The sequence below is a fragment of the Paraburkholderia sp. ZP32-5 genome, assembly GCF_021390495.1.
Classification (GTDB): domain Bacteria; phylum Pseudomonadota; class Gammaproteobacteria; order Burkholderiales; family Burkholderiaceae; genus Paraburkholderia.
The window spans coordinates 515143-630485 of sequence record NZ_JAJEJP010000003.1 but is presented as its reverse complement, the minus strand read 5'-3'; the positions used below and the strand labels follow the sequence as shown (position 1 = coordinate 630485).

101 protein-coding genes (2 of these 101 only partly in view) are annotated in these 115343 nt (G+C 63.9%); 33 read left to right on the top strand and 68 right to left on the bottom strand.

Annotation, left to right across the window (positions count from 1 at the left end; translation table 11 throughout):
* The 3 genes from L0U82_RS35310 to L0U82_RS35300 all read right to left on the bottom strand — a co-directional run.
* Window positions 1-668: the 5' portion of a porin gene (locus L0U82_RS35310; protein ID WP_233838302.1), read on the bottom strand. Its footprint begins 502 nt before the window's first position; only the first 668 of its 1170 coding nucleotides appear in the window; the start codon lies at window positions 666-668; its stop codon lies beyond the left edge, outside the window.
* A gap of 88 nt (window positions 669-756) precedes the next feature.
* Window positions 757-2067: a cation:dicarboxylate symporter family transporter gene (locus tag L0U82_RS35305; RefSeq protein WP_233838300.1), complete on the bottom strand. Its 1311-nt coding sequence runs from the start codon at window positions 2065-2067 to the stop codon at window positions 757-759.
* On the bottom strand, window positions 2064-2885 hold the full coding sequence (locus L0U82_RS35300; RefSeq protein ID WP_233838298.1) for an alpha/beta fold hydrolase: 822 nt from the start codon (window positions 2883-2885) through the stop codon (window positions 2064-2066). Before L0U82_RS35300 ends, L0U82_RS35305 begins: the two co-directional genes overlap by 4 nt.
* Window positions 2886-3241: 356 nt before the next feature.
* Between L0U82_RS35300 and L0U82_RS35295 the strand changes: the two genes are divergently transcribed.
* A complete protein-coding gene (locus tag L0U82_RS35295; RefSeq protein ID WP_233838296.1) occupies window positions 3242-4144 on the top strand; it encodes a LysR family transcriptional regulator in 903 nt (300 codons plus the stop codon).
* 24 nt (window positions 4145-4168) lie between these two features.
* Here L0U82_RS35295 and L0U82_RS35290 read toward each other — a convergent pair whose 3' ends face one another.
* From L0U82_RS35290 to L0U82_RS35265, 6 genes are all read right to left on the bottom strand, one after another.
* Window positions 4169-5260 carry a mandelate racemase/muconate lactonizing enzyme family protein gene (locus L0U82_RS35290; protein WP_233838294.1) on the bottom strand — a complete coding sequence of 364 codons (1092 nt, stop codon included), beginning with the start codon at window positions 5258-5260 and terminating at the stop codon, window positions 4169-4171.
* A 30-nt stretch (window positions 5261-5290) separates the two neighbouring features.
* On the bottom strand, window positions 5291-6115 hold the full coding sequence (locus L0U82_RS35285; RefSeq protein ID WP_233838292.1) for an amidohydrolase family protein: 825 nt from the start codon (window positions 6113-6115) through the stop codon (window positions 5291-5293).
* Window positions 6116-6173: 58 nt separating this feature from the next.
* Window positions 6174-6974: an SDR family NAD(P)-dependent oxidoreductase gene (locus tag L0U82_RS35280; protein WP_233838290.1), complete on the bottom strand. Its 801-nt coding sequence runs from the start codon at window positions 6972-6974 to the stop codon at window positions 6174-6176.
* The gene (locus tag L0U82_RS35275) at window positions 6971-7531 is read right to left on the bottom strand and encodes a carboxymuconolactone decarboxylase family protein (RefSeq protein WP_233838288.1); all 561 of its coding nucleotides are present in this window, start codon (window positions 7529-7531) and stop codon (window positions 6971-6973) included. The genes L0U82_RS35280 and L0U82_RS35275 overlap by 4 nt, the downstream gene beginning before the upstream one ends.
* Window positions 7532-7619: 88 nt before the next feature.
* Entirely contained in the window at window positions 7620-8252 is a 633-nt protein-coding gene (locus tag L0U82_RS35270) for a DUF4286 family protein (protein ID WP_233838286.1), read from the bottom strand.
* 428 nt (window positions 8253-8680) lie between these two features.
* Entirely contained in the window at window positions 8681-9625 is a 945-nt protein-coding gene (locus L0U82_RS35265) for a LysR family transcriptional regulator (protein WP_233838285.1), read from the bottom strand.
* Between the two features lie 152 nt (window positions 9626-9777).
* Here L0U82_RS35265 and L0U82_RS35260 point away from each other — a divergent pair, with 152 nt between their 5' ends.
* Window positions 9778-10842: an Ldh family oxidoreductase gene (locus L0U82_RS35260; RefSeq protein WP_233838283.1), complete on the top strand. Its 1065-nt coding sequence runs from the start codon at window positions 9778-9780 to the stop codon at window positions 10840-10842.
* A gap of 50 nt (window positions 10843-10892) precedes the next feature.
* On the opposite strand, the gene L0U82_RS35255 is transcribed toward L0U82_RS35260, so the two are convergent.
* On the bottom strand, window positions 10893-12245 hold the full coding sequence (locus tag L0U82_RS35255) for an MFS transporter (RefSeq protein ID WP_233838282.1): 1353 nt from the start codon (window positions 12243-12245) through the stop codon (window positions 10893-10895).
* A gap of 236 nt (window positions 12246-12481) precedes the next feature.
* On the opposite strand from L0U82_RS35255, the gene L0U82_RS35250 reads away from it, so the two are divergent.
* Complete coding sequence (locus tag L0U82_RS35250; RefSeq protein WP_233838280.1) at window positions 12482-12676, top strand: hypothetical protein; 195 nt, start codon at window positions 12482-12484, stop codon at window positions 12674-12676.
* 188 nt (window positions 12677-12864) lie between these two features.
* Here L0U82_RS35250 and L0U82_RS35245 read toward each other — a convergent pair whose 3' ends face one another.
* The 7 genes from L0U82_RS35245 to L0U82_RS35215 are packed head-to-tail and all read right to left on the bottom strand — an operon-like array spanning window position 12865 to window position 19777.
* On the bottom strand, window positions 12865-13911 hold the full coding sequence (locus tag L0U82_RS35245) for an ABC transporter substrate-binding protein (protein WP_233838278.1): 1047 nt from the start codon (window positions 13909-13911) through the stop codon (window positions 12865-12867).
* Between the two features lie 32 nt (window positions 13912-13943).
* Entirely contained in the window at window positions 13944-15071 is a 1128-nt protein-coding gene (locus L0U82_RS35240; RefSeq protein WP_233838276.1) for an NAD(P)/FAD-dependent oxidoreductase, read from the bottom strand.
* The gene (locus tag L0U82_RS35235) at window positions 15064-16497 is read right to left on the bottom strand and encodes an FAD/NAD(P)-dependent oxidoreductase (RefSeq protein WP_233838274.1); all 1434 of its coding nucleotides are present in this window, start codon (window positions 16495-16497) and stop codon (window positions 15064-15066) included. Before L0U82_RS35235 ends, L0U82_RS35240 begins: the two co-directional genes overlap by 8 nt.
* Window positions 16494-16910, bottom strand: a complete 417-nt coding sequence (locus L0U82_RS35230) for a (2Fe-2S)-binding protein (protein WP_442793714.1) — start codon at window positions 16908-16910, stop codon at window positions 16494-16496. The genes L0U82_RS35235 and L0U82_RS35230 overlap by 4 nt, the downstream gene beginning before the upstream one ends.
* A 22-nt stretch (window positions 16911-16932) precedes the next feature.
* The gene (locus tag L0U82_RS35225) at window positions 16933-17727 is read right to left on the bottom strand and encodes an ABC transporter permease (RefSeq protein WP_233838273.1); all 795 of its coding nucleotides are present in this window, start codon (window positions 17725-17727) and stop codon (window positions 16933-16935) included.
* Window positions 17728-17778: 51 nt separating this feature from the next.
* The gene (locus L0U82_RS35220; protein WP_233838272.1) at window positions 17779-18693 is read right to left on the bottom strand and encodes an ABC transporter permease; all 915 of its coding nucleotides are present in this window, start codon (window positions 18691-18693) and stop codon (window positions 17779-17781) included.
* Window positions 18686-19777 (bottom strand): ABC transporter ATP-binding protein, encoded by a 1092-nt coding sequence (locus tag L0U82_RS35215; RefSeq protein ID WP_233838271.1) that lies wholly within the window; start codon window positions 19775-19777, stop codon window positions 18686-18688. Before L0U82_RS35215 ends, L0U82_RS35220 begins: the two co-directional genes overlap by 8 nt.
* Before the next feature lie 302 nt (window positions 19778-20079).
* On the opposite strand from L0U82_RS35215, the gene L0U82_RS35210 reads away from it, so the two are divergent.
* Entirely contained in the window at window positions 20080-20955 is an 876-nt protein-coding gene (locus tag L0U82_RS35210) for an IclR family transcriptional regulator (RefSeq protein WP_233838270.1), read from the top strand.
* A gap of 178 nt (window positions 20956-21133) precedes the next feature.
* Here L0U82_RS35210 and L0U82_RS35205 read toward each other — a convergent pair whose 3' ends face one another.
* Entirely contained in the window at window positions 21134-21901 is a 768-nt protein-coding gene (locus L0U82_RS35205; RefSeq protein ID WP_233838269.1) for a sulfite exporter TauE/SafE family protein, read from the bottom strand.
* 88 nt (window positions 21902-21989) lie between these two features.
* Here L0U82_RS35205 and L0U82_RS35200 point away from each other — a divergent pair, with 88 nt between their 5' ends.
* Window positions 21990-22883, top strand: a complete 894-nt coding sequence (locus L0U82_RS35200; protein ID WP_233838267.1) for a LysR substrate-binding domain-containing protein — start codon at window positions 21990-21992, stop codon at window positions 22881-22883.
* Window positions 22884-22919: 36 nt separating this feature from the next.
* Here the strand turns inward: L0U82_RS35200 and L0U82_RS35195 are convergent, their stop codons facing one another.
* On the bottom strand, window positions 22920-23843 hold the full coding sequence (locus L0U82_RS35195; protein ID WP_233838265.1) for a LysR substrate-binding domain-containing protein: 924 nt from the start codon (window positions 23841-23843) through the stop codon (window positions 22920-22922).
* 244 nt (window positions 23844-24087) lie between these two features.
* Between L0U82_RS35195 and L0U82_RS35190 the strand changes: the two genes are divergently transcribed.
* Genes L0U82_RS35190 through tehA form a run of 4 tightly spaced genes read left to right on the top strand, consistent with a single transcriptional unit; the run spans window position 24088 to window position 28132 of the window.
* Window positions 24088-24705: an isochorismatase family protein gene (locus L0U82_RS35190; RefSeq protein ID WP_233838263.1), complete on the top strand. Its 618-nt coding sequence runs from the start codon at window positions 24088-24090 to the stop codon at window positions 24703-24705.
* Window positions 24702-26198 carry a GMC family oxidoreductase gene (locus tag L0U82_RS35185; protein WP_233838259.1) on the top strand — a complete coding sequence of 499 codons (1497 nt, stop codon included), beginning with the start codon at window positions 24702-24704 and terminating at the stop codon, window positions 26196-26198. The genes L0U82_RS35190 and L0U82_RS35185 overlap by 4 nt, the downstream gene beginning before the upstream one ends.
* Window positions 26199-26207: 9 nt before the next feature.
* A complete protein-coding gene (locus L0U82_RS35180) occupies window positions 26208-27146 on the top strand; it encodes an alpha/beta hydrolase fold domain-containing protein (RefSeq protein WP_233838257.1) in 939 nt (312 codons plus the stop codon).
* Window positions 27143-28132, top strand: coding sequence for a dicarboxylate transporter/tellurite-resistance protein TehA (gene tehA / locus L0U82_RS35175; RefSeq protein ID WP_233838255.1), 990 nt, complete (start codon window positions 27143-27145; stop codon window positions 28130-28132). The genes L0U82_RS35180 and tehA overlap by 4 nt, the downstream gene beginning before the upstream one ends.
* Before the next feature lie 87 nt (window positions 28133-28219).
* On the opposite strand, the gene L0U82_RS35170 is transcribed toward tehA, so the two are convergent.
* The 16 genes from L0U82_RS35170 to L0U82_RS35095 form a co-directional block, all read right to left on the bottom strand.
* Window positions 28220-29443, bottom strand: a complete 1224-nt coding sequence (locus tag L0U82_RS35170; protein ID WP_233838253.1) for a fimbrial protein — start codon at window positions 29441-29443, stop codon at window positions 28220-28222.
* A 120-nt stretch (window positions 29444-29563) separates the two neighbouring features.
* Window positions 29564-30769 carry a fimbrial protein gene (locus L0U82_RS35165; RefSeq protein ID WP_233838251.1) on the bottom strand — a complete coding sequence of 402 codons (1206 nt, stop codon included), beginning with the start codon at window positions 30767-30769 and terminating at the stop codon, window positions 29564-29566.
* Window positions 30757-33276 carry a fimbria/pilus outer membrane usher protein gene (locus L0U82_RS35160; RefSeq protein ID WP_233839336.1) on the bottom strand — a complete coding sequence of 840 codons (2520 nt, stop codon included), beginning with the start codon at window positions 33274-33276 and terminating at the stop codon, window positions 30757-30759. Before L0U82_RS35160 ends, L0U82_RS35165 begins: the two co-directional genes overlap by 13 nt.
* Before the next feature lie 187 nt (window positions 33277-33463).
* Window positions 33464-34150 carry a fimbria/pilus periplasmic chaperone gene (locus L0U82_RS35155; protein ID WP_326489789.1) on the bottom strand — a complete coding sequence of 229 codons (687 nt, stop codon included), beginning with the start codon at window positions 34148-34150 and terminating at the stop codon, window positions 33464-33466.
* A gap of 164 nt (window positions 34151-34314) precedes the next feature.
* On the bottom strand, window positions 34315-34866 hold the full coding sequence (locus tag L0U82_RS35150) for a fimbrial protein (protein WP_233838249.1): 552 nt from the start codon (window positions 34864-34866) through the stop codon (window positions 34315-34317).
* A 585-nt stretch (window positions 34867-35451) separates the two neighbouring features.
* The gene (gene leuD / locus L0U82_RS35145; protein ID WP_233838245.1) at window positions 35452-36081 is read right to left on the bottom strand and encodes a 3-isopropylmalate dehydratase small subunit; all 630 of its coding nucleotides are present in this window, start codon (window positions 36079-36081) and stop codon (window positions 35452-35454) included.
* 29 nt (window positions 36082-36110) lie between these two features.
* Complete coding sequence (locus L0U82_RS35140; RefSeq protein ID WP_233838244.1) at window positions 36111-37532, bottom strand: 3-isopropylmalate dehydratase large subunit; 1422 nt, start codon at window positions 37530-37532, stop codon at window positions 36111-36113.
* Window positions 37529-38818, bottom strand: a complete 1290-nt coding sequence (locus L0U82_RS35135) for an MFS transporter (protein WP_233838242.1) — start codon at window positions 38816-38818, stop codon at window positions 37529-37531. The genes L0U82_RS35140 and L0U82_RS35135 overlap by 4 nt, the downstream gene beginning before the upstream one ends.
* A gap of 115 nt (window positions 38819-38933) precedes the next feature.
* Window positions 38934-40181, bottom strand: coding sequence for an NAD(P)/FAD-dependent oxidoreductase (locus L0U82_RS35130; protein ID WP_233838240.1), 1248 nt, complete (start codon window positions 40179-40181; stop codon window positions 38934-38936).
* 189 nt (window positions 40182-40370) lie between these two features.
* On the bottom strand, window positions 40371-41459 hold the full coding sequence (locus tag L0U82_RS35125; RefSeq protein ID WP_233838238.1) for a porin: 1089 nt from the start codon (window positions 41457-41459) through the stop codon (window positions 40371-40373).
* Between the two features lie 526 nt (window positions 41460-41985).
* Window positions 41986-42720: an enoyl-CoA hydratase/isomerase family protein gene (locus L0U82_RS35120; protein ID WP_233838236.1), complete on the bottom strand. Its 735-nt coding sequence runs from the start codon at window positions 42718-42720 to the stop codon at window positions 41986-41988.
* Window positions 42707-45139: a xanthine dehydrogenase family protein molybdopterin-binding subunit gene (locus L0U82_RS35115; RefSeq protein WP_233838234.1), complete on the bottom strand. Its 2433-nt coding sequence runs from the start codon at window positions 45137-45139 to the stop codon at window positions 42707-42709. Before L0U82_RS35115 ends, L0U82_RS35120 begins: the two co-directional genes overlap by 14 nt.
* Complete coding sequence (locus L0U82_RS35110) at window positions 45136-45636, bottom strand: (2Fe-2S)-binding protein (protein WP_233838233.1); 501 nt, start codon at window positions 45634-45636, stop codon at window positions 45136-45138. Before L0U82_RS35110 ends, L0U82_RS35115 begins: the two co-directional genes overlap by 4 nt.
* A 13-nt stretch (window positions 45637-45649) precedes the next feature.
* Window positions 45650-46129, bottom strand: coding sequence for an SRPBCC family protein (locus tag L0U82_RS35105; protein WP_233838232.1), 480 nt, complete (start codon window positions 46127-46129; stop codon window positions 45650-45652).
* A 64-nt stretch (window positions 46130-46193) separates the two neighbouring features.
* Entirely contained in the window at window positions 46194-46991 is a 798-nt protein-coding gene (locus L0U82_RS35100) for an FAD binding domain-containing protein (protein ID WP_233838231.1), read from the bottom strand.
* A 12-nt stretch (window positions 46992-47003) separates the two neighbouring features.
* Entirely contained in the window at window positions 47004-48194 is a 1191-nt protein-coding gene (locus L0U82_RS35095; protein ID WP_233838230.1) for an FAD-dependent monooxygenase, read from the bottom strand.
* Between the two features lie 359 nt (window positions 48195-48553).
* Here L0U82_RS35095 and L0U82_RS35090 point away from each other — a divergent pair, with 359 nt between their 5' ends.
* Window positions 48554-50113, top strand: coding sequence for a UbiD family decarboxylase (locus tag L0U82_RS35090; protein ID WP_233838229.1), 1560 nt, complete (start codon window positions 48554-48556; stop codon window positions 50111-50113).
* 32 nt (window positions 50114-50145) lie between these two features.
* Here L0U82_RS35090 and L0U82_RS35085 read toward each other — a convergent pair whose 3' ends face one another.
* The 11 genes from L0U82_RS35085 to L0U82_RS35035 all read right to left on the bottom strand — a co-directional run bounded on the left by L0U82_RS35085 (window position 50146) and on the right by L0U82_RS35035 (window position 65059).
* Window positions 50146-51114, bottom strand: coding sequence for a ketopantoate reductase family protein (locus L0U82_RS35085; protein WP_233838228.1), 969 nt, complete (start codon window positions 51112-51114; stop codon window positions 50146-50148).
* A gap of 52 nt (window positions 51115-51166) precedes the next feature.
* A complete protein-coding gene (locus L0U82_RS35080) occupies window positions 51167-51976 on the bottom strand; it encodes a class II aldolase/adducin family protein (RefSeq protein WP_233838227.1) in 810 nt (269 codons plus the stop codon).
* 48 nt (window positions 51977-52024) lie between these two features.
* Window positions 52025-52540 (bottom strand): aromatic-ring-hydroxylating dioxygenase subunit beta, encoded by a 516-nt coding sequence (locus tag L0U82_RS35075; RefSeq protein ID WP_233838226.1) that lies wholly within the window; start codon window positions 52538-52540, stop codon window positions 52025-52027.
* The gene (locus L0U82_RS35070; protein WP_233838225.1) at window positions 52537-53922 is read right to left on the bottom strand and encodes an aromatic ring-hydroxylating oxygenase subunit alpha; all 1386 of its coding nucleotides are present in this window, start codon (window positions 53920-53922) and stop codon (window positions 52537-52539) included. The genes L0U82_RS35075 and L0U82_RS35070 overlap by 4 nt, the downstream gene beginning before the upstream one ends.
* A 52-nt stretch (window positions 53923-53974) precedes the next feature.
* On the bottom strand, window positions 53975-55672 hold the full coding sequence (locus L0U82_RS35065) for a thiamine pyrophosphate-dependent enzyme (protein ID WP_233838224.1): 1698 nt from the start codon (window positions 55670-55672) through the stop codon (window positions 53975-53977).
* Window positions 55673-55700: 28 nt separating this feature from the next.
* Window positions 55701-57347 carry an FAD-dependent oxidoreductase gene (locus tag L0U82_RS35060; protein WP_233838223.1) on the bottom strand — a complete coding sequence of 549 codons (1647 nt, stop codon included), beginning with the start codon at window positions 57345-57347 and terminating at the stop codon, window positions 55701-55703.
* Between the two features lie 282 nt (window positions 57348-57629).
* On the bottom strand, window positions 57630-58952 hold the full coding sequence (locus L0U82_RS35055; RefSeq protein WP_233838222.1) for an MmgE/PrpD family protein: 1323 nt from the start codon (window positions 58950-58952) through the stop codon (window positions 57630-57632).
* A 15-nt stretch (window positions 58953-58967) separates the two neighbouring features.
* Window positions 58968-60044 carry an aminopeptidase P family N-terminal domain-containing protein gene (locus L0U82_RS35050; RefSeq protein WP_233838221.1) on the bottom strand — a complete coding sequence of 359 codons (1077 nt, stop codon included), beginning with the start codon at window positions 60042-60044 and terminating at the stop codon, window positions 58968-58970.
* Between the two features lie 70 nt (window positions 60045-60114).
* Window positions 60115-61236 (bottom strand): M24 family metallopeptidase, encoded by a 1122-nt coding sequence (locus tag L0U82_RS35045; RefSeq protein WP_233838220.1) that lies wholly within the window; start codon window positions 61234-61236, stop codon window positions 60115-60117.
* Window positions 61233-62993: a hydantoinase B/oxoprolinase family protein gene (locus L0U82_RS35040; RefSeq protein WP_233838219.1), complete on the bottom strand. Its 1761-nt coding sequence runs from the start codon at window positions 62991-62993 to the stop codon at window positions 61233-61235. Before L0U82_RS35040 ends, L0U82_RS35045 begins: the two co-directional genes overlap by 4 nt.
* Window positions 62990-65059: a hydantoinase/oxoprolinase family protein gene (locus L0U82_RS35035; RefSeq protein WP_233838218.1), complete on the bottom strand. Its 2070-nt coding sequence runs from the start codon at window positions 65057-65059 to the stop codon at window positions 62990-62992. Before L0U82_RS35035 ends, L0U82_RS35040 begins: the two co-directional genes overlap by 4 nt.
* Before the next feature lie 155 nt (window positions 65060-65214).
* On the opposite strand from L0U82_RS35035, the gene L0U82_RS35030 reads away from it, so the two are divergent.
* The 6 genes from L0U82_RS35030 to L0U82_RS35005 all read left to right on the top strand — a co-directional run bounded on the left by L0U82_RS35030 (window position 65215) and on the right by L0U82_RS35005 (window position 73063).
* On the top strand, window positions 65215-66093 hold the full coding sequence (locus L0U82_RS35030) for a LysR family transcriptional regulator (RefSeq protein ID WP_233838217.1): 879 nt from the start codon (window positions 65215-65217) through the stop codon (window positions 66091-66093).
* Window positions 66094-66501: 408 nt separating this feature from the next.
* Complete coding sequence (gene hisC / locus L0U82_RS35025) at window positions 66502-67632, top strand: histidinol-phosphate transaminase (protein WP_233838216.1); 1131 nt, start codon at window positions 66502-66504, stop codon at window positions 67630-67632.
* 123 nt (window positions 67633-67755) lie between these two features.
* On the top strand, window positions 67756-69171 hold the full coding sequence (locus L0U82_RS35020; protein WP_233838215.1) for an aldehyde dehydrogenase family protein: 1416 nt from the start codon (window positions 67756-67758) through the stop codon (window positions 69169-69171).
* Window positions 69172-69251: 80 nt separating this feature from the next.
* Window positions 69252-70583, top strand: coding sequence for an MFS transporter (locus L0U82_RS35015; protein ID WP_233838214.1), 1332 nt, complete (start codon window positions 69252-69254; stop codon window positions 70581-70583).
* A gap of 315 nt (window positions 70584-70898) precedes the next feature.
* Window positions 70899-71885 (top strand): LysR family transcriptional regulator, encoded by a 987-nt coding sequence (locus L0U82_RS35010; RefSeq protein WP_233838213.1) that lies wholly within the window; start codon window positions 70899-70901, stop codon window positions 71883-71885.
* 230 nt (window positions 71886-72115) lie between these two features.
* Window positions 72116-73063, top strand: coding sequence for a LysR family transcriptional regulator (locus tag L0U82_RS35005; RefSeq protein ID WP_233838212.1), 948 nt, complete (start codon window positions 72116-72118; stop codon window positions 73061-73063).
* 13 nt (window positions 73064-73076) lie between these two features.
* On the opposite strand, the gene L0U82_RS35000 is transcribed toward L0U82_RS35005, so the two are convergent.
* Both L0U82_RS35000 and L0U82_RS34995 read right to left on the bottom strand, forming a co-directional pair.
* Window positions 73077-74390 carry an MFS transporter gene (locus tag L0U82_RS35000; protein WP_233838211.1) on the bottom strand — a complete coding sequence of 438 codons (1314 nt, stop codon included), beginning with the start codon at window positions 74388-74390 and terminating at the stop codon, window positions 73077-73079.
* Window positions 74391-74556: 166 nt separating this feature from the next.
* A complete protein-coding gene (locus tag L0U82_RS34995) occupies window positions 74557-75483 on the bottom strand; it encodes an SMP-30/gluconolactonase/LRE family protein (RefSeq protein ID WP_233838210.1) in 927 nt (308 codons plus the stop codon).
* Between the two features lie 227 nt (window positions 75484-75710).
* Here L0U82_RS34995 and L0U82_RS34990 point away from each other — a divergent pair, with 227 nt between their 5' ends.
* The gene (locus L0U82_RS34990) at window positions 75711-76655 is read left to right on the top strand and encodes a hydroxymethylglutaryl-CoA lyase (protein ID WP_233838209.1); all 945 of its coding nucleotides are present in this window, start codon (window positions 75711-75713) and stop codon (window positions 76653-76655) included.
* Window positions 76656-76790: 135 nt separating this feature from the next.
* The gene (locus L0U82_RS34985; protein ID WP_442793713.1) at window positions 76791-78113 is read left to right on the top strand and encodes an MFS transporter; all 1323 of its coding nucleotides are present in this window, start codon (window positions 76791-76793) and stop codon (window positions 78111-78113) included.
* Window positions 78114-78305: 192 nt separating this feature from the next.
* On the opposite strand, the gene L0U82_RS34980 is transcribed toward L0U82_RS34985, so the two are convergent.
* Window positions 78306-79784: a CoA transferase gene (locus L0U82_RS34980; RefSeq protein ID WP_233838208.1), complete on the bottom strand. Its 1479-nt coding sequence runs from the start codon at window positions 79782-79784 to the stop codon at window positions 78306-78308.
* A gap of 224 nt (window positions 79785-80008) precedes the next feature.
* Between L0U82_RS34980 and L0U82_RS34975 the strand changes: the two genes are divergently transcribed.
* Window positions 80009-80785 (top strand): enoyl-CoA hydratase/isomerase family protein, encoded by a 777-nt coding sequence (locus L0U82_RS34975; RefSeq protein ID WP_233838207.1) that lies wholly within the window; start codon window positions 80009-80011, stop codon window positions 80783-80785.
* A 91-nt stretch (window positions 80786-80876) separates the two neighbouring features.
* Here L0U82_RS34975 and L0U82_RS34970 read toward each other — a convergent pair whose 3' ends face one another.
* Complete coding sequence (locus L0U82_RS34970) at window positions 80877-82076, bottom strand: CaiB/BaiF CoA transferase family protein (RefSeq protein ID WP_233838206.1); 1200 nt, start codon at window positions 82074-82076, stop codon at window positions 80877-80879.
* A 138-nt stretch (window positions 82077-82214) separates the two neighbouring features.
* Between L0U82_RS34970 and L0U82_RS34965 the strand changes: the two genes are divergently transcribed.
* Window positions 82215-82946: an IclR family transcriptional regulator gene (locus L0U82_RS34965; protein ID WP_233838205.1), complete on the top strand. Its 732-nt coding sequence runs from the start codon at window positions 82215-82217 to the stop codon at window positions 82944-82946.
* Between the two features lie 36 nt (window positions 82947-82982).
* Here the strand turns inward: L0U82_RS34965 and hyi are convergent, their stop codons facing one another.
* The 7 genes from hyi to L0U82_RS34930 all read right to left on the bottom strand — a co-directional run bounded on the left by hyi (window position 82983) and on the right by L0U82_RS34930 (window position 89968).
* Window positions 82983-83759 carry a hydroxypyruvate isomerase gene (gene hyi / locus L0U82_RS34960; RefSeq protein ID WP_233838204.1) on the bottom strand — a complete coding sequence of 259 codons (777 nt, stop codon included), beginning with the start codon at window positions 83757-83759 and terminating at the stop codon, window positions 82983-82985.
* Between the two features lie 55 nt (window positions 83760-83814).
* The gene (locus tag L0U82_RS34955; protein WP_233838203.1) at window positions 83815-84720 is read right to left on the bottom strand and encodes an acyl-CoA thioesterase; all 906 of its coding nucleotides are present in this window, start codon (window positions 84718-84720) and stop codon (window positions 83815-83817) included.
* A 7-nt stretch (window positions 84721-84727) separates the two neighbouring features.
* Window positions 84728-86287 (bottom strand): tripartite tricarboxylate transporter permease, encoded by a 1560-nt coding sequence (locus tag L0U82_RS34950; protein ID WP_233838202.1) that lies wholly within the window; start codon window positions 86285-86287, stop codon window positions 84728-84730.
* Window positions 86288-86290: 3 nt separating this feature from the next.
* Complete coding sequence (locus tag L0U82_RS34945) at window positions 86291-86782, bottom strand: tripartite tricarboxylate transporter TctB family protein (protein ID WP_233838201.1); 492 nt, start codon at window positions 86780-86782, stop codon at window positions 86291-86293.
* Between the two features lie 21 nt (window positions 86783-86803).
* On the bottom strand, window positions 86804-87865 hold the full coding sequence (locus L0U82_RS34940; protein ID WP_233838200.1) for a porin: 1062 nt from the start codon (window positions 87863-87865) through the stop codon (window positions 86804-86806).
* 149 nt (window positions 87866-88014) lie between these two features.
* Complete coding sequence (locus L0U82_RS34935) at window positions 88015-88989, bottom strand: Bug family tripartite tricarboxylate transporter substrate binding protein (protein ID WP_233838199.1); 975 nt, start codon at window positions 88987-88989, stop codon at window positions 88015-88017.
* A 13-nt stretch (window positions 88990-89002) separates the two neighbouring features.
* Window positions 89003-89968: an SMP-30/gluconolactonase/LRE family protein gene (locus L0U82_RS34930; protein ID WP_233839328.1), complete on the bottom strand. Its 966-nt coding sequence runs from the start codon at window positions 89966-89968 to the stop codon at window positions 89003-89005.
* A gap of 122 nt (window positions 89969-90090) precedes the next feature.
* Between L0U82_RS34930 and L0U82_RS34925 the strand changes: the two genes are divergently transcribed.
* Entirely contained in the window at window positions 90091-90249 is a 159-nt protein-coding gene (locus tag L0U82_RS34925) for a hypothetical protein (RefSeq protein WP_233838198.1), read from the top strand.
* Window positions 90250-90296: 47 nt separating this feature from the next.
* On the opposite strand, the gene L0U82_RS34920 is transcribed toward L0U82_RS34925, so the two are convergent.
* A complete protein-coding gene (locus L0U82_RS34920) occupies window positions 90297-91127 on the bottom strand; it encodes an IclR family transcriptional regulator domain-containing protein (protein ID WP_233838197.1) in 831 nt (276 codons plus the stop codon).
* 626 nt (window positions 91128-91753) lie between these two features.
* On the opposite strand from L0U82_RS34920, the gene L0U82_RS34915 reads away from it, so the two are divergent.
* From L0U82_RS34915 to L0U82_RS34905, 3 genes are all read left to right on the top strand, one after another.
* Entirely contained in the window at window positions 91754-92596 is an 843-nt protein-coding gene (locus L0U82_RS34915) for an enoyl-CoA hydratase/isomerase family protein (RefSeq protein ID WP_233838196.1), read from the top strand.
* Between the two features lie 156 nt (window positions 92597-92752).
* Entirely contained in the window at window positions 92753-94930 is a 2178-nt protein-coding gene (locus L0U82_RS34910) for an acetate--CoA ligase family protein (RefSeq protein ID WP_233838195.1), read from the top strand.
* 28 nt (window positions 94931-94958) lie between these two features.
* The gene (locus L0U82_RS34905) at window positions 94959-95852 is read left to right on the top strand and encodes a 2-hydroxy-3-oxopropionate reductase (RefSeq protein WP_233838194.1); all 894 of its coding nucleotides are present in this window, start codon (window positions 94959-94961) and stop codon (window positions 95850-95852) included.
* 174 nt (window positions 95853-96026) lie between these two features.
* Here L0U82_RS34905 and L0U82_RS34900 read toward each other — a convergent pair whose 3' ends face one another.
* Complete coding sequence (locus L0U82_RS34900) at window positions 96027-96572, bottom strand: flavin reductase (RefSeq protein WP_233838193.1); 546 nt, start codon at window positions 96570-96572, stop codon at window positions 96027-96029.
* 19 nt (window positions 96573-96591) lie between these two features.
* Window positions 96592-97176: a cyclase family protein gene (locus L0U82_RS34895; protein WP_233838192.1), complete on the bottom strand. Its 585-nt coding sequence runs from the start codon at window positions 97174-97176 to the stop codon at window positions 96592-96594.
* Window positions 97177-97273: 97 nt separating this feature from the next.
* On the opposite strand from L0U82_RS34895, the gene L0U82_RS34890 reads away from it, so the two are divergent.
* Entirely contained in the window at window positions 97274-98041 is a 768-nt protein-coding gene (locus L0U82_RS34890) for an AraC family transcriptional regulator (protein ID WP_233838191.1), read from the top strand.
* A 94-nt stretch (window positions 98042-98135) separates the two neighbouring features.
* Here L0U82_RS34890 and L0U82_RS34885 read toward each other — a convergent pair whose 3' ends face one another.
* The 8 genes from L0U82_RS34885 to L0U82_RS34850 all read right to left on the bottom strand — a co-directional run bounded on the left by L0U82_RS34885 (window position 98136) and on the right by L0U82_RS34850 (window position 107706).
* A complete protein-coding gene (locus L0U82_RS34885; protein WP_233838190.1) occupies window positions 98136-99608 on the bottom strand; it encodes an aldehyde dehydrogenase family protein in 1473 nt (490 codons plus the stop codon).
* Window positions 99609-99630: 22 nt separating this feature from the next.
* Complete coding sequence (locus L0U82_RS34880; RefSeq protein ID WP_326489788.1) at window positions 99631-101208, bottom strand: acetolactate synthase large subunit; 1578 nt, start codon at window positions 101206-101208, stop codon at window positions 99631-99633.
* A 122-nt stretch (window positions 101209-101330) separates the two neighbouring features.
* Window positions 101331-102692 (bottom strand): MFS transporter, encoded by a 1362-nt coding sequence (locus tag L0U82_RS34875; RefSeq protein WP_233838189.1) that lies wholly within the window; start codon window positions 102690-102692, stop codon window positions 101331-101333.
* A gap of 14 nt (window positions 102693-102706) precedes the next feature.
* On the bottom strand, window positions 102707-103786 hold the full coding sequence (locus L0U82_RS34870) for a porin (RefSeq protein ID WP_233838188.1): 1080 nt from the start codon (window positions 103784-103786) through the stop codon (window positions 102707-102709).
* A gap of 69 nt (window positions 103787-103855) precedes the next feature.
* A complete protein-coding gene (locus L0U82_RS34865) occupies window positions 103856-104689 on the bottom strand; it encodes an ABC transporter ATP-binding protein (protein ID WP_233838187.1) in 834 nt (277 codons plus the stop codon).
* Window positions 104686-105441, bottom strand: coding sequence for an ABC transporter permease (locus L0U82_RS34860; RefSeq protein ID WP_233838186.1), 756 nt, complete (start codon window positions 105439-105441; stop codon window positions 104686-104688). Before L0U82_RS34860 ends, L0U82_RS34865 begins: the two co-directional genes overlap by 4 nt.
* Window positions 105442-105462: 21 nt before the next feature.
* The gene (locus L0U82_RS34855) at window positions 105463-106467 is read right to left on the bottom strand and encodes an ABC transporter substrate-binding protein (protein ID WP_233838185.1); all 1005 of its coding nucleotides are present in this window, start codon (window positions 106465-106467) and stop codon (window positions 105463-105465) included.
* A gap of 300 nt (window positions 106468-106767) precedes the next feature.
* On the bottom strand, window positions 106768-107706 hold the full coding sequence (locus L0U82_RS34850; protein ID WP_267929924.1) for a LysR substrate-binding domain-containing protein: 939 nt from the start codon (window positions 107704-107706) through the stop codon (window positions 106768-106770).
* A gap of 252 nt (window positions 107707-107958) precedes the next feature.
* Between L0U82_RS34850 and L0U82_RS34845 the strand changes: the two genes are divergently transcribed.
* The 8 genes in view from L0U82_RS34845 to L0U82_RS34810 are tightly spaced (at most 40 nt apart) and all read left to right on the top strand, a layout consistent with a single transcriptional unit that may run on beyond the window.
* Entirely contained in the window at window positions 107959-108834 is an 876-nt protein-coding gene (locus L0U82_RS34845; RefSeq protein WP_233838183.1) for an FAD binding domain-containing protein, read from the top strand.
* 34 nt (window positions 108835-108868) lie between these two features.
* Window positions 108869-109375, top strand: a complete 507-nt coding sequence (locus tag L0U82_RS34840) for a (2Fe-2S)-binding protein (protein WP_233838182.1) — start codon at window positions 108869-108871, stop codon at window positions 109373-109375.
* Complete coding sequence (locus L0U82_RS34835; protein WP_233838181.1) at window positions 109368-111776, top strand: xanthine dehydrogenase family protein molybdopterin-binding subunit; 2409 nt, start codon at window positions 109368-109370, stop codon at window positions 111774-111776. The genes L0U82_RS34840 and L0U82_RS34835 overlap by 8 nt, the downstream gene beginning before the upstream one ends.
* Window positions 111773-112612: an alpha/beta fold hydrolase gene (locus L0U82_RS34830; RefSeq protein ID WP_233838180.1), complete on the top strand. Its 840-nt coding sequence runs from the start codon at window positions 111773-111775 to the stop codon at window positions 112610-112612. Before L0U82_RS34835 ends, L0U82_RS34830 begins: the two co-directional genes overlap by 4 nt.
* Window positions 112609-113340, top strand: coding sequence for an enoyl-CoA hydratase/isomerase family protein (locus L0U82_RS34825; protein ID WP_233838179.1), 732 nt, complete (start codon window positions 112609-112611; stop codon window positions 113338-113340). Before L0U82_RS34830 ends, L0U82_RS34825 begins: the two co-directional genes overlap by 4 nt.
* Window positions 113341-113347: 7 nt before the next feature.
* Window positions 113348-114127: a CoxG family protein gene (locus L0U82_RS34820; protein WP_233838178.1), complete on the top strand. Its 780-nt coding sequence runs from the start codon at window positions 113348-113350 to the stop codon at window positions 114125-114127.
* A gap of 27 nt (window positions 114128-114154) precedes the next feature.
* On the top strand, window positions 114155-115174 hold the full coding sequence (locus tag L0U82_RS34815; RefSeq protein WP_233838177.1) for an XdhC family protein: 1020 nt from the start codon (window positions 114155-114157) through the stop codon (window positions 115172-115174).
* Window positions 115175-115214: 40 nt separating this feature from the next.
* Window positions 115215-115343, top strand: the start of a protein-coding gene (locus L0U82_RS34810; RefSeq protein WP_233838176.1) for an IscS subfamily cysteine desulfurase. The gene runs 1101 nt beyond the window's last position; the window shows 129 of its 1230 coding nt (coding positions 1-129); it begins with the start codon at window positions 115215-115217; the stop codon falls past the right edge of the window.

The following is a 115343-nucleotide window of genomic DNA, read 5'->3' as shown; positions in this document are numbered from 1 at the left end:
GTCAGCGCGGTCTGCGAGTTGGTGCCCATGAAACTCAGGTTCGGATTACGCGCGTCCAGATAAGCGACGCCCACTGCGAACGGCCCATGGGTATAGCCGGCGCCGAGCGACCAGATCTGATTGCGCGATACATCACCCGCCACGCCGCCGAAACTATAAACACCGCCAAACGTGAGGCCGTTGTAGTTCAGGCTGGTGAACTTCACCGAGTTGTTGGTGCGATAGCTATTGTTGAAGTTGTCCAGGTCGCCGGGGTGCGCGGAGATATAACCGCCCCAGTTGTCGGCGGCGGCGAATTGGCCGACGTAATCGACGATCGAATCGTATTGCCGCCCGAGTGTGACTCTGCCGTACGGGCTCATGAGACCCACATACGCTTGCCGTCCGAACAGCAAGCCGCCCTGCCCCAATTGCCCGTTGTTGACGTTGAAACCGTTCTCGAGAAAGAACACGCTCTTGTAGCCCCCACCGAGATCTTCGATACCGCTGAACACGAACCGGCTGCCGTTATTGACGCCGCTACTCATCGCATACTGATGAGCGCCGCCAGCATTGGTTACCGCATTGATGCCGACATCGATGACACCGCTGAGAGTGACGCTGCTTTGCGCGTGTGCGAGCATCGAAAACGGCGCAATGGCGACCCACATGACCAACGACTTCTTCATCTCATCTCCTTGTTGGAATGATTTAAGAGTTCAGGATTGTTTTTTTACGAAGTCAGACAGCCCTTATCGGACTGCAATCCCCGGTGACTTATTTGGGCAATGAATCCGGTATGGCCAATTCGGCGGGTTCGGCTCTCACGCCGATCGCATGCCCCGCCTTCACGCGCTCGCGAAAGCGCTCGGTGTCCAGTCCTTGCTCGACCTTCGAAAGCGTGACCACCGCCACCGCGTTGCCGATCATGTTGGTCACTGCCGTGGCCGTGGCCATTGGACGATCGATACCGAACAGCAGGCCGAGGCCATTGAGCGGCAGCGCCTTGACCGACTCCATCGTCGCGGCCAGCTTGATGAACGCGCCGCCGGCAACCATCGCGCCGCCCTTCGACGTCAGCATCAGCACGGCCAGAACAGCGAGCTGTTGACCGAGTGAGAACGGGGTGTCGGTGGCCTGCGCAATAAAGCCCACCGAAATGGCCATGTAGATGCTCGTGCCGTCGAGATTGAAGGCATAACCGGCCGGCAGCACGAAGCCGACGACCATCTCGTCGCAGCCGGCCTCTTTCAGTTTTTCCACGAGTCGCGGAAACGCCACCTCGCCGGATGCCGTGCCGAACACCAGCAGGATTTCTTCCTTGATCAGGCTCAGCAGCGACCACAACGAAACACCCGACCAGGACATGATGCCGCCGAGCACGACCACCACGAAGAGCACCGACGCCCCCCAGTAGACGGCCACCACCTTCAGCAGATAGAGCAGCGTCGCGCCGCCATAGCTGCCGACCGCGAACGCCATCGCACCGAATGCGCCGAGCGGTGCCAGCCGCATCACGAAGCTGAGTACCTTGAACAGCACGCGCTGGCTCTCCTCGATACCGCGCAGCAGCAGTGAATCGGGGCCCACGGTCATCATCAACGCGACGCCGACGAGCAAGGTCACCAGCAGCACCTGCAGCATGTCGCCGGTCGAGAATGCACCCACCATCGTGCGCGGGATGATGTCCATAAAGAACTGCGTGACATTCATATGCGATGCCGACGCGGCGAACTGCGAGATCTTGTCTCCGCTCGCGGTACTCAGATTGATCGCGTGCAGACCGAGGCCCGGCTTGAACAGATTGACCGCCACCAGACCCAGCGCGAGACCTAGCGTGCTGACCACTTCGAAGTAAACGAGCGTTTTCACGCCCAACATGCCGAGCTTGCGCAGATCGCGTGCGTGCGAAAGACCGTGGATCACCGTGCAAAAAACGATCGGCGCCATCAGCATGCGCAACAGCGCGATGAATCCGTCGCCTAGCGGCTTCATCGCGATGGCCGTTGCCGGCGCGCACAGCGCCAGAACAATGCCCGCGGCAAGGCCCAGCAATACCTGAATATGTAGTTGTTTTAGAAATCTCATGGTCGTCTCCTGACAAAATCAAGAATGTATGAAGCGAGTTCCGCGGGTGCCTGCACCGGCATCAGATGCGCGCAATCGATCTCAACGAAGCGGGCGCGCGCGAGCAACGCGGCCTGCGCCTTCAGCAGATCCGGCGGCCGCAGCGTGTCGTAACGTCCGGCGAGTACGAGGCAGGCGCAACGCAGCGCGCGCAACTCGTCGCGCAGTTCCATGTCGCTGAGTGCCTGATTCGCGAGTCCGTATGAAACCGGATCGTTGGCGAGAAAGCGCGCGCGATAGTCGCGATACACGGCGGCATCGCGAATCGCTTCCGGATACGAGCGTTCGAGCGATGCGTCGGCGATCGCACGCATGCCATGCGTGGTAGCGAGCGCCGAGCGCGACTGCAGATAGGTGCTGCGTGACGAGTCGGCATTCAGCGCGGGCGCGCACATCACGATGCCCGCCACGTGTTGCGGGTGGCGCGCGGCGAATTTGACCGCGACTGCCGCGCCGGCCGCCGCGCCCACCAGCCAGTGAGGAGCGTCTGGCTGAGCTGCGCCGAGCACCGCTTCGAGATCATCGACCTGATCGTCGAGCATGAAGGGTTCGCGGACTTTCTCGGAAAGCCCGTGGCCGCGCTGATCAAAGCGCAACACCGTGCAGTGCGGTTCGAGCGCGCCGAGCACGCCAGTCCAGCTGTCGAGCGTGCCGCCCAGTTCATGAATCAGTACGACGCTCGGTCCGCCGTTACCGGACACGACATAGCGCAAGCTGACACCCGAAGTCTCCGTCCATCCGTCGATATGATCGACCGGGCGCCTCACATTCTCAGACATGCTTATCCGTTCAATGGCACGAACGACGCGTGGCGACGATGGACATGACGAGCCGCTCGCGCGGAGTCGGCGTGATGCCGACTCGCTTATTCTTGCGCGGCTGAAACACCGTGCCGGTCTCCTCTTCGATATCGTTCGTTTGTTTTCGCTGGTTTGTTTTCGATTTGCTCTGGCCGTCACTGTACTTTTTTATCGCGCCGAAATCCGCCGATCTTTTCGCTATCAGCTATCGAGAAATTCGATAGCGATGCGCGCGCCGAAGCATCGACGCCACAGCGCGTTAATGCATAATTCGTGAGATCTCAATTCGCCAGCGTGCACCGGCTTCACCACGCTAATGCCCGGACGAACCTCGTATGGATCTGCATCAACTCAACTACTTCGTGCATGTCGTCGAGGCGAAGGGCTTCAGCGGCGCGGCGATTACGCTGAACCTCGCGCAGTCGACGCTGAGCCGTCAGATCGCGTTGCTGGAAGCCGACTACGGTCAGCGGCTGCTGATCCGCACCGGGCGCGGCGTGAGCCCCACCGAAGCGGGCGCGGCACTACTCACGCATGCACGGACGATGCTGCTGATGGCCGAACAGGCGCGCAGTGAACTGCGCGAGTTGCAGGCGAGTCCTGGCGGCAAGCTGACCGTCGGTCTGCCGCCGCGTGTCGCGCTCGGTTTAAGTGCGCCGCTGGTGCGGCGCTTTCGCGCGCAGTTTCCGCGTGCGTCGATCGCGGTATCGGAGGGAATGAGCCAGCATTTACGCGAGTGGCTGATCGCGGGCCGACTCGATATGGCCTTGTTGTTCAATCCACCGGTGTCGCCGCAACTGTCTTTCCAGACCTTGATGCGCGAATCGCTGTTGCTGGTCGGGCCCGCGCGCGCGGCGAAACTGCCGCGGCAGGTTCCGTTGGCGAATCTGGCGGACTATCCGATGGTGGTACCGAGCGTGCCCAACGCGATCCGCAGTTCGATCGACGCAGCGTTACAGCCGCGCCGCATCGAACTGCAGATCGTCGCGGAAGTCGGGGCCGTGCAGACGCTGCTCACGCTCGTGTCGCAAGGTGTGGGCTACACGATCCTGCCCGAGAGTGCGATTGCGTTTGCCGGCGATGCGATCAAGACGCTGCAGCACGCGACGATCGGGCCGCCGCGAATTCAGAACAACCTCGTGCTGGCGATCTCGCGTGCGCGCCCGCTGACCCGGCTCGCGCGCGAAACGGCGGAGTTGCTGAAGAGCCTCGATTTCCGCGGGCACGCGCAACGCTAAGCGCAGCGCTAACGGCGCGCCGCGTCAACGCAGCCGATACCGCTCCACGACTTCCAGATCCGGGTCTCGTCCAAGACCCGGACCGGACGGAATACGAATGCGCCCATCGTGCACGGCGATCGCATCGCCAAGCGCATTGCCTTCCAGCTCCATGAACGAATACTCGATCATCGTCTCGACCGGCAACGACGCCGCGATATGCAGGCTCGCCAGCAGCCCCGGGCCGAAGTAAGGCGAATGCGGTACGACCGGCACGCGATATTCGCCGGCCAGCGTCACCACGTTCATGAACTCGGTGATGCCGCCGATCTTCGTGACACTCGGCTGTGCAATATCCAATGCGCCGGCGGCGAACATCTGCTCGAACTGCTTGACGCTCGTGACATTCTCTCCAGCCGATACAGGAATGCCGCCGGCACGCCGTACCTCGGCGAGACCCACGAAGTCTTCCGGCGGCCAGACCGGCTCTTCGAACCAGCTCAGTTGATAGCGCTCGATCTGCTTCGCGACGTCGAGCGCTTCGGCCACGCTCCACGGGCAATTGACGTCGAGCATCAAGCTGATATCCGGACCGATCGCCTCGCGCGCGGCTTGCACATGCGCGACGCCCAGTTCATGCAGCTTGATGGCCCGATAGCCGCGCGCGCAGGCCGCCGCTGCATTGCGCGCAACCAGCGCCGGATCGCCATAGCGCACCAGGCTCGCATAGGCGGGCAACTCGCTATAGCGCGCACCGCCTAGCAGCGCCGAGATCGGTAGCCCCGCCTTTTTGCCGGCGATATCCCAGAGCGCGATATCGAGACCCGACAGCGCGTAAGTCACGGGCCCGGAGCGGCCCAACAGATGCAGTTGGCGATTGAGCCGATTCATCAGGCCGGCGATATCCGACTCGTCCTGACCGATCACGAGCGGCGCGACGACCTGGTCGAGCGCGGCGCGCGTGGCCGGCCACACGACGAAGCCGAACGCTTCGCCCCAACCGACCACGCCGTCATCGGTCTCGACCCGCACCAGCAGGATGTCCATCTGACGCGGCTGGCCACCAAGCAATGGCTTCGGGCCGAACATGTCGTAAGGTGGCCGGAACGGAATGGCCTCGATCGAGCGGATGGTCATGATCAGCGCGCCTGTCGTGCGGATGGGGGTTTATGCATACAACGCGGCCGGGTTGTCCACCAGCACGCGCTGCAAGCTCGCGCGGTCCTCGCAGATTTCGCCGAGCAACGCGAGCAACGCGGCCTCGTCGGGCCACGGCGTGGTGATGTTCGGATGCGGCCAGTCGGTGCCCCACAGCGCGCGCTGTGGAGCCAACGACAGTAGACGCCGGCCGATCGGAATCGCGTCGCTAAATGGCGGTTGCCCGGCGGAGATGCGATCCGCGCCCGACAGCTTGATCCATACCTGCGGCCGCGCCAGATGTGCTTCCAGTTCCGCAAACTGCGGATACGCGATACCGCGCTCGGCGGGCACGCGCGCCATGTGATCGACGACGACCGGCACGTCCACATCGGCGAGCGTTCGCAGTGCATCCAGCACCTGCGCAAGCGCGCCATGCAACAGCAGATGCCAGCCGTGCGCGCGCGCACGCTCGGCAATCGCACGCATCCGGCCCGGATCGGTACCGCCGGGCAGATGGCTGACTACATTGAGTCGCGCGCCGCGCACGCCGGCGGCATGCATGTCGTTGAGCAGCGAGTCGTCGATATCCGGCTCGATCAGCGCAATGCCGCGATACCTGCCTGTGCTCGCGCGCAATGCGGCGAGCAGCGCCGTGTGATCGGCGCCGTACACCGCCGGTTGTACGAGTACGCCGTGCGCGATACCGAGCCGCGCATGCAGCAGCCGCAACGTGTCGAAATCCGCTTCATCGGGGATATAAGGCGGCGCGGGCGGCAGTGGAAAGCGGGACCACGGTCCGTAGACATGGAAATGGCAATCCCAGGCGTTAGCCGGGATCTCGAACACGGTCATTCAGATGCTCCGAAAATAGACAGGTGGGCGTTGCGCGGCGTCAACTAAGTCAGCCGATTCAACCGCAGCGTGCCGTCATGCCGCCATCGACGACGATTTCAGTGCCGGTCACGAAGCGCGCTTCGTCCGATGCGAGATACACGGCGGCGTTCGCGGTATCGCGTCCATCGCCCATGAAGCCGAGTGGGATGCGCGCAAGACGCTGCGCGAGCAATGCGTCCACGTCACCGCCGGCACGTTGCCCGGCGAGGCGTGCCTCGACCATCGGCGTATGCAATTGGCCCGGCACCACGGTGTTCACGCGAATGCCCCGGTCCGCGTATTCGACCGCGACGACGCGCGACAACTGAATGACCCCGGCCTTCGACGCCGCATAAGCGACCTGTGCCGCGCCGGTCCAGCGAATGCCCGACGTCGACGCGGTGTTCACGATCGCGCCGCCGCGTTGCGCTTCCATGACGGGCAGCACATGCTTGCAGGTCAGATACACGCTCTTCAGATTGAGTGCGATCTGCGCGTCCCACTTGTCTTCATCGAGCGTAACGGGCCCGCCCGCAGCCGAACCGCCGACGTTGTTGACGAGGATGTCCACGCGGCCATATTGCTGCACACAGGCCACCACCATCCGCGCGACCGCGTCGCTATTCGTGACGTCGCATTCGACGCCCGTCACTTCGCCGCCTTCCGCGCGTATGCGCTCGATCGTCTCGCGCATCGCATCGAGACTCCGATCGACCGCATAGACTTTCGCGCCTTCCTGCGCGAAGCGCACCGCCACGGCCCGTCCATTGCCCCAGCCCGGCCCGATGCAACCGGCGCCCGTCACGATGGCGATCTTGTTGTCGAGTCGTTTGCTCATGCCGCCGACTCGTCGAGCTGGTTCGGTACGCCCGCGGGCTGCGTCACCTGAAACACGTTGATCGTCATCGAGATCAGCGTGTAATAGCCAGCCAGACCGACCAGATCGATAACGCCGGCTTCGCCCAACCGCTCGACCGCTTCCGCGTAAACCGCATCCGATACCTTGCGGTCGCGATGCAGTTCCGTCAGAAAGGCATGCACCGCCGCTTCGTCGGCTTGCGCGAACGGCGGTTCGGTGTTGGTGCGGATCGCTTCGATCACGTCGGCGCCGAGTCCGGCCTCCAACGCAAACGGCTTATGCGCGTACCACTCGTATTCCGAACTCCACACACGGGCGAGCGTCAGAATCGCCAGCTCCGACAGGCGCGGCGGCAACGACGTGTCATACCGGCAATAGCTGCCCAGTGCCTGCGCATGCTCGGCCAGCTCCGGCCGGTGTAGCCACACGGCGAGCGGGCCTCGAACGCCCTTACGCGGACCACTCGCGATGGCGTCGTAGACGCGACGTTGCGCCGCGCTCATCTGGCCGGGATCAAGATCGGCGATGCGTTTCATCGAGGTTCCTTGCAAGACAGAAGATGATGGAGAGTTGTGTGCGCAAGCTTCGTGCGGCACGACAATGCAGCACGACAGCGCGGCAGGCTCAGTAGCTGCTGCGCTGGTACGGAACGTAAAGATTGAAGGCCTTGATGCCGGAGTCCGCCGGTCTGCCGATTTGCGCGGCAAGCGCCACTGCCGTGACCGGTGCGTCGAATGCCGCGAACAGCCAGCACGTCGAGTTCGCTTCGATGAACGCGCGGAGTTGCAGCAGGTCTTCGCGGGCGGCGAGCGATTCGCGTACCGCGCCGGCAATCTTCGCGGCAGAAGAAGTGTGGCCATCCCGTAGCGGCACGCTCATCGCAAGCAGGCGGCAGATTGCGCGCGGATCGTGCTGGGTGTCGTGCCGCATGAAGTCCTGCTCATCGAGCGCCACCGCCGCGACACGCGAGCGGCCCACCGTGCGCGGCAGCAATCTGCGGCTCCATGGAGTCGAACGGGTGCCGGACACATTCAGATAGGCGTCGCTGTGCAACGCATCGAGTGACGCGAGATCGTAGAGCGCCATCCAGCGCGGCCAGCCGTCGATGCACACCCAGCGCGATGCCGACACGAATCCCGGCAACGCCATCCGCTGCGGAAAATGTTCGGTGTCGTACCAGTCGTTGAATTCGTCTTCGAGCGACGCGGGCGGCTCCATCGATACCATCAGCAATGCCGGAGTACCGGTCGTGCTCATCGCCCGCTCCCGTCGATAAACACGCGCACTGTTCTGATTATTTGCGTGGTGCGCGGCGGCGCCATCGAAGCGCCGATGCTGGCATTTTCAAGCCATGCCGAATTGGTATCTGTACGTACAGGCGCCGCGCGATGCTCTGGAAATGTGTTCAAGAAAAGGTCTCTCCACTTTTCCAACACTGTGCGCGCGGCGCCTGAGATTGACAAAAACCTTTTTACGATGGGAAGCCATGCCGTAAATGCATAGGTGGGGAATTAGCGGAGATTCCCGCCACCCTGCTTGTCGGGTGCCACGGAAACGGTCGTTGAATCGATTGATGAGCGCGCCCATCGGGTACATGACGAAGACGAGCACATAAAGAGAATGCCGACGCTGCCCCTGCTTGCGGAACCAGGAATCGTGCTCTCACGACGGTCACGTTGACCAACCTAGTATTGCGCGGCGATTGCCTGAAGGATGGCAACGAATTCGTTCATCGCCTGCGAAGCAGCTTCGTCTTTTCGCGTCATGACGCTGTAGTTCGACAATGTCCGCCGTATCGGCACGTCCAGGTAGCCTAGAAGGCCATGCGTGACGTACTTGTCCATCGCTGCTCTCGGTTGAAGGGAGATCATGTCGGTTGCCTGCAGCAACTCCAACGTCGTAAAAATCGACGGCGTTTCCACGATGCCCATCGGCGCAACCATGCCAGCCGCCGCGAACGTTTCTTCGAACAGCTGCCGCATGGCGGTGCCTTGCGGATACAAGATCCACGGCCACTCGCCCAGGTCGGCGATCTCTATACGTCGTTGCTTCAGCAACGGATGATGCTTGCCGACGACCGCGCGCGCCGGCTCCGCCAATAAATCGATCACATCGAAAAGCGCCTCGTGTCGTGGCTCGGTCGGGCGCCCGATCATCACATCAAGCCGCCTTCCCTCAAGCCACATCGCGAGTTGATCACTGCTTTGCTCGACCAGTTTGATGATGAGTCTCGGGCGCCGGCGCTGGATCTCCTTGATAGCCGCGGTGACGAGTTGCGCGGCGGAAGCCGGAATGAAGCCAACCGTGAGATGACCATAGCCGCCATCTTTCAATGTCGCGAACTCGCTCGAAAATTTGCCGAGATTGGACAGTGTCGTGCTGGCGTAGCGCAGCGACAGCGTACCGAGATCCGTCGGCCGCATTTCGCGCGGCAGCCGCTCGAACAGCGGCGCGCCTAACATCGCCTCCAGGTCGCTCAGGATCTTCGTGGCGGCCGGCTGCGTGATGTGCATCTGCTCAGCCGCGATACGGAGGTTGCGGGTACGACCGAGCAGTTCAAGCAACTGGAGATGCCTGAAACGCAGTTTGGTCAGCACTTGCGTCATGGAGAGGCTGGAGTCTTGCGACATAGGGTAAACGCAGTCGGATTTATAACCAGATGGAATTGATTTTACTCAATTCGCAATTGGACGGTTATCGCAAGCTCAAACGACAATTCAAAGCGTGTCGGGCATTGCCGGCCCGACTGTCTTCGAACAATGTTCCTCACTGACGCCCACCGATGAATACACAAATCCGATACTCCGCCGATGAATTGCAAGCCTTCGCACAGCGTCTTCTGGTCAGGGTTGGAATGGAGGACGTCAAAGCGCTCGCGGTCGCTCGCACGCTCGTCGACGGCGACCTGATGGGACACGACACGCACGGCCTCGCGTTGCTGCCCGCCTATATCGGTGAGATCGAAAACGGCACGATGACCTGCTCCGGCGAGCCGGAGGTCGTTTCAGACCGGGGCGGCAGCGTGTTGTGGGATGGCCGGCGTCTTCCGGGCCCCTGGCTGGTTCTCAGCGGGATCGAAACACTGGCACCGCGCGCGAAGAAGTACGGCACGGCAACGTTGGTGATTCGGCGCAGCCATCACATCGCCTGCCTTGCCAGTTATCTCGAAAGAGCCACCGCCGACGGATTCATGATCTTACTCAGCAGTTCCGACCCGTCGGGGCAAAGCGTGGCCCCTCACGGCGGCACGCGGCCCGTATTTACACCGAATCCGATCGCTGCGGGGATTCCGACTTCGGGCACACCGTTTTTGATCGATGTCTCTTCATCGACCGTGACGCAGGGGATGACCGCGCGCCGACACAAAGCGGGACAACACTTCGACGAAGCATGCTTCCTCGATGCGGATGGGCAGCCCAGCGGCGACCCCGGCGTGCTCTGCACGGATCCCCCGGGATCCATCCTGCCGATTGGCGGCATGACGTGGGGACATAAAGGCTTCGGGCTGGCGTTGCTGATCGAGGCGTTGACGGGGGGACTGGCAGGCCACGGCCGAGCCGATCCTGCCGATGGATGGGGCGCTACCGTGTTTCTTTCGCTCTACGATCCGGCGGCGTTTGGCGGTCTCGCGGCGTTCGTGCGGCAGATGGACTGGCTCGGCGATGCATGCCGCGATAATCCGCCGCGTCCGGGAATCGCGGGCGTGCGCATGCCGGGCGATCGCGGATTGAGCCTCAAGCGCGAGCAACTGCGCGATGGAGTCGCGCTGCACTCGACGATCGCGCCGGCACTTGAAGCCTGCGCGCGGCGCTATGACATCCCGCTGCCTTCCGCACTACCTCGCTGACAGCAGGAGCGAGAGCCCGGACTCTCGCCCGCGGCAGCATTGTTTTGCTGTTAAACGTCGCGGGTGAGCGCGGCCGGCGGAATCGGGCCGCGCACGAGCAACCAGTAGCCGATCAGCGCGACAGCGGCAACGGCCGCTCCGACGAACAGCGCGGGCTCGAACGAATGGGTCTGCTGCACGATGAAGCCCGTGACCACCGGTGCCAGCGCGCCGCCGAAGTAGCCGCCGAAATTCTGCATGGCGCCGATGGAAGCGGTGCAATTGGCGGGCGCGGCAACGGACGCGGTCGCCCAGGCCGCACTGCTCGAAACATACAGCAGCAACATCGAGATCGAAATGAAGATGACTGCCAACGTCACGTTGTGCGTGAGGCCGGTCAGTACCGTGAACACCGCGACACCGAAAAGCGACGCCGCCATCGGATACTTCCTGCTGTTGATCGCCGATACGCCTCGCCGTGCGAGCACGTCGCAAATCTTTCCGCCAGAGAGACTGCCCACCACGCCAAAGAGATAGGGAACCGCGGCCACCCATCCCGACTTCGCAATAGTCAGGTGAAGTTCCATTTGCAGGTAAGACGGCAACCACGCGTTGTAAAGCCACAAGACGTAGATCGTGCCGAAGAATCCCAGCAGCATGCCCCACGTCGTGCTGAACTCGAACAGACGGCGCCACTCGCGCCATGTCGGACGGCTCTGGGCCTTCTCATCGACGTCGGACAGATACGCGCGCTCCCGCTGAGTCAAGTCGACCTGATACGGCTCGCGATGCAGGATAAAAAAACCGAGCGCGACGAGGAGGCCGGCGATTCCCATCACGCCAAACATCCATCGCCATCCCACGGACAACATCAAGACCGTCAGCAAAGGCGCTGATATTGCAGTACCCAGCGTCGACGAACTGTTCCAGATGCCAGTCGCGGCGCCGCGCTCTTTTTTGCCGAACCAATCGCGAACGATTTTGGCGGCTGTCGGAAACTGCGGCGCCTCCCCTATTCCCAGCACCATGCGAGCAGCGAAGAACTGGCCGAAGTTGCTCACCACACCGCCGAACGCCTGGGCCACCGACCATGTCGCCAGGCTGACGGACAGCATGATGCGCGCGCCAAAGCGATCGACCAATGCGCCCGCGGGCAGTTGCGCGAATGCGTAAGCCCATAGAAACGCCGACAGCAACAAGCCCATTTCCGCGACGGAGAGTCCGAGATCGTGCCGGATCAGCGGATTCGCGATAGACAGCGTTGCGCGGTCGATGTAATTGATGACCCCACTCAGGAGGAGCAGAGCAAGCGCGGTCCGCTGAATTCGCCGCACCCGTGGGGAAGCCTGGTCGTTGGAAACGATGTTCTGAGCGCTACTGTTGCCCGACTCCGGCACACGCGGCACCGTAGAGGATTGCTCCATGGGTAAGTCTCCTGGATATTTTGTTCTATCGGCGACGCCGGTTTCCAATGCTAACGTGCGCATTACGGCATTGGACTGACCGACGATATGCCCGCATCCGTTGGAAATCCAATCAATATTCCTCGCAAAGCAATTCCATTTGCTTATGGCGAAGTAGGGGCAAACCCGGGCACGACGCCGGATGTGTCAGTCGACGTGGGTCGTATATCCAGTCGATGTTCAGGGGTATAGGCTCGGTGTTCACCCCTGCGAAAACCGTCGACATCGCTGTCAATGCATGTCCGGTCAATCGAAATGGCGTCCAGTACCAGTTCGTTCCGGTCAACGTGGTACTTGATGCGACAAACGGTGTGCTCGCGCTGCCAAGCGCTTCAACTGCTGCCGGCATTGGCCTTCAGTTGACGGACAGCAACGGCAATGCGCTCAAATAGGAAACCAATACCTGGTCCGCGCAGTTATCGGGGCGACTGGGCGCGCCCCCCGTAACTTTTCACTTTCATTGGCACTGACGGCGCACCTTCTCATTTTTCACGATGCAGAGACATCTTCGTCGTGACTGCACCGTTGAGAAAGCCAATAAGATCAGACGCCCAGTTTTCACTAACTCCGACACCGAACCTTACTTCTCGATCTGCCGATTCCAGCGTGCATCCCACTGCGCGCGATGTGCGTTGATCGCGTCCCAGTCCACCACCGTGACCTTCTTCACCAGATCGTCGATGCTGCCGAGGCTTTGCTGCATCGACGGCGTCATCTTCGCGAGACGGTTGGTCGGAATCTGCTTACCCGCTTCGGCGGCCTTCGTCTGCCCCGGCGCCGACAGCAGGAACTGCGCGAGTTTCTGAGCGAGTTGCTCGTCAGGATTGTTGTTCACCACGCACAGGTCGACCATCAGCAGCACCGGACCTTCCTTCGGATTCACGTAGCTAACCGGAATGCCCTTGTCCTGCAGATCGCCGACGCCGGTCGGCGACAGAGGAAACAGACCCGCTTCGCCGGTCTGGATCATCTCGGAAAGCTTCGCCGAATTCGGGATGTACTCGACCACGTTCGGGCCGACCGTGGTCGGCCACTTCGTGAAGCCCGGCTCGACGTTCTTCTCGCTGCCGCCCATCAACCGGTTGATCGCAAGAAAGCCGTGCAGGCCGAAGGTACTGCTCGACGCCGACTGGAACACCACCTTGTCCTTGTACTTCGGATCGGCGAAATCCATCCACGAGGTAGGCGGCGCCCAGCCTTTCTCGGTGAACAGCTTCTTGTTGTACGCGATACCGGTCATGCCGAGCTGCACGCCCGCGCCCATATCGTCCTTCATGCGCGCAAACGGATAGAGTTCTTTCAGCACCGGCGCGTCATCGAGCTTCCTGCACACGCCCATGCTGACCGCGCGCGCCATCACGCCATCGTCGAGAAACACCACGTGGATCTGCGGGTTCGTCTTGTTGGCGAGCAGCTTCGCGAGAATGTCCGACGACGTGCCCGGCACCACCACCACCTTCACGTTGTTGGCCTTCTCGAAGTCGGGCAGCACCCCGCTCGTATAAGCCTTTTCCATCGGACCGCCGTTCATACCGATGTAGATCGTTTTGGTCTGCGACCATGCCGGCGCGGCAGCACCGAATGCGCACAATGCGGCCACTGCCGCGAGCGTCTTGAACAGTTTCATTGTGGGTCTCCTGAGGTTCACTAAACGGGCGCTTAGGCGGCCGGCGAGGTCGCGATAGCGGCAAAGCGGTCAATCGAAAAAGCATCGAGCGGCGTGGCGGTGGCACCGTCGACAACGAGATCGGCGAGTACTTCGCCGACGCCTGGCGCAAGCAGAAAGCCGCCGCCGGAAAAACCGAATGCATGCAACAGACGCGGCACGGTACGGCTCGCACCGATGATCGGATTGCCGTCGGGCGTTTCGCCTTCCACGCCGCTCCATGTGCGGATCAGCAGCGCCTCGCGCAACGCGGGCAGCAGCGCGCACGCGTCGCGCATTACGACGCGGGTAGTTTCCGTCGACGGCTGACCGTATTCGCCGTCGCCATGTCCGCGTCCGCCGCCAATCACGCAATTGCCGCGCGCGACCTGCCGCGCGTAGATGCCGCCGCCATACACACCGAGGTTGTGCGTGATGAACAACGGCAATGGCTCGGTGACCCACATGTTCGGGTAGATCGGTTTCATCGGCGCGGCCTCGCCGAAGTAGCCCGCGACCGTATTGGCCCACGCGCCCGCGCAATTGATCAGCCAGTCGGCGCTGATATGCTGATCGCCGGCGCGCAACTGGAAGCGCGTGCCGTCGTGATGAATGTCGCTGAGTTCGGTTTGCTCGCGCACATGCGCGCCGGCGGCTCGCGCGGCCCGCGCAAATGCCGGCGATACGAGGCGCGGATTCGCATGACCGTCGGTCGCGCACAGCGAGCCGCCGACGGCCGCCGGCCCGAGCCACGGATAGCGTTGGCGGAACGCCGCGCCGCTGATCAATTGCGCATGCAATCCATGCTCGCGCGCCATATCGGCCCAGCTTTGCAGCGCGCGCAGATCGCTTTCGCTGCGAGCGAGGCGCAAATGTCCCGATACCGTGAATTCACCGTCGATGCCGATCAGTTCCGGCAAGCGATCCCACACACGCCGCGCGCGCATCGCGAGCGGCATCTGTTCGACCGGGCGTCCCTGGCAGCGCACGCCGCCGTAGTTCACGCCGCTCGCCTGCGCGCCGCAGTAGCGTCGCTCGAACAGACCCACGCGCAGGCCGCGCCGCGCGAGAGCCAACGCGGCCGCTGAACCCACCAGCCCGCCGCCCGCAATCGCGACGTCGTAGTGCAAGCTGTCATTCATCGCGCGCCTCCACGGGAATTTCGGCAACGTCGTCGGCCACCATCTCCGGTGAAAGCGGAATCGGTTTGATCGGCGGCTGGCTGCGCAAACGGCCCACCGCGTCGAGCGGTTTGCCGGTTTCTTCCGCAAGCAGGGTCAGCGCGGCTTCGCCGCACATGCGCCCCTGGCAGCGGCCCATGCCGACGCGGGTGAGCGCTTTGAGCCGGTTGATTTCGTTTGCGTCGCCATCGCGAATGCAACGTCGCAACGTGCCCGCGTCGATCTCTTCGCAGCGGCATACGAGCATGTCGTCGGGCCATTGCGACGCGCACCGCGGCGGCGGCGCGAAGGCCATTTCGATGCCCTCGCGAAACACCGCGATACGTTTCAGACTGCGCGCGATTGCCGCCGCATCCGGCACGCCCGGACCACGCGGACGCGCGATGCCGAGGTCGTCGAGCAACGCGAGCGCCGCGCGGCGCCCGGCCAGTTCGGCGGCATCCGCGCCGGCGATGCCCGCGCCGTCGCCGGCCAGATAGACGCCGCGCAACGAACTGCGTCCCATCGCATCGACTTCAGGAAGCCAGCAACGATTGGTCGTGTCGAAACGGAAGCGGCAGCCCGCGAGATCGGCGAGTTGCGTTTCGGGCTTCAGGCCAAAGCTCACGCCGACTGCATCGCATTCGATCGTCTCTGTCGGCGCACCGTCACGCGACACACGCCATTCGAGCGCCTGCACGCCATCCATGCCATGGATGCCGACCAGCGTCACATCCCGTTCGATCCGCACCCGATGCGCTGTCAGCCAGCCGATGTAATACAGGCCCTTCGCGAAAGTAGACGGCACACGCGCGAGTTTCGGTGCCGCGGCGACCTGCTGCGCAAACGGGCTCGTGTCGAGCACAGCGACGACTTGCGCGCCCGCCTTCACGTACTGATACGCGACCAGATACAACAACGGTCCGGTGCCGGCCAGCACCACGCGCCGGCCGATCGCGCAGCCTTGCGATTTCAGCGCGACCTGAGCCGCGCCGAGCGTGTAGACGCCGGGCAAAGTCCAGCCCGGCACCGGCAGCACGCGGTCAGTCGCGCCGCTCGCGATGATCAGATGCGAGAACGGCACGCTCAGCTCACGGCCCGTATGCAAGGTATCGAGGCGCCCCGCTTCGCAGGCCCACGCGAGCGTGTCCGGCCGATAGTCGACATCAGGGAGCAGCGCCGCCATCGTCGAATGCAGTGCTTCGGCCTTGTGCGCTTCGAAACCGTACAGCGTTTTTTTCGACCGCTCGAAGCCGCCATTGGCGGGCGGCTGTCGATAAATCTGCCCGCCCCAGCGGGCGTTTTCATCGATCACGATCGGCTTGAGGCCGGCCGCGACCAGCGTCTCGGCGGCGCGCACGCCCGCCGGTCCAGCACCGACGATCACGATGCCGCGTTCGTCGCTCATCGCGTGGCTCCGAGCTGATTAGCAGCGGCGGTTTCCGCAGGGGTTTCTGCGGCAGTTTTCGCAACCGCGAACCGTGTAAGCACGCGCATGCCTTCGGTCACGAGCGTCGAGCATGCGCGCACGCGCGTGCCGTCCTCGGTGCGCATCCAGCAGTCCTGGCATGCGCCGATCAGACAGAAGCCCGCGCGCGGCGCGCCGCTGAACTCGCTGTCGCGCACATGGCGCTGGTGCATCAGCACGGCGGTCAGCAGCGTGTCGCCTTGCAGCGCGGTGAGCCTTTCGCCATCGAGGAAAAAATGCAGCGGTGCACGCCGCGCTTCCGCCACGCGGACGAATTGCGGCTGGCACTGCGGTGCGCCAGCTTGAGCAGACGGGAACATGGACGGCATAAGAGCGTGATTGGTGGAAGACATCAATGCAGATATCGAGCGGACATCAATGCTGGCCGATCAGAATCCGGTTCAGGCCATACACGCGATCGAGCAACAGCATCGCGCCGCCGGTGATGAAGATCACCAGCGCCGATACGGAAGCCATCATCGGATCGATCGATTCGGTCGCGTACATGTACATGCGCACCGGCAACGTGACGGTTTGCGGCGACGTGACGAAGATCGACATCGTCAATTCGTCGAAGCTGTTGATGAACGCGAGCAGCCAGCCGCCGGTAATGCCCGGCAGGATCATCGGGAACGTGATGCGGCGAAAGGTGGTCCACGCGTCGGCGCCGAGCGAATGCGCGGCGTGCTCGACGCTGCGATCGAACCCGCTCACCGAAGCCAGCACGAGCCGCATCACGAACGGCGTGATGATGATCATGTGCGCGAGCACGAGCCACGCAAACGAACCGGTCGCGCCGATCAGCGCGAAGAAGCGCAGCAGCGCAATGCCCAGTACCAGACCGGGAATCACCAGCGGCGACAGCAACAGGCCGTTCAGAAAGCCACGTCCCGGAAAGCGCGCGCGGCCGATCGCGAGCGCGGCGGGCAGCGCGACGATCAGCGATAGCGTCGCCGAAGCAAATGCCAGTTTCAGACTGTTGAAAAACGCGCCGATGAAATCCGGGTACTCGAGGATCGCGCGGAACCACCGCAGCGAAACGCCGTGCGTGGGCAACGTCAGCGTTTCGTCGGGCGTGAACGCGACCAGCACGACGATCACGAGCGGCGCGAGCACGAATGCGATCACGAGCGAGTGGAAAATCAGTGCAATGGGACCGTTTTTTCTCATGATGGTGTCACTAGGCGAGCCGATGAATTAGCCGCTGAATTTGCCGATGAATTAGCCGAGACTTCTGGCGTACCTGCGCTCCAGAACCCGGTAGTACGTGAGCATCACGATCAGATTCGCGACCAGCAGCAGCAATGCGATGGTGGCGCCGAGCGGCCAGTTCAGCGAGCCGAGGAATTCGTCGTACACCGCGGTCGCGGCAACTTTCAGGCGTCGTCCGCCGAGCAGACCGGGGATCGCGAACGCGCTCGCCGACAAGCCGAACACCATCAGGCTGCCCGACAGCATGCCCGGCGTCAGTTGCGGCAACACGATGCGGCGCAGCGTCGTGGCGGGCGACGCCCCCAGTGAAAGCGCGGCGTTTTCGGTTTGCGGATCGAGCTTCTGCAACGCGGTCCACACCGGAATCACCATGAACGGCAGCATCACATGCACGAGTGCAATCACGATCGCGAAGGTCGTGTATTCGAGCTTGTACGGCCCGAGTCCGACGAGCGCGAAGGCCTGATTCACGAGGCCGTTGGTGTTGAGCAGCATGCTCCAGCCGAATGCGCGCACCACCACGGAGACAAGCAGCGGCGCGAGAATCACCAGCAGAAACAGCGAACGGTACGGATCACGCATGCGCGACAACACGTAGGCTTCGGGCGTGCCGATCACCGCGCACAGCAGCGTGACGAGGAACGCAATGCCGAAGGTGCGCAGAAAAATCGTGTGGTAATACGACGAACTCAGTACTTCCGCGTAATTGCCGAACTGGAACGCGGCGATCGGGCCGCTGGCCGGATCGAAACGATAGAACGTCAGCACCAGCGTCATCAGCAGCGGCACCAGCACCAGCGCCGCGAATAGCAGAAAGGCCGGCGCGCACATCAGCCAGAGCGGCACGAACGCCTGCCAGCGCGTGCGGCCCACGCGGCCGGCTTTGAGCTGATTGCCGTCGGTGGCGGGCAGCGTACTAGCCATGACGCGCGTCCCGTTGAATGAAGCGGATCGCCTCGCTGTTCCAGTCGACACCCACGCTCGCGCCTTCGGGCAGCGGTTCGGTGCCTTCGTTCTGGCAGCACACCAGCACTTCGCCGAGCCGGCTGTTAAGCCGGTACAGCCATTGGCTGCCGAGGAAGAAGCGGCTCGTCACGGTGGCCGGCACACGTCCGGCGTCTGGCGCGCACAGGCGCATCTTTTCCGGGCGGATGCACAGCGTGACCGCGTCGCCGACGCCAATCGCGTTATCGCTGACCGGCAACTGCCGCGTGTGTCCCGCTTCCGCGAGGTCGTGCCCGAGGTCGATACGGATCGCGTCGCCGTCGCGCGCGATCACAGTGCCCGGCAGCATGTTGGCCTTGCCGATGAACTGCGACACGAAGCGATTTTCCGGCCGCTCGTACGCCGCGTATGGCGTATCGATCTGCGTGACGCGGCCGGCTTCCATCACCACCACGCGATCGCTGATCGATAGCGCCTCCGATTGATCGTGCGTGACCATGATCGTGGTCGTGCCGATCTTGCGTTGAATGCTGCGCAGTTCGAACTGCATGTCTTCGCGCAGCTTCGCGTCGAGATTCGACATCGGTTCGTCGAGCAACAGCACCGGCGGCGCGATCACGATCGCGCGGGCAATCGCCACGCGCTGCCGTTGACCGCCGGAGAGTTCACGCGGAAAGCGATGCGCGAGCGTGTCGAGGCGCACCAGCGACAGCGCGTCGCGAATCCGCGCCTGGCGCTCGGTCTTGTCGATACTGCGCATCTCCAGACCGAAGCCGACATTGTCGGCGACGCTCATGTGCGGAAACAGCGCATAGCTCTGGAACACGATGCCGAGGCCGCGTTTGTTCGGCTTCATGTGCGTGATGTCGCGGCCGTCGAGCGTGATGGTGCCGTATGTCGGCTCGACGAAGCCCGCGATCATCTGCAGGGTCGTGGTCTTGCCGCAGCCGGACGGCCCGAGCAACGAAACGAACTCGCCTTTTTCCACCGACAGGTTCACATCGGCGACCGCTTGCAGATCGCCGAATGACTTCGTTACGTTCGTGAGTGTGAGGAACGACATGATCTGGCCTTTGGATGGTTCGACGCCGGTTCAAGCGATTGTCTGTCTCGAAGAACCGACTCTAGCCAGCCAAATTACCGCCAGTCAATTTCAAATTCCGTTGATCGATATACTTTTTCAATAAATTCCGTACACTGGAATAACTCTCGCAACTCGATGCCAGATGTTCCGCTCCGCGACGTCCGGACAATCCCTACTTTGGCGCCAATACAACGCGAGCGTGCCGAACCGCGCCCGACGATTCCCTTTCGGACGAAACGCTTTATAGTGTTCCGGTCATTGAAATAATGTGAGCCGCCAACATGAATGCCGCCGTCAAACGAGATGCCGACACCGCCGACGCTACGCCTCGGCAGGCGCCCGGTCCCAGCATGCTGGAACGCGCGTTCGCGGTGATCCGTGCCCTGTCCGAAGCGCAGCCCGATGGCGGGCGCGTCACGCGCATCGCGAAAGCGGTCGGCCTCACGCAGGGCACCGTGCATCGCATCCTGCATGCGTTGATCGCGGAAGGCGTCGTCGAACAGGACGAAAACTCGAAGCTATATCGGCTCAGCGTGGATTTCTTCGCGCTCGCGGCGCAGGCCGGCAATCCGAGCGGTATGCGCACGTTGTGCCGCCCGGCATTACTGCGGCTGTGCGCGAGTCTCGGCGACACGGTCTTTCTGCTCGTCAAAAGCGGCTTCGACGCGGTATGCCTCGATATCTGCGAAGGGCCGTTTACGATCCGCTCGTTCACCGGCGATGTCGGCGGGCGCGTGGCACTCGGTGTGGGTCAGGGCAGTCTGGCGATCCTGGCCTTTCTGCCCGAGGCCGAGCGCGAGGAAATCATCCGCTTCAACGTGCCGCGCGTGCGCGGCTATGGCGTGCTCGACGAAGTGTATTTGCGCACCGAGATCGAACGCGTGCGCCAGTTGGGCTACGCGGGCCGCAATAGCGGCGTGCTCGACGGCATGGCGGGCGTGGCCGTGCCGGTTCTGGATCGCACGGGCGTGGCGGTCGCGGCGTTGAGTGTCGGTACGCTAGCGGCGCGGCTCGGCGACGATCGTCTGCCGATGGTGGTCGAATTGCTGCGCCGCCAGGCCGAAGCGATCGGTCCGCAGATCAATCCGTTCGATATCGCATTGCGTCGGCCGGTAGGCGGCATGGCGCGCGTGATGAGCACCGATGGCGTGAATTGAGCGAAGCGTGCGTGACGTTCGCGCCGAACGGGACAACTCGCCCGGCGACGATCGATACGCTCGCCGAACTATCGTCGCGCCCGGCGAAACTGCAGCGCGACACTCGCCAGAATGCCCAGCGTTCCTATCGTTTCCAACAACGCACAGAGCACGGTTTCCTCCATTGGGTCAGATTGGCTCAGCGATGCGCGAACATCGGCGCATAGATTTTGATGAAGAACGCCAGCGTGATACACGAAGTGATCAGCAGCGTGAGGGTGCGAACGATTCGCGCCGGCGCGCGGCGTCCGATGCGCGCGCCAAGGTAGCCGCCGGCAATTGCGCCCACCAGCATCGCTAGCGTCTCGGGCCAGCGCACCGCGTTGGCCACGATGAACGCGAGTACCGCCGCGACATTGGCGGTACTGACCAGCAGCGTGCGCGGCGCGTTGAGCTGTTTGACATCGCAACTGTCGAGCAGGCCCCATATCGCAATCATCATGATGCCGACCGCGCCGCCAAAGTAGCCGCCATAGACACCGAGCGCGAACTGCACCGCGAGTACCGCATGAGCACGAATACGCCAGCGTGCGCGCAACGCCTCGCCAATGCGCCGCCCGAACGCGAGCGCGATCGACGCGATCAGCAGCAGCCACGGCAGCATGAACGTGAATGCGGTGGATGACGTCCACAGCAACAGCAGCGCGCCGGTCAAACCGCCGCATAGCGTCGCCACGGCAAGCGAGCGGAGCGGCACGGTGCCGACCGGACGCAGACCGTCCCGGTACGCCCATACGCTTGCCAGGCCGCCGGGGAACAGCGCGACCGTGCTGGACGTATTCGCCAGAACCGGAGGCACGCCGGCCGCGATCAGCGCCGGCAAACTGACGAACGAGCCGCCGCCGGCCAGCGCATTCATTGCGCCTGCCACTATTCCCGCGGAAGCAACCAGAAACGTCGTGTTCATGTGCTGATGGTAGGCGCGACGCCGCATCGGCACAATCGGGCAATTCCGGTGCTAGACTTCGGAAAATCCGAACGAACAAAAACCGACGATGCGCTTCGATCTGACGGACATGCGCCTGTTCCTGACCGTAGTGGAATGCGGCAGCCTGACCCAGGGCGCGCGCATCATGCATCTGGCGCTCGCGTCGGTCAGCGAGCGCATCGCCAACATGGAAGCCGCCTTGGGCGCGCCGTTACTGGAGCGCAACCGGCGTGGCGTGCGCCCCACCGCCGCCGGCGATGCCCTCGCCCGTCATGCGCGCTCGATCCTCGGTCAGGTCGAAATGATGCGCGGCGAACTGCGAACCTACGCGACCGGACTCAAAGGCCGCATCAGGCTGCTGTCCAATACCGCCGCGATGGCGGCGTTCCTGCCGCCGCGGCTGTGCCAGTTCCTCGCGGCTCATCGCGATCTGTCGATTGATCTGGAAGAACGGACCAGCGCCGACATCGTCCAGTTGCTGGCGGACCGGCGTGCCGATCTGGGCATCGTCGCGGATACGACCCAGTTTGGCTCGTTGCAAACGCATCTGGTGGCCGACGATCGGGTCGTGGTGATCGTCAGCCGTTCGCATCGTCTGGCTCGACAGGCAACGGTGACCTTTGCCGATATCCTCGACGAGCCGGTCGTGGGTCTCGCGGACTCGGCGCTCGAAACCCATCTCGGCGAGCATGCGTCGCGCCTTGGCCGGCAGCTCGACTACCGCATCCGGCTACGCAACATCGATCACGTGGCAATGCATGTCGAAGCGGACATCGGCATCTCGATTCTGTCGCATGAGCTAGCCAAAACACTGCGCCGCGATCTCGCGATTCTGCCGCTGTCGGAAGCGTGGGCCATGCGGCGGCTCTATCTGTGTGCGCGCGATTTCTCCGCACTGACGCCGCACGCGACGCTGCTCGCGCAACAACTCCGTCAGGATGCGCCCGCCGCGCCACGCTGAACGCGCTTCGTCCCGTGTTTCGCCATACGTTTCGCCCTACGTTTTGCGCGCGCGTCCCTCAGTCGATACAGCCAGCGGCACTTCCTGGACCAGGTAGTCCAGCAGCGCGCGCACCGACGGCAACTGATTCTGACCAAACGGCACCAGCGCCGTGAGCTGCGCATCGCCGCAGGTCCATTCGGGCAGCACGCGCATCAACCGGCCATCGGCGAGTTCCTCGTTGCACACATAGCCAGGCAGCGCGACGATGCCGAGCCCCGCGACCGCCGCATCCTTCAGCGTCAGCATGCAGCTCGTCATCAGCACCGGCGATACGCGCACCGTGCGCACGATGTCATCGCGGCGCAACGTCCATTCGTAGGGCACGCCTTCGCGCACCATGAACAGCGAGCGGCGCTCGGCGATGTCTTCGGGCTGCTCGGGCAGCTTCGCGCCATCGAAGAAACTTGGGCTGCTGAACAACATCCATGGAGTCGGCGCGAGCGGGCGCTGAATCAATGTGGAATCCTGCAACGGCTGACTATGCGCGCGAATCGCGATATCGAAGCCCTCCGCGACGATATCGACTTCGACATCGGACAGACGCTGCATCAGCCGCACCTTCGGAAAGCGCTCGCAAAAACGCGGCAACAGGCTGCGCAACGCGAACTGCGCGGTCGCCACTGCCGTCGACATCCGCACCAGCCCGCTCGGCGCCAGCATGCGTTGACGCACGACCGCTTCGGCCGCGATCGCTTCCTGCAGCATCGAGCGTGCGTGCGCATAGAACTCCGCGCCGATTTCCGTCACCGCGAACTGTCGCGACGTGCGATTGATCAGCCGCACGCCGAGCTGCGCTTCGAGCTGATTCACGCGATAGCTGAGCGTCGATTTCGGCAGCGCGAGCGCACGCGCGGCAGCCGTGATGCTCTTGTGATCGACCACCTGCACGAAGTAGTACATGTCGTTGAGATCCAGCATGTGCGCGCTTTCCCGTTCGATGATTGTTCGGTGATTGACGTCACGCATGTTACACGCGGCATGTTTCAGCGCTTCGGCGGCAGGGTTCAATGCAGTGCGAAGCCTTGCATGGCCGGCCGCACAAACCCCTACCACACGGGCCGGAACGATCGTCCAACTCATTGCACGCATCGTCCATCGGCGACGCCTTGTTTCGCGCAGCCAGACGTCTAAGCTCCGTTTTGTGCAACCCAAGGAGATGACGATGAATGCCCCAGTGAGAACGCGCATGACCCGCGACAACACCGCCGTGCTGCTGATCGATCACCAGGTCGGTCTGTTTACCGGCGTGCGCGATATCGGTGTCGGTGAACTGAAGCACAACGTGGTCGGCCTCGCAAAAGCCGCACAGGCACTCGGTCTACCCGTGATCGCGGTGACCACCGCGCGCGACAGCATGTGGGGGCCGACGATCCCCGAATTGCGCGCAGCGCTCGGCGATGCCGAGATCCTCGATCGCTCGACGGTCAACGCATGGGACGAACCGCGCTTCGTCGACAAGGTAAAAGCGGCCGGCCGCGATCATCTGATCATCGCGGGCCTGAGCTTCGAAGTGTGCGCATCGCTGCCGGCAATCTCTGCGCGCGACGAAGGTTATCAACCGATCGTCGCGCTCGATGCGTGCGGCACCTTCAGCGCGTACAAGCACGAAGCGGGACTCGCGCGCCTGACCGCGCTCGGCATCGAAGTGTCCGACTACGCGACGCTGATGGTCGAGATCATGGCCGACAACGCAGACCCGAAAGCACTCGACGTGTATGCCGCGCTCGACATGCCGTTCGCCACGCTGATGGGCCAGGTTGCCGCGGGGTTCGCGCGATGAGCGACGCCTACGACATCGTGATCGTCGGCGGCGGCTCGGCGGGCGCAGTGCTCGCCAACCGCCTCAGCGACGAACCGGCGCGCCGCGTGCTGCTGCTCGAAGCGGGCAACGCGTATCGGCCGAACCTGTTTCCCGAAGTACTGTGGAACGCCGATCACGCCGGTGGCGACGCGGCGCACGACTGGGGCTATCGCGGCCAGGTTGCCGCGGGCGGCGTGACGATTGCGGCACTGCGCGCGAAGGCGCTTGGCGGATGCTCGTCGGTCAATGCGGCGGTCGCGATGCGCGCGCGCCCCGCCGACTTCGCGAAGTGGAGCGCACGCGGACTCGAAGGCTGGAGCTTCGACGACGTGCTCGGCTGCTTCAAATCGATCGAGAACACGCCGGACGGCGACGATCGCTATCGCGGCCGTCACGGTCCGCTGCCGGTGCGCCAGCGACGCCGCAACGAACTGACGCCGGCGGTCAATGGCTTCGTCGACGGCGCGCTCGAATGCGGCTTCGCCTTTGTGGAAGACTTCAACGGCGACGAACAGGCAGGCGTGTCGCCGTATCCGCTCAATGTGATTTCCGGACGCCGTATCAATACCGGTATCGCGTTTCTCGACGACGCGGTGCGCGCGCGCCCCAATCTGACGATCAAGGGCAACGTCGAAATCGACCGCGTACTGTTCGACCACGGACGCGCGGCCGGCGTCATCGATGCGAACGGCGACACGTATCGCGCGCGCACCGTGATCCTGTCGGCAGGCGCGTTCGGCAGTCCCGCGATCCTGATGCGCTCGGGTATCGGACCTTCGGCGCATCTGCGTGAGCTGGATATTCCGCTCGTCGCCGATCTGCCGGTCGGAGAACGGTTGCAGGATCATCCGTTCTACTACAACGTGTATGCGTTGAAGCCCGGCGTCAACGGGATGTTTCCGGCGGCGGGCGCGATCCTGTGGGCGGCTTCGTCCGAGGCGACGCCCGGCGACCTCGATCTGCATGTGTCGGCCACCCATCTGTTCGACCCGGCGCTGTCGCCGACCGGCGGCGCACTGGTGCTCGCGGCCTCGGTCACGCAACCCGAATCGGTCGGCTATGTGCGCTTGCAGGATCGCGATCCACGCAGCGCGCCGCGTATCGTCTATAACTTTCTAACGACCGCGCGCGATCGTCGCAGGATGGTCGAGTGCGTGAAGATTGCGCGCGGTATCGGCCGGTCGAAGGCGTTTTCTGCTGTGGTCGCCGAAGAAATGACGCCGGGCGCCAGGGTGCCGGATACCGCGCTCGAAGCGGTGATTCTCGCCAATCTCGACGCGTACGCGCATCCGACCTCGACCGCGCCGATGGGCAAGGATGGCGTGGTCGACAGCGAAGGCCGCGTGCACGGCGTCGATGGGTTGATGGTCGTCGACGCATCGATCATGCCCGGCATTCCGAGCGCGCCGACCAATCTGACGACGATGATGATCGCCGAGCACATCGCGGCTCGCGTATTCGCCGCACCGTAAGGGGACGCTATGACCACGCAAGATAGCCTCGCGCATCAGGTGTTTCCGCTGTCGGCCGCCGACCGCAATGCGCTACCCGCGCTGCACGACATGTTCCGGCGCTTCTGGTCGGCACCGCTCGTGAAAACCGCACCGCGTATTGCCTACGACGCATTCTTCGCAACGACGCCGCCGAGCGCCGACGTGTCGCTGCATCCGTCGACCGATGCCGCGCTGCCGGGCTGGATCTGCGCGCCCACGAGTCCGATCGACGGTGAAGCATTGCTGTTTCTGCACGGCGGCGCGTACATGATGGGCACCGCGCCCGCGTATCGCGGACTGGTCAGCCAGATCGCGGCGCGCACACGGCGCACGACGTATATCCTCGAATATCCGCTCGCGCCTGAATCAGCGCTGCCTGTTGCGATCGATCGAGCGGTCGACGCTGTTGCGCGGCTGCGCGAATACAACGGGAAAGTCGGCCTGATCGGCGATTCGGCGGGCGGCGGCCTGACGCTTTCGACACTCGCCGCGCTCTCCACGCTCGCGCAAAGCGGCAACGTGTCGGCTGCCGTCGTATTTTCGCCGTGGGCCGACCTGACGCTCAGTGGCGCGAGCATGCGCGAGCGCGCATCATTGGAACTGCTGCTCGACGAGACGGCTTTGCGCGCGGCGGCGCGCGGCTACATCGGCAACGCAGCGGCGGACGATCCGCGCGCTTCTCCGCTGCTGGCGATCCCCGAGCATCTGCCGCCGCTGCTGATTCAGGTCGGCGCCAACGAGATTCTTTACGACGATGCATTGCGCTACGCGCACCATGCTCATGCGCGCGGCCACGACGTGACGTTGCAGGAGTGGGCCGGCATGCATCACGTGTTTCAGCAGAACGTCGAGCAGCTGGAAGCGGCACGGCATGCGCTCGATCTCGCCGCCGAGTTTCTGCACCGTCAGATGGGGAGTCGAACATGACATCGGCACGCACCCTTCCCGCGTCGTTTTTCGGCATCGTGCTGGGTCTCGTCGGACTCGGCGGCAACTGGCGCGGCGCAGTACGTTTGTGGGGCGCGCCGCCCGTCATCGGCGAAACGATCATGGCCGTGGCCGCCACGGTGTGGGCGCTGCTGCTGATCGGCTATGCGCTCAAGTGGCTCGGCCAGCGCGATGAGGCCGTGGGGGAATCGCAGCATCCGGTGCAATGCTGCTTCATCGGCCTCGTGCCCGCGACGACCGCGCTGATGGCCGTCGTGCTCGCGCCGTACGCGCATGGTCTCGCGATGGCGGCGCTATGGATCGGCGGGCTCGCGCACGTGATCTTCAGCGTGTGGCGCGTCGGCGTGATGATGCAAGGCGGCCGCGATATCGGCACGCTGACGCCGGTGGTTTATCTGCCGTCGGTGGCGGGCAACTTCATCGTCGCGATTGCGGCGGGCACGCTGGGCCATCCGTCGTATGGTGTGCTGTTCCTCGGCGCGGGAATATTCGCGTGGCTCGCGATGGAGTCGATCATCGTGCATCGAATGTTTCATGCGACACCGCTGCCCGCACCGCTGCGTCCGACGCTCGGTATCAATCTCGCGCCGCCGGTAGTCGCGGTGTCCGCGTGGCTCGCCAATACGCACGGCACACCGGATCTGCTCGTGCAGGCCACCTGGGGTTATGGCCTGTTTCAGTTGCTGCTGCTGATTCGCCTGCTGCCGTGGATCATGAAGCAGCCGTTTGCGCCGTCTTACTGGGCCTTCACCTTCGGTCTCACTGCGCTTTCAGGCGACGGCATTCAGATGACGTTGCGTGGAGTGACGGGCGCGATCGTCGATCTGACGCCGGGGCTTTTCGTCGTGACTAATGTTGCGCTTGCGGCGATTGTCGTTGGTACGGTCGTGCGTCTCGCGCAGGGTAAGTTGTTGCCGGCGCCGCAGGCTGCCACTGCCGCCGCCGTGACGAAGCCTGCCGCTTAAGCGGAATTGCGGCATCGACCCGATTGTCGATGCCGCGAAGCGGTTGTTCAATGACGGCCAGTAAAGACGTCGGCCACAAAACCCAGCCTACTGATAGCTCAGCGTGAGTTGCAGCACGGCATTCGCGCTGCCGGGCGTCACGCTCGCCGCGGTCTGGTAGTAATTTGCTGTCAGCGGAATCGTGTAAGAGCCGCCCGTCGCCGTGTTGTAGCTCGATAGCGTGTATTGCGTGTTGTATTTGAGCACGGCCTGGTTGCCATCTTTCAACTGGATGCCAATGCCGGTGGCGCTCGAATCGCTCGACAATGCGATCACGCCGTTGGTCGGATCGAGCACCGCGTTGACCGGAATGAACTGGTACTGGATTTTGTTGAATCCGCTCGGGCAGTTGTTGAATGCGACGTTGAACTTCGTCGGGTTAGGGTTCAACGGCGACCCGATGCCCGTGAACTCCGACAGCGGGTGCGAACCGAGGTCGACGCTCACGTCTGGAGTTGAACAGGCTTGCACCGATACCGCCGGTGCCGATCCCATCAGATAGTTCCACATAAACGTCGAGCCAGACGTGTTTGAGATAGCGGTCGAGGTTCCGACTTTAACGACACCACTCACGTTGGTGGCCACCGTGGCCTTAAATATCGTGCCAAGGTTATTGACGGTGCCGGCTGTGATGTCGCCAATCTTCACGAGTGCCACCTCAACGAGCCCCGTATATCGATAATTGAACCCGCCACCTGACCCGACGCACAGGGTGCCTGTCCATCCACTGATATTCTTCGCAGCAAGATCCTGGTAACTCGTGCTGCACGAGCCACCGCTTGCATTCACGGCGACCGCGATGCCAACGCCGGCGAGATTCGTGTTCCACACCGTCACAGACGTACCGTTGGTCGGTTCCGCGACCTTTATTCCCGATGGCGTTACCAGGCTGGACGGCTGGAATACCATATTGGCGGTTGATGAACTATCGACGAAACAGTTGAACGTCAAATTCCCCGTGTTGAATGTTTGCCATTTGCCCAACACCGTACCGTTCGGCTCGGTGGGCGCTGCCGTAACCGGCGGCAGCGTTACCGTGGTCGAGCCGGCATCACCCCCCGTCACTTTAATCGGCGTGCAAGTGGTGGTGGCGTGCGCTGCGTGCGAGGCGAAACCGCACACGAGCAACATGGCGATCACCAGTTGGTGCCATCTGCTGCGCCCACCACCCACGAGCGTCCTTAGCATCGTCATGACGTACTTCACATTCCCGTTGTCGAACATGGTCGTTTTCCCCGCGCGCATTGCGCGTTCGTGTGCTAGTTCCGGCATGTCGCCTCTGCGTCGGTCCAGCGCTGCCGGTCATGCCTGTAACGTCAAAGGGCGTTGTTGCGATAACGGCTCGCATCAGCAAAAAAGCACGCGCGCTATAGCTGCGACGACGAGACAGGTCTACTGATAGTTCATCAGGAAGTTCAGCACCACATTCGCGCTGCCGGGCGTCACACTCGCCGCGGTCTGGTAGTAAGCCGCCGTCAATGGAATCGTGTACGAGCCGCCTGTTGCCTTGTTGTAGCTCGATAGCGTGTATTTCGCGTTGTATTTGAGCGCGGCGCCGCTGCCGTCTTTCAGTTGGATGCCGATGCCGGTGGCGGTCGAATCGCTCGACAACGCGAGTACGCCGTTGGTCGAATCGAGCACCGTGTTGATCGGATCGAACTCGTACTGGATTGTCGTGAGTCCGGCCGGACACGCGTTAACCGCGACGTTGAAACTCTTCGGGATCTTCGTCGCCGAACCGATGCCCGTGAATTCCGACTGCTGGTGTGAACCCAGGTCGACGGTCACGTTCGGTGTTGTGCATGCTGAGACGGAAATGGTCGTCGGTGACAACGAAAACAGTTTCTGGGCGGTGGTTGACGAGAACGTATAGTTTGAACCGGAGCTTGTCTGCCACACTCCGGAGGCTTGGAACAGCGTGCCCCCGGGGAAGATGCCAGCCGTGATCGGACCAGTCTTCACAAGCGCCACCTGCGCCAGACCGCCATTGGCGACCGCAGAACCGTTCTGATTGCACGCAGTCCCAACCCAAGGGGAATTTGGGAAGAAGCCGTTTATACCACCCAGGTCATCCCATGATTTATTGCTGCAGCCATTGACCAATGGATTGACGACGACCGCAATGCCGATACCGGGCGTTGTCGTATTCCAGACCGTCAAAGTACCGTGCGAAGGATTAACAACGGTCAGGCTGGTCTTCGTTAACGTCGACGCCGCACTGAAAGCGGTACCCGTGAATACGGATCCTGAAACCTGGCAGTTGTAGTACGTATTCAGAGCTGTGTTCGCCCAACTGGTCAGCACTGTGCCGATCGGTGCGTCGCGCGACACCGTGATCGCCGCATCCATAGGGACCGGAACGGTCTGCGTGCCGACTGGACTGCAACTTGCACTCTGCGCGTGGGCGGCATGCGAGCCAAAGCCGAGCCCGCACACGATCAGCACCATGAACCACGCCGGGAGCCGGCTCGCGGCGCAGCGGCGCATGAATCTCATCAGCCTCATCGGTATTCCCGTATCGTGTTTCGTTCCGACGGCGGCCTCGGCCGGTGCCACGCATGGCACACCCGCGCGATAACCGTTGATCACTTCCCGCATACCGCCTCCGCGCTAGTCCAGGCCTGCTTGTCATCGCGCGCCGCCGCCGGCAGCGTGTACGACAGCGTGCAACGCTCCGCCGCCGTGTCGCCCCAACTCACGTTGAGCGTGCCCGTATCGGTCTTCACACCGCGCAGCACGATGCGGCCTTCCTGCGCGACGGTCCCCACATTCTGTCCGGCGGCATTCGTCACCGACGCGCCGAACGGCACCGGCTCGCCGTTGCCGTCGCGCACGCGCATGATCACCGCGCGGCCGCCGCCTTCGGTTTCGAACTTGACGCGCACCACCGCGCCGGCCGTCGGCGCGACGTGCTGCGCGGACGAGTTCAGCTCGACGCTCATCGGCAGGCCCTTCGGATCGATCTCGATCTCGTTGGTCGAGAACGGCTGCAGGCTCGACACGAGCGCATGGCCGAACGGATCGATACGCAGGCCGCTGCCGGCCGTCACGCGCGCGCCGCCCGCGCCCTTCGCCTCGACGATCGCCAGTGTGTCGCCCATCGTCGGCGTCAACACGACACCGCCGCCGTAGGCGACCATGCCTCCCGAGATACCGCCGCCGTATTGCGTGAAGCCGGTGCCCTTCGATGCGTTCGCTGTGACCGTCGCGTACGGCGACAGATACGACAGGTTGCCGCCGATATTGGTCGTCGAGTTCGCACCACCGTTGCTTGCATAGCCGACGTTGACGCCATAGCTCAGTGCATTGTCGACGCCGAGCGAGCCGCTCAACGACTGCTGGATCGACGTCGAGCCGGTCGAATCGCGCTGTACGCTCGTCGACGAATAAAGCGCGTGCTCGCCGAGGTTCAGCGGAATCGACACGTTCAGCATGATCCGGTTATCCCAGCGGCTTTGCGTCAGATCGAACTGGCGCGACACCGACACGCCGTAATTGATGCGCCGGAAGTTGTTGTTGTAGCCGGCCTGAAACTGCGTATCGCTGCCGCCGCGATTCCAGTAGTTGACCGTCGATCCCGACAGATAGAACGAGCCATAGCCCTGCGGCAGCCCCTGATTCAACGTGACCTGAAACTGCCCGCGCCGGATACCGCCCGACAGCAACGCGTTCGGGCCGCCGCTATTCGGCGCGCGCAATTGCATCGCATCCTGCAGGCCCAGATAGCCGCTGCTCGAATAGCGATACGCGGCCACCGCGATATTGGTGTTGGTCGGGCTGATCAGCTTGCTGTAGCCGAGCTTCACACTCTGGCCGTGGCGCGACGCCTGTCCCGGCAGATCGGTGTTCGCCTGCGTGACGTCGAGGCTGAATGCGCCAACTTCGGTATTCAGCGCCGCGCCGATCACGCCGGCCAGATAGCCCTGCGCGGCAGTGATGCCGCCATAGCCGGTAATCAGATTCGTGAAGCCATGCTGGACCGTCGACTGGAACAGCACCGGCTTGCCTGATATCAGCGGATTGCGATATTCGCCCGCGGTCACGCTGTAATGCGTAACGCCGGGCCGCAGCGAATTCACCGCCGATGCATACGGCACGCTGAACGTTTCCACGCTGCCGTCAGCGGCCGTCACGGTGACGTTCAGGTCACCGCCGTAACCGGTCGGATAGAGATCGTTGATCTCGAACGGACCGGTCGCGACGTTGGCCGTATAGATGATGTTGCCGTTCTGGCGCACCTGCACCAGCGAATTGCTGCGCGCGATGCCGCGGATCGTCGGCGCGTAGCCGCGCTGCGACTCCGGATACATGCGCTCGTCGCTCGAGAGCTGCACGCCGCGAAAACCGACGCTGTCGAACATCGTGCCGTCGGTGAACGCATCGCCGATCACGAGCTGGCTCTTCAGCTTCGCAATCGAGCGCTGCAGGTTGGTCTGCACGCTCTGATAGTGCGTGCCGCCATGCGTGTCGTACGTCAGGTTGCCGTTGTGCCGGAACCGCCACGGGCCGAAGTTCAGGCCCGCCGTCAAGCCGACGAAGGCCTGCGTCGACGACGAGCCTTCGCTGTCGGCGCGATAGACGTTCGCGTTGTACTGCAGCAGCGCGGCCGGCACGCCATTGTCCCAATAGCGCGGATCGACGTAACCGCGCGCGTCGCGGCTCAGCGACGCCTGCGGCACGCTGATGTCGAGCCGCTGCTCGCTGTTGTCGAACGTTGCGCTCGCATCGGGCACCAGCGCGTCGAGCGTGACGCAGGCGTTGGCCGCGCCCGTCAGCTTCGCCGTTGCCTCCGGCGACAGCTTCGCGAGATCCACGCCGATGTGTTCCACCAACTCGCGATCGAAACACGGCCGCACGTCGTTCGGGTTGCTGCCCACCTGCTTCAGCGTGATCTCGGAGCGGCCGAGCCAGTTCGTGTTCACATACAGATCGGCGCGATACGTGCCCGGCGCCGCCTGGTTGCCCTTGCCGAAGCGGCTCACGTCGATGTGCGTGCCGCCCGGACGCTGCAGGAACAGGTCGTTGAACTGGACCTCCGCTACCTGCGTTTCTCCCGTCGTTCCCGCCGCGGAGGCAGCCGACGCAAAACACACGAGTGCGAGCATGCAGCACGGACGCAGACGCGCCTGCACGGCCAACGGCAATAAGAAAGTGCGTTGAATCACGATAGGCAGCCAGAACGTGAGCAAGCCGACGCTCTGCCCAGAACGGGCATCACGGGTCTTGCGTCAGGGATTTGAGAGGGAAGCGCGCGGATGCGCGTCCCACGAGGAAACCGCTGTCAGCCGCGCATCATTTCGATGCGGACGCGGTGGCGGATCCCAAGGTGGCTTCACCGCTGACCGAGCCACCGTAGTCGTTCAGCCACAGGTATTGAACCTTCGCATCGGGTGCATCGGCGACTTCGCCCTTCAGAGGAAACGTGGCCGTTTCTCCAGGGCCGACCATGCCGCCGTCGTCGAAGATCGCGGTCTTGCCGGCCGCGTGCACGCTGATTTCCGTCATCGATACATGAAACGCGGTCGGGTTGCGCACCTCGATGGCGGACTGCTGGCCGGTTCGCGTCACACGCCACGTCAGTTGAGCCGGCGCTGCCTCGGGCGTGCCTTGCAGATGATCGGGCCGGAAAAACAGCTTGATTCGCGAGCGGAACGCGAGTTGCAGATGGTTCGCATCGCCCCCGTCGGCGCCGGGTTTCGGCGGCACTTCGAGCACGTCGAGCCAGAATACCGACTCGCGATCCTTCGGCAGCGGCTCGCCGGTATAAACGATGCGCAAGGTCTGCGAGCGCGACGGATCGATACGCGAGATCGGCGGCGTCACGGTGAACGGCACGCTGATATTCGACGGCGCACCATGCGCGTCACCCGCATCGACCCACGACTGCGCGAGCGCGGGCGAGCGGCCTTCGTTCGACAGCTTCAATGTGACTTCAGGCTCGCCGGCGTTGTAGATCACACGCGTCGCGCCGATAACCACCGAAGCCTCCGCGGACACGGGGGAACAGGCCAGCCACGCAGCGCACGCCGCGGCCACTGCGATTCCGAATGCTTTCCAGACCATCATGGGAGCCTTGAAACAATATCGAATGCACGTGCAAGGCGAGGCGGATATCGATCCGCCCGCCTCGCGCTCAGGTGGGATTACTGATAGATCAGCGTGTACATGACGCTCGAATTCGCCACGCCGGCGGTTGCCGCACCGGTGGCGACGTACACCGCGTTGTACTTCAGCGTCGCCGTTCCGTCCGCGGCGATCGCCACGGCCTTCGAATTCTGCGACGCGTCAGCGGCACCGAGTACGATCGGCGAGTCGTCAGCGTTGTTCTCGATGCCGAGTTCGACGTTCGTCGCGCCGCCGGCCGCGACGATCAGGTTGCCGGTTGCCGTGTCGACCGTCGGGCCAGGTTCGAAATAGGTGTGCACGTTGCCCGAAGCGGGTGTGCACGCCGTCAGCGCAACGTCGAATTCCTTACGGAATGCCCTTTGACCGGCGGCAGCCAAAGCGCTCGTCGACACGGGCAGCAGCGTCACCGTGAAGTTGTTCGAGCCGCTGCCGTTGCCGTTGATCGTGCAGGTCTGCGCGGTCACCTGGCCGTTAATCGTGATCGTACCGTCGGCGGCGAAGGCGAATTGGGAGGTCATCGCGGCGCTCGTCAGGATCGCGGCGGAAATCAGTTTGGTTTTCGAAATCATAGGTCTCAATGAATCAGGAGGAAGATGAGGTCTGCGACTTCCGTTACATCCATGTCGTCGCCCGATGTCCTACGCCGATCTCGAGAACGCTCAGCGTGTATGCGGTTGCTTTCTGTTCGATTTGTGCAGGACAGGTCGAAGATTAATAAGCCCAGCAATGCGCGTTGCGAACAATTGAAACATTCGATGTGACGGGCGCCGCTGTCGAATGGCTACGTGGACGGTTTTACAAAATCGGGGGGAATTGGCGATTTGGCGGGCGACGCTTCGGTGGCCTGCGGGCGGTGCGTGGAGGCTGCGGCGGGGTATTGCTGCGGGTCGGCTACGCGCTCAGGTGTCAAGCGGCTCGGCTATCGGGATCAGGCTGTTGGGGAATTGCAACATCCGATGCGGTGTTGCTTCATCGGACTCTTGCCCGCGACGACGGCGCCAATGGCCGTCGTGCTCGCGCGCTACGCGAATGGGCCGGTGATGGTGGCGTCGCGAATCGATGGAATCAAGTTCACGTGTGTGAACTTCGGCGTATGGCGCGGGGGCGCCATGTCGAGGGGCGATTCAGTTGATGACACTGAGCACACGAAATACCTACCCCCCCACCTTCCCCACATAAGCCCAAGGCCGACGCCGCGCATCGCTTTCACGAAACGCCTCGATCCGCTCCGCGAGCCCCAATGTCAGATCGATTTCATCAAGCCCTTCGAGCAGCATCTGCCGCAACAGCGCGGGCGTGCTGAACGCAAACGTCTCGCCGCCAGGCGCCGTCACCTGCTCGCTGACCAGATCGACACAGACCTCGGCCTGCCCACCCGACGCTTCGACCTGCGCGACGATCAACTGAAGCGCATCGACTTCGAGCCGCACCGGCAGCAAACCGTTGCGAAAGCAATTGCCAAAGAAAATTTCGCCGAAGCTCGGTGCGATGACCGCGCGAAAACCGGCTTGACGCAGCGCGCGCGGCGCCTCTTCACGCGACGACCCGCAGCCGAAATTGCGCTCCGCCAGCATGATCCGCGCGTCGCTCCACGGCGCGCGATTCAGAATGAACTCCGGGTTCGGCGTGCCGTCTGCAAGCAGCCGCCAATCCGCGAACAACGCTTCGCCGAGCCCGGCCGTCGTGGTGCGCAACAGAAAGCGGGTGGGAATGATCTGGTCGGTGTCGATATTGATGCGCATCAGCGGCACTGCGCCCGCGCTAAGCCTGTCGAACGATTCCATAAGTCTTTCTATGTAGAGACCGAGATTGATCAGCGCCGGCGCGCATCGGCGATATGGCCAGCCAGCGCCGACGCTGCCACCGTAGCCGGACTCGCCAGATGCGTGCGCGTGCGCGGCCCCTGGCGTCCCTCGAAATTGCGGTTGGTCGTGCTGATCACGCGCTTGTCGGCGAGGCGGTCCGCGCCGCCGGTCGCGCACATCGCGCAGCCCGATTCCAGCCATTCGAAGCCCGCGTCGCGGAATACCTGATCGAGGCCCAGCGCCTCGGCGGCGCGCTTGACCGGCGTCGAGCCCGGCACGCAGATCGCCAGCACGCCGGGCGCCACCTTGTGCCCCGCGAGCACTTCCGCGGCAGCCTGCAAATCGGACAGCCGCGCATTCGTGCACGAGCCGATATAGGCGACGTCGATCGGGATGCTATCGAGCCGCGTGCCCGGACGCAGACGCTGATAGTCGAGCGCGCGCTCCAGCAACTGGCGCGCGCCGGGGTCGTCGAACTGCTCGGCACCGGGCACTTGCGCATCGATCGCGGCGACCTGCTGCGGACTCGTGCCCCACGTGACCTGCGGCGCGATCGTCGACACGTCGATCTCGAACTCGACGTCGAAGCTCGCGCCGGGGTCGCCCGGCAAGGTTCGCCAGTAACGCAGCGCGTCGTCCCACGCCTCGCCCCGCGGCGCGAATTCGCGTCCGGCCAGATACGCGTAGGTCAGCTCGTCCGGCGCGACGAACGCATAGCGCGCGGAAAACTCGGTCGCCATATTGCACAGCGTGAAGCGACCTTCGACCGGCATCGAACGAATCGTCGAGCCGGCGAACTCCACCGCATAGCCGATACCGCCGTTCGCGCCCAGGCGGCCGACCAGATGCAGCGCGAGATCCTTCGCATAGACGCCCGGCGCCAGCTCGCCTTCGAACAGAATGCGCATCGTGCGCGGCTTCACCTGCCGCAGCGTCTGGGTCGCCAATACATGCACGCCTTCGCTCGAACCAATGCCCCAACCGAGCGAACCCACGCCGCCCACGGTACAGGTATGGCTATCGGCGCACACCAGCGTGACGCCGGGCAGCGCGAGCCCCAGTTCGGGCGAGATCACATGCACAATGCCCTGGCGTGGATCGCCGATCGGAAAGGTGGTGAGGCCGAAGCGCCGCGACGCGTCGAGCGTCTCGCCGATCATCGCCGTCGCCACCGCATTGCGGCCTTCGCCCGGCTTGCGCTCGGGGCGGATGCTGACGACGTGATCGTTGACGGTATAGACCTGCTCGGGGCTGGCCACGCCGCGCCCCTGCTGCTGCAACTCGCGCAGCGCGACGCCGCCCGACACTTCGTGCAGGAACAGGCGATCGACCTGCAGCAGATACGTGTTGTCGCCGAGGTCGGCGATCACGTGATCGTCCCAGACCTTTTCGAAAAAGCTGCGGGGACGATCGCTTTGCATAGTGCTCATGATGTGCTTCCGGAACCGGCGACCACCCCCGTGAACGTCGAGCGCGCCAGCAACAGCGACGCGGCGAGCCCGAGCAGCGAGCCGGCTATCACGTAGTAAGCGGGCGCCAGCAGATCGTTCATCGAATGGATCAGCCAGGTCAGCATGAACGGCGTGAAGCCGCCGAAAATCGTCGAGCTGACGTTATAGGTAATGGACATGGCCGTCGCGCGAATCGCGGTCGGAAAGATCTCGGCCAACGCGGTCGAGATCGGCCCAAGACAAGCGGCGGACAGGATGCTGAAAACGATCTCGGCCGACAGCAGACGTTCGAAACTCGGCGCATGCACGACCCACGCGAACAGCGGATACGTGCACACGAGAATCGACAGATAACCCGCGGTCATCACGTTGGTGCGGCCGAAACGGTCCGACAGCGCGCCACACACGACGCACATGATCATGCGTACCGGCCCGGCGATCACGATGGCGAGAAACGGCAGACTTGGCGACAGCTTCAGATATTGCACGCCATAGGCCGGCATGAACACGGCCAGAGTGAATTGCAGCACGGTGATACCGCCGACCAGCCCGCCGGCGATCAACAGGGGCTTCCAGTATTGCCGCAATGTGCTGCCCAACGGCTCGCGTCGCGCGCGCTCCCGTACGGCCCTGAATGCCGCGGGCTCTTCGAGACCGTGCCGCAGATACCAGCCGACCGGGCCGATCAGCAAGCCAGCCAGGATCGGCAGCCGCCATCCCCATGCATCGAGTTGTTCGGCGCTCAGATAGCGTGTCACCGCGAAGCCGGCCACCGAGGCGAGAAACCCGGCCACGGCCTGCGTGAACATCTGGAAGCTGCCGTACAGTCCGGCGCGGTTGGGCGGCGCCTGCTCGAACAGCATCGCGGTCGCGCTGCCGAACTCGCCGCCCGCGGAGATCCCTTGCAGAATGCGCGCAAACACCAGCAGCAACGATGCGGCGACGCCGATGCTCGCGTAATCGGGCGACAGCCCGACGATCGCGGTGGCCACCGTCATCATCCCCAGCACCAGGATCAACGCCGGCTTACGCCCGGCCCGGTCCGCGTAAATGCCCAGCAGAATGCCGCCGAGCGGACGCGCGACGAACGACACGCCGAACGTGGCGGCGGCCATCAGATACGGTGTCGTTGCATTGCCGGACGGGAAGAAGTGATGCGCGATGATCGCCAGCAGAAAGCCGAAGGCGATGAAGTCGTACCACTCCATCGCGTTGCCGATGGTCGTGGCAACGATGAATCTGGCGTCTTGTTTGAGCGTATTCATGGTGTCTCGCGGATGTTTTTTATCGTTGTCTGTCTCAGGCAGCGTGCACGGGTGATGAGCGGGTGATGTCGCTGCGTGCCCTGATCGCGCCAGGCGGCGCGATCAGGGTGCTGAATCAGTTGGCCGGCCCCGCCGCCGGAATCCATGACTTTAACGGAACACTGGCATCGCAGAGCTTTTCCGGCAATAGTTCGAGCCCGCGATTGACGAGTTGCCGCGCGGCCAGATGGTCGATGGGCACATTCACCGTCTCGACCGCGATCAGTTCATCGTTCACGTAGTGCAGCAACGACCACTTCCCGCTGGTTTCGTCGCCGCGCACAAAGCGCTGCGCTTCCGGATGGATCAGACCGGCGATCTGAATTCGCAACCCACCCTGTTCGGACCAGAACCACGGCGTCGCATCATAAGGCTGCGGTTTGCCGATCAGCGTGGCGACCGCGCAGCGCGCCTGGTCGGAGGCGTTCTGCACGGCTTCGAGCCGCACGCGCCGCTCGGTGCCGGCGAGCGGAAACGACGTGCAATCGCCGACGGCCAGGATGTGCGGATCGCTGGTGCGCATGCATGCATCGACAACGATACCGTTGTCGCACGCAAGGCCCGCCTGCTCGGCCAGCGTGGTCTCAGGCTCGCCGCCAATGCCGATCAACACCATATCGGCCTCGTGCACGGTGCCGTCCGATTCCCGCACCGCCGTTACGTTGCCGTCGGCGTCCGATTCGATCTGCTCGACGCGCGCGCCGAGCCGGATGTCGATCCCATTCGCGCGATGCTGCCGCAACAGGAAGCCCGCCATTTCGGGCGATAGTGCGCGCATCAGAAGATGCGGCGCGTATTCCAGCACAACGACCTGCTTGGCGAGCGCATTTGCCGTCGCCGCGACTTCGAGGCCGATAAAGCCACCACCGATCACGACAAGCCGCCTGGCTTCACTCAGATGCGTACGCAACGCCTCCGCGTTATTCGCATCGCGCAGGTAGTACACGCCCTTCGCGTCGGCGCTGACGCCGGCAAGGCGTCGCGGCCGCGAACCGGTCGCGAGAATCAACTCGTCGTAATCGAGCGTGCGTCCCGAAGCCAGCGTGACACGCCGGGCCTGCCGGTCGAGCGACGTCGCCGCATCGCCCAGATGCAGCGCGATAGCGTGGTCGGTATAGAAAGCAGCGGGACGGATAGACGAGATCCGCGCGTCAGGCGTTTGTAAAAACGCCTTCGATAACGGCGGACGATGATAGGGAATCGCGGTTTCGGCACCGACTATCGTGATGTCAGCCGCAAAACCGCCTTGCCTTGCTTCGACGAGGCTGCCGCAAATCTGTGCGGCGGCATGGCCCGCGCCGATGATGAGAACACGTTTCGTCACTGAAAACCAATCCTTGGACACGATTGAAACAACGGGAGTATATGAGCAATGTACTCTCCTGTTCCACTCGCTTTGCGTTCGCGCGCCGACATCGCTGATCCGTCATACCGTCGAAACGGCTGGATCAAACGACGGCGGCGCGCGAAACACAACGTCAAAACACACACAAAGCGCGACTACCAGGCACAATCAGAAGCGCGTGCGCAGACCGAGCGCGACACCCAATTGATCGGTGCCGTTCGGCGCTTCGATTCGCGTCGCACCACTCATGCGGTTGTAATCGACCGTCGCGTACACCGAGGTCCGGTTCGAGAAATAGTATTCAGCGAGACCCACCAGCGTGTAACGCCGGCCGTCGCCCGCATCGCCCGGTTTCCCGAGCACGTTGGACGCCCAGTCGTAATAGCCCGCGAAGCTGAACTTGATTTTCGGCGTCGCCGCGTACGTCGCGCCGAGCACCATCGCATTGTCCTTACGCGGATTGCTCGTCGAAGGCGACGGTGCGCTGCCGGTCAGGAACGCCTCGACGCTGCCGGTCTGGTCGTTGCTGTTGTAGTAGCCGAGGAAGAATTCGGCGCCGGTGTACTGATAGCGCAATTGCACGTTGTAGCTGGTCTGCCGCAGGTTCGATGCATTCTCCGACTGCACGTAACCCGCCTGGATACCGAACGGCGCCGGACCATACGCGAATGCGACGCTGCGTAGCGAGCCGGTACTGAACGAACCTGCAACGCCGCCGAAGCTATACGCCGCGCGAGCGATCAACTGACCGCGCGTATACGTGTACATGGCCATATTGTTGCCGCCATGCAGCGTATTCGAGAACGCGACCGGTACCCACTCGTTTTGCAGATAGTTGCCGACCGTCAACGGGTCCCAGCCATCGATCAGGAACTCGTAGGTCGGGTTGTTCTGCTGGCCGAACGACAACAAACCGTAGGTCGTGCTGCCGATACCGACCGACGCATACCGGTTGAACAACACGCCCGACGAAGACGACGCGCCGTTGGGCAGGTTAAACCCTGACTCCAACTTGAACTGTGCGTACATACCGCCGCCCAGATCTTCTCTTCCGCGCAAACCCCAGCGGCTTTGCGAAATCGCACCGTTGGCCAGAGAGAATTGCGAATCGTCGTTCTTATTCGCCCCCGTCAGATAACGCAGAGCGGCGTCCGCGACACCATATAGCGTGACGGATGACTGCGCATGGGCCGCACCAGCTACCATTCCCATTGCGAGCATGCCGGTAATGCGTAACTTATTTGTTCCGAACTTCATCTATTCCCCTCCTCTTCTTGTTGACGTATTGCTTTTGATCGAGACGAATTGCTTTCTTCGGTAATGTCCGCGCGCGGCGGCCGACACGTGCCGCGCGTTCACGCGTCGCGTTTTCGGGTGCGATGAATTGTCTTGTGGGCCGTCACGCGTGGCCTGTCAGCCCCGCGGTTCATTGCCGCCGACCAGGCCCGTTCATGTTCTATTCATGTACCACTGCACTCTAGAGCGCTAAATTTGCACACACAAACGAATTGCGCATATGTCTGCATGAAGGTACTTTATGAATCCATCCGCTCTACGAAGTGACAAAACGTGCTGGCCGGCTCGCAGCATCGGGTGTTCGTGCAATTGCCGCGCAATTGCCATGTAGTCGTCGCAATCGCGCTCGCGCGCTAATCGCCTTCATATTCGGGTAAATCTTTATCAAGCAGCCACGCGCGTGCGCCGTCATCAAAAAGTAATGACGTACGCGTGAATGCTCTATTCGCTCTATTGACTGCCCATTCGTCCGCCGGGCAGCGCCTGGTTATTTTTGAAAACGTGTCGACAATGCGGTGGCCAACAGATGCTGGGCAAAGCCGCTGACCGCCGCGTCCGGCATTTGAGGCGCGAGTTGCAGGAACTGCTTGATCGCCCGCAGCGTCACCGCGCTGTTTTTTGCCAGTACCTCGGTAAGCTGATCCGCTTGCGCATCCAGTTCATCGGCGGGCACCACCGCGCTCACGAGTCCGGCTTGCAGCGCGTCCCGCGCGTCGATCCGAATGCGGCTCAGCACCATATAGGCGAGCGTTTTGTACGGTACGCGCGCGAGCAGCGCGGACATCACCAGTGCCGGCGGAATATCGCGCTCCATCTCGGGAATCTGGAACGTCGCATCGGCAGCCGCGAGCGTCACGTCGCACACGCCGGCGAGCGCGCAACCCACGCCGAGCGCCTGGCCGCGCACCACGCCCAGCACCGGAACGGGCGTGGCCTTCAGCGCGTCGTATAGCGCAAGCGGCGGCGCCGCGACGACCCGGCGCAACGTTTCGGCAGACGGCTGCGCATCCGCGGCCGGCATCGGCGACTCGCGGCCCGCGCAAAAGTCGGCGCCACGGCTGCGCAGCCGCACCAATTTTGTCGATTCGTCGAGCCCGGCAAGCGCCTCGATGATCGTGTCGCTCATCGCCGCGCTGAGCACATTGCGTTGGTCCGGACGGTTCAGCACGATATCCAGCACATCGCCGGTACGTTCGATCACTACGGCATCAGACTGCGTCATCGTGCTGTTCCTCGCTATGCAGGTATTCCCAGATCACGCGCGGTGTCGCCGGCATCGCCAGCTCCGCGCGGTGCCGATCCACCGCGCCCGCTGCATCGAAATCATCGAGCGCATCAACCAGTGCATTGAAAACCGTGGCGGTCGCCGGCGTAATGCCGCTTTCTCCACCGCCCTTCACCCGCAACGGATTGCCGGTGGTCGGGTCTTCCGTCAGCTCGAGCTGCAACGGCGGCATACCCGCGGCGCGCATCACGCCGTAGTCCATGAACGAACCGGTCATCAGCTGACCGGTTTCGCGGTCGACGTAGCAGGTCTCCGACAGCGCCTGGCCGAGCCCTTGCGCGAGCCCGCCGTGCACTTGGCCCTCGACGATCAGCGGATTGATCGGCTGGCCGACATCGTCGATCGATGTGTAGTTCACGACCGTGGTCGCGCCCGTGTCGGGATCGACTTCGATTTCGCACACCGCCGAACCGGTTGGATGCGCGGGAATGCGGCCGGTGAATTCGGCCCGTGCAAAGAGAGGCGCGGGTGTTTCATCAGACGACGCCGACAGCTTGTCATCGAGTTGCGCGCAAGCCGGCACCGCGTTATCGGTCAGCGCTCGCGCGAGGTCGAATAGCGTGACGCGACGCGTACCGCCAGCCTCGTTCGTGCTGAATGCACCGTCGACGAATTGCAGCGAAGCGGGATCGCAATCGAACCGTTGCGCGGCGGCCTCGCGCGCGAGTCCGATAATCTGCGTGCAGCAGTCGACCAGCAGCATGCCGCCGAGCCGCATCGTGCGATCGGAATGACTGCCGCCGCCCACGGCGACGAAAGCCGTATCACCGGTACGCAGACGGATCGCGCCAGGCGATACCCCGAGGCAAGTAGACACAACCTGCGCGAACGTCGTTTCGTGGCCTTGCCCGGTCGACTGCGTACCCGACACGATATCGACGATGCCATCGGGCAACACCGTGATCTCGATCCGCTCGCGCGGCGCGCCCACCGGCGACTCGACATAGTTGGCGAGGCCGATACCGCGCAGCTTGCCGCGCGAGCGCGCTTCACGCCGGCGCGTTTCGAAGTCGTGCCAGCCGGATACCTCGACGGCCCGCATCATGTTGTCGAGAAACCGGCCGCTGTCATACGTGAGCCCCATCACGGTGCGATACGGCAACGCATCGTGCGCGATCAGATTGCGGCGGCGAATCTCGATACGGTCCAGCCCGAGCGCCTGCGCGGCGAGGTCCAGCATGCGCTCCATCACGTGCGTCGCTTCCGGCCGGCCCGCACCGCGATACGGCACCGTCGGCACCGTATTGGTCAACACCGCGCTCACATGCACGGCGGCCACCGGCACGTGATACACGGTGGTCATCACGCGCGTGCCGTTCGACATCGGCACATACGACACCGTATGCGCACCGACATTGCCGAACCATTCGTTGTCGATGGCGAGAATCCGGCCTTCGCGATCGAAGCCGATCGAAGCGCGAATGATCGCGTCGCGCCCCTGATAGTCAGAGAGAAACGCTTCGCTACGGTCGCCGGTCCATTTGACCGGCCGGCCGACCGCGCGCGCGGCCCACACCACCGCCAGTTGCTCCACGTAGAGAAAGGTACGCGGGCCGAAGCCGCCGCCGGTATCGGGGCAAACCACCCGGACTTGTTGCGGCGCCACCTGCAGCGCCTGCGCGAGCGCCATCTTCAGACGCACCGCGCCCTGGCTTCCGGAGATCAGCGTGTACGTGCCGCTCGCCTCGTCATAGTCGCCGAGCGCGGCACGCGGCTCCATCTGGCAATTGACGACGCGGCTATGGCGAAACTCGCGAGTGAGCACCAGGTGTGCATCCGCGAGCCTGCGGCGCGCTTCGTCGCGATCGCCGATCTGCGTCTGAAAGCACAGATTGCCCGGTGCTTCCTTCCATAGTGACGGTGCGTCCGGCTGCATTGCATCGATCGCGTCGACCACCGCGTCGAGCGCGTCGTAATCGACTTCGATCAGCTCTGCCGCGTTGCGCGCTTCGAGCTTCGTGCGCGCGATCACCATCGCGACCGCTTCGCCGACGTAGCGCACCTTGTCGATCGGCAGCGGCAGATGTCCGATATTGAGCACCTCGCCGGTGCTCGACTGCAGGAACGCCGGACGCGCATGTTCGATCGCATCGGCCGGGTTCGGCACATGATTGATGCCTTGGTAACCCGCTTGCAGATAATCGGCGCCGGTCAGCACCGCGATCACGCCGGGTGCGCGGCGGGCCGCGTCGGTATCGATCGACACGAGCGTCGCATGCGCGTGCGGCGAACGCAGAAACGCCGCATACACCTGGCCGTCGACACGGATATCGTCGGTATAGCGGCCACGTCCCGTCACGAAGCGCTGGTCCTCCAGGCGCGGCAACGGCTGTCCGATTAGCGGCGCGCGGCTCACGGCTGCGCTTCCCTGACGGTGCCATCATCATCGGGATACAGCTCGTGTGACGCGTGACGCACCGCCTCGATGATGTTGATATAGCCCGTACATCGGCAAATATTGCCTTCGAGCCCATGACAGATGCTGTCGCGATCGAGCGGCGCTGGCTCGCGCAGATAGAAGTCGATCGCCATGATCATGCCGGGCGTGCAAAAGCCGCACTGAAGCCCATGACATTGAACGAATGCCTTCTGCACTGGATGCAACTTGTCGCCTCGGGCGAGCCCTTCGACCGTCTTCACCTCGCCGCCGCTCGCCTGCGCGGCGAGCACTGTGCAGGATTTGACCGCGAGACCATCGAGGCGCACGGTGCACGCACCGCACTGAGTCGTATCGCAGCCGACATGCGTGCCGGTCAGCCCGAGCGTTTCGCGCAGGAATTCGACCAGCAGCGTCTCGTCGGGCACGCTCTCGCGTACCTGCTGACCGTTGACCCGAAGTTCGACGTCGATCATCTGCGTGCCTGCTTCATTGCGCGGGTATTTCTGGAACGGCGCCGGAAACCGTGCCGGAAACAGCGGCCGTGAAGCGCGTGAAAAACTCCGCGGCCATCTTGTTCGCCACGCCGGTCACGAGCCGCGCGCCAATCTGCGCGAGCTTGCCGCCGACCTGGGCCTGAGCGACGAAATGCAGCGATGTGCCGCCGTCTTCAGCGGCGGAGAGCGTCACGTCGGCGGTCATCTTGCCGAACCCGGCCACGCCGCCTTCGCCCTGGCCCGTGATCCGATAGCTATTGGGCGCATCGCGATCCGACAACACCAGGTTGCCTTTGAAGCGCGCCTTCACCGGACCCACCGCGGCGACCACCACCGCGTCGAAACGGTCTTCGCCGACGCTCTCGAACGATTCGCAGCCGGGTACGCACGCCTTCAGAATCGCCCCGTCGTTCAGGCATTGCCAGACCTGCTCCCGCGATGCGGCGATCAGATGCGTTCCGCTGAATTCCATCTATCTCTCCTCGCCGCGCGAAGCGACGCCTGAAAATCGAAATCGTGCGTGCTTACGTGCGTGCCTACTCGACATACGCGCGCTGCGCGTGGCGTGCGTACGTCGCAACCAGATGCGCGCGGTATCGCGCGGACGCATGAGCGTCATCCGGCAAATCGCGCGGATCGGGCGCGAGCGTGTCGAGCGCGTCGCTCGAAAAATCGTGCTGCAGGGCCTGCTCTGCTTCTTGCCAGCGAAACACCGAAGCGCCGGCGCCGGTCACCGCGACGCGCACGTGCGACTCGTGACGGGCGATAAACACGCCGACCACCGCATAGCCGGAAGCGGGATGCCGCAACTTTTCGTAGTTGGCCCAGAGCGGCGTCTGAAACTCGATCGCCGTAATCAGCTCGGTGGGTTCGAGCGCGGTCACGAACGTGTCGATAAAGAACTCGTCGGCGGGAATGTGCCGCTGTGTCGTGACCACCACCGCATTCAATGCGAGGACCGCCGATGGATAGTCGGCGGCGGGATCGTCATTGGCCACCGAGCCGCCGAGCGTGCCGCGATTGCGCACCTGTGGATCGGCAATCAGGCCAGCCAGTTTGGCGAGCGCCGGAATCGCCGCCGCGACGACCGGCGACGCCGCGACCTGCGCATGCGTGGTGGCCGCACCGATGCGCAGCATCGGCGGCTCGCTGACGATGCCGCGCAATGCATCGATACGTGTCAGATCGATCAGATGCGTCGGCGCGGCGAGGCGTTGCTTCAGCGTCGGCACCAGTGTCATGCCGCCGGACAGCGGACGCGCTTCGTCGTTCGCTGCAAGCACGCTCACTGCTTCGTCGAGCGAGGCGGGGCGGACATAGCGCGTCGCGTACATCGCACGTGCCTTTTATTCGACCGCGACGCTGTTCGCGTCGTATTCGAATAGCCAGTCGTAGCGTTGGTGGATTTTCTCGGTGGTCCACTCGCGCTCGACATAAGCCGCTGCTCCCGCCGCATGCGCGAGTTCGGGATTGTGAAAGCGCTTGGCGTTGGCGGCCGAACCATGAACCACGCGTGCGGTGCGCTCGGTGCGCAACGACTCATAACGAGCCAGCGCGGTATCGGGATGCGCTGCGTGCTGCGACAGGCAGCGGGCCAGCACATACGCGTCTTCGATCGCCATGCACGCGCCTTGCGCGAGAAACGGCAAGGTCGGGTGACATGCATCGCCGAGCAATGCGACTCGCCCATCGACCCAGCGCTGCATCGGCTCGCGCACCATCAGTGCCCATTTGTAGGGTATTTCGATCGCGTTGATCAGCGCTTGAACGTCGTCGTGCCAGCCTTTGAAATCGCGCAGACAGTCCTCGCGTTCGCCACGCTCGGACCACGATTCCACCATCCACCCGTCACGCTCGACGACACCGACGAAGTTCACCAAACGCCCCGCGCGCAGCGGATAGTGAATCACATGCGCGCCCGGACCAACCCAGTTGACTCCGTAAGGCGTGCGCAGATGCTCAGGCAGCCGGGTTGCGTCGATCACACCGCGCCACGCCATGATGCCGGAATAGCGCGGCTGGTCCGGCCCGAAGAACTTGGCGCGCACCGCCGAATGCACACCGTCGGCGCCGATCACGACATCGGCTTCGTAGCGCCCGCCGCGTGCTGTGTGCACGATCACGCCATTGTCGGTCTGCTGCAGTTCGACGACCCGCTCACCGAGTTGGATCGCATCCGGCTTGACCGCGCGCACGCCATCGACGAGCGCCTGATGCAGATCCGCGCGATGCAGCGTGAAATAGGGAAAGCCGTACTGTTGCCGCGAATGAGCGCCGAGATCGAACAGCGGCCAGGTCTGGCCAGTGCTCCACAAGCGCACGTTCTTGCCGAGCGGTTCGCATGCGAGCGGTTCGACGCGCTCGCCGACACCGACGTGGTACAGCACCCGGGTCGCATTCGCGCTGAGTTGTACGCCCGCGCCGATCTCTCCGAGCACGGATGCCTGTTCGAGAATCGTCACGTCGAAACCGCGCTCGAAGAGTGCCAATGCGGCGGTCAGCCCGCCGAGTCCTGCGCCTGCGATAAGTATTTTCATTGTCCGATTTACCGGTTCGCACGGCGATCGATGTCTCCAGAATCGCCCGATTCAGATGACTCTACTGGAGTGCTCCACAGTAAAAAAACGAAAATTTCGAATGCAGCAATAAAGTTATGTTGTCGATTCACACGTCGTCAGCAAATCACTTCATTTCATTTGCACAATGTGCATTGGCACGCGGTATTCGATTGACTATACTTTTCCCGCGCAACACAAATACCTCTTCATTTACAGCCTCATTCCGCAATAACCCCAATAGCCCCGCTAACCCCGATAACAACACCCCAACAACGGCACAGGCAATGCAGCCCCGCTGGTTCGGGCTACGAGCACACCGTTCACGCAGGAGACATCTCTTGACCGCACCGCACCACGATCGCGCCGCAGCTTCCGAGCTTCCCGATCTCGAACGTTTCGACTTGCGCCGCTTCATCGATTCGCTTGACGAAACACACGTCGAACGGCACAGCGGCGATACCCCGCTGTCGCAAATTGCAAGCATGCTGGAAGGTAATCCTAAAGCCGTGGTATTCGAGCGGCCGGGCGGAGAATCCACCGCTCTGTGCGGCAACGTCGCGGCAAGCCGCGAACGGCTCGCGCATGCGTTCGGCACCACGCGCGACCAGTTGCTCGGCGAAATCGTCACACGTCTGCGCAAGCCGGGCAAACTCGTCGAAGTGTCGCGCGAGGCCGCACCGGTGCAGCAGGTCGTGCTCGAAGGCGATGCCTGCGATCTGACCGCGTTGCCCGTGCATCTGCAACATGGGCTCGACGGCGCGCCGTATATTTCGGCGTCGATCGACTACGCAGTCGATCCGCAAACCGGCTGGAACAATGTCGGCATGCGCCGGCTGATGCTGCGCGGACGTCGTCGGGCCGGCGTCGATCTGGTCGCGCCGTCCGATCTGCGCGCAATCTATCTGGCCAATGCAAAACGCGGCGAGCGCACGCCGGTCGCATTCGCAATCGGTTCGCATCCGATCGATCAGCTAGCCGCCACCTTGCGTTTGCCGAACGACGAGCTGGCGCTCGCGGCCGCATTGCGCGGCGAGCCGATGGGCGTGGTCAAGTGCGTGACCAACGATCTGCGTGTGCCCGCCGACGCGCAGTTCATTCTCGAAGGCTATCTGGACGAACGCGGTCATGTCGAACCGGAAGGCCCGTATGGCGAATTCCTCGGTTATTACGGCGGCGTGAAGCGCAATCCGATGTTCCATCTGACCGCCATCACGCATCGCCGCAATGCGCTGTTCCAGACCGCGACGATCAGCGGACCGTCGATGGCGCAAACGGATACGGGCCAACTGTGTGCGCTGCGCACCGAAGTGATGGTATGGCGCGGGCTCGAAACCGCGGTGCGCGATGTGCGCGGCGTGTATGTGACACCCGGTTGCGGCGGCACCTTCAACGTGCGCATCGCGATCCAGCAGCGCGTGCCGGGCGAAGCGCGCAACGCGATCGCCGCGGTGTTCGCGTCGCAGGCGAACCTGAAGCACGTGTTCGTCGTCGATCCGGACATCGATATTTTTTCCGATGCGCAGATCGACTGGGCGCTTGCCACCCGCTTCCAGGCCGATCGCGATCTGGTGATTCAGCCGGGCATGCGCGCGATGCCGCTCGACCCGTCGCTGAACGGCGCAACCACGACCGCGAAGGCTGGCTTCGATCTGACCTTGCCGCTGCTGGCACCTGGCGCGACGCGCTCGTTCGAGCACCGCGTCCCTGCGCCGCCGACTTTCGACGCGCCCCGCTTCGACTCGCTCGACGCCGCGTTGCAGGCCGGTCCGAAACTGTTCGCCGACCTGATGGCCGCAAGCGGCTCGACCGATGGCCGGGAAATCGTGCGCTGGCTGGAAGACAACGAAGCCGCGCAAGGCATCACGCGCGACGAAGAAGGACGCTACCGGCTCGCCTGAGCGGGTTGCTAACTCAGTGGCTAACTCAGTGCCTAACTGAGTTGCCGCGCGCGCAGCCGTATCAACGCGGTGAGCGCGCGCAGCGTCGGCACCGGTATGCCGGCGCGTTCGCCGATCTGCACGACTGCCGCGCACAGCGCTTCGTATTCCAGCGGCCTACCCTGTTTGATGTCCTGCAACATCGACACTTCAACGGCACCGAGCGAACGGCCCATTTCCAGCCGCTCGGATGCCGTCTGTCGGATTTTCAGGCCGAGCGAGTTACCCACCGCGATCACTTCATCCATCGCGGTGAGGAGCAGCGTGCGCACGCCGTGGTCGTCGAGAATCCGATCGAGCGTCGCGTGCGTCAACGCGGCCACCGGATTCAATCCGGCATTGCCGATCAGCTTGTTCCAGATCGCGCTGCGGATATCGGCAGTCGCGCGGCAGGTAAAACCCGCGGACGCAAGACACGCGCGCAACCGCTCGGCGCGCGCCGACATGCTGCCGTCCGGTTCACCGAGTTCGATATCTTCGCGGCCCATATGCTCGACCACGCCGGGCTCCGGCACGCGCGCGCTCAGATAGATCACGCAGCCGAGCACGCGCGCGACATCGATGTGCGTAGCTAATCGCGCGTGCGGATCGACGTCGTCGAGTGTCATGCCGGCGAGCTTGCCGCCGAAGCGATGAAAGAACCACCATGGCACGCCGTTCATCGCCGGCACGATTACCGTCTGCTCGCCGATCAACGGTTCGAGCGCAGGCCATGCCGCCGCGAATGCATTGCTCTTCAGCGACACGATCACATAGTCCTGCGTGCCGAGCGACTTGCCGTCGGCGGCTGCTTCGACGCGCACGATGCGCTCGCTGTCGCGTTCGCGCCAGATCAGGCCACGCCGCTGAATCGCCTGCAGATGCGCGCCGCGCGCCACCACCGATACCGGCGTGCCGCTGGCGGCAAGTCGCGCGGCGATCAAACCGCCGATCGCACCGGCGCCGAATACACAGATCTTCATTGCCCCTCGCAGGGTCTGTTGGGATGCGGCCCGCGTGCGTAACCCGTCACGATCATTCGAACAGATCGGGCTGCTCGGCGAGCACCTTGTCCAGCAACGGCTGCAAACCGAACCAGCCCGCGCGCGGCGAGCCGACCTGCTTGACCGTATAGGCGGCCATCTCCGGCGGAATCTGTTTCGGCGTGCCGGCCGCGCGCGCGAGCAGCACCTGTTCGCACGCACGCTCGGCTCGCAGATACCACGACACGGCTTCTTCCAGCGTCGCGCCGACCGTGAACACGCCATGATGCTGGCAGATCACCGCCTTGTTGGGGCCCAGCGCCTCGGCGATCAGTTCGCCCTCGGAGACGTCCGCGGCAATGCCGTTGTAATTGCCGAACAGCGAATGCGAGTTGTAAAAACCAACCGCTTCCTGCGTGATCGGCGGAATCAGTTCGCCGAGCGATGCAAACGTCGTGCAATAGCGCGAGTGCGAATGCGCGGCCGCGACCACGTCGGGACGAGCCTGATGAATGCGCGAATGAATCGCGAAAGCGGCGGCATTGATCGGATGCTTGCCGTCGACAATACGGCCGGCGTGATCGACCAGCACCAGATCGGAGACCTTGATACGGCTGAAATGCACACCGAGCGGATTGACCCACAGATGATCGGTGAGAATCGGATCGCGGCACGAGATATGGCCGGCAATGCCGGCATCGAAGCCGTGCATCGAGAAAATCCGGTAGCAGGCCGCGAGCCGGATCTTGCGATCGCGGCGTTCGTCTTCCTTGTCGGCGAACACCGGCGGCTCCGGCCATTTGAGCCCGTTCTCGGCGATCGTGAGTTGCTGCTCCACCTTGCGTGATACGGGTGACGACATGAGTGTGCTCCGCGAGCGCCACGCACGGCGAATACGTGGCGCATTCAGTTAGAGACTGTAGAAGTCGATCTTCGCCGGAAGATAGTCGTTCAACAGCACGATGCGTTTTTGCGCAATACGCCACGTATCGCCGTCACGCACCAGGGTTTGCCGGTAGCGGCCAAAGAACATCTGAACCGTGTGGTCTTTGGGCTGATACTGATTCGTGGTCCATTCGCATGCGACCTGCACCGACTGGACGCCGCGATCATCGCGATCGTCCACTTCGACGATGCGCGGATTCGAGATCAGATGCTGGGTACGCGGCAACACCGCGCTCGCAACGGAACGCCCCGATTTCACGCGCCATACGCGGTCTTCGAGACCCGCGCGCTGCGCGTAGTAGATCAGCGATAGTTCGCGCCGCGGATTGCTGGTTTGTTCGTCTTCCGATTTCCACGCGGGGACCCAGTACTCGCAGTCCTCGGTGTACAGCGCGAGCCAGTCGTCCCAGCGGCGTTCGTCGAGAGCCAGTGCCTCGGCATAGAGAAATTGTGTGATGTCCGGTAGAAGCGCGTGAGTCACGACACCTCCTGGTGCAGCTTCACGGGTTGCGCGGCCACCTGATTCACCTGATTCGCGCGTTCGCTGGCAAAGCCGGCCTGCATCATCGCCAGCCATGCGCGATAGCCCGCATGGAACAGTGTCTCGTCCTGCACCTTGACCTCTCCCATCTGACTCGTGCGCGCCTTGATACCGATGCGTTCGCCGATCTCGTTGGTACCGGGCTGCACCGACGTCATCCCACGCGAGTAGCCCTGCTGCCATTGCACGTTGGTCGCCTGATAGCCGCTCTGGCAATCTTCGTAGCAGGTCGTGTCGTCGGGCGTCGCCATGCCGGTGCTGTTGAAAAAGTCCTCGAACTGGCGCAGACGGAAGTTGCGCGCCTCATCCGATTCGCCGACCGGCGCCAGACAGTAGATCGTCATCTCGGTCAGATCCGGCGCAAGCGGACGCAGCACGCGTAGTTGCAGCGATGCGTTCTCCGCCATCTGCACATTCGGAAACAGCACGAGATTGCGCGTGGTCAGCATCCACGCGGCGCGGTCTTCGCCGACGCGTTCGCGCAACTCGTCGATCGACGCATAGAGCGGGCGAATCTGTGGATTCGGATTCGGCGTGAACAATGCCGCATGCCCGTTCTCGAACGTGAAGCCGCCGCGTTCGGTGAAGCTCGCGAAATCGACCGACTTCAGTTGATAACGCGATTCGCTCGAATTGCGCCGCTCGACCAGCTTCATGAAACTCGGATGCGTCGACGTCAGGTGATACGCGTCGAGCCCGTTTTCCATCTGCAGCTTCCAGTTGCCGCGAAACGTATAGGTCGAAAATCCCGGCACCGCTTCGACGCCATCGGGACTCTGATCGACGATCAGATCGAGGAAGAAGCGCGTGCCGTTCAGATGCTCGTCGAGCGGCTGCACGTCCGCATCGAGGCAACCGAACAGGAAGCCGCGATACAGCTCGAAGCGCGGCACCGGCACGAGATCGTGATTCTCCTCGTGAAACGCTTCGCTATAGCAGCCGCTTTGCAGATCCTTGATCGTCTTCGACTTGCCGCCGCTGTCATACGACCAGCCGTGATACGGGCACACGTGATAGCGCGCGTTGCCCTGGCGTTTCTGGCAGACGGTGGCGCCGCGATGGCGGCAGGTGTTCATGAACGCGCCGAGTTCGCCGTCGGCGCTGCGCATCACGATCACCGGCTGGCGGCCGATCCAGGTGGTGAAATAGTCGTTCGGCTGCGCCGCCTGCGACGCGAGGCCGAGAAACACCCAGCCGCGCTCGAAGATATAGCGCATCTCGAGTTCGAAAATCTCGGGATCGCGAAAGATCGCGCGATCGACGGTGAAGACGCCTTCATCCGTCCTGTCGACCACGAGCCGCGCGATGTCGTTGGCATTCATGTTCGGGTTCTCCGTATTGTCGTCATAGCGACGCCACTGGTTCGCAATTCGCTCACAGCCCCGCGCGCGACGACAGCGGATGCGGGCCCGCGTCCGGCACCTTGACGCCCGGCATCGGTTGCAAACGCATCAGATGCCACGGGCTCGGCATTTCGCCGACCGGTGCTTCGATCAGCACCGGACCGTTTTCGCCGAGCGATTCGGTAATCGCCGCCTGCAATTCGGCCGCGTTGTTCGCACGCACGCCCGGCACGCCGAAGGCCTTCGCGAGCGTCAGGAAATCCGGGTTCTGCAGCTCGACCGCGACCTGCTTCTCCGGACCGAACACGCGCTTCTGGATCGCGCGCACATTGCCGAAGTGACCGTCGTTGAACACCACCAGCGTAACGGGCAGGTTGTACCTGCGCGCCGTGGCCAGTTCCTGCAGGTTCCAGCCGAAGCCGCCGTCGCCGGTAATCGACAGCACGCGACGGCCGCCCGCGCCAACCGCCGCGCCAAGCGCAGTCGGAAAGCCGTAGCCGAGCGTGCCCTGATAGCCCGGGCCGATGTAGGTGCGCGGCGAATAGACCGGGAACGCTACGCGCGACAGATAGCCGACTTGCGTCAGTTCGTTGACGAACACGCCGTCTTCCGGCAGCGCCGCGCGCATCGCGCGGATGTAGTCGATCTGCGGCGTGACGCGGTCGATCTGCGCCTGCGCCCATTCCTTGAGACCGCGCGCTTCCGCCTGGGTCAGCGCTTCACGCGGCTTGACCGCGTCGGCGAGCGCGTCGAGCGCGACGGCTGCATCGGCCTGCAGCGCGATCGCCGCGCGGCGCGGCGCGCGCAAATCGTCCGCATCGATGTTGATATGGATGAAGCGCGTACCCGCCGCGCTCCACGACGGCGACGGATGCAGCGCATTCATGAAGCGGCTGCCGACCACGATCACCACGTCCGCGTGTTCGAACACCGCGCGGCCGGCGAGCGTATTCATCGCGAGCGGATCGCGATCCGACAGCGCGCCCAGACCGTTGTCGCTCAGCACCACCGGGATACCGGCCTTGTGCGCGAGCCGCGCCAGCGCTTCGCTCGCATTCGCGGACAGCACGCCGCCACCGACGTACAGCGCCGGCAAGCGGGCTTCGTCGATTGCGCGCGCGATGCGGCCGATCACTTCCATGTCGAGCGGCGGCAGCGCGGCCGGATGCATCGCGTCGCGCCATGCCGACGTATCGGAGCCCGCTTCGCCGACGCGTGCTTCGAGCACGTCGTGCGAGACCTCGATACCGACCGGACGCGGTCTGCCCGCATTCATTTGCGCGAACGCCGCGGCAATCGCCGGGCCGATCTGCGCCGGATCGTCGGCGCGCGCATTCCATTTCGTCAGGCCGGCGATCAGCCCGGTTTGATCCTTGATTTCATGCAGCAGACCGTAGCCCGCGCCAATGCCATGCGAGTGCACGTTGCCCGACAGCAGCACGACTTTCGAATTGGCCGCATAAGCGGTAGCCAACCCTGCTCCAGCGTTCAGCACGCCGGGACCCGGCACGACCATCGCGACACCGGGCTTGCCGCTCGCGCGATAGTAGCCATCGGCCATATACGTGGTGGCCTGCTCATGGCGCGGCACCACCAGCGAAATCTGATCCTGCCGCTCGCGCAACGCGTCGACGGCCCAATCGAGCTGCACACCCGGAATCATGAAAAGCGTATCGACGTTCTGCTCGATCAGCGATGCCGCGAGCATTTGACCACCTGTGAAAGCCATGTTCGAACCTTTCTGGTTGAGATTGTGGTTATCGGGCCGCGCCGCGGATGCGTTCGATCAACGCGACGGGATCGGCCGGCAGCGCATTGCCGCGCCAGCCGACGTGCTGGTCGGGACGCGCCAGCAGCAGCGCGTGATCGTAGGGCGGACGTTTTTCTTCGGGAGCGAGATCGATCACGCGCAACGGCACGTTGCTGCGCTGCGCGGCTTCGACGAGCGGCGTCACGTCGATCGACGTATCGAAACGCAACAGCGCGTAGTCGGCGCCCATCTGGTCATACAGCGACGCGCCATCGGCACGCACGATGTGCGGCACGCGGCAGCCCGGCACGGTGGACTCGGTAAACGAGCCCATGCTGTACGCGGGCGGCGATTCGCCGTCGTAGGAAATCAGCGGCGAATGATCGTAGAAGTAGCCGAAATTCAGACCCGCCGCGCTGTACTGCTGCACGTTCAGTTCGTACGCGCGGCGGCCCAGTTCGGCGCGCAACGCATCGCCTTCGGCGCCGGGTGCCTCGATATTTTCCGGTACGCTGCCGCGTTGCTTCGCCATCGCCACCGCATGATTCATCGCGAAGTACGACACCTGCTCGGTGATCGGCATGCGCTCGGCTTCATACGCATCGAGAATGCGCGCGTCGCCCCAGCCGTTCAGATGCGCGGCCAGCAGCCACGCGAGATTGGCCGCGTCGGCGATGCCGGCGTTCATCCCGTAGCCAGCATATGGCACCCACAGATGCGCTGAGTCGCCGCACAGAAACACGCGACGATCGCGGAAGCGGTCGGCCACGAGCCGCCGGCCGAACCAGTCCTCGTTGCTGAGGACCTCGTACTCGAAGTCGTCCTCGACGCCGAGGATGTCGCGAATCGAACGGTCGCGGTCGACGGAGTCGAAGTCGGGCTCGCTGTCGCGCAGATAGTTATGCACGAGCCAGCGCTCGCGGCCATCGATCGCGTAGACGTTACCGCTGCGGCGCGGATTTAGCGAGAACGTGCTCCACGCCGGCGCATATTGAAAGCGTTCGAGCAGATGCGGCGCGCGGATATAGGTGGACTGCACGCGCTGCACGACCGCGTCGCCGACCAGCTTGCCGCCGATGCCCTTGCGCACCAGCGACTTACCGCCGTCGCAGCCGATCATGTATTGCGCGTCGAATGCCAGCGTTTCGCCATCGTCGAGACGGCGCGCGATCACGTGCACGTCGTCGTCACGCTGACTGAAACTGCTGACCGCCACGCGGTTCAGGATCGTGATGCGCGGCTGCGCGGCCGCGTGTTCGAACAGGATCGGTTCGAGGTAGATCTGGTTGATTCGATGCGGCGGCTCGATGGTCGGCCAGCCGGTGTCCGGACCGGGATCGCCGCGCAGGCGCCCGAGGCGGCTCGGAATCGGAATGCGGGTAAGTTCGATGCCGGTAGCCGTGGTGCGATACGCGACGTCGTGCGCATAATCTTCCGGCAAACCACCCGCGCGAACCGCGGATGCGACACCCAGGCGGCGGAAAATTTCCATCGACCGAGCCGCGACGTGATTGCATTTGACGCTGGGCGGTTCTCCCGCCTCGCGCATTTCCAGCACTGTTACGTCGATACCACGCGAAGCCAGATCGAGAGCCACCGTCAACCCGATCGGACCCGCACCGACGACCAGCACTTGCGCTTTTGTTGTGATCATGACGGCCGTATCCGTTGTCTCCTTGTGAGCGTTGAATTTACGGCGCAACTTCCATGAAGACCAACGAAATATAACAATGCGCACATAAAGTCGACTCATGAATCATGAGCCTGTGCGGGTTGTGGGCGTGCCTGGGGGTCTGCGCGCGAGGCGTTTTACGCGTGAGGTGAAGCGTGGCGCGGGGGGCGTGATGAAGTTGTAATGAGGTCGCGGTGAGGTTGCGTTCAGGTCGTTCAACGCCATCGCCAGGTCGGCACGGCTGTGTTTTCCCGCTACCCTTCGTTAACCCTCAGGCAGATCGAACAGAGGGCCGAGCGTATGCAGCGCGCTCGCGTCCTCGCATGCGCTGATCGCGGTCTGCACCAGCGCAAGGCCACGCCGCGCACCGACCACGCGGGTCGCCTTGTCGATCACGGCTTCGGTATCGAATGGCAGCGCGGGGTCGCCTGGACTGTCCGTCACCAGAATCTGTTCGCGGCGTGCCGCGGCGATCACCGTGACGCGCGCGGGCCATTGGCGTGGATAGAGCGCGTCGAGCGCCGGGTCCGCGCGCACGCTGACCTTCGCCGCGAAGGCGCCGAGCGGGCCGCTCCAGTCCAACGCATCGCGCGATACATCGTCGAGCGACGCGGGCTGCAACGCGGCCAGCGCCAACTGTCCCGGCGCGCTGACGATGCTTGCAAGGCGACTCGCCGCCGGTGTTTCCCGCGCGATCATGCCGGCATAGGCGCCTGGCACCTCGATCTCGATCGTATCGATGCTGGCGGCGTCGATGCCCCGTGCCAGCACTTCGCGCAAACCATACACCGCGCCGAGCGTCTGCTTCGCGCTGCAATGCGGCTTGATGCTCACCTGCGCGAGCAGCGGCGACGCGGCATCGAGCTCACGCAGCGGCGTTGGATCGGCATCGCCGCCTGCGATGTTCGCGAGCCACGCGTCGTTCAACAATGCCGGATCGCCGTCGATACCGTCCGCCGCAGCGAGCGCGGCAAAGCAGCCCGCGCGCACCGCCTGGCCAAATAACGGCCAGCGTCCGGGGCATGGTGTATGAGGCGTGCGGCCCGGCGCGCGCGGCGTCTGCGCGAGCGCCAATGCAAGTGCCTGCGCGGTACGCGCCGCGTTCAGCCCTAATAGTCTCGCGGTGGTGGCCGCCGCGCCGAACGGCGCGACGAGGTACGTCGGCCACAGGCCGCGCGCGAGCAAGCCGGCGCCGCCCATCGCCAGCGCGAGCCGCAACGCGAGTTCCTGACCGACGAAGATCGCATCGGCGAAACGGGCCGCGCTCGCGTTGTCCGCATGCGCGCGCATCGCCAGTGCGCAAGGCACCGCGATCGCGCTGGCGGTCACCGCGCTGGGCCGATGGATGTCGTCGATCTCGGAGAGTCTCATCACCGTGGCCAGACGCGCGGTGTGAGCAAGCGGCGACGTGTCGAAGCGATGCATCAACGTGGCCGCCAGCCGCCCGTCCGTGCCGCGCATGCCGGCCATCAGCGCGATCGCCGCGTCGGCGACATGCAGCGCCAACTGTTTGCGGCTAGCACTGGCACCGGCCTTGGCATCGGCTGCGAAAGCGGCCAGTTCGTCGAGCAGAAGTGAATGCGTCATGGCGCGCGCGGGCGTTTATAGCGTGAGCAAACGGGCCGGTGTGCCCGGCTGCCCGAACACCAGCGGCACGCTGGCCCGCCATGGTCCGTCGTCGAGCCGCAACTCGACCGAGAACATCGCGAGCGCGCCAGCCGGCAGCGGATGCAGACATCCGGTCGGCAGCGAAGCGACGCATTCGAGCGCGTGCGCGCCGACACAGGCTTCGAGTGTCCAGCCGCGCACGTCGCCTGGCGCGTTGTCGAGAACCGGCGTCGCGCTTGCTGCCTGTAACCCGGCCGCGGTCGCCTCGAACCAGTGCCGCGCGCGCTGCCACGACACCGGCGACGGCTCGCGCGACACGCAGCGCGCGGCCCGCACCCAGACGCCCTTGTACGCGAGCGACAGATCGACCGCATAGCGCTGGCCCAGCCATTCGCTGCCTTCGATGCGGCGTGGCACCGCCTGCACGGCGAGATCCGGCGCGACGCGCTGCAACACCTCTTCGGCGCCGGCAAGCCGCGCCGCGGCTTCGACGGCGGCAGTCACCGCGGACGTGCTCGCCGCATGCGACGGAATCGCCCGCAACGCGCTACCGGCGATCGCGGCGGCGCGCGCCGCGAGACCGAGTTCGGCGTCATCCGCCGGCTGCCGCACGCCGCTGAAAAGCTCGCTGGCATCGACCAGCGCCGGACCGTGCGCCGAGTCGGCCAACGGCATCGCGACGCGCCACGGCAAGCGGCCGCGGCCGATCACGCCGATCCGTTCTCCGGGCGCCACGCGCGCGTCGAGCAGGGCCGCGACGCTGACGCCGAGCCGTGGCGCCGTGACCACTTCGCCGGTATGCGACACCGCCTGAATCCACGGATGCACACGGCGCGTCAGCGCGGTCAGCAACACCGGCCGTCCTTCGGGAAACACGGCCAGCATCGCATCGCCCCAATAGGGCAGAAAATTCGACAGCCATTGCACGACGGCCGGCTGCGCGAACGATCCATAGGCGAGCACGGCGGCGAGCCCTTGTGCCCGCATCGCCTGCTGCAGCCGCTCGACGCGCGCATCCAGCGCGGCCTGCGGCAACTCTTCGCGCGACCAGCTCACGAGTCCACGACGCATTTTCTGACTCCTCGATGGCGACGCACGCGCCGCCGCATTTATTGATATCCGACCGCGAGCTTCGAAGCACTCAGGCGGTCACGGCAAACAGCTCGCGCGCGCTCGTCGACAGCACGTCGCAGCCGGTCTCGGTCACGCGCACCGTATCGCCGAGCACGATATAGCCGGCCTCCGGATGGTAGGTATTCGGATGCACGATCAGCGTCATGTTCGGCTCCAGCACCTGCTCGACGCCCTCCAGCACATGCGGGCCATCGACATACAGACCAATGCCGTGACCTCGCACACGCGTGTATTCGGCGCTCACGTATTCACCGAGTCCATGCTTGCGGAACACGTCGTTCTGCGCGGCGGCAATCTCGCCATGCGTAACGCCCGGCCGCACTTTCGCGATGCCCGCCTCCATCGCTTCGACATACACGGCGAACGCGCGCCGCTGGATCGCGGTGGGTTCGCCGATCGTCAACGTGCGGCAAAGCTGCGCGTAGTAGCCGTCGATGCAAGGCGTCAGTTCGGTCGTCACCAGGTCGCCGGGCGCCAGACGCCGCTCGCCCGGCGGATGCATGCTGCGCACCTCCTGCTGGCCCGAGCCCATGATGATGAAATTCTCCGGGCAACCGCGCGCGCGCAGCCACGCTTCGACATCGGCGATCACCTCGTACTCGCGGCGTCCCACCCGCGACGCGGCGCGAAACACCTGGTAGCCCTCGTCGGCCAGCGCGGCGGCGTGCGCGACCGCGTCGGCCTCGGCGGCGGACTTCGCGACCATCAACGCATCGAGCAATGCGGTGGCCGCATCGGTGCCGGCCGCGAAGCCCGCCTGTGCGAGACACCACGGCACCGCATGCGCGGGCGCGATCGCGGTACGTGACGGATGCGCGGGGTTGGCGGAGTTGGTATCGCGCAGCAGCGCGGCCGCGTAGGCGGCGGCGTCCGGCGCGCACACGACGTCGCACGACGGCTGCTCGGCCGCGATACGCGCCGCGTCGAATGGATGCTCGATCACCAGCCTCGTGCGCCCGTCGCGGGCAAACAGCGCGAGCGCTTCGCCCTCCATCGGTGTGACGTCGGCAACGAAACGCAGATAGTCGCTGCGCCACGCGTTACCGCAGATCACCAGCAGATCGAGGCCGGCATCGCGCATCGCCGCGCGCAGCCGCGAGCGCCGTTCATCCCGCAAGGCCGCGCTCACGCCGCGCCCTCGTTGGCCCGTGCAGGCTCTGCGCCCTCTGCAGCCCCGTAGCCGTAATCGCGCGCGGCGCCTTCCGCGCTCACGTAGCCGAGCCGCACATCCTCATGCACCGTGTCGCGCGGACGTTCGAGCGGATCGCCATAGCCACCGCCGCCGGCCGTCCAGAACGTGACCGTGTCGCCCTGCGCGAGCGCGACGTTGCTTTCCTTGGTGATCGAGCGCTCGCTGCCGTCGACGCGCCGGATCAGCGACGCGTTGCTGCGCCCCGGCTGACCGCCGTCGACGCCCCACGGCGGATCGATGATCCGTTCGAGGTTGATATTCACCGTGCTGTCTTCCAGACAGCGGTAGCGCAGCTCGACACCGAGCCCGCCGCGCTGCCGCCCCGGCCCGCCGCTGTCGGCGCGCAACTGATGGCATTCGATCAGGAACGGATAGCGGATTTCCTGCAGCTCGACCGGCGTATTGCGCACGTCGCCCTGACAGATCGACACCGACGCGGACTCGCCATCCGCGCTATTACGGCCGCCCCAACCGCCGCCGAAGATATTCATCAGCACGTAGCGCTCGCCGCTTTGCGCGCGCTGACCATAGAACGAGCAGCCGCCCATGTCGCCCTTGTGCGCTGCGGGAATGAACTGCGGCAGCGCCGGTGTCAACGCGCGCAGCAGCGTATCGATGACGGTCGGCAACGCGACGCTCCACAGCCCGAGCGCGGCCGGCGGCCTCGCGTTGAGCATCGTGCCCAGCGGCGAAACCAGCGTCAGCGGCCGGAAGCAGCCTTCGTTGACCGGCGCATGCGGCGCCGTGATGCACTTGAACGCGACCCGCGCGGCGGACAGGCCGCCTGAGTAACCGGAGTTCAGTGGACCCGGCACCTGTTCGTTCATCTCCGAATAATCGATGGTCAGGTTCGAGCCTTCGACCTTCACCGATACTTTCACGCGCAACGGTATGTTCAGGCGGCGGCCGTCGCTGTCGAGCCGCGATTCGGCGGTGTAGACGCCGTCCGGAATCCGCTCGACCACCGCGCGTGCATCGGCCTCGGCCTGGTCCCATGAAGCGGCGATGCAGTCGCTGACGGTCTGCACCGTATAGCGCCCATACAGCTCGGCCAGACGCCGGCCGCCGAGCTGGCAGGCGGCGATCTGCGCGCGCAGATCGCCGAGCGACGCGTCGGGAAAGCGGATGTTGTCGGAGATCATCTGCCACACGCCCTCGTTGCGCTTGCCGGCGTCGTACAGCTTGATCGAGCGCATCTGGATGCCCTCGTGGAAGATCTCGTAGGTCTGCACGTTGCCAAAGCCGGTGCGCAGGCCGCCGACGTCGACCCAGTGCGCGCGATTGGCCGCGAACGCAACGAGCCGGCCTTCATGGAAGCACGGCGTATACACGACGACGTTATTCAGATGCTGCCCGCACACGCCGGCGTGATTCATGATGATCACGTCGCCGGGCGCGAAGCCGTCCAACCCATAACGCTCGATGCCGTCGCGCACCGCGATATCCAGGTCGGCGAGAAAGATCGGCAGGCCGCCCGAGTTCTGGCAGATCATCCGCCCTTCGGTATCGATGAGCCCGCAACAGAAGTCGCGCACCTCGTAAATCATCATGTTGTACGCGGATTTGCACAGCGCGAGCGCCATTTCTTCCGCGTATGCGATCAGCGAATTGGTGACCACTTCGAGCGTGATCGGATTGACCTTGCGGGCGGCCGGCACGGCGGATGGCGCGGCGGCGTGAGTGTCGGCTGTCATTGCAGGCCCTCTGGCGAAAGTTGGATGGCGATCACGATGTGGCCGTGTTCGGTGACGCGCGCGACGTCGCCCGGAAACAGCACCGTGGTCGAATGCGGTTCCTCGATGATGGCCGGCCCCTCGACCGTGAAACCGGCCGCGAGACTCGGACGCCACAGGATGCGGGTCGGCAGCGGCCGGGCCGGATCGTCGAAGATCACGTCGCGAGTCTGTTCGCGGGGTTCGGTCGCCTCGGGCAGCTCCGCGCCGAGCAGTTTGTCGGCCGAGCCGGTGGCGCGCTCGACCGTCACCGTCAAACGCAGATTGACGACCTCGATGATCTCGCCGACCGCCGAATGGCCGTAGCGTTTGTCGTGCAGTTCGTCGAAGCGCGCGCGCAACTCGGTATTGGTATGCGACAGCGCATCGGGCGACGCGAGCGGCACCGCGATGCTGTGCTCCTGCCCCCGGTAACGCAGATCGACGCCGAACGCGAACTGCGCCTGCGCGTCGTCGAGCCCGTCGCTGGCGAGCTGACGGCGGGCGCTCGCGCGCAGATCCTCGAACGCGGCGGCGACCGCGCCCGCATCGAGCTGACCGAGTGTGCCGACCAGCGTGCGCACCACGTCGTGACGCCACGGCGCGAGCAGCATGCCGAGCGCCGAGAAGTTGCCGGGCAGGTTCGGAATCACCAGTGTCGGGATATGAATTTCCTTGCACAGCGCGGCCGCGTGCACCGGCCCGGCGCCGCCGAACGCGATCATCGCGGCATCGCGCGGATCCACGCCCTTGCGCACCGACACGGCGCGCACCGCCAGCGCCATCGCCGAATCGGCGATCCTGACGATGCCCATCGCGGCCTCGGCGGTCGGCAGATTCAGTGGCTCGCCGACGCGCGTGGCGATCGCGCGCTCCGCGCCTTCGGCATCGAGCGCCATGCCGCCGCCGAGAAAGCGCCCGGCATTCAGGCGCCCGAGCACGAGGTTCGCGTCGGTGATGGTCGGCTCCTCGCCGCCGCGCGCGTAGCACACCGGCCCCGGCGCCGAACCCGCGCTGCGCGGGCCGACGTGCAGCCCGCCCGAATCGTCGCGCCACGCGATGCTGCCGCCGCCGGTGCCGACCTCGACGATCGCGACCACCGGCAGTTGCATCGGCTGGCCGGTCGAATAGCCGCCGATGTAGTAACCCTCTTCGATCGTCATTTCGCCGTCGGTGATCAGCGTGGCCTTCGCGGTCGTGCCGCCCATATCGAAGCCGATCACCTGCCGCAGCCCGAGCTGCTTCGCCACGTGCCCGGCGCCGATCATGCCGGCGACCGGCCCCGACTCCATCATCGACACCGGCTCGACACATGCATGCGCGAGCGACATGCTGCCGCCGCTCGACCGCATCATATGGATGCCGCCGTCGAAGCCGCGCTCGCGCAGATGCGCTTCGAGCGTGCGCAGATAGCGCTGCACGCGCGGACCGACATACGCATTCAGCACCGTGGTCGACGTGCGTTCGTATTCGCGGCATTCGCGCAGGATTTCATGCGACAGCGTGACGAACAGCGTCGGAAACGCTTCACGCAGCAGGCGGCCCACCGCGCGTTCGTGGACAGGATTCGCATACGCGTGCAGCAGACAGACCGCGACGGACTCGATGCCCGCGCCAACCAGCCGTTCGCCGAGCGCGAGCACTTGCGCTTCGTCGAGTGGCACCAACACGTCGCCGCGTGCGTTGAGCCGCTCGCGCACTTCATGGCGCAGGTCGCGCGGCACCAGCGGGCGCGGCCGTCTGAACTGGATATCGAACGCATCGGGCCGGTTGCCACGGCCGATTTCGTAGACATCGCGAAAGCCTTCGGTTGTAATCAGCGCGGTGACGACGCCGCTGCGTTCGAGCACCGTGTTGATCGCGATGGTCGAGCCGTGCAGGAACTCGTCGATTTCGCCGAGCCGGGTGCCGGCCAGATCGAGTGCGCGCGCGACGCCGTCGGTCGGGTTCGCGGGGGTGGTAAGGGTCTTCGAGAGCACGAGTTCGCCGTGCCGGTAGCCGACGAGATCGGTAAAAGTACCGCCGATATCCACGCCTATGAGATTCATGTCGAGGTCCACGTTTCAGATCGGATGAGTAGCAGGTGAACGAAGGCTAAATGCGACCCTTAACGACCGCCAATCCGCTATTGGCTATGGGTTCATAGTAGGATTGTTATGGGCTAACGAGCGGGTGCGAGGGGACACGAATGCGGCAGGTGACGATGCGAGGTCTCGAGGTCTTCGTCGCGGTGGTCGATACCGGCGGTTTCGGTTCGGCGGCCAGCGAACTCGATATCACGCAGCCCGCGGTCAGCGTTCATATGCGCGATCTGGAGGCCAAGGTCGGCAGCGCGCTGTTCGAACGTCATCCTGGTGTTTCCCCTCAGCTCACGGCGGTCGGCCGCAGCTTCTATGCGTACGCGGTCGATACGCTCGCACGCGCGCGAGCCATGTCTTCGGATGTCGGGCAGTCCAAACGCAAGCTGCATTTCGCGGTGCAGCGTTTCGTCGCGAACGCGCTGCTGCGCCGGCCGCTGGAAGAATTCACATCGCTGGGTACGCAGGTCGAACTGATCGTGCGCACCGGCACCTTCGAGGAAGTCCACGCGCTGTATACGAAAGGCGCGGTCGATCTGGTGTTCCTGCTCGGCGACGGCGACATGCCGGAGCTGCACACCGAGCCGATTTCGCGCTACCGGCTCGCCTTCATTGCGCCACCTACCCATCCGCTCGCCAAAGAACAGAACATTTCGATCGGCGCGCTATCGGCCTATCCGTTCGTGAGCCCCTACGAGCAATCGCAATTCGGCCGCATGATCGCGAACCGGTTGCGCGCGATCGGCCTCGCCGATCCGATCATCGCCGCCCAGGCGCAGGAGATGAACACGGTGCGCGACATGGTGATGGCCGGCATGGGCATCACCTGCGCGTTACGGCGCGCGTTGCAGGCGGATCTCGCCGCCGGCTCGCTGATCGAGCTGGATGTCGACGTCGAGCCAATGTATGTCACGCTCAACTACGCGCGCCGCGACCGGCCGGACTTGCCGGAAATCGACACGCTGATCGAATTGATGCGGCGCTCCGAAGGGCTGCATCTGTGAGCCGCTGTCACGCCGCACGGCGCGGCGGCTGATTGCAGGCACAACCATATGCACCGTGCCGCGACTTGCGGTTAACCCTGCCTGATTGCAAAGCGTTCACCCGCTTGTCGCCGCGCGCCCCTGCTGCCGCGCTGAACCATGCAATCACTTTATGCCCGCATCTTTTTATTTCGTTTGTCGTCAGGTATTGGCGCCAGTAAATTAAATTGCCCGCTTGTTCAACGTCCCGTGAACGTGGATGTGACAGGTGGCCTGGCCCCGTTGTCGACGGTTCGATTCGCGCCCATGCGATCAGCCGCGCCGGGTGCCGGGAACGACACGCATCGCTGTTGCACTACACCCGCCGCACAACGAAACAGCGCGAAACGGCGCACGACGCCGACGCCGAAAACACAGGATGAGACAGGCATGTCAGAGTTTCTTACGCAGTGCGCTCCCCATATTCTCGACATTCCGCCGTATGTGGCGGGACGACCGGTATCCGATGTCATGCGCGAGTTCGGCCTCGAGCGTTCGACCATCGTCAAACTCGCATCGAACGAAAATCCGCTCGGGATGCCGCCTCTCGCGAAAGCGGCTATCGCCGCCGCGCTCGAAGAAGCGAGCCGTTATCCGGATTCGAATGGCCACGATCTGAAGCAGGCGCTCGCCGCCGCTTATTCCGTCGACGCCGCCTGTATCACGCTCGGCAACGGCAGTCACGATCTGCTTGAAATGGCCGCGCACGCGGTACTGCATCCGGGACTGTCGGCGGTGTATTCGCAGTACGCCTTCGTCGTGTACGGCAACGCGACCCAGGCATGCGGCGCCGAACATATCGTCGTGCCCGTCGATTCGCAGATGGGCCACGATCTCGATGCAATGCTCGCGGCGATCAAACCGAATACGCGATTGATGTTCGTCGCCAATCCGAACAATCCCACTGGCACATTCATTGCCGGCAGCAAGATCGAAGCGTTCCTCGAAAAAGTCCCGCCTCATATCATCGTGGTGCTGGACGAGGCCTATACGGAATATCTGAGCGACGGCGACCGCTACGACTCGCTGCACTGGATCGAGCGCTTTCCGAATCTCTGCGTGACGCGCACCTTTTCGAAGGCCTTCGGGCTCGCCGGCTTGCGCGTCGGCTTCGGCGTCGCCAGCCCCACGCTAACCGGTCTTCTGAACCGGCTGCGCCCGGCATTCAACGTCAATTCGCTCGCGCAGGCCGCGGCGATTGCCGCGCTGTCCGATCACGACTTCCTCGAACGCTCGCGCACGATCAACCTGCAGGGGTTGGAGCGGCTCGGCAAGGCTTTCGATGAACTCGGCCTCGCCTATGTGCGTTCGCATGGCAACTTCGTGATGGTCAAGGTCGGTGAAGAGAAGGAAGCCGGTCAACGGGTCAACGGCGCGCTGATGCGCCGCGGCGTGATCGTGCGCCCACTCGCGAGCTACGGCTTGCCGCAGTGGCTGCGCGTGACGGTCGGCACGCCCGAGGAAAACACGCGCTTTATCGAGGAGCTTTCTTCGATCGTCGAGTCGATACGCGCGGCATAGCGCCAGGTTCGCGCGGCAGCCGGCGCCAAAGAGCGCCCGCCGCGCGATGTCGAATGCGGTAGCGGTAGCCCGTCGGGGCAGGTCCGTTATCGCGCGTTTTCTTGTTCCCGCGAGGTCGCGTACATGAACAGTTATCGACACTTCTATGTCGACAATCAGTGGCAGCCCGTTACCGGCACGTCACTGATCAAGCTGGTGAGCCCCGTCACCGAGCAGCAGGTCGGCGAACTGCTGTCCTGCAGCAAGGCCGACGTCGATGCCGCCATCGATTCCGCGCATCGCTGCTTCCCTCGTTGGGCGGCCAGCAGCATCGAACAGCGCGAGCGCGCGCTGACCGCGCTGCGCGCGGCGATCGCGAAGCGCACCGAACAGATCGTCGCCAGCCTCGTGACCGAAGTCGGCGTGCCGGTGTGGGTCGGCCGCTCGATGCAGGTGCCGATGCCGCTCGCCAATCTCGACGCGATCATCGAAGGTCTGCACCAGTTGAAGTGGGAAGAGACCATTCGCACGTCGCGCGTGGTACGTGAACCGGTCGGCGTGGTCGCCGCGATCACGCCGTGGAATTACCCGCTGCATCAGATCGTCGCGAAAGTGGCCGGCGCAATCGGCGCGGGTTGCCCGACGGTGCTCAAGGCCAGCGAAGTCGCGCCCGGCGCCGCGCAGCTTTTTATGGAAGCGGTCGCCGAAGCGGATCTGCCGCCGGGGCTCGTGAACATGGTGTGGGGCGGCGCGGAAGTCGGCGAATGGCTGGTGTCGGACCCGCGTATCGATATCGTCAGCTTCACCGGTTCGGGCCCGGTCGCGAGCCGCATTCTCGCCAGCACGGCGGGCTCGCTGAAACGCACCGCGCTGGAACTCGGCGGCAAATCGGCCGCGCTGATTCTCGACGATGCGAATCTCGACGCGGCGGTGCCGATGATCGTGCGCCGCTGCATGAACAACTCGGGCCAGGCGTGCGTCGCGCAATCGCGTCTGCTGACGCCGCGTCATCTGCAGGACGAAGTCGTGCAGCGCATCACCGCGGCGCTTGCCGAATGGAAGCTCGGCGATCCGATCGATGAAAGCACGCGGCTCGGTCCGGTCGCGAACGCGCGCCAGTTCGACAGCATCGACCGGCACATCCGCGCCGCAGTCGACGCAGGCGCCACGCTGCTGGCCGGCGGCGCGGGCCGCGCGCCCGGCTTCGAACGCGGCTACTTCGTCGCGCCGACGGTCTTTTACGACGTCACCCGCACGATGCAGCTCAACTGCGAAGAAGTATTCGGCCCCGTACTCGCCGTGATGCCGTACGACGGCGACGACGACGGCATCGAACTCGCGAACGCCACCCGCTACGGACTGTCCGGCGCGGTGTGGTCGGCCAGCGAGTCACGTGCGATGAACGCGGCGCGCCGCATGCGCACGGGGCAGGTGATTCTCAACGGCGCGCCACCGAATCCCGCTTCGCCATTCGGGGGCTTTGGGCAGTCGGGATTCGGCCGCGAAAACGGCCGGTTCAGTATCGAAGCGTTTCTGGAATACAAGTCCATTCAACAATGATCGCGGCCATGGCGCGTTTGCCGGGTCGTGTTAATCCGGCAGCGCGTACAGACGTGCACACAACCACATAGGGAGCGGCAATGGAAGCTTCTGGCAAGGCTGGAAACTGGCGAGGCGCGGTCGCTTCGACCATCGGTAACGTTCTCGAATGGTACGACTTCGTACTATTCGGCTTTCTCACGCTGGTGATCTCGAAGCAGTTTTTCCCGGCGGACAATCCTTACGGCGCGCTGCTGATGACTACGGCAACGTTCGGTGCCGGCTTCGTCGTGCGGCCGATCGGCGGCGTGGTGCTCGGTATGTACGCGGACCGCTACGGTCGTAAGGCGGGTTTGACGCTGGTGATCATGCTGATGACGCTGGCCTCGGCGATCGTCGCGTTCACGCCGAGCTTCGCGACGATCGGCATCGTCGCGCCGCTGCTGGTGGTGCTCGCGAGACTGCTGCAGGGCATTTCGGCCGGTGGCGAGTTCGGCACCGCGACCGCGATGCTGGTCGAATATGCGCCGAAAAGCCGCCGCAGCTTCTACGGCAGCTGGCAGATGTTCGCGCAGGCGCTGGGCGCGTTGTGCGCGATCGCGATGGGTGCGATCCTGACCAACATGTTCTCGAAAGAAGCGGTGGAATCGTGGGCGTGGCGCTTGCCGTTCGCCTTCGGCCTGCTGATCGGTCCAGTCGGTATCTACATTCGTAACCGGATGCCCGAGACCGAAGCGTTCTCGCGACTCAGCAAGCCCGCACGCGCGCCGCTCAGCAAGGTGTTCTCCGAATACCCGCGAGAAGTGTTCATTTCGACCTCGATGAGCGCGGCGTTGAACGTGATGTCCTACGTGATCTTCACGTTCCTGCCGATCTTCGCGGTGCAAACGCTCGGCATGCCGCTCAAGCTGCCGTTCATGGTGCTGCTGCTGTCGGTGTCGCTGCGTATCGTGACGATTCCGTTCTTCGGCTGGCTCGGCGACCGCGTCGGTCAGAAGCTCGTGATGAGCATTTCGCTGTTCCTGTTCCTGCTGACGCTCTACCCGTCCTACTACTGGATGATTCACGCACCGTCGGTGACGTCGATCCTCACGGTGGAAAGCGTGTTCGCGTTGCTGTCGAGCGCCGCGACCAGCTCGGTGCCGTCCGCGTCCGCGATGCTGTTCCCGACCTCCGTGCGTTCGACCGGTCTGGCGATTTCGTACAACATCGGCGCATCGTTGTTCGGCGGCTTCTCGCCGTTCATCCTGACCTGGCTGATGCATGTCACCGGCGACAAGTTCGTGCCGGCCCACTACGCGACGCTGTTCTTCGCGCTCGGTCTGATCGGCGTGTTGATGCTGCGCACCGACAAGGACGGCCAGCCGATCGAGACAGTGGAGGACCCGAGGCCCGGGCCGGATGAAGCGGCGGGCTTGAAAGAAGCGCTGTAGGTTTCGTACGCTGCAACGCGATAAAACGCTGTAAAAAAAGGCCCCGGTTGTTCACCGGGGCCTTTGCTCTGGAAGCAATGGAAAGAGACAAGCACAATGCTCGCGTCGTGGATTCAAACAGATTCAGCCTGTTTTTGCAGTAGTAATGCGTGATGTGCAACGTAAGGCGACGGCCATGCCGTTCATAACCGGATTCTGCCGGGATCGGATTCGACATTGCCGCTCGCGCGCATCGGGCGCCCGGCGCCAGTCAGTCTAGCGACCGTCCGCGCAGGCGGCCAACGAGTAATAGTTGTGCGTGCATAAGGTGGGCTCATGGCTTCCGAACCGTTTCAGATCGGCAATGTGTCGCTCAAACAGTTGCGCGCTTTCGTGGTCGTTGCGCAGGAGAAGAGCTTCACCAACGCGGCAGCGGTGCTGCACGTCACGCAGGCCGCCGTCAGTCTGCTGATTCATGAACTGGAGAAAGAGCTTGGCGTCAGGCTGCTCGATCGCACGTCGCGCGCGGCGCAGTTGACCGACGCCGGCGCGGAGTTTCATCCGACCGCGATGCGGCTGCTGCATGAGCTGAACGCGGCGATCGCGGACACCCGCGATCTGTCGAACCGACGCCGCGGCCGTGTGAGCATCGCAGCCTCGCCGCTGCTGTGCTCGGCGATGCTGCCGTCGATCATTGCCGCGTACAAACGCGACTATCCGGAGATTTCGGTGGTGCTGCGCGATGTGGCGTCGGGCGATGTTCGACACCTGGTCGAGGATGGCGCGGTCGAACTCGGCCTCGGCAATCCCGGTGGCACCGGCGATCTGCTTGCGGGCGAAACCATTCTGCTCGACGAGGTGGTGTTGATCATGCCCGAGCATCACCCGCTCAGCCAGCAGACGGAAATCACATGGCGCGATGTCGCGCGCTTTCCGCTGATCGCGCTGACGGCGCGCAACGTAACGCGGCAGCTGGTCGATGTGAACGCAAGCGAAGCCGGCGTGCAGTTGCTTCCTCAATATGAAGTCGCGCAGGTGTGGACCGTGATCGGCATGGTAGTGGCCGGACTCGGCATTGCGTTCGTACCAGGGTATACGGCCGCCGTGCTGGACGCGTATCGAGTGGTTGCGCGCAAGCTGGCCGGCGCGCCGATTGCGCGGCCGATCGCATTGCTGCATCGGCGCGGCCGCACATTGAGCCCGGCCGCGCAGACCTTCCGCGATTTCCTGCACGGCTGGCTCGGCGAACAGAAAGACGCGAGTGCATGGCTTGCGCAAGCGCGCGCGTCATCTCCAGGGGTTATCCCGTCTATTCACGCCTGATGCAGGCGTGAATAGCGTCGGCTATTGCTGGCCGACGCTCTTGTTCCCACGGCCCGGATTGCGAGCGCGATACCGCGCTGCCGCAATCCTTACTCCAATCGAACCGGTACGTCATTGCATTCGACGGAAAGTGGCTCACGTACCCCGCTTTTTCCTTGCGAGACTTTAATGTACGGCGCATTATCTATAAAAGTCTACGACATATAAATACGCCCACATAAAGTCGCCTTATGAATCCGACTCTTCGTCAATTGCAAGCTTTCGTGCTCGCTTACCGGCTCGGCGTGCTCACCCGCGCGGCCGACCAGATGTTCATCACGCAATCGGCCGCCAGTGTGCTGCTGCGGCAGCTCGAAGAGGGGCTCGGCATCAAGCTGTTCGATCGCACGTCCCGAACCCTTCGTCCCACCGCGGCCGCCCATGAAATGCTGCCCACCGCGGAGCGCATGCTGCGCGATCTCGACGTGCTGAAAGCGGGCGCGCGCGGCATCAACGAGCGCCGCCGCGGGCGGCTCAGTTTCGCGTCGACGCCATCGGTGGCTGCCGCGGTGCTGCCCACGCTGCTCGCCGATTACCGTATTCGCTATCCGGACGTCGAAGTGGCGATGCAGGATGTCGCGCCCGACCGGCTAACCGTGCCGGTGCTCAGCGAGGAAGTGGAATTCAGCATCGGCACGCTCGGCAGCAAACCGGAAGGGATCGAGCTTCAATGTCTGACGCGCGACCATATCAGCGCGATCTGTCTGGCCGATTCGCCGCTCGCGCGTCAGCATCGCGTGACATGGGACGATGTGTTGAAGCTGCCCTGCATCACCGTCAAGCAAGGCAACGGGATTCGCGATCTGATCGATGCCGCGCTGCGCGATCGCGGCGAGCGCATGAAGCCCGCTTACGAAGTGTCGTATCTGTCGACCGCGCTGTCGTTCGCATCGGCCAATCTCGGCGTGGCGGTGTTGCCTGCCGTGCTGCTCGATTCGCTTGCGTACCACAAGCTGACCGCGCGGCGTATCGAACAGCCGGCCGTGCCGCGTGATATCCAGCTCATTACGCACGCCGAGCACACGCTGTCGCCGGCCTCGCTCGGCTTCGTCGAACTGTGGTACGAGCGCATGGGCATGCCCGGCGATCTCGCGGTGCGCACGGTGCCGCGCGAAACGCACGCGCAACTGGGTCATTAATCGACGCGCCACGCTATGTACGCGTGGTCAGCTTCAGCGACCACGCGAGCAGCGTACCCACTAGCAGCACTGCGGCGATGCCGAGCATGCCGGCATCGTATGAATGCGTGAGATCCTTCAGCCAGCCGAACAGACCCGGTCCGACGAAGCCGCCCAGCGAGCCGATGCAGTTGATCGCCGCGAACCCGCCGGCCGCGGCGGCGCCGGTCAAGAAGGTAGACGGTATCGTATAGAACACGGTGCGCGCGGCGATCGTGCCGGCAATCGCCAGCACGAGGCACACGAGTGTGACCGCGAACGACGGAAACACCACCGCGCACACGAGCCCGCAAGTCGCCAGGATCATCGCGGCCATCAGGCTCGCGACGCGGCGTCCGCTGCGATCGACATAGCGCGCGGCCACGATCGTTGCTACCGATGCCGCCAGAAACGCGACGCTCGACCACCAGCCCACCGCGCTGAGCGACAAGCCATGTCCCTTCAGAATCAGCGGCAGCCACAAGCCGATGCCGTACGAGCCGATCGTAAAACTGAACGTGATGAAGGCGAGCGTCACCACACGAATATCCTTGCATGCGGCCAGCAGATTTTTCTTCGGGCGATCGTGCGTTTCGGAGGCGAGCGCATCGAGCAATGCACGCCGTTCGTCCGCCGCGAGCCATGTCGCGCCGGCCGGCGTATCGCGCAGCACCTTCAGCGCCACTACACCAAGCAGCACGGCGGGCAAGCCCTGCAGAATGAACATCCATTGCCAGCCGCCGAGTCCGAACCAGCCGTCGAGGCGCAGCAGCGCCACTGAAAGCGGCGCGCCGAGCGTCTGCGATACCGGCGCGGCCACCGCGAACCAGGCCAGCACCCGGGTGCGATAGCTGGCCGGAAACCAGATCGAGATGTACCAGATCACGCCCGGGAAAAAGCCCGCCTCGAAGGCGCCGAGCAGAAAGCGCAGCACGTAGAAGCTGATCGGCCCCGCGGTCAACGCCATCGCCATCGCAGCAATGCCCCACGTGATCATGATGCGCGCGATCCAGCGGCGCGCGCCGTAGCGATACATCGCGAGATTGCTCGGCACCTCGAACACGCAATAGCTGATGAACAGCATCCCCGCGCCCCAGCCGAACTGTGTCGGCGTGAGGCCGACTGCTTTGTTCATCTGCAACGCCGCGTAGCTGACGCTGGTGCGGTCGAGAAAATTGACCAGATAGCACAGCGACAGGAACGTAATCAGACGCCATGCGTTCTTGCGCACCGCGCGCTGCAACGCGGTGTCGGATTGCGTGGCTTCGCTTGATGCGGGAGAGGCGTCGAGAGGGCGCGCGTCGTTCATGCTGTCTCCTTGCGGAGTCGTTGCGCTCCGCTGTGTGTTTTGCTACTCGCTCATCGCTTTGTATGGCGTTGTGTTGCCGTGTATTGCCAGGGATTGCCACGTATTGCGATGTATCGCTGTGTGCCCGCATCCGTTTGTTCGACTGACGCGGGCTACACGCAGGTACTCAGCCGCGACGGCGCGGCAGCGCAATGCCCGGATGCGGCATGTCGGCGACGAGGATGCTGCCCGTCATCGATTCGGTCATGAAAAGCTGACGGCGCTCCGGGCCGCCGAACGCGACATTGGTCACCGTCGGCCCGGCCGCCGATTTCACGCGCGCGATGCATTCGCCATTCGGCGCGAACAGAAACACATGGCCGAGCGATGCATGCGCGACCGCCAGGTTGCCGGCTTCGTCCATCGCGAGTCCATCGGGACCGCTGGTGCCGAACATCGAGCAGAAGCGCCCTACCTTCGCGACGCCGCCCGATGCCGACAACGGCGCGCGCCAGATTGCGTTGTCGCGTGTCATCGCGACATACAGACACTGTTCATGGACGTCGAGCACGAGCCCGTTCGGACTCACGCCATTGTCGATCAGACATTCGAGCCGGCCGTCCGCAGCGAGCCGGAACACGCGGCCAGTCGGATCGTGCAAGCCGGTCTGGCCCTGGTCGGTGAAATAGATATCGCCGTTCGATGCGATCGCGAGGTCGTTGATGCCCTTGAACGACTCGGCGTTACGCCGCGCCAGCAACGCGCGCACACGGCCGTTCACCGGATCGAGTTCCATCAGGCCGTTGCGATAGTCGGCGATCAGGATGCGGCCGTCCTGATGAAACTTCAGCCCGTTCGGCTCGCCTTCATATTGCGCGACGACCTGCCATGCACCGGCCGGCGTAATACGCAGCACGCGGCCATAAGGGATATCGACGATATACAGATTGCCGTCGGTGTCGAATGCCGGACCTTCGATAAAGCTTTCCACCGACTGCCCCGGCTTGTTCGCCTGGGCCCATGCGGACACCTGACCTTTCTGCCGCAATTCTTCAGGCATGGCGCTCCAGATGCGGGATTCGATCAGGCGTGGTGGTTGATCCAGATACATCATGGGCAAATCTCTCGGTCGAATTGAAATACGTGCGGGCGGTGTTGCGGCAGGCAGGATACTGCCGATGCTTCACACTCGCCATAATTCTTTCCTATAGAACGATATTCTAAAATATACGCGAGCTAGACGAAGCACGTCAAGATTGCTTGACACTGGACGGTCGCTCTCCGTAACATGGAATAAAGACAGAATGTCATTCTATTAGATAGAACACGGAGCGCAGTGCAATGAATTCCGACAGCACCGGCGTGCTGATCAGCGAAGTCGGCCCGCGGGACGGCTTGCAGAGCGTCACCACCATCATGAGCACGGCAGCGAAGTGCGCGTGGATCGACGCGCTGGCGCGCGCCGGCCTGCGCGAGATCGAAGTCGGCTCGTTCGTGCCGGCTACGCTGCTACCGCAAATGGCCGATGCCGCGCAAGTGGTCGCGCATGCGCTGACGCTGCCCGGCTTGCGCGTCGCCGCGCTGGTGCCGAACCGGCGCGGCGCCGAAAGCGCGTTGGCAGCCGGTGTGCACAAGATCACCGTACCGTTTTCGGTCAGCGAACCCCATTCGCTTGCGAACGTGCGCAAGACTCACGCGCAGATGTTCGACGAACTCGCCTCCATCGTCGCGTTGCGCGACGCGCGCTATCCGGACATCGAAATCGAAGCGGGACTCTCCACCGCGTTCGGCTGCACGCTGCAGGGCGTCGTGCCGGAAGACGACGTGCTGCGTATTGCCGTCGCCGCGCGGCAATGCGGCGTCGACGAAGTGGGACTGTCGGACACCGCGGGCTACGGCAACCCGGCACAGGTCAAGCGTCTGTTCAGACGTTTGCAGCAGGAACTCGGCGCGGCGGCCGGCGGCGCGCATTTTCACAATACGCGCGGCCAGGGGCTCGCTAACGTGGTTGCCGCGCTCAACGCCGGCGTGACGACGTTCGACGCGTCGCAAGGCGGCATCGGCGGCTGTCCTTATGCGCCCGGCGCGACCGGCAACATCGTTACCGAAGACCTCGTGTTCCTGCTGGAAGCGATGGGCGTGCCGACCGGCATCGACATCGAGCAATTGATCGCCGCGCGCGAGCGGCTGGCAGCCGGGCTGCCGGGCGAACCGCTGTACGGTTATCTGAATGCGGCCGGCCTGCCGAAGGGCTTCAGTTACGCCACCGGTCAACCGGCGCAATAGCGCGACGTGCGATGAACGACTACCCGCGCCCGTGGCGATGCATCCACACGCGCTTGAGCGCTTGAGCGCCGAGCCACCCAGCAGCCGATAACAGGCCGCCGCGCTACCCAAACAAAACACACACAGGAGACTTCAATGCAGCATGCCGCGCAGCCCGAAATGGGCACGCTCGCCGCCTCACCCGACGACCTCGCCGAACTGGAGCGCAGTGCGATCCGCAAGGCCGGCTGGCGGCTCATACCGATCGTCGCGCTGGGCTATTTCCTCGCGTATCTGGACCGCACGAGTGTCGGTTTCGGCGCGCTGACGATGCTCAAGGCACTGCAGATCAGCGAGACCCAATTCGGTCTCGGCGCGGGCCTGATGTTCGCCGCGTACTGCCTGTGCGAAGTGCCGAGCAATCTCGGCCTGTATCGCTACGGCGCGCGCAGATGGATCGCGCGCATCATGATCTCGTGGGGGCTCGCCGCGGCCGCGACGGCGCTCGCGGTCGGGCCGAACAGCTTCTACCTGACGCGGATTCTGCTGGGTGTTGCCGAAGCGGGCTTCTTCCCCGGCGTGATCTTCTATCTGACGCTGTGGTTTCCGACGCCTTACCGGACCCGCGTGCTCGCATGGTTCACGGTATCCACGCCGTTGTCGTCGTTTATCGGCGGCCCGCTATCGGTGTCGTTGCTGCATCTGGACGGCCTGCTCGGTCTCGCGGGCTGGCAATGGATGTTCATCGTCGAAGGGCTGCCGGCATGCGTGCTCGGCATCGTCACGTTGTACATGCTCACCGACCGTCCCGCCGACGCCAAATGGCTGACGCCGGGCGAACGCGATGCACTGGAAGGCGCGCTCGCGCGCGACGCAAAGATCAACCATGCGCCGACGCACTCGTTCCTGCCGGCGCTGCGCGACCCGCGCGTGTATATCCTCGGCCTGATCTCGTTCAGCTTCTCGATGGGCTCGTACGGTGTCGCGATCTGGCTGCCGCAGATCCTGAAGGGACACGGCATCAGCATCACGATGACCGGCTGGCTGTCCGCGATTCCCTACTTCTTCGCGAGCGTGCTGATGCTCGTGTGGGCGGCGCATGTCGACCGCACCGGCAAACGCATTCTGAATCTGGCGTTGACCTGCGTGCTCGGCGCGCTTGGCCTCGTGTTCTCGATCATGTTCAATCAGCTGATGCCCGCGCTGGTCGGTATCACGTTCGCGTTGATCGGCACGATTACCGCGCGCACGGTGTTCTTCACGATTCCGAGCCGGTTCCTGAGCGGACAGGCGGCCGCCGGCGGTATTGCGCTGATCAACTGTATCGGCGCGTTTGGCGGCTTCGTTGGGCCTTATCTGGTGGGCTTTTTGAAGGACAAGACCGGCGCGTTCTCGGCGGGGATGATCGGCATGGCGGTGGTGCTGGTCATTGCGACCGCGCTGAGCGTGTCGTTGCGCGCATTCATGAAGGATGGTTGAGGTAGAGGCGCCGTTGCTTGTGGCTTTGAGTGCTTGCGGCGGCGAATAGACGACGGATACGAAGCAAACACGAAGCGGATACAACCCGCGCGTACAAAGAGCAACAACGCAGCAACAAAGCAGCAGCGTCAAGCGGCGCACCGGACCTCCTCCCGGTGCGCCGCTCTTTTTATTTGCGTCAACCTATCCGCGTCAGCCGTTCAGCCAGGCGGTGCGCGCATGCGTGAGCCACACCGCTTCGTCACCGCCCAGACGCGGCGTCGGCAGCACCCAGCGGCACGGCGTCTCGGACATCTTCAACACCGGCCCCAACGTGCGCAGCGGACCATAACAGGTCTCTTCATCGACATAGAGTGGTTTCAGCGCGTCTTCGGAGAGCTTGCCGGGCGCGTCACCGAATGCGTCGACCAGACCGCGCCGTTGCGCGAACATCGCGGCCTGGCACAACGACACATGCACGCGGTAGCTGCCGCCCTCGCGCGCGCGCCGCGCCAGCGCCAGCATCGCGCCGTAGGCGGCCAGATAGCCGGTCGTGTAGTCGCACATCGGCGCGAACACGAGCTTCGGTTGACCCGCACCCGTCAGGCGCCCGTTTGCTTCGCATACGCCGGTGACTGCCTGCGCGATCTGTTCCCAGCCCGCGCGCTCCGCGAATGGGCCGCCGGAGCCGAAGCAACTGACCGTCACGTGCACGATGCCGGGCCGCAACGCGGCGAGCTGCTCCGCGCCGAAGCCTCGCGCGGCGAGACGCCCAGGCCGATAGCCATCGATGAACACGTCGGCCTCGCCCGCAAGCAAAGCAAGACGCGCGGCGTCGGTCGCGAGCTTCACATCGAGAAAGCAACTACGCTTGCCATGACTCGTGTCGCGCACGTGTTCCGGCGTTTGCGGCAAGCCACGGCTCGTCACCATCAGCACGTCGGCGCCATGCTCGGCCAGCGTGCGGCCGGCGATCGGGCCGGCGAGGATACGCGTCAGATCCAACACGCGCGTGCCGGACAGCGGACGCGTGCCGGGGATGAACGGCTCCGGCGCGCTGTCGCCGATACGCTCGATTTCGATCACCGGCCGCTCGGCCAGATAGCGTCCCTGCGGATGTGCGAGCCATTCGTCGCGCGAACGGATCGTGCCGCCGCACGCGCCGGCCGCGGCGATCGCCTCTTCGAGTTCATCGGCATTCCAGCGCGCGACCGCGGCCTGCACCGCTTGCGGCGTGCTTTCGCACTTCAGCACGTCGAGCACGCGCGCCGCCAGATTCGGCAAATTGAAATGCGGCAGCAGCCAGCGGCCGTCGGCGGTGCGCCATGGCTGCGTGACCGTCAGCATATGCGCCATCGTCTGCGGAATCGGCACGTGCTCATACGTGCCGTCACGATTCGGCGCGCGCGTGTAATCGACGGTGCGCAGCGTGGCCGCTGCTTCGCTGACGTCGACCTTGATCTGCTGACGGCGGCCCGTGCGCATTTCCCAGATATCGCTAGCGGCAACGCCGACCGCCGCCAGCGCCGCAGCGGCGCTTTCACCGACGCGAAACGGCGTCGGATAGAACGGATCGTGGCCCGCCATCGTCACTTCCGCGCGCGCGGCGGGATTGCCGCCGCGGATTGCCAGCAGTTCGTCGAGTGCCGCCTGTTTGCCTTCGGGGAGGGTCGTGGTGTCGTTTTCGCTCATTGATGCCTCGTTGATGCCTCGTTGAATCGACGCGCCGGCAAGCCGTTTTTTGCTCTACCTTTGCGTTCTATCTTATAGATTTACGTTCTGTCTATGTTCTTTCAATTCGATCGATGCGTCAACCGACGGCTGCTCGCACAGTTTGACTTTTGTCCGTGCGAAATGGATACTTTTAGAACTTGATTCCATCATTTAGAACGTTATTTTTCAGCGAATCGAAACTCATGTCAGAACTCGTCGTCGTTACCCGGCATCCGCATTGGGCCACTATCCGTCTGGCGCGCGCGACCAAGCGCAATGCGTTGAACCGCGAAATGCGCGACGCGCTGCGTGCGCATCTGGAAGCGCTGAAGGCCGATACGCGCGTGATCGTGCTGACCGGCACCGACGCGGTGTTTTGCGCCGGTCTCGATCTGAAAGAACGCGAAACCGAAAAAGCCGCGGGGCAGCCCGATACGGCGGGTGAAGAAGCGATCGAACTGAACGTATCGATGCGCGAACACCCGGCAGTATTTATCGCGGCGCAAAACGGCCTTGCGTTGGGCGCCGGCGTTACGCTCGTCAATTCATGCGATCTCGCGATTGCTGCCGATAGCGCGACGTTCGGCTGTCCGGAAATCGGCTTCGCGACCTATGCGAGCATGGCCGGCCCGACGGTGCAGCAAACCGTGCAGCGCCGGCGCGCGGCATGGCTGCTGCTCACAGCGGAGCGGATCGACGCGGCCACCGCGGAGCGCTGGGGATTGATCAATGAAGTGGTCGGCGCGCAGGACCTCGATGCGCGGGTTGCGCAACTGGCCGGGCACATCGCGCAGTTCGATCCCGTGGCACTGCGCGAAATCAAGCAGGCGCTCAACCGGATACCGACGGACATCACCGGCTGGCGCGCCGGCATGGAATACGGGCAGACCGTCAACGACACGATTCGCCGTGAGACGGCGGCGGCAGCGCAGGGGCTTGCGCATTTCGCGCAAGGGGGGCGTAATCCTGGCCAGGGTTGAATCGCTGAGTTGCTGATTCATTCAGCGAGCCCTGGCATGTGACGAACACGGCGCGCGCGTTTTGCGCATGCGCCGTGCGTGCCCCGCAAGCTCAGATCGCCCCACTCTCGCGCAGCGCGTCGATTTCGTGTTGCGTGAACCCAAGCGATGTCAGCACGCGTTGCGTGTCCTGACTCAAACGCGGCGGCGGCGCATCGACCGCCGGCGTCGCGCCGTTGATCTTGAAGCCGGTGCGCACCACGCGAATATCGCGCCCGACGCCCGGACAATCGTCGAACCTTGCGATCATGCCGCGCTCGCTGATCTGCGGATGATCGAGCGCGTCGGGCACGCTCAGCACCGGCCCCGACGGAATACCCGCTTGCGTCAGCAACGGCCACCACGCGTCGGCGGATTGCGCGGCGAGCGCATTCTCCAGTTCCTGCTTCAGTTCGAAACGATGCGTGAGCCGCGCCTGCCGCTCACTAAAACGCGTATCGACGATGAGTTCGGGCCGGCCGACCACGCGGCACAGCGCCTCGAACTGCTCCTGCTTGTTGGCCGCGATATTGAGCAGGCCGTTTGCGGTACGGAATGCGCCCGACGGGCTCGCGGTGATGTTCTCATTGCCCATCGGCTTCGGCTGCTGACCGGCGATCAGATAGTTCGATACGGCCCAGCCCATCGTCGCGAGCGTGGCTTCGAGCATCGATACGTCGATGAACGTCGCTTCGCGCCGTGGCTGCCGCGCGAGTGCGGCCGCGATCGCAAACGCCGCGGTAATGCCGCCGATCGTATCCGCAATCGGATAGCCGACGCGCAACGGCGCGGCCGCTTCATCGCCAGTGATGCTCATCACGCCCGACATGCCCTGAATGATCTGGTCGTAGGCGGGCAGCTCGCGCAACTCGCCTTGCTGGCCGAACCCGGAAATCGCACAATACACCAGCTCCGGCTGCAAGGTCTTCAGCGTGTCGAAATCGAAACCGAGCCGCTGCATCACACCGGGCCGATAGTTTTCGACCACCACGTCGGCCGTTTTCACGAGGCGCCGGAACACCTCCTTGCCCTCTTCGCTCTTCAGGTTGATCGTGACCGACTGCTTGCCGGCGTTCTGCGCGAGAAACGACACGCCCATCTTCGCGCGGTTCAGTTGCGGGTCCGCGCCGAGCTGGCGCGCGAGATCGCCGCTGCCGGGCGTTTCGATCTTGATGACCTCGGCGCCCATATGCGCGAGCTGATGACAGCAAAACGGACCCGACAGCACGTTCGTCAGATCCAGCACCCGCACTCCATTCAACGGCCCAGCCATCCACACTCCTTTCGCCTTCCGACCGCATACCGATCCAGCATGCCGAACGGCGTTTCAAAAGATAGAATCATGTTCTATTATAATGAAAATCCGATCGAAGATAAAATACGTTCTTTCCACAGGGAGGTTCAACAGCGGATGCCACGCAAGCCAAATCAACCATCGGTCGCCGACCTCAATGCGGCGGACGGCGGCGTCGCCGCGGTCGACCGCGCGCTGTCGCTGCTCGAAGTGTTCTCCGTCAGCGAGCCCGAAGTCGGGCTGATGGAGCTGTCGGAGCGCACGCAGATGTACAAGAGCACGGTGCTGCGGCTGCTCGCTTCGCTCGAACACGCGGGGCTCGTGGTACGCACTGGGGATGGGCTGTACCGGCTCGGGCCGGCGATTGCGCGGATGCACCATGTCTACGCATCGACGTTCTCGCTAGGTGACGTCGTGATGCCGGTGATGCGCAGGCTGGTCAAGGAAACCGCTGAAAGCGCGGCCTATTACGTGCCGCAGGGCGACAAGCGCGTGTGTCTGTTTCGCGTGGATTCACCGCAGCCGGTGCGCGATCACCAGAATGTCGGCGATGTATTGCCGCTCGATCGCGGCGCGGGCGGCCGGGTGCTGTCCGCGTATCTCGGCGGCAAGGGGGCGATGTACAAGCGGATCCGGCGCGAGCAGTCGGTGATCCTGTCCGGCGACCGTGCGCCGCAACTCGCCGGTATCGGCGCGCCGGTGTTCGGTGCGAACGGCCGGATCGAAGCGGCGATCGTGTGCACGATGCCGTCCGAGCGGATGAAAGAGGAATTCGAGCCGCTCGTGAAGCGGGCGGCCCGTGAAATCACCGCGTTACTCGGGCATCCGTATCCGGATGCGGAAAGCTGAGGTGATGCGGCAGAGGTTGCGGTTGGGGGTTCGAGATCAGCGCTGACCGAAGCACCAGCCGAGGCCGTCGGCTGTCGGACCTTGCGGGTTGTATTCGCCCGCGACCCAGCCGTCGTAGCCGATCTTGTCGAGCCTGTCGAACAGGAACGGGTAGTTGATTTCACCGGTGCCCGGCTGATGCCGGCCCGGATTGTCGGCGACCTGAATATGGCCGATGCGCGGCAGCAGCCGTTCGATCGTCGCCGCCAGTTCGCCTTCGGCGCGCTGCATGTGATAGATGTCATATTGCAGCCAGAGGTTGGCCGCGCCCGCGTCGTCGATCGCCTGGATCGCGCGCGCCGACGTATCGAGCAGGAAGCCCGGAATATCGCGGCTATTACAGGCTTCGACCATCACGCGAATGCCCGCGCTCGCCGCCTGCTGCGCCGCGTAGCGCAGGTTGTCCGTGAGCGTCGCCCACACACGCGCCGGCTCTTCGCCGGCCGGCGCGATCCCCGACAGACAGTTCAGACGTTCGACGCCGAGCGGCACCGCGTATTCGAGCGCGCGTGCCACGCCGTCGCGGAAGTCCTGCACGCGCGCAGGCAGGCACGTCAGGCCGCGCTCGCCCGCGGCCCAATCACCGGCGGGAAAGTTGTGCAGTATCACGGTGAGTCCATTGGCGTCGAGGCGTTGACGAATCTCGCTCACCGCGAATGGGTACGGGAACTGAAACTCGACGGCCTTGAAGCCGGCTTTCGCGGCGGCGTCGAAACGGTCGAGAAACGGCACCTCGGCGAACATCATCGACAGATTGGCGGCAAAACGGGGCATGGGAATTCTCGTATCGGTTGAAGGAAATCGGCTCGGGCGTGCCGCATTAGCGCAATCAGCGCAATCGGATCAGCGCTTCCTGCATGACGGTCGCGACGCGGTTGCCGGCGAGGTCGTAGACGGCCGACTGACTCAGTCCGCGGCCGCCCGATGCGCTCGGACTCGTCATCTGATGGAACAGCCACTCGTCGGCGCGTAACGGGCGATGAAACCAGATCGAATGATCGAGGCTCGCGCGTTGCAGGCGTTTGTCCGAGCGTCCGATGCCGTGCGGCTGCAACGCGGCGAACAGCAGGCAATAGTCGGACAGGTAGGCAAATAACGCGTCGTGCAAGCCGCGCTCGGCCGGCAAGGCGATCGGCGTGCGCGTCAGGATGTGACGCTCGACGCCTGGCCGGTCGTTTTCATAAGGGTCCCAGCCGGACGTGAAAAACTCGACCGGCGCGCGGTAAAACCTCGTACCTGCGAGTTCGGCTTCGTGCTTCCAGCGCGGGCCCCATGCAACGAGGTCGGTGTTGTCGATCTCGCACGCGTCGCCCGCCATGCTCTCTTCCGGCGATAGCGGAAATGGCGTCTGGTGCGCGAGACCAGGCTCGTCGTCCTGAAACGACGCGAACATCTGAAAGATCGTGCGGCCACCCTGGCTCGCCGCGACGCGGCACGACGTGAACGTGCCGCCGTCGCGCAGCGTTTCGACCGCGTAGTCGATACTCCCTTCGCGCCCCGCATCGACGAACATCGCGTGCAGTACGTGCGGGCGCCGCGTGGTGGTTTTCGACGCGGCCATCAGCGCCTGGGCGACGAGCAGGCCGCCGAAGATGCGCGGCCGGCCGCTGTTCGCCGAGCCGCGAAAATGCGCCGACCCGAGCCGCTCGATGTTCAGCATGTCGAGCACGTGCGCGGTGTCATGCAACGCGTCGTCGTATTCGGGACGCGAAGCGCGGAGTTCGTTCAGTCGCATCGGTGCCTCAATCGTCGAGTTGCACGGCTGCGTCGCCGAGATCGCCACGCGCGGGCGGAATCACCGGGCCGCTTCGCCCACGGCAAGCTCGCCACAGCGCGAAGCCCGCTTGCGCGACGATCAGGAATGCCGCGATGCCGAGAAACGTCGCGCTGATCGGATGCGACACGAACACCGACAGATTGCCGCGCGACAACAGCAATGCGCGGCGGAAATTCTCCTCGACCATCGGACCCAGCACGTAGCCCAGCATGATTGGCGCCACGGAAAAGCCGAGCACCGAAAACACCACGCCGATCAAACCGAACACCAGCACTTCGCCGACTTCGAACAGGCTGTTGTTGGTGCTGTAGACGCCCACCGCGATGAAGAACAGCGCCGCCGGAAACATCAACCGATACGGCACTTGCAGCAGCTTGACCCACAGGCCGATCAGCGGCACGTTCAGGCCGACCAGGATCAGGTTGCCGATCCAGAAGCTCGCGATCAAACCCCAGAACAGATCGGCGTGTTCGGTGATCAGCAACGGACCGGGCTGGATGCCCTGAATCAGCAGTGCGCCGAGAATTAGCGCCATCACCGAATCTCCGGGGATGCCGAGGCTCATCGTCGGAATGAAGTCGACCTGCGTCTTCGAGTGCGACGCGGCTTCGGGACTCGCGACACCCGCCAATTCGCCCTGCCCGAAATGCTCGCCGCGCTTATGCACTTTCTTTTCGAGTGCATAGGCAACGAACGTCGTCACGGTCGGTCCCGTGCCGGGCATCGCACCGAACAGCGTGCCGACCAGCGTGCCGCGCACCATCGGCATGAACGCCTGCTTCAACTCCGCGCGGCTTGGCCGCATGTCGCGAAACCGCAGTTTCGGCCGGGCGACGACTTCCATGCCGTTCACGTTGCGCAGAAACTCCGTGACACCGAAGAGTCCGAGTGCGAGCGCAACCAGTTCGACGCGATCCGACAACTCCGCGAAGCCGAACGTGAAGCGCTGCACGCCGCTGTTCACATCGGTGCCGACGATGCCGACCAGCAAGCCGAACACCGTCATCGCGACGCCCTTGACGGCCGAGCCGCGCGACAGCGTACCGCCCGCCACGAGGCCCAGCAGCATGATCGAAAACAGCTCCGGCGGACCGAACTTGAACGACACGCTGACGAGCAGCGGCGACGCGAACACCATCACGACAATCCCGACCGACGCAGCGAAAAACGACGACACCATCGTGATGCCGAGCGCAGTGCCGCCGCGCCCGGCTTTCGTCATCGGATAGCCGTCGAGACATGTCACCGCATGCGGCGGATGGCACGGCAGATTGAGCAGGATCGCGCCGATCGCGCCGCCGTACTGCGAGCCGTAGAAAATGCCGGCGAGCATCAGGATCGCCGCGACCGGCTGCATCGTATAAGTGAGCGGCAGCAGGATCGAAATCGCGGACAGCGCGCCCATGCCAGGCAGCACGCCGATCAGGTTACCGACCAGCACGCCGAAGAACGACCACATCAGGTTATGCGGCGTCAGCGCGACGCCGAAACCCTGCCAGAGATCAGCCAACGTATGAGCAATCATGGCTCACCCCCATGCAAACAACGGAAATTGCAATTGCAGCGCCCACCAGAACACCACGACGCAAACCACGCAAATCGCCGCGGCCAGCAACGCGGCGTCCCGAACCGAATTGCGCCGGTCGCCCAGCGCGGAGATGAAGACGATCGCGAAGGTCGCCGGCACGAAGCCGCCGTATCGCGCGATCACGACGAAGGCGACGATGCTCAGCACGATGCAGCCCCAGCCGCGCCATTGCATCGCCGCCACGCTGCCGCGGCTCGCCTGACCGCCCCGCGCGCCCTGGATCGCGACGATCACGCCGAGCAATGCCATCAGCACACCGAGCACGACGGGAAAAAAACCCGGACCCATCGCCGATAGCGTGCCGACGCTGTACTGCCGCCCGGCTGCCACCGCATACAGGCCCAGCAGGATCAGCAGCGCCCCGCCGTAGTAATCGCGGTTAAAGCCACGCGGCTTTGGTGCGTGCGCACCGGCCGTCCATTCCTCGTTCACGCCTTCTCCTTGCTTGTTTCATCAGAACCGGTGACGCAGGCCGACCATGACTCCGAGCCGGTTGTTGTTGCCGTACAGGCTGGCCGAACCGAGCGCCGTGTTGTTCGCGAGTTGCACCCAGCCACCGCTGAGTTTCGTGTAATCCACTTCGGTATACACGTCGGTCCGTTTGCTCAGGAAGTAATCGAGCACGAGGCCGGTAGTGAATCGCGTACCGTCGCCATTTGGTCCAGGATGCTTGAGCTTGTCAAGCCACGTCGATGCAAGAAACTGCCATTCCGGTGTCAGCCAGTACGTACCGCCGAGCGAGAAAGTCTGGTTGCGATAGTTGGCGACATCGAGCTGGCTATTTTCGTAGTGACCGTACAGCTTGAACGGTCCCACCTCGTAGGTGCCGCCCAGGCCCCACACCAGTTGGCGGCTCGCCAGCGACGCCGGCACCGCGCCGAAATACGCTGAGCTGACATCTTCCGACGACTGGATGAACGCACCCACTTCGAAGTTCTTGCCGTCGTATATCGCACTCGCGCCGCGCACGGCATTCGCGTTAATATCACCCGCGACACCGCCGAACGTGTATTGGCCGCTCACCGTGAGGCCGCCGAACGACTTCGTGTACTTCACCATGTTGTCGTTGCGCAGGCCAGTAATGTTGCCGCCTTCGAATGACAGCAGTGCATTATTGGCAAGCTGGAACACATCCCATTTGGCGATGGCCACGTGCGCGATCGTGTATTGACGGCCGAGATAAATCCCGCCGAATGCGCCTTCGAGTCCGACATAGGACATCCGTCCGAACAGTCTGCCGCTCTGATTCGCAGTACCCGTGGTCGGCGTGAAACCGTTCTCGAGTACGAACAACGCACGCATGCCGCTGCCTAGATCCTCCACGCCGCGCAAGCCGAAGCGGCTGCCGGTCACGGCGCCGTCGCCGGCGGACACCTTGCTGTTGCCTTGGGGATTTTCATTGGTGCTGTAGCGTACCGTCGCGTCGACGATACCGTACAGCGTGACGCTCGACTGCGCGTGCGCGAGAGTGGCGCAGCCGAGAACGGCGCCAGCGGCAATGGCTTTTCTTAACATGGGAGAGTCTCCATTTGTTTTATTGAGCGATGCCTCGAGAAGGTCCGGCACCACATTTGTAGTACTTATCAAACTACCAACGACCATCTCCAACATGGTCGATCGATGCGCACCGTCAGTCCGCGCGCATCGAATCCAGCATCGTTATTTCATCGCTTGATCTTGCCCGACGCGAATAGCGCCGCCCACTTCGACGTCTCTTCGTTGAGCGTCTTGCCGAAAGCGTCGGCGCTTCCGTATGCCGGGTCGAGTCCCTGATTGGCGAGACCCTGCTTGACTTCCGGATCCTCGAGTGCTCGCCGGATCGCGTCGTTCAGCACGGTCGCGGCGGCATCGGGTGTGCCTGCCGGCGCCAGAAAACCCCACACGCCAGCGACATTGAAATTGGCGAGACCGACCTGCGCGAACGTGGGGACATCCGGCAGCGCGGGAGAGCGGGTGTCACCTGTCGTCGCGATGGCGCGCAGCATGCCCGAGCGGATCAGCGGAATCGCGGCGACGTTATCCATCGAAATCGCCACGTGATTCGCAATCACATCGTTCAATGCGGGGCCGCTGCCGAGATACGGCACATGGACGATATCGAGACCAGCCGTCTGCTTGAACTGCTCCATCACGAGATTCGGCGCGCTGCCGATGCCGGGTGACGCATAGCTATATTTGCCCGGCTGCGATTTCACGGTGCTCACGAACGACTTGTAGTCTTTGGCCGGAAACGAAGGAGTCACGACCAGCACGTAGTGCACCGAACCAATCGTGGCGAGCGGGCGAAAACTCTTGACCGGATCGTACGCAAGATTGGGGTACATCTCCTTGCTCGTGGTCTGCTGGATCGCATTGACGAGCGTGATGGTGTAGCCGTCCGCCGGCGCACGCGAGGTGAAGTCCACACCGATCGTGCCACCCGCGCCCGGACGGTTGAACACGACCACCGGCTGCCCGAGTTCCTGCGTGAGCTTCTTGCCGATGATGCGTGCGATGACGTCGCTCGCGCCACCCGGCGCGAACGGCACGATCAGGCGAATCTGCCGCGCCGGGAAGCTCGCGGCATGCACTAGCGTCGCGGGCGTCAATGCGCATGCAACGAACGCCGCGATCGCAGCCTTTCTGATCAGGCGAATCATGTTTGTCTCCTGTTTATCGAGATGAAAACACCGCATCGTTCACATCTTTCGCGCGATAGGTGCCATGTAGCGGCAGACCCGGCACCGGCCATTCGATTTCGACGAGACGGCCGGCATAGGCTTGAGTGACATAGGCGCGCCGCAGTTCGGGACCGCCGAAGCAGAGGTTCGTCACGTGCGTGTCGCCCGGCACCTCGACGAAGCGGCTGCCGCTGCCATCGGCCTTGCAGACCGTGATGCCGCCACGATCGAGCGTGCCGACGCACACGTCGCCGCTTGCATCGACCGCGAGCGAATCGAAGCGCATGTAGGCCGGCGCCGCGTGCACGAGTCGCCCGCCGTGCGGCGAAGACGCCGAGGCTTTCACCGGCACTGCGAGGCGGCCAGGCGCGACAAGCGGCCATGCCCAAACGCGCGCGGTTTCGGTTTCGGACACATAGAGCGTGGCACCGTCGGGCGAAAGTCCGACGCCGTTCGGCCGACTGATCGGGAAGATGATTTCCTCGATCGATGAGCCATCGGCGCGCGCGTAATATACCGCCCCGCGTTCGACGATGCGCTCGCGCGTCTTGCCCGTGTCGGTGAAATAGAAACCGCCATGCGCATCGAACACGAGATCGTTGGGGCCACGCAGCGGCTCGCCGTTCGCCTCGCGATAAAGCACCGAAAACTCGCCCGTATCGATATCGACGCGCTCGATGCGCCCGCCGCTATAGTCGCTGGCGGCACCGGCAGTGACGTAGGCGCCCTCGTCGTTGCGGTCCCAGTCGAAGCCGCCGTTGTTGCAGACATAACATGCGCCGTCCGGCCCGATCGCCGCGCCGTTCGGGCCACCGCCCAGTTCAGCGACAATCGATTTACGGCCGTCCAGCCAGATGCGCGTCAGGGTTTGCCGACGAATTTCCACGACCAGCAGACTCCCGTCGCCGAGCCAAACCGGCCCTTCGGGGAACCACAGGTCCTCTGCGATGACACGCATAGACATCAGCCTTCGATCCTTGTGAATGTTGTCTCGTAATTTGTTCTTTCAGCGCACACAAGTGCGTTGTGTGGACACATTACTGAGGTCATCCAGCACTGTCAATGCGGAATTATTGTGCGATGCAGCGATTTGCAGCCGTCACGACCGTGCGCTATGGGCCGCGCCAGCGGCGTGGTCAAGGCGAAAAAAAAGCAGCCGAAAAATCGGCTGCCCGTTGTGCAAAAGTACCTGATAAAAAAGCCCAGCTAAATAATCAGATCGACGGCCCCTTCAAATGAATAATATGCGCGCCTTTAAATTTCGACGATGACGATATAAATTCCTGTCAGCCTTGATTCTGCAAAATCAGGCTGATGCTGGCCGCCGCCGCCTGCAGCGGCGGCAACAGGTTTTCGGCCGGACTATTTGCCATCGGGTCGGCGCCGTGACAGTGCACGCTGATCGCGGCTACCACCTTGCCGCTGCGGTCCCGCACCGGCGCCGCGATCGCGATCAGGCCCGGTTCGAGTTCGTTGCGGATCATGCTCCAGCCGTGCTGCCGTGCATGGTCGACGATCTCGAGCAGTTTGTCGTGATCGGTCACCGTGTTCGACGTGCGCGGCTCCACCGCCGCGGCGGACAGCACCTCGGCGGCCTGCTCCGGCGGCAGACCGGCCAGCAGCACCCGGCCGAGCGCCGTGCAATACGCGGGAAAGCGTCGCCCCACTGATAAATCGACAGTCATCAGCCGATTCGGCGCGGCAATGCGCAACACGCAGACGATTTCATCGTCGTCGAGCACCGCCATCGAACTCGGCTGATGCGTCGCGGCGCTGAATTTCTCGAGCACCGGCTGCGCGAGGCGCCACACAGGCTGCGACGCCAGATACGCGAAACCCAGGTCGAGCACTTTCGGGGTCAGGCGAAACAGCCTGCCATCCTGCGCGACATAGCCGAGCTGCAGCAGCGTAAGGAGGATGCGACGCGCGCCGGCACGCGTCATGTTGGTTCGCTGGGCCACCTCGGAGACGGTTTGCGCCGCGGCCTGCTCGTCGAAGCAGCGCAGCACGCTCAATCCACGGGCAAAGGACTGCAGGTAATTGCTGCTGGAGCCTTGCGTTTCGGCCGCGCTGTCGATTTCGTCGTCGGGGGATTGGGTTGTTGGTCTGTCGTTCATCAGGGCGTTAGGTCGGTAGGCGTCTTGAGCGCCGGCCCGCGCATTGTCTCAGCCGGCGCCGCTGGCGCCAACTGGCAGCCGGCAGACGCATCCATATCGCGTTATCGGAAATATATATCACATTTGATGCGCCAATCTCCCGTTTTCAATAAATCGAGAATCGAAGCAGGGAATTTCCGGGGCATCGAAGTCCATCCGGTGATTAATGTGCAAATACGCATTCGGCGAAATTCCTTTAAATATCTGGGCGTGAATAAAACGCCAATTACGCAATTAGGTCGATGCGGCTCCGTCAACGTTTTCCCTGGGCCTCACGCATACGCAACATGCGTCTCTCCGGCACCCGATCAGTGTTGCATGTTCGCAGCGCGCACGGTTTTCCCTCGTTGACATCACAAGCTTCAATGGATATTGTGCTCTCTCAACGCACTAGTGTGCGCTGTGAGAACAAAATCGACTGAGACATCCTCGGGTCTGCAGCAACCTCGACCCGTGGTTATCCGTGAGACGGCAGTCGCGTGCACCGCGTCTGCCATCCGATCCGATCTCGCTGATGCCGGATCCGTGCCTCGTCACGCGCCGTGCGCCCACGCCGTCCCAACATTTCCACGCAGGAGTTGCGCAACATGCCCGTCACCTATGAAAGCACCTATTCGCCGTCCATGGCGCCCCAGAACCTCAAGCACATCATCTATGAGAAGAAGGGCCACGTTGCGTATGTGACGATCAACCGCCCGCAGACGCGCAACTCGCTGCATTCCGAAGCCTACGCGGAACTGCGCGCATGCTGGCACGACATCGGCCTCGACCCGAACATCTACTGCGGCATCGTGACGGGCACGCCGGAAGGCAAAGCGTTCAGCTCGGGCCGTGACGTGAAGTTCCTCGCCGACCACCAGGCCGCCGGCAAACGCACGCCGCACGAAGACCCGTCGAGTCCCACCTATCACTGGGGCGGCGGCGGCCAGCCGAGCGATGCGAACCTCGAAAAGCCGCTGATCGCCGCAATCAACGGACTCGCGATCGGTGTCGGACTGAGCCTCGCGTTGCAATGCCAGTTGCGCGTGATGTCCGAGGACGCCTGGATCGGCGACACGCACACGAAGATCGGCCGGGTTGGCTCGCCGCACAATCTGTATGAAGCACTGCCGCGCACCGCGGCCGCGTACCTGACGCTATGCAACGGCCGCCTCGGCGCGCAGGAGTGTTACCAGCTCGGCATCGTCAATCGCGTGGTGCCGGCGGACAAACTGATCGAAGCGGCCGAAGAACTGGCCGAAAAGGTCTGCGCCGGTTCGCCGCTCGCGAGCCAGGCCGTCGTGCGTCTGTATCGCCTGAGTGCCGCGTTCCCGCCCGCGCTCGTCGCCTACGCGAAGCAACAAGACAAGGAAACCGGCGAAAGCGAAGACGGCCTGGAAGGCGTGCGTGCGTTCAAGGAAAAGCGCAAGCCGGTCTGGAAGATGCGTTAAGCAAGCGCTGCCGTGTATTGCGCCGGGCCGTTGCTGCGCCCGCGCGATACACGGTAGCGCATCAACGTTCAGGTTCCACACGCGCTCCGCTCAAGCTTCGATCACGTTCCCCCGCTCATCCAGGCTCCCGCCTCTTCGTCCCGTCACGATCCTCTTATGACTCAAGTCGCCAGCCTCTCAGGTTCACCCGACCTTGCTTCGCCCGCTGCCGCATCCGGCAGCGAACCCTTCGGCGCGCTCACGCCGCTGCTCGCCCCGCGTTCCATCGCTGTGATTGGTGCATCCGACCGCCCCGGCAATCTCGGCGGTGTCGCGGTCAACTATCTGCGCAAATTCCGTTTCGCCGGTCCGATCTGGCCGGTCAATGCCGGTAAGCCGACCGTCGCCGATCTGCCGTGCTATGCGTCGCTCGGCGCGCTGCCCGGCACGCCCGATCTCGCGATCGTCGCCGTCCCCGCCGATTCGGTGCTCGACGTGGTACGCGAATGCGCCGACGCGGGCATTCGCGCCGCCGTCGTCTGGGCAGGCGGCTTCGCGGAACAGGGCGACGAAGGCAAAGCCCACCAGCGCGCGCTCGAAACGCTGTGCAAAGAACGCGGCATCCAGCTGTGCGGCCCGAACTGCATCGGCATCATCAATACGTCGATCGGCCTGACCGCATCGTTCACTTCGATGCTGCGCGAGCACGACACGCTGACGGCCGGCCATGTATCGATGGTCAGCCAGAGCGGCGGCATCGCCGTCAATACGCACTCGCGCGCGCAGCAACTCGGGCTGGGCTTTCGCGTCACGATCAGCTGCGGCAACGAGGCCGCGCTCGGCGTCGCCGACTTCATGCATGTGCTCGCGCAGGACGACGGCACGCGCGTGATCGCGGTGTATACCGAAGGCTTGTCGAACCCCGACGCGTTCATCGACGCTCTGCGCGAAGCGCGACGCCGCAACAAACCGGTGGTCGTACTGAAGGGCGGCGCGACCGCCGCGAGCAGTCGCGCGGCGATGGCGCACACGGGCCGGCTCGCCGGTTCCGACCGCACTTATGAAGCGATCTTCCGCGAGTTCGGCGTGATTCGCGTGTACTCGCAGGAAGAAATGCTCGACGTGTGCCTGCAACTGGCGTCGATGCGCCCTGACCAGCTCGCGAGCGGCCGCCGTGTACTGATTTCGACGTTCGGCGGCGGCAGCGGCGTGATCTGCACCGACCAGTGCGGCCGCGAAGAACTCGAAGTGCCCGCGCTCAGCGACGACGCACAGCAACGCATCGCGCCGCTGCTGACGCCGCTCAGCTCGACGCTCAATCCGATCGACCTGACGCCCGGCATGATGACGAACGCGACGCATCGCGCCAACATGCCGGCCGCGATGAATGAGCTGGCCGCGCTCGACGAAGTCGACGCATGGCTCTTCATGGCCTCGGGCTTCGGCGAACTCGCACCGGAACTGGCCGAGAAATACGACACGTTGCGCAAGACGTCGAGCAAGCCGGTTTGCCTGACCTGGCAATCGATGCCGCAGGAACTGCCGAAGCTGCTCGCAAGCCGCGGCATCTACGCGTTCACCGAACACGGCCGCGCGGTGCGCACGCTCGGCCATCTGGTTCGCCATGCAGAGAATCGGCGCCATCGCATCCGCCGCGTCGACACACCGGCCACATCGTTCGACTGGGATCGCTACGTCGCGCAAAGCAGCGACCCGCACGTGATCTCCGAAAACGTCGTCGCGGCCATTCTGGAAGCAGCCAATTTGCCGGTGGCGCGCGGACGCATCGCGAAGTCCGCTGACGAAGCCGCGCGGATGGCGCGCGAAGTCGGCTACCCGGTCGCGATCAAGGGCATTTCCGCGGCGATCACGCATCGCGCGGCGGCGGGTCTCGTCGCACTGAATGTCGACTCGGACGAAGCGGCGAAGCAGACCGCGCAACGTTTCGACGAACGCGCGGCCGCACGCGGCGTGACACTTGACGGCGTGTGGGTGCAGCACATGTTCGCGGGCTCGCAGGAACTGCTGATCACCGCGCTGCGCGACGCCGAGTTCGGCGTAATGATCGGCGTGGGCATCGGTGGCGGCATGACCGAGATCGTCGACGACGTCGCGTTTGCGCGCGCACCGCTCGACGCCGATGGCGCCTACGACCTGATCGGCACGCTGCGCACGGTGCGGCGCTTTCCGCAGTGGCTGCCCGACGCACAACGCCAGCAAACCGCGGACTGGATCGCGCGCTTTTCACAGCTCGTCGCTGGCGCGCCGTGGTCCAACTTCACGTTCGAAGTCAATCCGCTGAAGATCGGCGAGCGCGGTGTCGCGGCCGTCGACGGCCTGCTATTGATCGACTGATTTCTTTCATCATTCAAGTGAGACAGCTATGACAACCAGGGTTGGATTTATCGGGCTCGGCATCATGGGCGCCCCGATGGCCGCGAATCTGCGGAAGGGCGGCCACACGCTGTTTCTGCACAGCCGCTCGGGCGTGCCGCAAGCGTTGCGGGACGTGGGCGGCGTGCCGTGCGCGTCGCCCGCCGAGGTGGCAAGGCAAGCCGACGTGATCATTCTGATGGTGCCCGATACGCCGCATGTCGAAGCCGTGCTGTTCGGCGAGCACGGCGTGGCCTCGGCGCTCGAACCGGGCAAGACCGTCGTCGACATGAGTTCGATTTCGCCGATCGCCACCCGAACGTTCGCTCAACGGATCAATGAACTCGGCTGCGAATATCTCGATGCACCGGTGTCGGGCGGCGAGGTCGGCGCAAAGGCCGCATCGCTGACGATCATGGTCGGCGGCAAGCAGCAGACGTTCGACGCCGTCAAGCCGCTGTTCGATCTGATGGGCCGCAATATCACGCTGGTCGGCGGCAACGGCGACGGCCAGACCACCAAAGTGGCCAATCAGATCATCGTCGCGCTGAATATCCAGGCAGTCAGCGAAGCGTTGCTGTTTGCGTCGAAGGCGGGCGCGGATCCGGCGAAGGTGCGCGAGGCGTTGATGGGCGGCTTCGCTGCGTCTCGCGTGCTGGAAGTGCACGGTGAGCGCATGATCAAACGGACCTTCGCGCCCGGCTTCAGAATCGCGCTGCACCGCAAGGACCTTGGGCTTGCACTGGACGGCGCGAAAGCGCTGGAGCTTGCGCTGCCCAACACGGCGGCCGTGCATGATCTGATGAACGCGGGCATGGCGCAGGGTGTCGGCGATCTCGATCATTCGGCGCTTTGCCAGATGATCGAGAAGCTGGGGGAGCATGCGATCGGGAAGACGGAGTAACGCCTAAGCGATCCGGGTTGATGGCCGGGACGAGTGTCGAAACGTCCCGGCATCCTCCAAGGCTGTTCGCGAAGGCATCAAATTGCAGAGGCATCAAATCGCGGCACGGCCTGTTCAGTCAGCAGAATCAGCGCCGGCCTCGAAGCCGAGGCCGTGCTGACGCCAGGCGCGGCCTCAGTTCGACGCGGCGTGCTGCTCCGCGCCGACACGATGATAACGGCGCGCGAAGTACATCAGCCCCGGCTCCGCCGCGCCGTCAACTCGGGTTCGCGCGACCTCGCAAAGCAGCACACTATGCGTGCCCTGCCTGATCGAGCTGATGATCCGGCAATCGAATGCGACCAGCGCGTCACCGAGCACCGGCGAACCCGTTTCCATCACATGCCAGTTCGCGCCGCCGAAACGCTCGGCCATCGGCACGCCGCTCGCGAAACGGCGCGACAGGTCCTCGTGTTTCGCTCCGAGCGTGTTGACGCACAGCACCCGGTTCGAGATCAGCGCATCATGCGCCGACGACTTCCGGTTCAGACACACGAGCAACGTGGGCGGCGCATCGGTCACGCTGCACACGGCCGAAGCCGTCAGACCGACAACGCCCGCCGCGCCGGAACTAGTCACGATATGCACCGCGGCACCGAGTCTCGCCATCGCATCGCGGTATCCGGATGCATCGATGACCGGGCTTCCGGTTGCACTGCCGGCCAGGATATCCGTCGACATGATTTCTTCCTCCATGCGACTAGTGCTGAACGTCCGCCACGACCCTGCATGACAGCCCACTCGCTCCCTTGAAGCCGGTCCACCCCGTCAGCAGACGGATGCCACGGCCCTTCGATACACCGAGCAACTGGTCCACGTTCTTCATGTTTTCGATCACATAGGCGCCCGCTTCTCCGATGATCTTGTCCGCCGGAGTGTGCTCATCGCCGCGACGCATCCCCGCGAAGTCGATGCCGATAAAAGCCAGCTTACGCGTGGCGAGGTGATTGACCAGATCCCACGTGAATTGCGGATGATCCTTGAAGTAGTCTCTCGATCCATACACGTGCTTCTCCAGCCAGCCGGCGTAGACGATCAGAAAATCGCCTTCACGCAGATCGTGGCCTTCGAGCACCTCGATGCCGATTTCCGCATGACTGATGGCGCTCGCGTCGATCAGCACGCCGCGGCGCTCGCAGTACTCCACCGGCGGAACGGGCTGCGGAACATAGACGTCGAGATGGGTGCCGATGTGCCCTCTGGACATATAGCTATTCCGGTCGCTGGAAGCCTTGTTGATGATTGGATCGTTGATGTCGACGCAGAGAGTGAGATCGATAAGCACGCTGTTTTCCTGTTGACGTTGAAGGTGCCTACAATCTACCTGGCCGCGTTTTGCCGCGCCGCTTCGATCCGGTCAGCTATCGTTCAAAAGGAGACATATGGAGCCCCCTCTGCTCGCGATCCCGTCGCGATCCAACAGCTTTGCGATTTATTCCGTCGTCAGAGAGGGGCAGGCGGCCGACAGCTGTTTCCACGTACACGACTGCGGCCAGCTGATCTATCCGGAGCGAGGCGCGATACTTCTGGAGACGCCTGACACGCTGGTTCGCCTCGCGCCGGATCGTGCCACGTGGATTCCGGCACAGTTGCCGCATTCCGTGCTGATGGACCGGTCGTTTCGTTATCACAGCCTGTACATCGACAGCAAATTGCACACAAGTCGGATCTGTCGCACCTTCACGGTCACGCCGCTACTGCGCGAGCTGATTCTCGACGCAAGCAACTGGGCCGCCGACAACCTCCCGTTCACTCAACGCCATCGAAAAACGCTCGTCATCGTTGATGAACTCGATCGGGCGCCCGTTTCCGCGACCGGCATCCAGATTCCCGACGACAGGCGCATTGCGTCCATCTGCCGGAAAATCGAACAGGATCCATCGATCAATGATCCGATCGATGTTTGGGCAACCAGCGTAGGCGCCAGCGAGAAAACGCTTCAACGCGCGTTTGCCGCGAGTACCGGCAAGACGTTTCAGCAATGGCGCCAGCATGTCCGGATGACGAGGGCACTGGAGTTGCATGCGCGGGGCTTGAGACTTATCGATATCGCGTTGGCCGTCGGCTATGCCACGGAGGGCGCCTACGCGCAGGCGTTCAAGAAGTTTTACGGGCACCCGCCGAGTCGGTTGAGAGGCAGGAAGGTGTGAGGTGCGGAGGCGCGTAACGCTGTCGCGGAGATGGCTGAATCAAGCAGGCAAACGCGCTGCATCGACCGGAACATTGCATCGGCGCGCCCCAACTTCAACGCGCCGGCACCACGACCAACTGCGGCTCCATATTGCGCTTCAATCCCATCTCGCCATTCGCGCGCCCGATACCCGATTCCTTGACGCCGCCAAACGGAAACTCGGGCGGCACGCCGAGATGATGATTGACCCAGGCCACGCCCGTCTCCATACGCGCGGCCAGTTCCGCGCCCCGTTCGACATCGCGCGTCCACACCGATCCGCCCAGACCGAACGGCGAAGCATTCGCCCTGCCTAACACCTCTTCGATATCGTCGAAACGGAGCACCGGCAGCACCGGCCCGAACGGTTCTTCATCGACGAGCCGTGTACCCTCCGCGATATCGGCGACGATCGTCGGTTCGATGAAGTAGCCATCCCTCGCGATCGCGCGACCACCCGCGACAATGCGCACGCCCGGCTGCCGCACCGTATCGTCGATGAGTTCCAGCACGCGCTCGTACTGCATGCGGTTCTGCACCGGCCCGAGTTCGACCTGTTCGTCGAAACCGTCGCCAACCGGAACACGTCGTGCGATGTCGGCCAGCTCATCGACCAGTGCGTCGTAGATGCTCGTATGCACATACAGACGTTTGATCGCCTGGCAGATCTGCCCTGAATTCGCGAACGCCGCATCGAACAGCGGACGAGCCACGGCCTTGACGTCGACGTCGCCCAGCACGATCGCCGCGTCGTTGCCGCCGAGTTCGAGCGTCACGCGCTTCATGTTCGTCGCCGCCGACGCCATCACCCGCTTGCCAGTCGCGACCGATCCGGTGAACGTGATCTTGTCGATGCCCGGATGCTCGGTCATCCATTGACCGAGTTCGTTGCCACCGGCCAGCACGTTCAATACACCCGCCGGAAAAAACTCGCGCGCAATCGCGCCGATCATCAGCGTGGTCAACGGCGTATACGGCGACGGCTTCAGCACCATCGTGTTGCCGGTGTACAGCGCCGATGTGATCTTCGGCGCCGCCAGCACGATCGGCACGTTCCATGGCGCGATGCCGCCCACGACGCCCAACGGCTTGTGCCGCAATTCGACCCGGCCACTGGCGTCTTCACGCAGCGTTTCCGGTTCGATCGCAATTGTCACCAGATGGCGGATGATCCCGACCGCGCGCCGTATCTCGATGCGCGCTTTGGCGAGTGGCTTGCCCTGTTCGAGTGTCAGCACCCGGGCGAGCGGTTCGACGCGTTGCTCGATCGCATCGGCGAAGCGGTTCAGACGCTCGCGCCGCTCTTCAAAAGAAGTCCGCGACCAGCCTGCAAAAGCGCGGCGCGCCGCCGTCACTGCCGCGTCGAACTGCGCGCGCGATGCGTCGGGACAACGCGCGAATGCACGGCCGGTCGACGGGTTGATGACATCAAACGTCGAGGTACTCGTCTCGAGCGCGCCGTCGATCAGATGCGCGAATACGCGCGTTTCCGGTGCCGCGTCCACCGGATCGACGGGACTCGCGGCAAACAGTTCGCTATGGTTCATGGTTGTTTCAGCTAGTGTTGTTTCAGTTGACGATCAGCTCGATCAGCGACGGGCCCGGCTCCGCGAAGCTATGCGCGAGCGCATTCGAAAACGCATCGAGCGTTTGCGCGCGGCGCGCGGGTACGCCGTGACCTTGCGCGAGCGCGACGAAGTCGAGATCCGGACGGTCGAGCGACAGCATGTCGAGCGCGACGCGCCCAGGCTCGGGGCCGCCCATTCGGGCGAGTTCGCCACGCAGCACGTTGTACGCACGGTTGGCGAGAATCACGACCGTCACGTCGAGCCGTTCACGCGCCATCGTCCACAGCGCGGGCAGGTTATACATCGCGCTGCCGTCGCCGATCAGCGCCAGCACTTTGCGTTGCGGCTCGGCGATGGCCGCGCCGATCGCGACCGGCAAGCCGTATCCGAGCGATGAGCCGACGCTGTTCAACCAGTCGTGCGGCGCGGCGCCGGCGGTCGGTGGAAAGAAACCGCGCCCCACCGACACCGCTTCATCGACGACGATCGCCTGCTCCGGCAGATGCGCGGCCAACACCGCGGCGATGCCGTCCGGCGTCGGGCGGCTCATGTCGCCGGGCAAGCCGGGCGCGCGCCGTTCAGCCACATGCGCGGGCGCAAGCTGGCCCGCGCCGAGTTCGTGCGCCAACGCTTCGAGCGCGTGGTCGAGGCGGTGGTCTGCATCGGCGAGCGGGATGATTTCGCAATCGTGTGGCGCGATCAGACTCGGCTTGCCGGGATATGCGAAGAATGCGACCGGCAGCTTCGCGCCGACCAGCACGATGCGCCGCACGCCCGCCAGCGCGGCGACCGCGCTATCGACATCGAACGGCAGCCGGCCGATCTTGACCCGGCCGGCACCGCGCGCCATGCGGGCGTTTTGTCCTTCGGCGAGCAGGCGGCAGCCTGTTTTCGCGGCGATCCGTCCAGCCCATTCGAGCGCCCGCTCGCGTAGCGCTTCGCCGCCCAATAGCAGAACGGTCTCGCCTTGCTCAACCGGCTCGCTCAACGCGCGTGCAGCGTCGGCGATCGCGGCGGCCGGCACATCGGGCCGCGCAGCCGGCTCTGGCGCGCCCACAATGCGATCGGCTTCGCCCCACGAAGCATCGGCGGGCAGAATCAGCGTGGCGATGCGCCCCGCTCCTTCGCGCGCGGCGCTGACCGCGGCGGCGCCGTCCGTCGCGACTTCGTGCGAGGATGCCGACGTCCGTACCCAGTGCGACATCGGTCTCGCGAGGCCGGCGATATCGGCGGTCAATGGCGCATCGTGTTGCAGGTGATAGGTCGCGTGCTCGCCCACGATGTTGACGATGCCGGAGCCCGCCTTCTTTGCGTTGTGCAGATTGGCGAGGCCGTTTGCGAATCCCGGCGCCAGATGCAGCAGCGTGCATGCAGGCCGATCGCGCATCCGGAAGTAGCCGTCGGCGGCACCGGTCAGCACGCCTTCGGCGAGGCCGAGTACGCAGCGCAGACTGCCGACCTTGTCGAGCGCCGCGAGAAAATGCATCTCCGATGTCCCCGGATTTGCAAAGCAGGTATCCACGCCGCTCGCGAGCAACGTACGCACCAGGCTTTCCGCGCCGTTCATTTGTGATTTCATCCGCGACCGTTCACTTTCCATACGTTGATCCGTGTATTGTGTGTTGCGTTATTTCGTATTCGCCTGCAGCGCCGGGTATTGCGTCACAGCCCATTGCCTTCGTTGAAAACCGCTCAACGTTGCTACGCGACCGTACGCGAAGCCGCGTCCTCGAGCGGCCGTCGCGCCGGCGCACACAGACGTCCCATCAGATAAATGGCCGCGCCCGCGAACAGGATCACGACGCCCGCGGCCTGGAACACCTCGGCCGCGCTCCAGTGCGCGTTGAACAGCATGCCGGCGGCCGCCGGTCCGGCGATGCTGCCGAAACGCCCGACCCCGAGTGCCCAGCCGCATCCCGTCGAGCGGATCTCGGCCGGATAGAAGATCGCCGCGAGCGCAATGATGCCTTTTTGCCCGCCACTGACGAAGAAGCCCGCCATGAAGGTCGCCACCATCAGCATCCAGAGCGGCGCGGACAAGGCCGCGGCCGCCAGCGCAAGCAATCCGCACGAGCCGATATACAGCACCGTCAGCACCGGATACGGACCGAAGCGGTCCATCGCCGGACCGACCACCACCACGCAAACCGTGCCCGCGATCGTCGGCATCGCCGTGACCCAGGCCACCGTGGCGATCGGATAATGCAAATTGCCGATGATGGTCGGCAACCACGTCTGCATCAGATAGAAAATCGACAGGTTGACGAAGAACACGAACCACAGCAGCAGCGTGCCGGCCATCCGTCCGTCGCGAAACAGGCTGACGATCGCCGCGCGTTTCGTGTCGACCCGGGTTTCGACGAAGCGTGTATCGGTATCGATCGGCAAGTTGCGATCGATGCGACGCATCACCGCCGCAAGCCGCCTCGAACGCGACTCGCGGCGCACGAGAAAGCTCACCGACTCGGGCAACGCCAAGGCGAGAACGACGGCCAGCAAGAGCGGAAACGCGCCGCCGACCCACAGCAGTGAAGTCCAGCCGTAGTGCGGCAACAGCGACGCCGCGGCGAAACCGGCCGCGACGAAGCCAAGCGAAAAGCCACAATAGATGATCAGCACGAACGTCGCGCGAAGACGCTGCGCACTGTATTCGCCCGTCAGCGCAATCGCGCTCGGCGCCGCGCCGCCGAGCCCGAGTCCCGTCAGAAAGCGCAACGCGATCAGCTCGGGCACGCTGGTCGCCTTCACCGTGAGCAACGTGCAGACACCGAAGAACACCGTCGACAGAATCATCACGCGCTTGTGCCCGAAGCGGTCGGATAGCGACGAGATGATCAGATAGCCGACCAGCAGCCCGATCAGCGCCGAAGAAAAGATCGGACCCAGTGCGCTGCCGGGGATGTGCCAGTCTTTCGCGAGGCGCGGCAGGATATAACTCATCGCCTGTGTATCGAAGCCATCGCCGAACAGCACGAGGCTGCACAACGCGACGATCGTGTATTGAAGGGGACTCGTTTTTGCTGCTTCAATCGCGGTCGTGACGTTAATCGATTGCCGGTTCAACTTTGTTTCTCCCGTCAGAACAGATGGCGAATGCCCACTGCCGCGGCGAACTGGTTCTGACCCGGGCCACCCGCCGGCGTCGAATTCAGAATGCCGAGCGTGCCGAGCGAATTGTTCTTCACATAGCCGACCGCCGCATAGACATTGGTCGATTTCGACAGCAGATAGTCAGCCACCAACCGGTACAAGCTCGCATCACGCTCGCTGTTCGCGCGGTCCGCGAGACGAATATACGCGCCGCTCAGGCTCCATTGGGGCGCCAGCGCATACACGGCTTCCGCGGTATAGAAGTTCTGGCTCGCGCCGTTCGACGGGTTCTTGAAATTGGCCAGATTCGCGGCGAGACGCCATTTGTCGATGATCAGCTTCGCGCCGACCGTGTAGGCCTGCGCAACCGTACGATCGGTCACGCCGGTCAGATCGCGGCCGTGGAAATAGGCGCCATCGATCGTGGCGATGCCGAAGTGATAGCCGAGCCGCGCCGAGATCACGCTCTTGCTCGAAAAGTCGCCGGCCGTGCCGCCGAGACCATAGGTCACGCTGCCGATCAGCCCTGCGATCTTCGGCAACGTGTACTTGACCGAGTTGTCGATCCAGTAATACTGCGCACCGTTATAGCCGCTGTTGTTCTGATACGAAATCGTGTTCAGTGAGCCGAAGTTGATGAAGCCCGATGCATCGACGGTCGCGAGCGAGTCGTGAAACGACGACCAGTTGCGGCCCAACTGCACCGCGCCGAACTGCTGGCTATCGAGCCCGACCGTGGCGCCACGGTCGAACAGTACCGACGAGGTCGCCGGCTGGCTGCCGTTGATGCCCTGCCCGGTGTTGATACGAAAACCGTTCTCGAGATTGAAGGTCGCCTTCAATCCGCCGCCCAGATCTTCGACTCCGCGCAGGCCCCAACGGTCCGTCGATTCGACGCCCGACGCGACGCTCGTGCTGCTGCCGCCCCGTGGACCCGCGCCGGTTTTGTAGATCACACCGGCATCGGCGACGCCGTACAGCGTCACGCTGGACTGCGCATGAGCGGTGCCGAGCATCGCCATCGATATCGCGGACACAACGCCCGTCAGACACAGGTTTCTTTTCATTCACTCATCTCCTCATTGTTGTCATCGTTCTGGTCGCGGCTCGCATTCCGCGCGTGCTATCCGATCAGGTCATCCCGCCGCGCCGGAGCGCAGCAAAGCCGTGCTACCGTCACCCGCCGATGCGTCATCGGACGGCACCGGCGTGTTATCCCCCATCGCGTCGAGCACGAGCTTTTTCAACTGCGCTTCACCGACCTGCGCGAGCATCGACGGCACGTGGAATTCGGCCGCGACATGGCCCGGCGCGCGCAGCACGAGAATGCGGTCGCCAACGTCGATCGCCTCGCGGATCGAATGCGTGACCAGCACGCCGGTCTTGTGCGTTTCTTTCACGAGACGGCGCAGTTCGTTGCGCAGCGTCGCGCCGGTGATTTCGTCGAGCGCGCTGAACGGCTCGTCGCACAGCAGGATGTCGGGGTCCGTCGCGAACGCGCGCGCAATACTGATGCGTTGCCGCATGCCGCCCGACAATGCATGCGGATACTTGTCCGCGTGCGCGTCGAGGCCGAGACGTTTGAGCCATTCGGCGGCGGTGCGCAAGCGCGTTGCCTTGTCGACCTTGCGCAGTTCGAGCCCATACGCAACGTTCGCAAGCGCCGTATGCCACGGCAGCAGACGGTCGCTCTGAAACACCACGCCGACCCTGCCGCCCAACGCGTCGAACTGCTCGAACGGGTCTTTGTCGAGCACAGTGACCGAACCCGTCGACGGCGAGATCAAACCGATCAGCAGATTGAACATCGTCGACTTGCCGCAACCGGTCTTGCCGACCACCGCGACCAGCTCGCCCGCTTCGATACTGAACGTGAGGTCCTGCACCGCGAAGCCGGGCTCGCTGTTCCTGTCCGCGCCTTTGACGCGATCGAAGCGCTTTGCGACCTGAGTAAATTTAACGATGCTCATACCGAACGCTCCGATGCCGGGCGATAACGAAGGCAGAAGTCCTCGACCAGCGTGACGATCTTCTGCGAGACGGTGACGAACAACACCAGCACGAGCGTCCAGGCGAGCGCGCCGGCCATATCGAATTGCTGCTGCTGTTCGAGAAGTTGATAACCGACGCCGCTCGTCGCGCCAACCAGTTCGGCCACCACGACGACGCGCGACACGTTGCCGAGATTCACCTTCCATGCGGTGAAGATGCCCGGCAACACACTCGGCCATACCAGCGTGCGGAACAGATCCCATTTGCCGGGGCGAAACGATAGCGACATCTCGACGAGTTCCTTCGACATCGCGCGATACGAGTCGTGAATCTGGAATGCGAAGGCCGGCAGCGTGGTCATCACGATGATGAACCAGATGCGCAATTCGTTCGTCTTGAACCAGATGATCGAGAACACGACCCACGACAGCGCGGGAATGCCCTGATTGAACGTGAGCAGCGGATAAAAATAGCGCTCCATCCAGTTCACGCGCCCCATCAACAGGCCGAGCATGCCGCCGATCACGAACGCGCCCGCCATGCCGCCGAGAATGCGCAGCGACGTTGCTATAGCGCTCGACAGATAGTTCTCGCTGGTGAAGATCGTGCCGAGATGACCGCCGATCAGCTTCACCGAAGGAAACAGGAAAGGCGGCAGCCACGTGGCCGCGAGTTGCCATGCGCCGACCAGCACCAGCAGCGCGATCAGCGTTTCTTTTTTCAAAGGCATCGGATAGCTCCGTGGATGCGCTCAATCGAGCGGCGTGGGATAGATCGACGCGTCGTCGACGGGCTGCTTGAAATAGCCGCTTTGCAGCCCCGCCTTGTAGACGGCCTCGATGCCCTTGCGTGCTTTCTCCGCCGGCATCACGTCCATCGCAAGCGTGCGGTTCGACACGATCATCTTCTCGACCACGGCAGGGTCCGAACCGGACAGCGACGGTGCGATCAACGCCGCGGCTTCCTTCGGGTTCTGCTGCACCCACACGCTCGCGTCCTTGAAGGTCTTGTAGAGCTCCTTCACGAGCGTCGGATTCTTCGCGATCCAGTCGTCGTGCGCGGCGACGCCGAGATATGGAATCGACGGCGCGTCACTGAACGCTTTCCATTGCGTCGCGACGTTCAGATCGATCGTGTGCAGATCGGGCTTGCGCGCGAGCAGTTGCGAATACGCGGGCTCCCACAGTTGCACCGCATCGCTGCGGTCGGCCAGCGCATAACCGATGAGACCAGGCGTCGCGGTGTTCTGCACCGTGACCTTGTCGAGCGGTACAGCGCTGCGCTGCATCAGCCAGCGGAACATCGCGTAATTGGTGGTGGCGGTGGCCGCAACCAGTTGCTTGCCTGGCAGATCTTTAGCCGACCGGATCCCGGGACGGCTGCTGACCACCGCGCCAAAGTAGTCGAACAGGTTGAACAGATAGGAAACCTTGATGCCCTTCGTGCGCGCGACACCGATCGACAGCAGCGCCGCGCTGCCGCCCACCTGGAACTCGCCGGAATTGAATTCGAGCACGTACGCATCGGGCGTGCGTTCGGAGAAGTGCAGATCGATACCGTTTTGCAGGTCGAACTTGCGGGCTTTGATGACGGGCTGAAGAAACGCGCCGAGAGAGGGCTGGCCGAACACGACCATGTCGATATGGGCCGGCGCCGCGGTGTTCTGCGCGTAAGCGCCGCCCGACAGCACAAGCACGCTGGCAAGCAGACCGGATAGCGCGATGCGCGCGCCGGTCCGGCGTCTGATCGTTGTCATGTTTCTCCTTCGGCGTGGTGCGCCGGTGTCTCGATAGGTTGGAATTTTTGCTAACGCTCGCGCATGTCGAATAACTCACGACATGCCGCTACGGTATCGAGATGGTCGTCGGGTTCAGACGACGAGGCAAACCACGTTAACTCACGCCACCGTGAGTAGCGCTCACGGTGAGAGCCGACAGGAGTATGGAAAGAACCGATGGACGCGCGGCGTCACCGCGCGCTGTGCTCACGCGTGACGAGCAGCCGCGGTGTGGAGAAACTGCGGGAAAGAAAACCTGCCGGCGCAAAAGCGCGGGGCTTATCGCCGAGTGGGCCGTTCGGCCCAGCCGGCCGATTCGGCCCATGTGCAGATGGATTTCTCGGTATCGCGCCCCTCCTTCAGCAACCAGTCGTAGAAGCTTTCGATGACCGGATTGGAGCAGCTCGAATACGCGAAATACGTGCGATACCACGCGGCCCGCGAGCCGAACGGCGTGCACAGACGGCCGGCGATGATTTCATCGATGGCGAGAAAGAGCGGCACCAGCACGACGCCGAGCCCTTCCGCGGCGGCCTGCAGCGCGAAATACATCTGCTCGAATTTGAGTTGCCCGACCGGCTTCAGATCGGGCACGCCGGCTTGCGACAGCCAGTCGCTCCACGCATAAGGCTCCGTCACGTAGTTGATCAGCGTCTGCCCCGCGAGGTCTTCGGGCTCGCGCAAACGGCCGCCTTCGAGCAGATCGCTGTGACATAAAGGCACGATGACCTCGGTCATGAACGGCAGCGACACGCAACCCTGAATCGGCTCGTGCGCGCCGCGAATGGCGATGTCGTACGCGTGCTCCTGGAAGTTGATCGGCGCGAGCGACGTGGTCAGACGAATCTCGACGTCCGGACGCTTGCGCTGAAACCCGGACATGCGCGCGATCAGCCAGCGCATCGTAAACGTGGGCGGCGCATTGACGGTCAGCGCGGTCGGCGTGGCCTGATCGAGCAGATGCATCGACGCAACCGCGAGCCGGTCCATCACCGCGGTCGCTTCGCCGAGATACGAGCGCCCCGCGTCCGTCAGCAGCAGCTGAGATGCGGTGCGGCGAAACAGCGGTGTACCGAGCCAGCTTTCGAGCAGCGCAACCTGGCGGCTCACGGCCCCGTGCGTGACGCTGAGTTCCGCCGCGGCTTTTGTAAAGCTCACATGCCGGCCCGCTGCTTCAAAAGCGCGGACCGCGTTCAGCGGGGGGAGTTTTCTAGTCATGGTGGCAGAAGTCTATCAACCGGCTCATACGGGCTGGGTCAGTTTTTCTCACATGGTGTGATGTTTCGTCAATTGCGGCAAACCATGGCGGAGACGACACTGCGGTCATTCCGTGACAGGCCGCTCGGCCCACGGTTGCACTTGAGGAACAACAACAGTGAGACATCCCGACTTCGGCGCGCCACCGCATTCGTGCCACCGCCTGCCTCTTGTAAACCATCGGCGTGGCGACCTCCGTGGGAGGTCGCAAGGATGAAAGCGGCTCCCTTCGACTACGTCCGCGCGCAAAGCGTCGATCACACGGTCAGCCTGCTCGCGCAACACGGCCTCGACGCCAAACCGATCGCCGGCGGCCAGAGCCTCGTGCCGATGATGGCGATGCGGCTCGCGCGTCCGACCGTACTGATCGACATCAACTGGCTCGACGAACTGAAGCACGTCGAGATCGGTGACGAAAGCGTTCTGATGGGCGCGGCGACGCGTCAACGCGATATCGAAGACGACTACGCGCTGCATGCGGCACTGCCGCTCGTGCGCGACGCGCTGCAATGGGTCGGCCATGTGCAGACGCGCAACCGCGGCACTGTCGGCGGCAGTCTCGTGCATGCGGATCCGTCCGCCGAATTGCCGCTCGCGGCGACGATCCTCGGCGCGACGCTGCATGTACGCAGCGAAGCCGACGGCGAACGCCGGATCGACGCGCCGGAATTCTTCATGGGCCCGATGTTTACCGCGCTCGGCGAAACCGAATGTCTCGTCGATATCGAATGGCCCGTGTGGCAGGGCCCCGGCGTCGTTACCGCATTCGAAGAGACCGCGATGCGCCACGGCGATTTCGCGATGGCCGCGGCCGCCTGTCAGATGCAGTTCGATCAGGACGGCATCTGCGTGCGCGCGGCGCTCGGTCTCGGCGGCGTCGACGGCACGCCGCTCGCGTTTCCGGAGCTGGCGGCGCAACTGCTCGGCCAGCGCATCGACGCACGCACCGCGCGCGACGTCGCGCACGCCGCCGTCGCACAGACATCACCGGGTTCGGACCTGCACGCGAGCAGCGACTACCGGCGCCATCTCGGCACCGTGATGCTGACCCGCGTGCTCACGCACGCGGCGAGCCGCGCCGGCCGCTGACTCGCGCCCGTCCCCAGAACGAGGAACTCATTTCATGTCCAATACGCTCGTCCCTGTCGAGATCAAGGTCAACGGTGTGATCCAGCCGCGCATGGTGGAACCGCGCACGACGCTGGTCGATTTTCTGCGCGAACATCTGGCGCTGACCGGTACGCACGTCGGCTGCGAACACGGTATTTGCGGCGCCTGCTCGGTGCTGCTCAACGGCGACCCCGTGCGCTCGTGCTGCATGTTCGCGGTGCAAGCCGACGGCATGTCGGTCACGACCGTCGAAGGTCTCGCGCCCGAACGCGGCACGCTCACGAAGATTCAGGATGCGTTCTGCGAAACGCACGCGTTGCAATGCGGCTATTGCACGCCGGGCATGCTGATCGCGTGCCATGCGCTGGTCGCGCGGAATCCGCATCCGGACGAAGCGCAGATTCGTACCGCGGTCGACGGCAACCTGTGCCGTTGCACCGGCTATCAGCAGATCGTCGACGCCGTGAAACTCGCCACGCGCGAAGAAGGCAGCGTTTCGCAAGGAGCGCCGCATGTCTGACGTCAAGAATTTCAGGTATATCGGCAAGCATCGGCGCGCGGTCGAACATCGCCGCTTCGTGGTAGGCAAGGGGCGTTATGCGGCCGACGTTCAGTTGCCTGGTCTGCTGCATGTCGCGATCGTCGCGAGTCCGTATGCAAGCGCGCGCATCGTGTCGATCGATACGTCCGCCGCGCTCGCGCTGCCCGGCGTGCATGCGGCCCTGACCGGTGAAGAGCTCAACGCGGCCACCGATCCGATGCTGCCGGGCGTCGACGCGCCGCAAGTGACGCGCTTCCCACTCGCCCAAGGTGTCGTGCGCTACGCGGGCGAATGGGTCGTCGCAGTGGTTGCCGACACACGCGCGCTCGCCGAGGACGCGAGCGAACTCGTGATGGTCGAATACGAAGCGACCCCGCACGTGATCGACCCCGAAACCGCGACTCGCGACTCCGCGCCGCTCGTGCATCCGGCGCACGGCTCCAACGTGATTTTCCAGCGCAAGTTCGTGTGGGGCAGCGTCGACGAGCACTTCCACCGCGCCGCCCATCAACTGTCGTACCGGGTGCGCTGGGCGCGCAGTTCGACCGTGCCGATCGAAACGTTCGTCGTGACCGGCGCATGGAACGACGCGACGCAAATTCTCGATGTATGGGCATCGATCCAGATGCCCAAATTCCCCGACCTGCTCGCGAAAAGTCTGCGGCTGCCCGGCAATGGCGTGCGTGTGCATTTCGACGTCGACGTGGGCGGCAGCTACGGCGTGAAGCGCGGCCTCAAGCATTCGATTCTGGTCGGCTATCTGAGCCGCAAGCTCGGCCGTCCGGTGCGCTTCCTCGAAGACCGCCTCGAAAACATGCGCGGCGGCGACATGCAAGGCCCAGACCGGATCTTCGACGTGACGCTCGCATTCGACAACGACGGCACGATCCGTTCGATGCGCATGCGCGCGCTCGACGACATCGGTGCCTATTCGGGCCGCTCGCCGCTGCAGCTCGGCAAGCCGGTCGGCGCGATCGTCGGACCGTACCGGATTGCCAGCGTCGAGTACGAAGCGATCTCGGTAATGACCAACAAGACGCCGCAGGAAGCGGTGCGCGGCTTCGGCCAGGCGCCAACCAACTACGCGATCGAAACCGGCATCGACAAGGTCGCGCGCTTTCTCGGCATGGACCGCGTCGCGTTGCGCAGAAAGAATCTGATCGGCAAGGACGAGTTTCCGTATCTGATTCCGAGCGGCACGCACTACGACTCCGGCGACTACGCGACGGTATTCGGCAAGGCGCTCGACGCCGCGCCGTTCGACCGTCTCGTCGAACAGCGCGATGCGTTGCGCGCACAGGGGCTGCTCGCCGGCATCGGCGTGTCGACCTGTCTCGAACCGTCGGGCGGCAATTCTTCATTCGAGCCGCTGTTCAATCCAAAGAACGAAACCACAACGTGGATGGATTCGTGTCTCGTGCGTATCGATCTGGGCGGCACCGTCACCGCGCTGATGGGCACGTCCACGTCCGGACAGGCGCATGAAACGCTGGTGTCGACGGTAGTCGGCGAAGTACTGCTGCGCGAACCCGACAGCATTCGCGTGCTGCACGCGGACTCGCTGAACGCGCTGCCGTCCAATAGCCCGGTGGGCAGCCGGATGGCGATCATGCTCGGCGGCGCGGCCGCCGGCGCCGCGAAAAAGCTGCGCGCCAAGCTGCTGCGAATCGCCGCGTACAACCTCAAAGCGGACGAAGCGCAGCTCACCTATGACGAAGGCTGCATCGCGGTGCGCGACAACCCTGAGCGACGCATCACGTGGGCGCAACTGGTCGAGATCGCACATCGCAAGTATCACTGCATGCCCGAGGGCATGGAGCCGGGCCTGCAGGAGAAGTTCGTCTGGGAAGTGCCGACCGGCGGCAAGATGCCGACCGACGACGGCCGCGTGCAGATGTATCCGTGCCATTCGTTCGAGTCTCACGTGATTCTCGCGAGCATCGACCGCGAGACCGGCAAGGTGGCGATTCACCGCTATGTGTGCGGCCACGATTGCGGCGTGATGATCAGCCCCGACGTCGTGCACGGCATGACCTATGGCGGCATCGCGCATGGTCTCGGCGCCGCGCTGATGGAGAAATTCGCGTTCTCCGACGATGGCCAGCTGCTGTCGGGCACTTTCATGGACTACCTTTTGCCGAGCGCGCAGGAAGTGCCGTCGGTGACGATCGTCGATCACTGCACGCCGTCGCCGCTGACCGAGTTCGGTCAGAAGGGCTCGGGCGAAGCGGGCTATCTCGGCAGCCCGGCTGCCATTGCGAGTGCGATCAACGACGCGCTCGCGCCGCTCGGCGCATCGATCGACTATCTGCCGATGACGCCGCAAGCAATCTGGCGCGCGCTCGGCGCGGCCACCCTGACCGAGGAGACACCCGCATGATCGACACAATCCGCCGCCATGTGCGCGGCCCGGCCGGCGACATCGCGATCTATACGCAGGGCGCGCCGGATGCACCGGTCGTCGTCATGGCGCATTCGATCCTGTCGTCGAGCATGATGTGGGAAGCGCAGGCGGCCTTGCTGGCCGCGCGCGGCTGGCGCGTGATCTGCGCGGATACGCGCGGACACGGCGCGTCCCAGGCCGAAGCGTCAGCATGGACGATGGACGATCTCGCCGCCGATACGATCGCCGTGCTCGACGCGCTCGCGATAGAACGCGCGCATTACGTCGGCCTGTCACTCGGCGGGATGAGCGGCTTCGGCCTGGGCATTCGTCACGCGGACCGGCTGCTGAGCCTGTGTCTATGCGATGCACGCGCCGATGCGCCCGCTGCGTTCGCGGCACCGTGGGACGAGCGCATCGAACTCGCGCGGCGCGATGGATGCGGCGCGCTCGCGGTCTCGACGACCGAACGCTGGTTCGGCAAGCCGTTCGTCGAGGCCCATCCCGAGATCGCCGCACGCTTTCGCAGCACCGCCGCCGCGACCTCGACGGACGGTTTTATCGGCTGCGCGCGTGCGATCCAGAAGCTCGACTACCTTCGCGACGTCACGTGTATCGACGTGCCGACGACGCTGATCGTCGGCGCCAACGACGCCGCGTTGCCCCAGGCGATGGAGCAGCTCAGCACGCTGATTCCCGAAGCACGGCTCGACGTGATCGCCAACGCAGGCCATCTGCCCAATATCGACCAACCGGATGCCTTCAACGACGCGCTGCTGCGGCATCTGCAACGCACAAACTTTCACCCCTCAATCTCAGGACCCACACCATGAACGAGCAGATCAAGATCGAACAGGACGGACGACTCCTTCGCATCACACTGAACCGTCCGCAGGACAACGGCATCTCCGACGGCATGGCCGCGGCGCTGGTCGAAGCGGTCAATAACGCGCATACGACTTCGGATGCGGTGCTGTTGCGCAGCACGGGTCCCGACTTCTGCACCGGCCGCGTGCGCGATGCGGGCGCGCCGCCGCCGGCCGCCGAAGCCTATGCGCGCCGTCCGGAATACGACGCGATCTTCAATAGCTACAAGGCGATCCGCAGTGCGCAGGTCCCGGTCGTGGCCGCACTCGAAGGTCGCGTGATGGGCTTCGGCGCGGCGATCGCGTCGCTGTGCGACGTGTCGTTCGCGAGCGATACGGCCACCTTCAACATCCCCGAAATCACGCACAACGTGATGCCGACGATGGTCATGTCCGCGCTGTACGACCGCGTCAATCGCAACGCGATTCTGTGGATGGCCTATTCGGCGCAGTTCATCGACGCGCAACGCGCGCTCGCATACGGCCTCGTCAGCACCGTCGTGCCGGCGGCGAGCCTGAACGACGAAGTCGAAAGCTTCTGCAAGGTGCTGCTCGGCCGGCCGCGCCCGGCGATCCTCGGCCTGAAGGAATATCTGCGCGTCGCGCCGCGCATGGACGAACAAGGCGCGATCGACTACGCCCGCAGCCTGCATTCGATGGTGAATACCGCCGCCGCGATGAAGAAGCACGCCTGAGGTCTCCATGGAAATCAACGGCACGCAGGTCATTCCCGCAGCGCGCACGGCAGTCTGGAATGCGCTGAACGACACCGTCATTCTGAAGGCGTGTCTGCCCGGCTGCGAATCGGTCGAGCAGACTGGCGAAGGCTCATTCCGCGTGATCGTCGCGATGGCGATCGGTCCGCTGCGCGCGCGCTTTAACGGCACGCTGCGGATGACGGAAGCAAATCCGCCACAGTCCTGCGTGATGGTGTTCGAAGGCCAGGGCGGCGCGGTTGGCTTCGGCAAAGGCACGACCACGGTTGCGTTGAACGAGAGCTCCGGAAACACGGAGCTGACTTATTCGGCGCAGGCGCAGATCGGCGGCAAGCTCGCGCAGGTCGGCTCGCGTCTGATCGATAACGTCGCGAAGAAAATGTCGGACGACTTCTTCAACGCGTTTCGTTTGCAGCTCGCGCCGCGAGAGACGAACGATAGCGCGGCGGCCTCGCCTGCTTCCGTGGCTTCGTCGCAGGCGGAGCCTCGGCGCAACGGTAACGTGGCGCAAGCGGCAACAACGGCACAAGTGGCAAGCGGCAATAACCATGCAGGCGGTGCGAAGCCCGCTACGGTCACGCCGCAAGCCGCTGCTTCGCGCGACACGACAGCAGCGATGCCGCAACCTGCAATACCTGCCACGGCGAGCGCCGCTTCCGCCGCGTCGGCTGCACACGATCGTTTCCTCGTGCCCGGCTGGTGGCTCGGTGTCGCGATGCTGCTCGGCGTGTTCGCTAGTTTTGCCGGCGCGCACTGGATGCGCTGAGTCTCGCGCACGCCCGCTATGGATCACATGGATAACGCCGAAACCACCGTGTTGAATCGCGCGCTCGAATGGAGCGCGTCGGGCGAGGCCGTCACGCTCGTGACGGTTGTCGCGACATGGGGTTCGTCGCCGCGGCCGCCCGGCTCGCTGCTCGCGATTCGCGACGATGGCCGTTTTTGCGGTTCAGTGTCCGGCGGCTGCGTCGAATACGATCTCGTCGATACCATTCGCCAGCGTGCGGGCACCATGCGGTTGCCGGAGGTCGTCACGTATGGCCTCGGCCGCGAAGAAGCGCGCCGCAATCGCATTCCGTGCGGCGGCACGCTGCAGTTGATGGTCGAACCGGTGCGCGACGCGGCGAGCTTGCGCGCAGTCTGCACGGCCATCGCACAGCGAAGACGCGTGGTCCGCACGCTCGATATGACCAGCGGCCGCGCCACCATACGCGCCGCGCGCGACGACGACCGCATCATGCTTACCGACGCGGCGTTCCAGATGGTGCATGGGCCTCAATGGCGCGTGGTCCTGATCGGTGCCGGCGAGTTGTCGCACTACTTCGCGCTGCAGGCGCGCATGCTGGGCTATGACGTCACCGTGATCGAGCCTCGCGACGATTACGCCGACAGCTGGACCTTGCCCGACGTGCCGGTCATCACAGGCATGCCCGACGACGTGCTCAGCGCTCAGCCGATCGATGCGCGCACCGCCGTCGTCGCGTTGACTCACGACCCGGTTCTCGACGACCTTGCACTGTGGGAAGCGTTGAAGTCCGACGCGTTCTATGTCGGCGCGCTCGGTTCCGCAGCGACCAGCAAGCGCCGTCGCGAACGGCTCGCCGAGTTCGACGTGAGCGGTGAGCAGATCGCGCGTCTGCATGCGCCGATCGGGCTGCCAATCAACAGCCGCACGCCGCCGGAAATCGCCGTGTCCATTGCCGCGCAAATGACCGCGATACGCAATCGCGTCGATCATGCATCACAGCCGGCGCGGGCCACGGCGGTTCCCGTGCAAACACCTCTCGCTTCGCCCGCCTGCACGCTCGCATGAATCGCGCGCGAATCCAGAACCATCTTCAAAGGCACTCGCCATGTTGAAACCCGACTCCTCTTTGCGCCTGCCGATCTATCTCGACTACTCGGCGACCACGCCCGTCGACGAACGCGTGGCCGCCAAAATGATCCCTTATCTGAGCGAGCATTTCGGCAACGCGGCGTCA

Excerpts from the sequence above, each read along its gene's own strand:
- L0U82_RS35305 (WP_233838300.1), bottom strand. The coding sequence starts at position 2,067 with ATGAGATTTCTAAAACAACTACATATTCAGGTATTGCTGGGCCTTGCC.
- L0U82_RS35300 (WP_233838298.1), bottom strand. The coding sequence starts at position 2,885 with ATGTCTGAGAATGTGAGGCGCCCGGTCGATCATATCGACGGATGGACG.
- L0U82_RS35295 (WP_233838296.1), top strand. The coding sequence starts at position 3,242 with ATGGATCTGCATCAACTCAACTACTTCGTGCATGTCGTCGAGGCGAAG.
- L0U82_RS35290 (WP_233838294.1), bottom strand. The coding sequence starts at position 5,260 with ATGACCATCCGCTCGATCGAGGCCATTCCGTTCCGGCCACCTTACGAC.
- L0U82_RS35285 (WP_233838292.1), bottom strand. The coding sequence starts at position 6,115 with ATGACCGTGTTCGAGATCCCGGCTAACGCCTGGGATTGCCATTTCCAT.
- L0U82_RS35280 (WP_233838290.1), bottom strand. The coding sequence starts at position 6,974 with ATGAGCAAACGACTCGACAACAAGATCGCCATCGTGACGGGCGCCGGT.
- L0U82_RS35275 (WP_233838288.1), bottom strand. The coding sequence starts at position 7,531 with ATGAAACGCATCGCCGATCTTGATCCCGGCCAGATGAGCGCGGCGCAA.
- L0U82_RS35270 (WP_233838286.1), bottom strand. The coding sequence starts at position 8,252 with ATGAGCACGACCGGTACTCCGGCATTGCTGATGGTATCGATGGAGCCG.
- L0U82_RS35265 (WP_233838285.1), bottom strand. The coding sequence starts at position 9,625 with ATGTCGCAAGACTCCAGCCTCTCCATGACGCAAGTGCTGACCAAACTG.
- L0U82_RS35260 (WP_233838283.1), top strand. The coding sequence starts at position 9,778 with ATGAATACACAAATCCGATACTCCGCCGATGAATTGCAAGCCTTCGCA.
- L0U82_RS35255 (WP_233838282.1), bottom strand. The coding sequence starts at position 12,245 with ATGGAGCAATCCTCTACGGTGCCGCGTGTGCCGGAGTCGGGCAACAGT.
- L0U82_RS35245 (WP_233838278.1), bottom strand. The coding sequence starts at position 13,911 with ATGAAACTGTTCAAGACGCTCGCGGCAGTGGCCGCATTGTGCGCATTC.
- L0U82_RS35240 (WP_233838276.1), bottom strand. The coding sequence starts at position 15,071 with ATGAATGACAGCTTGCACTACGACGTCGCGATTGCGGGCGGCGGGCTG.
- L0U82_RS35235 (WP_233838274.1), bottom strand. The coding sequence starts at position 16,497 with ATGAGCGACGAACGCGGCATCGTGATCGTCGGTGCTGGACCGGCGGGC.
- L0U82_RS35230 (WP_442793714.1), bottom strand. The coding sequence starts at position 16,910 with ATGTCTTCCACCAATCACGCTCTTATGCCGTCCATGTTCCCGTCTGCT.
- L0U82_RS35225 (WP_233838273.1), bottom strand. The coding sequence starts at position 17,727 with ATGAGAAAAAACGGTCCCATTGCACTGATTTTCCACTCGCTCGTGATC.
- L0U82_RS35220 (WP_233838272.1), bottom strand. The coding sequence starts at position 18,693 with ATGGCTAGTACGCTGCCCGCCACCGACGGCAATCAGCTCAAAGCCGGC.
- L0U82_RS35215 (WP_233838271.1), bottom strand. The coding sequence starts at position 19,777 with ATGTCGTTCCTCACACTCACGAACGTAACGAAGTCATTCGGCGATCTG.
- L0U82_RS35210 (WP_233838270.1), top strand. The coding sequence starts at position 20,080 with ATGAATGCCGCCGTCAAACGAGATGCCGACACCGCCGACGCTACGCCT.
- L0U82_RS35205 (WP_233838269.1), bottom strand. The coding sequence starts at position 21,901 with ATGAACACGACGTTTCTGGTTGCTTCCGCGGGAATAGTGGCAGGCGCA.
- L0U82_RS35200 (WP_233838267.1), top strand. The coding sequence starts at position 21,990 with ATGCGCTTCGATCTGACGGACATGCGCCTGTTCCTGACCGTAGTGGAA.
- L0U82_RS35195 (WP_233838265.1), bottom strand. The coding sequence starts at position 23,843 with ATGCTGGATCTCAACGACATGTACTACTTCGTGCAGGTGGTCGATCAC.
- L0U82_RS35190 (WP_233838263.1), top strand. The coding sequence starts at position 24,088 with ATGAATGCCCCAGTGAGAACGCGCATGACCCGCGACAACACCGCCGTG.
- L0U82_RS35185 (WP_233838259.1), top strand. The coding sequence starts at position 24,702 with ATGAGCGACGCCTACGACATCGTGATCGTCGGCGGCGGCTCGGCGGGC.
- L0U82_RS35180 (WP_233838257.1), top strand. The coding sequence starts at position 26,208 with ATGACCACGCAAGATAGCCTCGCGCATCAGGTGTTTCCGCTGTCGGCC.
- tehA (WP_233838255.1), top strand. The coding sequence starts at position 27,143 with ATGACATCGGCACGCACCCTTCCCGCGTCGTTTTTCGGCATCGTGCTG.
- L0U82_RS35170 (WP_233838253.1), bottom strand. The coding sequence starts at position 29,443 with ATGCCGGAACTAGCACACGAACGCGCAATGCGCGCGGGGAAAACGACC.
- L0U82_RS35165 (WP_233838251.1), bottom strand. The coding sequence starts at position 30,769 with ATGCGGGAAGTGATCAACGGTTATCGCGCGGGTGTGCCATGCGTGGCA.
- L0U82_RS35160 (WP_233839336.1), bottom strand. The coding sequence starts at position 33,276 with ATGCTCGCACTCGTGTGTTTTGCGTCGGCTGCCTCCGCGGCGGGAACG.
- L0U82_RS35150 (WP_233838249.1), bottom strand. The coding sequence starts at position 34,866 with ATGATTTCGAAAACCAAACTGATTTCCGCCGCGATCCTGACGAGCGCC.
- leuD (WP_233838245.1), bottom strand. The coding sequence starts at position 36,081 with ATGGAATCGTTCGACAGGCTTAGCGCGGGCGCAGTGCCGCTGATGCGC.
- L0U82_RS35140 (WP_233838244.1), bottom strand. The coding sequence starts at position 37,532 with ATGAGCACTATGCAAAGCGATCGTCCCCGCAGCTTTTTCGAAAAGGTC.
- L0U82_RS35135 (WP_233838242.1), bottom strand. The coding sequence starts at position 38,818 with ATGAATACGCTCAAACAAGACGCCAGATTCATCGTTGCCACGACCATC.
- L0U82_RS35125 (WP_233838238.1), bottom strand. The coding sequence starts at position 41,459 with ATGAAGTTCGGAACAAATAAGTTACGCATTACCGGCATGCTCGCAATG.
- L0U82_RS35120 (WP_233838236.1), bottom strand. The coding sequence starts at position 42,720 with ATGACGCAGTCTGATGCCGTAGTGATCGAACGTACCGGCGATGTGCTG.
- L0U82_RS35110 (WP_233838233.1), bottom strand. The coding sequence starts at position 45,636 with ATGATCGACGTCGAACTTCGGGTCAACGGTCAGCAGGTACGCGAGAGC.
- L0U82_RS35105 (WP_233838232.1), bottom strand. The coding sequence starts at position 46,129 with ATGGAATTCAGCGGAACGCATCTGATCGCCGCATCGCGGGAGCAGGTC.
- L0U82_RS35100 (WP_233838231.1), bottom strand. The coding sequence starts at position 46,991 with ATGTACGCGACGCGCTATGTCCGCCCCGCCTCGCTCGACGAAGCAGTG.
- L0U82_RS35095 (WP_233838230.1), bottom strand. The coding sequence starts at position 48,194 with ATGAAAATACTTATCGCAGGCGCAGGACTCGGCGGGCTGACCGCCGCA.
- L0U82_RS35085 (WP_233838228.1), bottom strand. The coding sequence starts at position 51,114 with ATGAAGATCTGTGTATTCGGCGCCGGTGCGATCGGCGGTTTGATCGCC.
- L0U82_RS35080 (WP_233838227.1), bottom strand. The coding sequence starts at position 51,976 with ATGTCGTCACCCGTATCACGCAAGGTGGAGCAGCAACTCACGATCGCC.
- L0U82_RS35070 (WP_233838225.1), bottom strand. The coding sequence starts at position 53,922 with ATGAATGCCAACGACATCGCGCGGCTCGTGGTCGACAGGACGGATGAA.
- L0U82_RS35065 (WP_233838224.1), bottom strand. The coding sequence starts at position 55,672 with ATGGCTTTCACAGGTGGTCAAATGCTCGCGGCATCGCTGATCGAGCAG.
- L0U82_RS35060 (WP_233838223.1), bottom strand. The coding sequence starts at position 57,347 with ATGATCACAACAAAAGCGCAAGTGCTGGTCGTCGGTGCGGGTCCGATC.
- L0U82_RS35055 (WP_233838222.1), bottom strand. The coding sequence starts at position 58,952 with ATGACGCATTCACTTCTGCTCGACGAACTGGCCGCTTTCGCAGCCGAT.
- L0U82_RS35050 (WP_233838221.1), bottom strand. The coding sequence starts at position 60,044 with ATGCGTCGTGGACTCGTGAGCTGGTCGCGCGAAGAGTTGCCGCAGGCC.
- L0U82_RS35040 (WP_233838219.1), bottom strand. The coding sequence starts at position 62,993 with ATGACAGCCGACACTCACGCCGCCGCGCCATCCGCCGTGCCGGCCGCC.
- L0U82_RS35035 (WP_233838218.1), bottom strand. The coding sequence starts at position 65,059 with ATGAATCTCATAGGCGTGGATATCGGCGGTACTTTTACCGATCTCGTC.
- L0U82_RS35030 (WP_233838217.1), top strand. The coding sequence starts at position 65,215 with ATGCGAGGTCTCGAGGTCTTCGTCGCGGTGGTCGATACCGGCGGTTTC.
- hisC (WP_233838216.1), top strand. The coding sequence starts at position 66,502 with ATGTCAGAGTTTCTTACGCAGTGCGCTCCCCATATTCTCGACATTCCG.
- L0U82_RS35020 (WP_233838215.1), top strand. The coding sequence starts at position 67,756 with ATGAACAGTTATCGACACTTCTATGTCGACAATCAGTGGCAGCCCGTT.
- L0U82_RS35015 (WP_233838214.1), top strand. The coding sequence starts at position 69,252 with ATGGAAGCTTCTGGCAAGGCTGGAAACTGGCGAGGCGCGGTCGCTTCG.
- L0U82_RS35010 (WP_233838213.1), top strand. The coding sequence starts at position 70,899 with ATGGCTTCCGAACCGTTTCAGATCGGCAATGTGTCGCTCAAACAGTTG.
- L0U82_RS35005 (WP_233838212.1), top strand. The coding sequence starts at position 72,116 with ATGAATCCGACTCTTCGTCAATTGCAAGCTTTCGTGCTCGCTTACCGG.
- L0U82_RS35000 (WP_233838211.1), bottom strand. The coding sequence starts at position 74,390 with ATGAACGACGCGCGCCCTCTCGACGCCTCTCCCGCATCAAGCGAAGCC.
- L0U82_RS34995 (WP_233838210.1), bottom strand. The coding sequence starts at position 75,483 with ATGATGTATCTGGATCAACCACCACGCCTGATCGAATCCCGCATCTGG.
- L0U82_RS34990 (WP_233838209.1), top strand. The coding sequence starts at position 75,711 with ATGAATTCCGACAGCACCGGCGTGCTGATCAGCGAAGTCGGCCCGCGG.
- L0U82_RS34985 (WP_442793713.1), top strand. The coding sequence starts at position 76,791 with ATGCAGCATGCCGCGCAGCCCGAAATGGGCACGCTCGCCGCCTCACCC.
- L0U82_RS34980 (WP_233838208.1), bottom strand. The coding sequence starts at position 79,784 with ATGAGCGAAAACGACACCACGACCCTCCCCGAAGGCAAACAGGCGGCA.
- L0U82_RS34975 (WP_233838207.1), top strand. The coding sequence starts at position 80,009 with ATGTCAGAACTCGTCGTCGTTACCCGGCATCCGCATTGGGCCACTATC.
- L0U82_RS34970 (WP_233838206.1), bottom strand. The coding sequence starts at position 82,076 with ATGGCTGGGCCGTTGAATGGAGTGCGGGTGCTGGATCTGACGAACGTG.
- L0U82_RS34965 (WP_233838205.1), top strand. The coding sequence starts at position 82,215 with ATGCCACGCAAGCCAAATCAACCATCGGTCGCCGACCTCAATGCGGCG.
- hyi (WP_233838204.1), bottom strand. The coding sequence starts at position 83,759 with ATGCCCCGTTTTGCCGCCAATCTGTCGATGATGTTCGCCGAGGTGCCG.
- L0U82_RS34955 (WP_233838203.1), bottom strand. The coding sequence starts at position 84,720 with ATGCGACTGAACGAACTCCGCGCTTCGCGTCCCGAATACGACGACGCG.
- L0U82_RS34950 (WP_233838202.1), bottom strand. The coding sequence starts at position 86,287 with ATGATTGCTCATACGTTGGCTGATCTCTGGCAGGGTTTCGGCGTCGCG.
- L0U82_RS34940 (WP_233838200.1), bottom strand. The coding sequence starts at position 87,865 with ATGTTAAGAAAAGCCATTGCCGCTGGCGCCGTTCTCGGCTGCGCCACT.
- L0U82_RS34935 (WP_233838199.1), bottom strand. The coding sequence starts at position 88,989 with ATGATTCGCCTGATCAGAAAGGCTGCGATCGCGGCGTTCGTTGCATGC.
- L0U82_RS34930 (WP_233839328.1), bottom strand. The coding sequence starts at position 89,968 with ATGCGTGTCATCGCAGAGGACCTGTGGTTCCCCGAAGGGCCGGTTTGG.
- L0U82_RS34925 (WP_233838198.1), top strand. The coding sequence starts at position 90,091 with ATGCAGCGATTTGCAGCCGTCACGACCGTGCGCTATGGGCCGCGCCAG.
- L0U82_RS34920 (WP_233838197.1), bottom strand. The coding sequence starts at position 91,127 with ATGAACGACAGACCAACAACCCAATCCCCCGACGACGAAATCGACAGC.
- L0U82_RS34915 (WP_233838196.1), top strand. The coding sequence starts at position 91,754 with ATGCCCGTCACCTATGAAAGCACCTATTCGCCGTCCATGGCGCCCCAG.
- L0U82_RS34910 (WP_233838195.1), top strand. The coding sequence starts at position 92,753 with ATGACTCAAGTCGCCAGCCTCTCAGGTTCACCCGACCTTGCTTCGCCC.
- L0U82_RS34905 (WP_233838194.1), top strand. The coding sequence starts at position 94,959 with ATGACAACCAGGGTTGGATTTATCGGGCTCGGCATCATGGGCGCCCCG.
- L0U82_RS34900 (WP_233838193.1), bottom strand. The coding sequence starts at position 96,572 with ATGTCGACGGATATCCTGGCCGGCAGTGCAACCGGAAGCCCGGTCATC.
- L0U82_RS34890 (WP_233838191.1), top strand. The coding sequence starts at position 97,274 with ATGGAGCCCCCTCTGCTCGCGATCCCGTCGCGATCCAACAGCTTTGCG.
- L0U82_RS34885 (WP_233838190.1), bottom strand. The coding sequence starts at position 99,608 with ATGAACCATAGCGAACTGTTTGCCGCGAGTCCCGTCGATCCGGTGGAC.
- L0U82_RS34880 (WP_326489788.1), bottom strand. The coding sequence starts at position 101,208 with ATGAAATCACAAATGAACGGCGCGGAAAGCCTGGTGCGTACGTTGCTC.
- L0U82_RS34870 (WP_233838188.1), bottom strand. The coding sequence starts at position 103,786 with ATGAAAAGAAACCTGTGTCTGACGGGCGTTGTGTCCGCGATATCGATG.
- L0U82_RS34865 (WP_233838187.1), bottom strand. The coding sequence starts at position 104,689 with ATGAGCATCGTTAAATTTACTCAGGTCGCAAAGCGCTTCGATCGCGTC.
- L0U82_RS34860 (WP_233838186.1), bottom strand. The coding sequence starts at position 105,441 with ATGCCTTTGAAAAAAGAAACGCTGATCGCGCTGCTGGTGCTGGTCGGC.
- L0U82_RS34855 (WP_233838185.1), bottom strand. The coding sequence starts at position 106,467 with ATGACAACGATCAGACGCCGGACCGGCGCGCGCATCGCGCTATCCGGT.
- L0U82_RS34850 (WP_267929924.1), bottom strand. The coding sequence starts at position 107,706 with ATGACTAGAAAACTCCCCCCGCTGAACGCGGTCCGCGCTTTTGAAGCA.
- L0U82_RS34845 (WP_233838183.1), top strand. The coding sequence starts at position 107,959 with ATGAAAGCGGCTCCCTTCGACTACGTCCGCGCGCAAAGCGTCGATCAC.
- L0U82_RS34840 (WP_233838182.1), top strand. The coding sequence starts at position 108,869 with ATGTCCAATACGCTCGTCCCTGTCGAGATCAAGGTCAACGGTGTGATC.
- L0U82_RS34835 (WP_233838181.1), top strand. The coding sequence starts at position 109,368 with ATGTCTGACGTCAAGAATTTCAGGTATATCGGCAAGCATCGGCGCGCG.
- L0U82_RS34830 (WP_233838180.1), top strand. The coding sequence starts at position 111,773 with ATGATCGACACAATCCGCCGCCATGTGCGCGGCCCGGCCGGCGACATC.
- L0U82_RS34825 (WP_233838179.1), top strand. The coding sequence starts at position 112,609 with ATGAACGAGCAGATCAAGATCGAACAGGACGGACGACTCCTTCGCATC.
- L0U82_RS34820 (WP_233838178.1), top strand. The coding sequence starts at position 113,348 with ATGGAAATCAACGGCACGCAGGTCATTCCCGCAGCGCGCACGGCAGTC.
- L0U82_RS34815 (WP_233838177.1), top strand. The coding sequence starts at position 114,155 with ATGGATAACGCCGAAACCACCGTGTTGAATCGCGCGCTCGAATGGAGC.